107 protein-coding genes and 2 pseudogenes (1 of these 109 only partly in view) are annotated in these 114,047 nt (G+C 61.4%); 52 read left to right on the forward strand and 57 right to left on the reverse strand.

Annotated features, from left to right (window positions below; all coding sequences use genetic code 11):
* Window positions 1-30 carry the final stretch of a DeoR/GlpR family DNA-binding transcription regulator gene (locus M0D67_RS22325; protein ID WP_266239676.1) on the forward strand. It extends 765 nt beyond the left edge of the window, so the window shows 30 of its 795 coding nt (coding positions 766-795); its start codon lies off the left edge, out of view; the stop codon is at window positions 28-30.
* A complete protein-coding gene (locus M0D67_RS22330; RefSeq protein WP_266239677.1) occupies window positions 27-1,223 on the forward strand; it encodes an MFS transporter in 1,197 nt (398 codons plus the stop codon). The genes M0D67_RS22325 and M0D67_RS22330 overlap by 4 nt, the downstream gene beginning before the upstream one ends.
* Here M0D67_RS22330 and M0D67_RS22335 read toward each other — a convergent pair.
* The 11 genes from M0D67_RS22335 to M0D67_RS22385 form a co-directional block, all read right to left on the reverse strand.
* A complete protein-coding gene (locus M0D67_RS22335; RefSeq protein WP_266239678.1) occupies window positions 1,128-2,021 on the reverse strand; it encodes a sterol desaturase family protein in 894 nt (297 codons plus the stop codon). The two genes, M0D67_RS22330 and M0D67_RS22335, sit on opposite strands and share 96 nt — an antisense overlap.
* A 34-nt stretch (window positions 2,022-2,055) precedes the next feature.
* Window positions 2,056-2,232: a hypothetical protein gene (locus M0D67_RS22340; RefSeq protein ID WP_266239679.1), complete on the reverse strand. Its 177-nt coding sequence runs from the start codon at window positions 2,230-2,232 to the stop codon at window positions 2,056-2,058.
* Window positions 2,229-2,942, reverse strand: coding sequence for an OmpA family protein (locus M0D67_RS22345; RefSeq protein ID WP_266239680.1), 714 nt, complete (start codon window positions 2,940-2,942; stop codon window positions 2,229-2,231). Before M0D67_RS22345 ends, M0D67_RS22340 begins: the two co-directional genes overlap by 4 nt.
* A 102-nt stretch (window positions 2,943-3,044) precedes the next feature.
* Window positions 3,045-3,809: a flagellar motor protein gene (locus tag M0D67_RS22350; RefSeq protein WP_266239681.1), complete on the reverse strand. Its 765-nt coding sequence runs from the start codon at window positions 3,807-3,809 to the stop codon at window positions 3,045-3,047.
* A 70-nt stretch (window positions 3,810-3,879) separates the two neighbouring features.
* Entirely contained in the window at window positions 3,880-5,118 is a 1,239-nt protein-coding gene (locus M0D67_RS22355; protein WP_266239682.1) for a Crp/Fnr family transcriptional regulator, read from the reverse strand.
* Window positions 5,119-5,391: 273 nt separating this feature from the next.
* On the reverse strand, window positions 5,392-5,595 hold the full coding sequence (locus M0D67_RS22360; RefSeq protein WP_266239683.1) for a hypothetical protein: 204 nt from the start codon (window positions 5,593-5,595) through the stop codon (window positions 5,392-5,394).
* A 258-nt stretch (window positions 5,596-5,853) separates the two neighbouring features.
* The gene (locus M0D67_RS22365; RefSeq protein WP_266239684.1) at window positions 5,854-6,957 is read right to left on the reverse strand and encodes a nucleoside hydrolase; all 1,104 of its coding nucleotides are present in this window, start codon (window positions 6,955-6,957) and stop codon (window positions 5,854-5,856) included.
* 133 nt (window positions 6,958-7,090) lie between these two features.
* Window positions 7,091-8,044, reverse strand: coding sequence for a ribokinase (rbsK, locus tag M0D67_RS22370; protein WP_266239746.1), 954 nt, complete (start codon window positions 8,042-8,044; stop codon window positions 7,091-7,093).
* A gap of 37 nt (window positions 8,045-8,081) precedes the next feature.
* The gene (locus M0D67_RS22375) at window positions 8,082-9,083 is read right to left on the reverse strand and encodes an ABC transporter permease (protein WP_097396088.1); all 1,002 of its coding nucleotides are present in this window, start codon (window positions 9,081-9,083) and stop codon (window positions 8,082-8,084) included.
* A gap of 3 nt (window positions 9,084-9,086) precedes the next feature.
* A complete protein-coding gene (locus M0D67_RS22380) occupies window positions 9,087-10,712 on the reverse strand; it encodes a sugar ABC transporter ATP-binding protein (protein WP_266239685.1) in 1,626 nt (541 codons plus the stop codon).
* A gap of 72 nt (window positions 10,713-10,784) precedes the next feature.
* Window positions 10,785-11,747 carry a sugar ABC transporter substrate-binding protein gene (locus M0D67_RS22385; RefSeq protein WP_266239686.1) on the reverse strand — a complete coding sequence of 321 codons (963 nt, stop codon included), beginning with the start codon at window positions 11,745-11,747 and terminating at the stop codon, window positions 10,785-10,787.
* Between the two features lie 205 nt (window positions 11,748-11,952).
* On the opposite strand from M0D67_RS22385, the gene M0D67_RS22390 reads away from it, so the two are divergent.
* The 4 genes from M0D67_RS22390 to M0D67_RS22405 all read left to right on the forward strand — a co-directional run bounded on the left by M0D67_RS22390 (window position 11,953) and on the right by M0D67_RS22405 (window position 15,879).
* On the forward strand, window positions 11,953-12,825 hold the full coding sequence (locus tag M0D67_RS22390; RefSeq protein ID WP_054038995.1) for a LysR family transcriptional regulator: 873 nt from the start codon (window positions 11,953-11,955) through the stop codon (window positions 12,823-12,825).
* 272 nt (window positions 12,826-13,097) lie between these two features.
* A complete protein-coding gene (locus M0D67_RS22395; RefSeq protein WP_266239687.1) occupies window positions 13,098-14,387 on the forward strand; it encodes an NRAMP family divalent metal transporter in 1,290 nt (429 codons plus the stop codon).
* Window positions 14,388-14,591: 204 nt separating this feature from the next.
* Window positions 14,592-15,311 (forward strand): Crp/Fnr family transcriptional regulator, encoded by a 720-nt coding sequence (locus tag M0D67_RS22400; protein ID WP_171927380.1) that lies wholly within the window; start codon window positions 14,592-14,594, stop codon window positions 15,309-15,311.
* Between the two features lie 40 nt (window positions 15,312-15,351).
* Complete coding sequence (locus M0D67_RS22405) at window positions 15,352-15,879, forward strand: universal stress protein (protein ID WP_154558495.1); 528 nt, start codon at window positions 15,352-15,354, stop codon at window positions 15,877-15,879.
* Window positions 15,880-15,925: 46 nt separating this feature from the next.
* On the opposite strand, the gene M0D67_RS22410 is transcribed toward M0D67_RS22405, so the two are convergent.
* From M0D67_RS22410 to acs, 3 genes are all read right to left on the reverse strand, one after another.
* Complete coding sequence (locus M0D67_RS22410; RefSeq protein WP_154558496.1) at window positions 15,926-16,165, reverse strand: UDP-glucose 4-epimerase; 240 nt, start codon at window positions 16,163-16,165, stop codon at window positions 15,926-15,928.
* A gap of 81 nt (window positions 16,166-16,246) precedes the next feature.
* Window positions 16,247-16,846 carry an acetate uptake transporter family protein gene (locus tag M0D67_RS22415; RefSeq protein ID WP_154558497.1) on the reverse strand — a complete coding sequence of 200 codons (600 nt, stop codon included), beginning with the start codon at window positions 16,844-16,846 and terminating at the stop codon, window positions 16,247-16,249.
* A 55-nt stretch (window positions 16,847-16,901) separates the two neighbouring features.
* A complete protein-coding gene (gene acs / locus M0D67_RS22420; RefSeq protein ID WP_266239688.1) occupies window positions 16,902-18,875 on the reverse strand; it encodes an acetate--CoA ligase in 1,974 nt (657 codons plus the stop codon).
* A 520-nt stretch (window positions 18,876-19,395) separates the two neighbouring features.
* Here acs and M0D67_RS22425 point away from each other — a divergent pair.
* From M0D67_RS22425 to M0D67_RS22450, 6 genes are all read left to right on the forward strand, one after another.
* On the forward strand, window positions 19,396-19,746 hold the full coding sequence (locus M0D67_RS22425) for a DUF4148 domain-containing protein (RefSeq protein WP_171927381.1): 351 nt from the start codon (window positions 19,396-19,398) through the stop codon (window positions 19,744-19,746).
* A gap of 621 nt (window positions 19,747-20,367) precedes the next feature.
* Window positions 20,368-22,131 (forward strand): protease pro-enzyme activation domain-containing protein, encoded by a 1,764-nt coding sequence (locus M0D67_RS22430; RefSeq protein WP_266239689.1) that lies wholly within the window; start codon window positions 20,368-20,370, stop codon window positions 22,129-22,131.
* Between the two features lie 392 nt (window positions 22,132-22,523).
* Entirely contained in the window at window positions 22,524-24,869 is a 2,346-nt protein-coding gene (locus tag M0D67_RS22435) for a TonB-dependent receptor (protein ID WP_266239690.1), read from the forward strand.
* Window positions 24,870-24,896: 27 nt separating this feature from the next.
* Entirely contained in the window at window positions 24,897-25,550 is a 654-nt protein-coding gene (locus M0D67_RS22440; protein WP_266239691.1) for a MotA/TolQ/ExbB proton channel family protein, read from the forward strand.
* Window positions 25,547-25,945, forward strand: coding sequence for a biopolymer transporter ExbD (locus M0D67_RS22445; RefSeq protein ID WP_054039016.1), 399 nt, complete (start codon window positions 25,547-25,549; stop codon window positions 25,943-25,945). The genes M0D67_RS22440 and M0D67_RS22445 overlap by 4 nt, the downstream gene beginning before the upstream one ends.
* Before the next feature lie 286 nt (window positions 25,946-26,231).
* Entirely contained in the window at window positions 26,232-26,690 is a 459-nt protein-coding gene (locus tag M0D67_RS22450) for an energy transducer TonB (RefSeq protein ID WP_266239692.1), read from the forward strand.
* A gap of 62 nt (window positions 26,691-26,752) precedes the next feature.
* Here M0D67_RS22450 and M0D67_RS22455 read toward each other — a convergent pair whose 3' ends face one another.
* Window positions 26,753-27,706 carry a LysR substrate-binding domain-containing protein gene (locus M0D67_RS22455; protein ID WP_266239693.1) on the reverse strand — a complete coding sequence of 318 codons (954 nt, stop codon included), beginning with the start codon at window positions 27,704-27,706 and terminating at the stop codon, window positions 26,753-26,755.
* Window positions 27,707-27,871: 165 nt separating this feature from the next.
* Between M0D67_RS22455 and M0D67_RS22460 the strand changes: the two genes are divergently transcribed.
* The 5 genes from M0D67_RS22460 to M0D67_RS22480 all read left to right on the forward strand — a co-directional run bounded on the left by M0D67_RS22460 (window position 27,872) and on the right by M0D67_RS22480 (window position 32,596).
* The gene (locus tag M0D67_RS22460) at window positions 27,872-29,098 is read left to right on the forward strand and encodes a M20 aminoacylase family protein (RefSeq protein WP_154558505.1); all 1,227 of its coding nucleotides are present in this window, start codon (window positions 27,872-27,874) and stop codon (window positions 29,096-29,098) included.
* Complete coding sequence (locus tag M0D67_RS22465) at window positions 29,095-29,883, forward strand: ABC transporter substrate-binding protein (RefSeq protein ID WP_168435562.1); 789 nt, start codon at window positions 29,095-29,097, stop codon at window positions 29,881-29,883. Before M0D67_RS22460 ends, M0D67_RS22465 begins: the two co-directional genes overlap by 4 nt.
* Window positions 29,884-29,915: 32 nt before the next feature.
* Window positions 29,916-30,605 (forward strand): ABC transporter permease, encoded by a 690-nt coding sequence (locus M0D67_RS22470; protein ID WP_154558506.1) that lies wholly within the window; start codon window positions 29,916-29,918, stop codon window positions 30,603-30,605.
* On the forward strand, window positions 30,602-31,315 hold the full coding sequence (locus M0D67_RS22475) for an ABC transporter permease (protein ID WP_154558507.1): 714 nt from the start codon (window positions 30,602-30,604) through the stop codon (window positions 31,313-31,315). The genes M0D67_RS22470 and M0D67_RS22475 overlap by 4 nt, the downstream gene beginning before the upstream one ends.
* A gap of 93 nt (window positions 31,316-31,408) precedes the next feature.
* A complete protein-coding gene (locus M0D67_RS22480) occupies window positions 31,409-32,596 on the forward strand; it encodes a porin (RefSeq protein ID WP_266239694.1) in 1,188 nt (395 codons plus the stop codon).
* A gap of 37 nt (window positions 32,597-32,633) precedes the next feature.
* Here M0D67_RS22480 and M0D67_RS22485 read toward each other — a convergent pair whose 3' ends face one another.
* The 5 genes from M0D67_RS22485 to M0D67_RS22505 form a co-directional block, all read right to left on the reverse strand.
* Entirely contained in the window at window positions 32,634-33,485 is an 852-nt protein-coding gene (locus M0D67_RS22485; protein ID WP_054039020.1) for a carbohydrate ABC transporter permease, read from the reverse strand.
* A 10-nt stretch (window positions 33,486-33,495) separates the two neighbouring features.
* The gene (locus M0D67_RS22490) at window positions 33,496-34,494 is read right to left on the reverse strand and encodes a carbohydrate ABC transporter permease (RefSeq protein ID WP_266239695.1); all 999 of its coding nucleotides are present in this window, start codon (window positions 34,492-34,494) and stop codon (window positions 33,496-33,498) included.
* Window positions 34,495-34,660: 166 nt separating this feature from the next.
* Window positions 34,661-35,914, reverse strand: a complete 1,254-nt coding sequence (locus M0D67_RS22495) for an ABC transporter substrate-binding protein (protein WP_266239696.1) — start codon at window positions 35,912-35,914, stop codon at window positions 34,661-34,663.
* 74 nt (window positions 35,915-35,988) lie between these two features.
* Window positions 35,989-37,983, reverse strand: coding sequence for a beta-galactosidase (locus M0D67_RS22500; protein WP_266239697.1), 1,995 nt, complete (start codon window positions 37,981-37,983; stop codon window positions 35,989-35,991).
* A gap of 11 nt (window positions 37,984-37,994) precedes the next feature.
* Complete coding sequence (locus M0D67_RS22505; RefSeq protein WP_154558513.1) at window positions 37,995-39,152, reverse strand: ABC transporter ATP-binding protein; 1,158 nt, start codon at window positions 39,150-39,152, stop codon at window positions 37,995-37,997.
* Between the two features lie 196 nt (window positions 39,153-39,348).
* Here M0D67_RS22505 and M0D67_RS22510 point away from each other — a divergent pair, with 196 nt between their 5' ends.
* Together M0D67_RS22510 and M0D67_RS22515 are read left to right on the forward strand one after the other, a co-directional pair.
* The gene (locus M0D67_RS22510; RefSeq protein WP_266239698.1) at window positions 39,349-40,383 is read left to right on the forward strand and encodes a LacI family DNA-binding transcriptional regulator; all 1,035 of its coding nucleotides are present in this window, start codon (window positions 39,349-39,351) and stop codon (window positions 40,381-40,383) included.
* A 250-nt stretch (window positions 40,384-40,633) separates the two neighbouring features.
* The gene (locus tag M0D67_RS22515) at window positions 40,634-41,398 is read left to right on the forward strand and encodes a flagellar brake protein (protein ID WP_266239699.1); all 765 of its coding nucleotides are present in this window, start codon (window positions 40,634-40,636) and stop codon (window positions 41,396-41,398) included.
* 101 nt (window positions 41,399-41,499) lie between these two features.
* Here M0D67_RS22515 and M0D67_RS22520 read toward each other — a convergent pair whose 3' ends face one another.
* Window positions 41,500-42,048, reverse strand: a complete 549-nt coding sequence (locus tag M0D67_RS22520; RefSeq protein ID WP_266239700.1) for an ureidoglycolate lyase — start codon at window positions 42,046-42,048, stop codon at window positions 41,500-41,502.
* Between the two features lie 48 nt (window positions 42,049-42,096).
* Complete coding sequence (locus tag M0D67_RS22525; protein ID WP_266239701.1) at window positions 42,097-43,041, reverse strand: LysR family transcriptional regulator; 945 nt, start codon at window positions 43,039-43,041, stop codon at window positions 42,097-42,099.
* 298 nt (window positions 43,042-43,339) lie between these two features.
* Between M0D67_RS22525 and M0D67_RS22530 the strand changes: the two genes are divergently transcribed.
* From M0D67_RS22530 to M0D67_RS22550, 5 genes are all read left to right on the forward strand, one after another.
* Window positions 43,340-44,497, forward strand: coding sequence for a branched-chain amino acid ABC transporter substrate-binding protein (locus tag M0D67_RS22530; RefSeq protein ID WP_266239747.1), 1,158 nt, complete (start codon window positions 43,340-43,342; stop codon window positions 44,495-44,497).
* A 434-nt stretch (window positions 44,498-44,931) separates the two neighbouring features.
* Window positions 44,932-45,936, forward strand: a complete 1,005-nt coding sequence (locus M0D67_RS22535; protein WP_266239702.1) for a sugar ABC transporter substrate-binding protein — start codon at window positions 44,932-44,934, stop codon at window positions 45,934-45,936.
* A 177-nt stretch (window positions 45,937-46,113) separates the two neighbouring features.
* Complete coding sequence (locus M0D67_RS22540) at window positions 46,114-47,100, forward strand: ABC transporter permease (RefSeq protein WP_171927394.1); 987 nt, start codon at window positions 46,114-46,116, stop codon at window positions 47,098-47,100.
* A 19-nt stretch (window positions 47,101-47,119) separates the two neighbouring features.
* The gene (locus tag M0D67_RS22545) at window positions 47,120-47,917 is read left to right on the forward strand and encodes an ATP-binding cassette domain-containing protein (RefSeq protein ID WP_054039035.1); all 798 of its coding nucleotides are present in this window, start codon (window positions 47,120-47,122) and stop codon (window positions 47,915-47,917) included.
* Window positions 47,918-47,947: 30 nt separating this feature from the next.
* Window positions 47,948-49,174 carry an ROK family transcriptional regulator gene (locus tag M0D67_RS22550; protein ID WP_266239748.1) on the forward strand — a complete coding sequence of 409 codons (1,227 nt, stop codon included), beginning with the start codon at window positions 47,948-47,950 and terminating at the stop codon, window positions 49,172-49,174.
* Between the two features lie 10 nt (window positions 49,175-49,184).
* Here M0D67_RS22550 and M0D67_RS22555 read toward each other — a convergent pair whose 3' ends face one another.
* Window positions 49,185-52,265 (reverse strand): transglycosylase domain-containing protein, encoded by a 3,081-nt coding sequence (locus M0D67_RS22555; RefSeq protein ID WP_266239703.1) that lies wholly within the window; start codon window positions 52,263-52,265, stop codon window positions 49,185-49,187.
* 195 nt (window positions 52,266-52,460) lie between these two features.
* Entirely contained in the window at window positions 52,461-53,429 is a 969-nt protein-coding gene (locus M0D67_RS22560) for a LysR family transcriptional regulator (protein WP_266239704.1), read from the reverse strand.
* 172 nt (window positions 53,430-53,601) lie between these two features.
* Between M0D67_RS22560 and M0D67_RS22565 the strand changes: the two genes are divergently transcribed.
* From M0D67_RS22565 to M0D67_RS22585, 5 genes are all read left to right on the forward strand, one after another.
* Window positions 53,602-54,534, forward strand: coding sequence for a dihydrodipicolinate synthase family protein (locus tag M0D67_RS22565; protein WP_266239705.1), 933 nt, complete (start codon window positions 53,602-53,604; stop codon window positions 54,532-54,534).
* Window positions 54,535-54,722: 188 nt separating this feature from the next.
* Window positions 54,723-55,292, forward strand: coding sequence for an RNA polymerase sigma factor (locus M0D67_RS22570; protein WP_266239706.1), 570 nt, complete (start codon window positions 54,723-54,725; stop codon window positions 55,290-55,292).
* On the forward strand, window positions 55,292-56,086 hold the full coding sequence (locus M0D67_RS22575; protein WP_266239707.1) for an anti-sigma factor: 795 nt from the start codon (window positions 55,292-55,294) through the stop codon (window positions 56,084-56,086). The genes M0D67_RS22570 and M0D67_RS22575 overlap by 1 nt, the downstream gene beginning before the upstream one ends.
* A gap of 15 nt (window positions 56,087-56,101) precedes the next feature.
* Entirely contained in the window at window positions 56,102-57,418 is a 1,317-nt protein-coding gene (locus M0D67_RS22580; protein ID WP_266239708.1) for an FAD-binding oxidoreductase, read from the forward strand.
* 118 nt (window positions 57,419-57,536) lie between these two features.
* Complete coding sequence (locus M0D67_RS22585; RefSeq protein ID WP_097396063.1) at window positions 57,537-58,217, forward strand: TetR family transcriptional regulator; 681 nt, start codon at window positions 57,537-57,539, stop codon at window positions 58,215-58,217.
* Window positions 58,218-58,307: 90 nt separating this feature from the next.
* On the opposite strand, the gene M0D67_RS22590 is transcribed toward M0D67_RS22585, so the two are convergent.
* Genes M0D67_RS22590 through aroQ form a run of 3 tightly spaced genes read right to left on the reverse strand, consistent with a single transcriptional unit; the run spans window position 58,308 to window position 61,082 of the window.
* Window positions 58,308-59,678 (reverse strand): MFS transporter, encoded by a 1,371-nt coding sequence (locus tag M0D67_RS22590; protein WP_266239709.1) that lies wholly within the window; start codon window positions 59,676-59,678, stop codon window positions 58,308-58,310.
* A gap of 46 nt (window positions 59,679-59,724) precedes the next feature.
* Window positions 59,725-60,630: a shikimate dehydrogenase gene (locus tag M0D67_RS22595; protein WP_154558528.1), complete on the reverse strand. Its 906-nt coding sequence runs from the start codon at window positions 60,628-60,630 to the stop codon at window positions 59,725-59,727.
* Window positions 60,627-61,082, reverse strand: coding sequence for a type II 3-dehydroquinate dehydratase (gene aroQ / locus M0D67_RS22600; protein ID WP_154558529.1), 456 nt, complete (start codon window positions 61,080-61,082; stop codon window positions 60,627-60,629). The genes M0D67_RS22595 and aroQ overlap by 4 nt, the downstream gene beginning before the upstream one ends.
* 320 nt (window positions 61,083-61,402) lie before the next feature.
* Here aroQ and M0D67_RS22605 point away from each other — a divergent pair, with 320 nt between their 5' ends.
* From M0D67_RS22605 to M0D67_RS22615, 3 genes are all read left to right on the forward strand, one after another.
* Entirely contained in the window at window positions 61,403-63,286 is a 1,884-nt protein-coding gene (locus M0D67_RS22605; protein WP_266239710.1) for a bifunctional sugar phosphate isomerase/epimerase/4-hydroxyphenylpyruvate dioxygenase family protein, read from the forward strand.
* Window positions 63,287-63,500: 214 nt separating this feature from the next.
* Window positions 63,501-63,833: a hypothetical protein gene (locus tag M0D67_RS22610; protein ID WP_097396058.1), complete on the forward strand. Its 333-nt coding sequence runs from the start codon at window positions 63,501-63,503 to the stop codon at window positions 63,831-63,833.
* 156 nt (window positions 63,834-63,989) lie between these two features.
* A complete protein-coding gene (locus M0D67_RS22615; RefSeq protein ID WP_154558531.1) occupies window positions 63,990-64,250 on the forward strand; it encodes a hypothetical protein in 261 nt (86 codons plus the stop codon).
* A 19-nt stretch (window positions 64,251-64,269) separates the two neighbouring features.
* Here the strand turns inward: M0D67_RS22615 and M0D67_RS22620 are convergent, their stop codons facing one another.
* The 6 genes and pseudogenes from M0D67_RS22620 to M0D67_RS22645 form a co-directional block, all read right to left on the reverse strand.
* Window positions 64,270-64,599 carry a hypothetical protein gene (locus M0D67_RS22620; protein WP_093645319.1) on the reverse strand — a complete coding sequence of 110 codons (330 nt, stop codon included), beginning with the start codon at window positions 64,597-64,599 and terminating at the stop codon, window positions 64,270-64,272.
* Window positions 64,600-64,611: 12 nt separating this feature from the next.
* Complete coding sequence (locus M0D67_RS22625; RefSeq protein ID WP_154558532.1) at window positions 64,612-65,379, reverse strand: AraC family transcriptional regulator; 768 nt, start codon at window positions 65,377-65,379, stop codon at window positions 64,612-64,614.
* Between the two features lie 132 nt (window positions 65,380-65,511).
* Entirely contained in the window at window positions 65,512-66,807 is a 1,296-nt protein-coding gene (locus M0D67_RS22630; RefSeq protein ID WP_266239711.1) for an FAD-dependent oxidoreductase, read from the reverse strand.
* A gap of 86 nt (window positions 66,808-66,893) precedes the next feature.
* Window positions 66,894-67,145: pseudogene (locus M0D67_RS22635) on the reverse strand ((2Fe-2S)-binding protein); the annotation flags it as partial.
* Window positions 67,138-68,268 (reverse strand): FAD-binding oxidoreductase, encoded by a 1,131-nt coding sequence (locus M0D67_RS22640; protein WP_266239749.1) that lies wholly within the window; start codon window positions 68,266-68,268, stop codon window positions 67,138-67,140. The gene M0D67_RS22640 and the pseudogene M0D67_RS22635, both read right to left, overlap by 8 nt.
* Window positions 68,265-69,221 (reverse strand): 4-hydroxyproline epimerase, encoded by a 957-nt coding sequence (locus tag M0D67_RS22645; RefSeq protein ID WP_266239750.1) that lies wholly within the window; start codon window positions 69,219-69,221, stop codon window positions 68,265-68,267. Before M0D67_RS22645 ends, M0D67_RS22640 begins: the two co-directional genes overlap by 4 nt.
* Window positions 69,222-69,568: 347 nt before the next feature.
* Between M0D67_RS22645 and M0D67_RS22650 the strand changes: the two genes are divergently transcribed.
* A complete protein-coding gene (locus M0D67_RS22650; protein WP_266239713.1) occupies window positions 69,569-70,474 on the forward strand; it encodes a dihydrodipicolinate synthase family protein in 906 nt (301 codons plus the stop codon).
* 62 nt (window positions 70,475-70,536) lie between these two features.
* On the opposite strand, the pseudogene M0D67_RS22655 reads toward M0D67_RS22650, so the two are convergent.
* The 4 genes and pseudogenes from M0D67_RS22655 to M0D67_RS22670 form a co-directional block, all read right to left on the reverse strand.
* A pseudogene (locus tag M0D67_RS22655) lies at window positions 70,537-70,848 on the reverse strand (helix-turn-helix domain-containing protein); the annotation flags it as partial.
* Between the two features lie 115 nt (window positions 70,849-70,963).
* Window positions 70,964-71,326 carry a hypothetical protein gene (locus M0D67_RS22660; RefSeq protein WP_154558535.1) on the reverse strand — a complete coding sequence of 121 codons (363 nt, stop codon included), beginning with the start codon at window positions 71,324-71,326 and terminating at the stop codon, window positions 70,964-70,966.
* A 38-nt stretch (window positions 71,327-71,364) separates the two neighbouring features.
* Window positions 71,365-71,610: a winged helix-turn-helix domain-containing protein gene (locus M0D67_RS22665; RefSeq protein ID WP_266239714.1), complete on the reverse strand. Its 246-nt coding sequence runs from the start codon at window positions 71,608-71,610 to the stop codon at window positions 71,365-71,367.
* Complete coding sequence (locus M0D67_RS22670) at window positions 71,561-71,995, reverse strand: transposase (protein ID WP_266239715.1); 435 nt, start codon at window positions 71,993-71,995, stop codon at window positions 71,561-71,563. Before M0D67_RS22670 ends, M0D67_RS22665 begins: the two co-directional genes overlap by 50 nt.
* 893 nt (window positions 71,996-72,888) lie before the next feature.
* Between M0D67_RS22670 and M0D67_RS22675 the strand changes: the two genes are divergently transcribed.
* From M0D67_RS22675 to M0D67_RS22705, 7 genes are all read left to right on the forward strand, one after another.
* The gene (locus M0D67_RS22675; RefSeq protein ID WP_266239716.1) at window positions 72,889-73,251 is read left to right on the forward strand and encodes a hypothetical protein; all 363 of its coding nucleotides are present in this window, start codon (window positions 72,889-72,891) and stop codon (window positions 73,249-73,251) included.
* A gap of 72 nt (window positions 73,252-73,323) precedes the next feature.
* The gene (locus tag M0D67_RS22680) at window positions 73,324-75,231 is read left to right on the forward strand and encodes an AAA family ATPase (RefSeq protein ID WP_266239717.1); all 1,908 of its coding nucleotides are present in this window, start codon (window positions 73,324-73,326) and stop codon (window positions 75,229-75,231) included.
* A gap of 1,013 nt (window positions 75,232-76,244) precedes the next feature.
* Entirely contained in the window at window positions 76,245-77,468 is a 1,224-nt protein-coding gene (locus M0D67_RS22685; RefSeq protein WP_266239718.1) for a site-specific integrase, read from the forward strand.
* A gap of 1 nt (window position 77,469) precedes the next feature.
* On the forward strand, window positions 77,470-79,023 hold the full coding sequence (locus M0D67_RS22690; RefSeq protein ID WP_266239719.1) for a site-specific integrase: 1,554 nt from the start codon (window positions 77,470-77,472) through the stop codon (window positions 79,021-79,023).
* Window positions 79,020-81,344 carry a hypothetical protein gene (locus M0D67_RS22695; protein ID WP_266239720.1) on the forward strand — a complete coding sequence of 775 codons (2,325 nt, stop codon included), beginning with the start codon at window positions 79,020-79,022 and terminating at the stop codon, window positions 81,342-81,344. The genes M0D67_RS22690 and M0D67_RS22695 overlap by 4 nt, the downstream gene beginning before the upstream one ends.
* Window positions 81,337-81,825: a hypothetical protein gene (locus M0D67_RS22700; RefSeq protein ID WP_062643618.1), complete on the forward strand. Its 489-nt coding sequence runs from the start codon at window positions 81,337-81,339 to the stop codon at window positions 81,823-81,825. Before M0D67_RS22695 ends, M0D67_RS22700 begins: the two co-directional genes overlap by 8 nt.
* Before the next feature lie 76 nt (window positions 81,826-81,901).
* Window positions 81,902-82,405 carry a hypothetical protein gene (locus M0D67_RS22705; RefSeq protein ID WP_266239721.1) on the forward strand — a complete coding sequence of 168 codons (504 nt, stop codon included), beginning with the start codon at window positions 81,902-81,904 and terminating at the stop codon, window positions 82,403-82,405.
* Between the two features lie 514 nt (window positions 82,406-82,919).
* Here M0D67_RS22705 and M0D67_RS22710 read toward each other — a convergent pair.
* From M0D67_RS22710 to rpoD, 5 genes are all read right to left on the reverse strand, one after another.
* The gene (locus tag M0D67_RS22710) at window positions 82,920-83,189 is read right to left on the reverse strand and encodes a DUF1488 family protein (protein WP_266239722.1); all 270 of its coding nucleotides are present in this window, start codon (window positions 83,187-83,189) and stop codon (window positions 82,920-82,922) included.
* Between the two features lie 609 nt (window positions 83,190-83,798).
* Window positions 83,799-83,972 (reverse strand): hypothetical protein, encoded by a 174-nt coding sequence (locus tag M0D67_RS22715; protein ID WP_266239724.1) that lies wholly within the window; start codon window positions 83,970-83,972, stop codon window positions 83,799-83,801.
* A 172-nt stretch (window positions 83,973-84,144) separates the two neighbouring features.
* Window positions 84,145-85,182, reverse strand: a complete 1,038-nt coding sequence (locus tag M0D67_RS22720) for an isocitrate/isopropylmalate dehydrogenase family protein (RefSeq protein ID WP_266239725.1) — start codon at window positions 85,180-85,182, stop codon at window positions 84,145-84,147.
* 139 nt (window positions 85,183-85,321) lie between these two features.
* Window positions 85,322-85,777: a 3-hydroxyacyl-ACP dehydratase FabZ gene (gene fabZ / locus M0D67_RS22725; protein WP_266239726.1), complete on the reverse strand. Its 456-nt coding sequence runs from the start codon at window positions 85,775-85,777 to the stop codon at window positions 85,322-85,324.
* Window positions 85,778-85,993: 216 nt separating this feature from the next.
* Window positions 85,994-87,910 carry an RNA polymerase sigma factor RpoD gene (gene rpoD / locus M0D67_RS22730; RefSeq protein ID WP_266239751.1) on the reverse strand — a complete coding sequence of 639 codons (1,917 nt, stop codon included), beginning with the start codon at window positions 87,908-87,910 and terminating at the stop codon, window positions 85,994-85,996.
* 1,048 nt (window positions 87,911-88,958) lie between these two features.
* On the opposite strand from rpoD, the gene M0D67_RS22735 reads away from it, so the two are divergent.
* On the forward strand, window positions 88,959-89,774 hold the full coding sequence (locus M0D67_RS22735; protein WP_266239727.1) for a fused MFS/spermidine synthase: 816 nt from the start codon (window positions 88,959-88,961) through the stop codon (window positions 89,772-89,774).
* Window positions 89,775-89,948: 174 nt separating this feature from the next.
* Here the strand turns inward: M0D67_RS22735 and M0D67_RS22740 are convergent, their stop codons facing one another.
* The 7 genes from M0D67_RS22740 to M0D67_RS22770 all read right to left on the reverse strand — a co-directional run bounded on the left by M0D67_RS22740 (window position 89,949) and on the right by M0D67_RS22770 (window position 93,884).
* Entirely contained in the window at window positions 89,949-90,353 is a 405-nt protein-coding gene (locus tag M0D67_RS22740) for a hypothetical protein (RefSeq protein ID WP_266239728.1), read from the reverse strand.
* 130 nt (window positions 90,354-90,483) lie between these two features.
* Window positions 90,484-90,681, reverse strand: a complete 198-nt coding sequence (locus M0D67_RS22745; RefSeq protein WP_011493367.1) for a ribbon-helix-helix protein, CopG family — start codon at window positions 90,679-90,681, stop codon at window positions 90,484-90,486.
* Between the two features lie 171 nt (window positions 90,682-90,852).
* A complete protein-coding gene (locus M0D67_RS22750; protein WP_266239729.1) occupies window positions 90,853-91,080 on the reverse strand; it encodes a hypothetical protein in 228 nt (75 codons plus the stop codon).
* Between the two features lie 81 nt (window positions 91,081-91,161).
* Window positions 91,162-91,929: a fused MFS/spermidine synthase gene (locus M0D67_RS22755; RefSeq protein ID WP_266239730.1), complete on the reverse strand. Its 768-nt coding sequence runs from the start codon at window positions 91,927-91,929 to the stop codon at window positions 91,162-91,164.
* Between the two features lie 70 nt (window positions 91,930-91,999).
* Window positions 92,000-92,251: an HPr family phosphocarrier protein gene (locus tag M0D67_RS22760; RefSeq protein WP_323138170.1), complete on the reverse strand. Its 252-nt coding sequence runs from the start codon at window positions 92,249-92,251 to the stop codon at window positions 92,000-92,002.
* Between the two features lie 64 nt (window positions 92,252-92,315).
* Window positions 92,316-92,762: a hypothetical protein gene (locus M0D67_RS22765; protein ID WP_174825274.1), complete on the reverse strand. Its 447-nt coding sequence runs from the start codon at window positions 92,760-92,762 to the stop codon at window positions 92,316-92,318.
* 360 nt (window positions 92,763-93,122) lie between these two features.
* Window positions 93,123-93,884 carry a YoaK family protein gene (locus tag M0D67_RS22770; protein ID WP_266239731.1) on the reverse strand — a complete coding sequence of 254 codons (762 nt, stop codon included), beginning with the start codon at window positions 93,882-93,884 and terminating at the stop codon, window positions 93,123-93,125.
* Window positions 93,885-94,281: 397 nt separating this feature from the next.
* Here M0D67_RS22770 and M0D67_RS22775 point away from each other — a divergent pair, with 397 nt between their 5' ends.
* From M0D67_RS22775 to M0D67_RS22815, 9 genes are all read left to right on the forward strand, one after another.
* Window positions 94,282-94,671: a CZB domain-containing protein gene (locus M0D67_RS22775; RefSeq protein ID WP_266239732.1), complete on the forward strand. Its 390-nt coding sequence runs from the start codon at window positions 94,282-94,284 to the stop codon at window positions 94,669-94,671.
* Between the two features lie 69 nt (window positions 94,672-94,740).
* Window positions 94,741-95,577, forward strand: a complete 837-nt coding sequence (locus tag M0D67_RS22780; protein ID WP_266239733.1) for a fused MFS/spermidine synthase — start codon at window positions 94,741-94,743, stop codon at window positions 95,575-95,577.
* A gap of 20 nt (window positions 95,578-95,597) precedes the next feature.
* On the forward strand, window positions 95,598-97,607 hold the full coding sequence (gene hyfB / locus M0D67_RS22785; protein WP_266239734.1) for a hydrogenase 4 subunit B: 2,010 nt from the start codon (window positions 95,598-95,600) through the stop codon (window positions 97,605-97,607).
* Window positions 97,604-98,554, forward strand: coding sequence for a respiratory chain complex I subunit 1 family protein (locus M0D67_RS22790; RefSeq protein ID WP_266239735.1), 951 nt, complete (start codon window positions 97,604-97,606; stop codon window positions 98,552-98,554). The genes hyfB and M0D67_RS22790 overlap by 4 nt, the downstream gene beginning before the upstream one ends.
* Complete coding sequence (locus M0D67_RS22795) at window positions 98,554-99,213, forward strand: formate hydrogenlyase (protein WP_266239736.1); 660 nt, start codon at window positions 98,554-98,556, stop codon at window positions 99,211-99,213. Before M0D67_RS22790 ends, M0D67_RS22795 begins: the two co-directional genes overlap by 1 nt.
* Entirely contained in the window at window positions 99,206-100,666 is a 1,461-nt protein-coding gene (locus M0D67_RS22800) for a hydrogenase 4 subunit F (RefSeq protein ID WP_266239737.1), read from the forward strand. The genes M0D67_RS22795 and M0D67_RS22800 overlap by 8 nt, the downstream gene beginning before the upstream one ends.
* A 3-nt stretch (window positions 100,667-100,669) precedes the next feature.
* On the forward strand, window positions 100,670-102,232 hold the full coding sequence (locus M0D67_RS22805) for an NADH-quinone oxidoreductase subunit C (protein ID WP_266239738.1): 1,563 nt from the start codon (window positions 100,670-100,672) through the stop codon (window positions 102,230-102,232).
* Window positions 102,232-102,759, forward strand: a complete 528-nt coding sequence (locus M0D67_RS22810) for an NADH-quinone oxidoreductase subunit B family protein (RefSeq protein ID WP_266239739.1) — start codon at window positions 102,232-102,234, stop codon at window positions 102,757-102,759. The genes M0D67_RS22805 and M0D67_RS22810 overlap by 1 nt, the downstream gene beginning before the upstream one ends.
* 114 nt (window positions 102,760-102,873) lie before the next feature.
* A complete protein-coding gene (locus tag M0D67_RS22815; RefSeq protein WP_266239740.1) occupies window positions 102,874-103,311 on the forward strand; it encodes a hypothetical protein in 438 nt (145 codons plus the stop codon).
* 107 nt (window positions 103,312-103,418) lie between these two features.
* On the opposite strand, the gene M0D67_RS22820 is transcribed toward M0D67_RS22815, so the two are convergent.
* The 3 genes from M0D67_RS22820 to M0D67_RS22830 form a co-directional block, all read right to left on the reverse strand.
* On the reverse strand, window positions 103,419-104,138 hold the full coding sequence (locus M0D67_RS22820; RefSeq protein WP_266239753.1) for an IS6 family transposase: 720 nt from the start codon (window positions 104,136-104,138) through the stop codon (window positions 103,419-103,421).
* Window positions 104,139-104,723: 585 nt separating this feature from the next.
* Entirely contained in the window at window positions 104,724-105,542 is an 819-nt protein-coding gene (locus M0D67_RS22825) for a response regulator transcription factor (protein ID WP_266239741.1), read from the reverse strand.
* Between the two features lie 484 nt (window positions 105,543-106,026).
* Window positions 106,027-107,982 (reverse strand): type III effector protein, encoded by a 1,956-nt coding sequence (locus M0D67_RS22830; RefSeq protein WP_266239742.1) that lies wholly within the window; start codon window positions 107,980-107,982, stop codon window positions 106,027-106,029.
* Window positions 107,983-108,257: 275 nt separating this feature from the next.
* Here M0D67_RS22830 and M0D67_RS22835 point away from each other — a divergent pair, with 275 nt between their 5' ends.
* Window positions 108,258-108,542 carry a hypothetical protein gene (locus tag M0D67_RS22835; protein ID WP_200574242.1) on the forward strand — a complete coding sequence of 95 codons (285 nt, stop codon included), beginning with the start codon at window positions 108,258-108,260 and terminating at the stop codon, window positions 108,540-108,542.
* A 178-nt stretch (window positions 108,543-108,720) separates the two neighbouring features.
* Window positions 108,721-110,079, forward strand: a complete 1,359-nt coding sequence (locus M0D67_RS22840; RefSeq protein WP_200574244.1) for an RNA polymerase sigma factor — start codon at window positions 108,721-108,723, stop codon at window positions 110,077-110,079.
* A gap of 56 nt (window positions 110,080-110,135) precedes the next feature.
* Here the strand turns inward: M0D67_RS22840 and M0D67_RS22845 are convergent, their stop codons facing one another.
* From M0D67_RS22845 to M0D67_RS22865, 5 genes are all read right to left on the reverse strand, one after another.
* Window positions 110,136-111,242 (reverse strand): hypothetical protein, encoded by a 1,107-nt coding sequence (locus M0D67_RS22845; RefSeq protein WP_266239743.1) that lies wholly within the window; start codon window positions 111,240-111,242, stop codon window positions 110,136-110,138.
* Window positions 111,243-111,810: 568 nt separating this feature from the next.
* On the reverse strand, window positions 111,811-112,482 hold the full coding sequence (locus M0D67_RS22850) for a zf-HC2 domain-containing protein (RefSeq protein ID WP_200565755.1): 672 nt from the start codon (window positions 112,480-112,482) through the stop codon (window positions 111,811-111,813).
* Window positions 112,479-113,072 carry a sigma-70 family RNA polymerase sigma factor gene (locus M0D67_RS22855; RefSeq protein ID WP_266239744.1) on the reverse strand — a complete coding sequence of 198 codons (594 nt, stop codon included), beginning with the start codon at window positions 113,070-113,072 and terminating at the stop codon, window positions 112,479-112,481. The genes M0D67_RS22850 and M0D67_RS22855 overlap by 4 nt, the downstream gene beginning before the upstream one ends.
* A gap of 106 nt (window positions 113,073-113,178) precedes the next feature.
* Window positions 113,179-113,775, reverse strand: coding sequence for a hypothetical protein (locus M0D67_RS22860; RefSeq protein ID WP_200574250.1), 597 nt, complete (start codon window positions 113,773-113,775; stop codon window positions 113,179-113,181).
* Window positions 113,776-113,862: 87 nt separating this feature from the next.
* Window positions 113,863-114,047, reverse strand: a 185-nt coding sequence (locus M0D67_RS22865) for a hypothetical protein (RefSeq protein WP_266239745.1), incomplete at its 5' end; no start/stop codon positions are given.

Genomic DNA, 114,047 nt, shown 5'->3' on the forward strand with positions numbered 1-114,047 from the left:
TGCGACAACGTGATGGCGGCGCGCTCATGAAAGTACTCGCTAATCCCGTCAGCACACCGCTCATGAAACCGCTCAAGGAGCGGGTGGCCACCCTCGGCGTGTTTCTCGCCAACGGATTCGGGATCGGCGCCTGGGCAGTCGAAGTGCCACGCATCAAGGAAAGCCTGTCGCTCAGCGACACTTCGTTGGGGATCGCGTTATTCGCCTTTGCGCTGGGGGCCATCATCGCGATGCCGCTGGCCGGACAGTTGGCGCCGCGCTTCGGCAGCGGCCGGGCCACCGCACTGCTCGGCGCGGCGTTTGTCGTGGCGCTGCCGCTCCCCACCTTCGCGCCGAACCTGGCGACGCTGTGCATCGTGCTCCTCGCGCTCGGTGCGGCGAACGGCGCGCTCGACGTCTCGATGAACGGCCACGCCAGCACGATCGAAACGCAATGGAAGTCGCCCATCATGTCCTCGTTTCACGCGGCGTGGAGTGCGGGCGGCCTGCTCGGTGCGGCGACAGGCGCCATGCTTCAGAAAAACGGCGTCGGCGTGATCGGCGGTCTCGTGCTGCCGGACGTGTTCATCGCCGTCCTCATGCTCGCCGCCGCTGTGCTGGCGTTGCGCGATCTCGGTCCGCGCGCGGCCGTGTCCTCCAGCGGCTTCGCGTTGCCCAACGCCAAAGTGATGAAACTTGCCCTGCTCGCGTTCCTGTGCATGATGGTGGAAGGCGCGGTGGCCGACTGGAGCGCAGTGTATTTGCGCGCTACCTTGAGCGAAGCGGCCAGCGTCGCGGCAGTCGGCTATTCTGCGTTTGCGTTCTCGATGGCGGCTTGCCGCATCGTCGGCGATGTGTCCGTGCGACGCTTCGGTTCGAGCAAGGTGGTCGGCTTCGGCGGCCTGCTGGCGGCGGCCGGACTCGCACTGGTGCTGAGCCTGCCGACCGTGCTCACGGCTTGTGTGGGCTTTGCCATGGTCGGCGTCGGCCTCGCGAATATCGTCCCGGTGATTTTCAGCGCGGCGGGCCGCTCGACTGTTACACCGGCTGTCGGTGTTTCGATGGCGGCCACTGCAGGTTATGCCGGCTTCCTGGCCGGTCCGCCGTTGATCGGACTCGGTGCGGGTTTGCTCGGCCTGCGCGTGGCGCTAGGCGTGCTCGTCGTGGCCACCATGATCGTCTGTTTGACGGGCGGCAAAGCGGTGCGTGGCGCGAGCGTTGCCTGGAACACGCCCGGCTTGTGAGCGCAGCGGCCAACTCAGCGCACCCAGCAGCGAACGCGGTTGCGCGCCGTCGTGCAGACCGGTGGCCGGCCATTCGTGCTTCGAGGGCACCCAGAGCGTGCCGAACAGGTGGTCCCACAGCGGCAGCAGTTGCGTGAAGTTGTGGTCGAAATGCTCGGTGCGGTTCGAGTGATGCAGGCGGTGGTATTGCGGATTGTTGACCCACGTCGTGAAGCTGCCCAGGTCGATGCGCAGGTTCATGTGCGCGAAATAATTGGCGAACATGAAAATGACCGCCGTGACGCCAACGATCCACGGCTCGACCTTGAACAGCACGCCGACCACCGGATAGAGCAGGCAGCCCTTGAGGAGCACCTCGAACCAGTGATGCCTGAACGTCACCGTGACATTGAGCTCGGCAGCACTGTGGTGCAGTGAGTGCAGCTTCCACAGCACGGGCCATGCATGCTGCAAGCGGTGAAATGCATATTCCAGAACATCAAACGTCAACAGCACGACCACCATGGAAGCCAGCGCGCCCCACCCCCGCGAAGCCAGCGCGACCCAGCCGCCACCGAGCGCATTGATGATCGCGACGCTTGCCACCGCCATCAGCGGCCGCATGGCTTCCGCGAGCGCCATATACAGTGCTGAGTAGACGACGTTAAAGCGCATCCCCGCGCGCGACTGCAGCAACTCGGCCGGCCAGCGCCGCTCCAGCGCCGCGCCCAGGCCCATCATCACCAGGGCGAACGCGAAACCGACCAGCCAGTGCCGCGCGTGGTTCAGCAGTTCAGGAAACGGGCCCGACGCAAACATGGAATTCCCCGGTAAATGCGGTTCGCCCGATCGCTTAACCACCCGACATGGCGGTCATGGTCGGGAGCAACGGCCGCGCGACCTGGATCGCTGACGTGCCGACCAGCACGGCCAGAAGCGTCGGGAAAATGAAAAGCATCAGCGGAAAGAGCCGCTTTAACGCGATCTTCGCAGCCTGCTCTTCGGCGTGCAAGCGCCGTTTGCCACTCAATATTCCACGAGGATGGTGACGCGCCGATTCGCTGCGCGCGCTGCGGCATCGTCGCCGATGATCAGGGGGAAGTTGTCCGCCCTGCCGATGGCGGCCATTCTGTGAGGTTCGATGCCCTTGTCGGCGAAGAATCGAACTACGGCACCGGCTCGTGCCGACGACAGCTCCCAGTTGGATTCATATTTCGCTGTCGATATCGGCACACTGTCCGTGTGCCCCTCGACGAGGATGTTGTTCTTCGAACGGTCGCGCAGCACCCGCGCGATCTGATCCAGGACGCCGAACGACTCCGGCAACAAGCGCGCGTCGCCCGAGTTGAAGAGAATCTTCGCGTTGATGGCGATTTCCACGCCTTGGGAGGCATTCGAAATCGTGATCTGCCGATTGTCCTGAAGCGGCGCCAGCAACGAAAGAAGCTGCCGTCTCGCGGCTTCCGGCGCGCCGGGCACGGCGACCACCGGAGCGTGGGCGCTGCCGGCGGTCGTCGCCGTTTTCACCTCGCGGCGCTCGAGCATCCTGACTTCGAGTTCCCGGTTCTTCGCCAACTGCAGCGCGTAAAGCGCGAGGAACAGCACCATCAGCGTGGTGATGAGGTCCGCGTAGGAGATCAACCAGCGCCCGGATTGCGCCTCGCCATCGCCGTCGTCATCGTCGCGGTGGTAGCCCGTCTTGTCCGCCGCAAGGCGCTTGTTACCCGAGGAGATAGTCATGCTCGAAACGTCTGCTTCCGAATTGCGTTTGAATGAGCGCCTCGCGCGCTATCGCCAACCGAGCGAGGCCGGCTATCTCTGGTTATGCCAGGCTATCCCAGGTTATCCCAGCAACTCAGCCGATCGTTCCCGGACGTCGCCCACGAGCCGGGTTTCGATCGTATGGGGCGACTCCTTGCGCGAAATCGCGAGCAAGCCATCGAGGTACAAACGTCTGAACCGCAATTCGCTATCCACCTGTGCCCTGATCTTTCCGTACAGTGGCAGAAAAACCAGATTCGCCAACGCGAGACCGTACAGCGTCGCCACAAAGGCGACGGCAATACCTTGCCCGAGTTGCGCCGGCTCGAGCATATGGCCCGTGACCTGAATCAGGCCGAGCACCGCCCCCAGAATGCCGAACGTCGGCGCATACCCACCGGCCTGCTGCCATATCCGCGCGGCCGCCATGTGGTTGCGCTCATAGGCATCCAGTTCCCGTTGCAAGGCGTCTTCGAGCACCGCCGTCGACACCCCGTTAGCCAGAAGCTCCAGGCCTCGTTTGGCAAACGGGTTAATCCCGGCCGCCTCGATCGACTCGAACACGAGCATGCCGTTCAGCTTCGCCTGATCGCCCCACTCGAGCAGGACCGACAAGCTTTGCCGGTCGACCTGCCGCGCTTTCACGAACGCGAGCCGCAGTTGCTTCATGCCGTCATAAAACCTCGCCCACGTGTTCTGGATCATCACCGCGCCGAAGGTGCCGCCCAATACGATGACGAACGCCTCCAACTGAAACAGCGAGGTGAAGTGACCACCCTCGAGCGAAAATCCGGCCACGATAGCCGTCACGCCGAACAGGGCGCCAAATAGCGTCAAAAGATCCATACATCCTCTCGAACGGCTGCTCCAATGATCGGACCGGACCTGAAAGCGTCCGTGGTCCGACCATCAGGCGTCAGGCATCCACGTTGGAAAGCGGCGCGGCAGCCGGCGATTTGATCGCGCGCACGGTCTCGATGAAGCGTTCCTCGATTTCCGCGATCTCGAGCGGATCGATCTTGATCTCACGACGCATGACCCACGACACCTCCTTCTTGCGCGCCTCGGTCATCACCGAGAACAGGCGATCGGTAATCGGCTCGCCGGTCACGGCGGAAAGCAGTTTCGCGAGGTCATAGGTGTCGAAAGCGCTGATGGCTTCGAACAAGGTTCGCTGGTCGACGAACTCCAGATCGGCCAGCGACTTCAGCTCGCTTGCACCACGGGGAGCACGCCGGGAAAAATACGTGATGCCCTTTTCCTCGACGTAATTCAACACCTTGGTCTTGCGGAACGCGAAGATGTCTTCGGCGATTTCCGCATGCGAGAGCTTGTTGAGAATCAGATTCTTCTCGACGCCGATCAGGGCTTCCAGGTCGGCCAGTTCGATCAGTTCCAGTTCGCTGTTGATCGACACGTCGAGATCGTGGTCCGCCACCTGCTGGGCCCGTTCCGTGATCCGCACGGGATCGAAGGTCACGAGCTGCCGGCCGGCTGCGCCGTCCTGCGCCGAATAGCGCGCCGACAGCGTGCTCAGGCGATCGGAGCGGCCCGGTTCGAGCGTGACGAGGTTGAGTTTTTCCATGCGCTTGAGCATCGCCATCACATGCGGACGGGAATGACCGGCAATCGCATGACACTTCTTGATGACTTCGGGCAGGGGCACCGAGCACTCCTCCCCTTGAGCGCGGCGCGCGCGTCCATCCACCCGGTCTGCGCTCTCAATACCCGCCATCAGTGACAGAACATGCGCGTAGGAGAGAACACCTGGCAGAAAATCAGCGTGCGTATTGGTGGCGAGGACATCGTCCTTCTTCTTCACGCGTCGAATCATCGTGCGCACGATATGGCGCAGCAGCGGCGATACGCGTTCGAGTTCCTCTTCGACTACGCTTGCCGCGATCACAGTCAATTGACAGAAGCTTATTGCTTTCGCAGTGTGCGCTCGTGGTTCGGCCGGCAACAACGAGGCCTCGCCAAAGAACTCGCCCTTGCCGAGCGTGGCGAGAATGACCTTCTTTTCGTCGCATTGGGTGGAGATTTCGACTTTGCCGTCTGCGATTACGTAGATGACGGCGTCGCCTGCGAAGCCTTCGGAATAGATGACTTCGCCCGGAGCCGCTGCGCGCGACCATGGCGATCGTTGTTGATTCAAAATTCAATCCCCCGTAGAGCTATTGCCTCGCGCATCCCGCGTCTTCATGAGGCACGGGTATGTGCGATGGTCCTGACTTATTTGACTGGATAACGACATGCAAAACGCAAATCTTTAACCCTCTCAATCGTCAGACGTAATCGTGCAAATAGCGCAAACGTTTGGCAGGCCGTGAGACTACGTAAGGGATGGGTCTTGCTGGCTGGGTTTCGGCGGCGGCGCGATGCATACGGCCCGGCATGCGGGGTAAGGTCTGATCGTGCCGTATTCGGCTCATTGCTGTGCGCCCGTGCGCAGACGCTCCAGCAATTCACGGCCCTGACGGGTCAGTTGCGGTGTCGAACCTTGCCGGTCACGCTGGCGAATTTCCACTAACTCGTAACGGCGTAACGCCAGTACGTCGGGATCAAAAGCTTCCAGCCGCTTGTCCGTGTCGCCAAGCAGCATGAGTGCCGCAAGTTCGTGGTGGCTGAGCATCCGGTACCTCCATTGATCGATACATGGGCGATGGAGGTATCCTGGACAAACGACGCTACAGTTTGACTACGGTTGTGTTTCCGTGGATTACCTGCAGTGTTGTAAGCGCGGGAGGCAAACCGCTGCCGCGCCTTGCGGCAAAGGCGGTATGCGAAGGGAGCGGGTAAAGAGGCGCAACACTTTCCGCACGCCTCGTAATTGGGGTCTGCGCGTGGTTCACGGACCGGCGGGTCAGGTCTGTCGCCGGTCATGTCCTCGTCAAGGCAACGTAATCGGCACAGGGCGCGTAAGCAAATCGACGTAGAGGCTGAAGAAACGATTGTTGTCGAACTGCGTGACGTACGTGATCTTGTTCGGTGACGCGCCCGCTGCGGGCTGATCGGGGTAGACCGTCACATGTCCCTGATCCTCGCCGCTCGTCGTGTCGATATCAAGGTAGGCGCTCTTCGTTTGCGTGGCGTAGGTCTGGTCCATGAAATAAGCGATCGTCAGCGTGTCGAACAGATGGGTGTTGTCGCCAAACGAACCCGCGTTGACGATCCCATACGCTTTGGTCACCGCGGTCTGCTTGTTCGGGTTGTTGACGATCTGATCGAAAATGCTCTGCGTGAGCGGCACCGTATCCGTGACGTCGAGCGGAATGACGGCCTGAGGGATCGTCGTTTGAAGAACCGTGCGCACGGCAAGCGGATCAAACCACCAGTTGAGTTCCCCCACCGCGTTCGCATTTCCCGGCACCGCCATCGCGCCGCCCATGTAGACGATCTGCTTGATCAGCGGCACGATCTCCGGTGCCTTCTTGATGGCCGTGGCGAGATTGGTGGGCGGACCGACCTCGAGAATGGTGACCTGATTCGGATAGCGCTTGATGGTCTGGATCATGAAGTCCGCGGCGCTTTGCGTCTGCAGTTTCGTCGACACCGCGAAGCCGTCCGGCGGCGCCACAAGCTGGGACTGCTGGGTCGGTTCCGTCCGCATCCACGCGCCGAAATAGCCTTGCGGATTGGCGGCCTGCTGCGCACGAATGCTCGCCACATCGTATTGCAATGGATAGTCGGCGCCGCCGTAGACGCCCACCACATTCTGCACACCCATGCGCTCCACCGCCTTCAGCGCATCCGCTTCTTCCTGGAGCAACCAGTCGTTGCCAGTCACAACGGTCAGCCCGAGCAGGTTGACCTTGCCCTGCCCCATCAACTGCGTGGTCATGGCGAACAACTGGCCGTCGTCGCCCATCGTGTTGAAGTCCGAATCGATGATGACCTTCGGTGCGTTGGCGAGCGGATCGGTGGTCGTCACGCTGCCTCCGCATGCGGCGAGCAGCAGCGTCATCATCAGGATGCCTACATATTGTGATTTCATGTTTCGTCCATTTCTTCCAGTAGAGATCGTGATCAAACCAGGGGAACACCATCCGGAGATGGTGCCGGTCATTCAACGTAAAGCCACCCAGAGTTGCAGGTCGGACTGCCTCATGTCACAACAGGCATCCGTGTCAGGCTGCGCTTTCGACTTCCGCGCGAGTCGGGATAGACGGCTGCGCGCCGGCGCGCGTGACCGAAATCGAAGCCGCGCGTTGCGCGAGGCTGATTGCGCCTTCCAGCGGCTGCCGGGCAGCGAGTTGCGCGGCAAAGACGCCGATAAAGGTGTCGCCGGCCGCGGTCGTATCGACAGCCCTCACTTGCGGCGCGGGAAAATGCATGCCTTCGCCGCCTTCCGGCAACAGGTAAGCACCTTGTGCGCCGAGCGTGACGATCACGTTGCGGGCGCCGCCGCGTTGCAACTCCAGCGCCGCCCTTCTCGCGCCGCTTTGCGATTCGACCGGCAAGCCGGCGAGTATCGCGGCCTCGACCTCGTTCGGCACGAGGTAGTCGACGAGCGGCAGCCATTCCGTGGGCAGCGGGCCAGTTGCCGGCGCCGGATTCAGTACGGTGATCTTGCCGAGGCGCCGGGCGAGCGCGAGTGTTGCGTGGACAGAATCCCAGGGCGTTTCCAGTTGGCAGACCACGACGTCGCTGGCCTTGATCGCCGCTTCGTGGCGCGCGACGCCTTCAGGCGTGAGCTCACCGTTACTGCCCGCAACCACCACGATCGTGTTCTGGCCGTCGTCCGACACCGTCACCATGGCGACGCCGGTGGGCTGCACGGCGTCGACCTCGACACCCGCGCAATCGATTCCTTCAGCTTCCAGATCCTTGACCCGCTGTGCGCCGTTCGCATCCTTTCCCACGCGCCCAACCATCGCCACGCGCGCGCCGATGCGGGCGGCCGCCACCGCCTGGTTGCCGCCCTTGCCGCCGGCAACCTGCGAGAACTCCTGTCCGCTGATCGTCTCGCCGGGCCGCGGCAAATGCGGTGCACGGGCGACGAGGTCGGTATTGATGCTGCCCACCACGAGCACGCGGCCCGGCTTCACTTCTTTCGACACGTTCACTCTCCTGCTGACCATCCACGAAGGGTCGCTGACGGTCACAAATGGTCAATATTTATGCAGCGCGACGTCGGCTTCTATACGTATCCAGCACGACGGCCACGACAATCACGGCCCCCGTGATGATGCGTTTGGTCGGCTCAGTCGCCCCGATCTGGGCAAGACCCGCGGCCAGCACCGAGATGATCAACACTCCAAAGAAGGTGCTGATCACCGAGCCACGTCCGCCCATCAGGCTCGTTCCGCCGATCACGACGGCCGCGATCACCTGCAGTTCGATGCCCGCGCCGGCATTCGGGTCGGCAGCCTCGAGCCGCGAAATCTGGAACAGGGACGCGAGGCCGGCCAGCAAGCCCATCATCGCGAATACAGCAATCTTGTACGGCCGTGGGTTGACGCCAGCGAGGCGCACCGCTTCCTCGTTCGTGCCGATGCCGACCAGATAACGCCCGAAGACCGTGCGGGTCAGCACCAACTGCGCGACGACCATCACGACGATGGCAATCAGGAACGCGGGAGAAATACCGAAGGCAATCGGGTTGGACAGGAAGTCGAACGCATCGCCGATATAGGCCGTGCGGGAGTTGGTTAACTGGTACGCAAGACCGCGGGCCGCTTCGAGCACGCCGAGCGACACGATGAACGACGGGATCCGCCAGGCCACGGTAATCGCGCCGGTCACGCAGCCCGTCAAGGCCGCCCCCGCCATGCCGAGCAAGGCGGCAGGCAGCGCCGGCCAGTGCCACTGCAAGGCCGCCACGCTCGTGAGCGCCGCGCCGAGTGCCAGCACGGAGCCGACCGACAGGTCGATCCCGGCGATGATGAGCACAAAGGTCATGCCGACCGACATCACGACCAGATCGGGAATCTGGTTCGCGATCGTGCTGAACGTGTCGTAGCTCAGGAAGTGCGAGCTCAGCAGCGAGAACAGGACGATCATCCCGAGCAACGCGCCGAGCAGGCCAAGGTAGTTCGAGAATCCAAGGCGCGTGCCGATCGGCTTCGCGTCCTTGGGCGGTTCGTTCTGCACGGTAGGCAGGCTGGTTGGTGCAGTCATGCTTCAATACTCCACAGATTTTTGATCGGGCGCCGCTGGGTCGGGCGCTTTTGCATCGGGTTCGATCGGATCGTGCAGCAGCGCGTCGCGTTTCGTGTAGCCCGCGAACGCCGCTGCGAGCAGCGCGTCCTGGGTCCAGCTTCCGCGCTCGAACATGCCCGTCATCCGTCCCGCCGACATCACCCCGATCCGGTCGCAAATCGACATCAACTCGCGCAGATCGCTCGACACCACCACCAACGCGCGGCCTTCCCGCGCAAGCGCCCCCATCAAGGCATAGATATCGAACTTCGCCCCGACGTCGATGCCACGTGTGGGCTCGTCGAACAGCAACACCGTGCAATCGCGCGCGAGCCAGCGGCCGATCACCACCTTCTGCTGGTTGCCGCCGGAGAGTTCCGACACCGGCTGCGACGGCCCTGAACTGCGGATGCTCATCGCGTCGATCTGCTTGCGCGCCAGCGCCGCTTCGCGACGGGCGTCCACCACGCCGTTCTTCGACACCGCGCGCAGATGGCCGAGCGAGATATTGGCGGCAATGGGCTGCGTCAGCAGGAGGCCCTCGCCTTTGCGATCCTCCGTAATCAACGCGATGCCGTTCTTCACGGCGTCTGACGGCGAAGATACCGTCACGGGCTGCAGCGGGCCACCGCCATACGCGATCGACACCGTACCGGCATCCGCGCGATCGGCCCCGTAAACGAGCCGCATCAATTCCGTGCGACCCGCGCCAATCAGACCGCTGATGCCGAAAATCTCACCTGCTTTGACTTCGAAGGACACGTCGCGCACAACCGGCTCGCGGGTCATGCCCGTGACCTTGAGCGCCACGTCGCCAATGCGCCGCTCGCCGAGGTCGATCCGTTCGCCGATATCACGCCCAACCATCAGCGTAACCAGACGGTCGGCCGAGAGGTTCGCCATCTCGTCGACATGCACGAGCCGCCCGTCGCGCAGCACGGCAGCGCGCCGCGCGATACGCTTCAATTCTTCCAGTCTGTGCGAGATGTACACCAGCGCAACGCCGCGCGCCTTGAGCCGTTCGACCTGCTCGAACAGCAGGTCCACCTCGCGGGCGGTCAGCATCGCCGTGGGTTCGTCGAGGATCAGCACGCGACAATCGCCGATCAGATTGCGCGCGATCTCGACCATTTGCTGATGGCCGATGCCCAGCGTGCCCACCAGCGTGTCAGGGTGGATCGCGTCGAGCCCGACTTGCGCCATGGCATGCCGCGCGTCCTCGCGCAATTTGGCGCGATCGATCCAGCCGAACATGCCGCGCTGCGGCAAACGATTCAGGAACAGGTTCTCCGCCACCGAGAGGGTCGGCAGCAGGTTCAACTCCTGCATGACCATGCGCACGCCGAGCGCCTCGGCGTCCTTGCGGCTGCCCGGCGTGTAAGCTGCGCCGCCAAGCGTCATCGAACCGGTGGTCGGCGTAACGAGACCGCCGACGATCTTGGACAAGGTGCTCTTGCCCGCGCCGTTTTCGCCGGTCAGCGCCAGCACCTCGCCCGCATACAGATCCAGCGAGATATCGGCGAGCACCGGCCCGGCGTAGGTCTTGCCGATGCCGTGAACTGTCAGCACGGGCGGGGCAACGGCCAAGGATAGGTTGGGAGTGGACATCAGATTGATAAAGCCAGACAAAGATCAGGCGGGGTGGCCCGCAAACGACGCGGGCCACGTGTTACGCCAATCTTACTTGGTGACCAGATCGACAGGCGTTTCGACGACGCCCGACAATTCCGACTGCTTCTTGTGTTCAGCGATTGCCTTCAGAGCCGTATCGATACCGAACACGGCCTGCCTGGCGGCGTACTGATTGGCAGTGGCAAGAACACGGCCGTCGGCGAGCATCGGCTTGATCGCGTTGATGTCGTCGTAGCCCACCACCTGCACCTTGCCGGCTTTGCCTGCCGCGCGCACGGCCGATACCGCGCCGATCGCCATGTTGTCGTTACCGCACAGCAGCGCCTTGACGTCCGGGTTCGCATTGAGAATCTGGCTCGCGACGGCGTTGCCCTTGTCGATTTCCCACTCACCCGATTGCAGCGAGACGACCTTCATGCCGCCCGTCGCCATAGCCTGCTTGAAGCCGGCCGTGCGTTGCTGCGCGTTGGTGGTGGTCGAGACGCCTTCGATGATGGCGACGTTGTCGCCCGACTTCAGGCGCTTGGCCAGGTAGTCGCCCACCTTCTGTGCGCCCTTGGCGTTATCCGGGCCGACGAACGGGATGTTCAGGTCTTTCGACTTGAGCACGTCCGGGTCCAGCTTATTGTCGATATTGACCACGATGATGCCGGCATCGACCGCTTTCTTCAGAACCGGCACCAGCGCCTTGGAATCGGCCGGTGCGATCACGAGTGCGTCGACCTTCGACACGATCATCTGTTCGACGATACGAATCTGGTTACCCGTATCGGTCTCGTCCTTGATCCCGTTCGTGACGAGATCGAATTTCGTGGCGTTCTGCTTCTGATAGTCTTTCGCGCCGGTTTCCATGGTCAGGAAAAACTCGTTCGCCAACGACTTCATCACCAGCGCGACTTTCGGCTTGTGGGCGGCCTGAGCGAACGCTGTGCCCGGCAGAATCGACACTGCGAGGAAAGCTGCGCTGGCTACGATAGCGCGACGCCGCGCCGGTTGGAAATGACGAATCATTGATGTCTCCGTATCGCTCGTTCGGTCTACGTAGTGACTGATAGCCGTTGAGTCGTGTGATGGGCAGGTTCGCCACACTTGCCGCCAAAGTCAATGAAGCCCTCGGGTTTCTTTGCCAGATGCTGGGACGAGTATGGCCAGGTCCAATGCTATCCTCGCGATCCCCGTTATGCTATGCCTAATTTCAAAATCGAGCGTTTCAAAAATGGAACACGTTGACTGGGACGACCTGCGGATTCTGGTGGCGATCGCGCGCGGCGGCACGATGCGAGCCGCCGCGACGGCATGCGATCTGAGTCCGCCCACCCTGTCGCGCCGCCTGACCGAGCTTGAACGGCGGCTGGGCGAGCCGCTTATCGACCGGGTGCCGTCCGGCTGCACGGTGACGGCATTCGGCGCGCGCGTGCTGGCCTGGGCCGAGCAGATGGAGGACCTGGCCCACCAGATCGAGCGTGCCGCGGACGTGACCGGCGGCGCAGCGGCTCACGGCACGGTGCGGATCAACGCCGTCGAATGGCCGTCTTACATTTTGCTTAAATTGCTCGGTTCGTTCCAGGACCGGTTGCCCGGCCTCGCCATTGAGGTGCTGACCTCACGGCGTCCGTATAGCCTTGCCCGCCGCGAAGCGGACATCGCGCTGTGGTCCGAATGCCCTGATGAGGGCGATCTGTATGTGCGGCGCATCGGCCGGATCCGCTTCGGGCTGTTCGGTTCGCGCGACTACTATCTCCGCCACAAGGCAGCGATTACCCGGAAGGAGTGGGACAAGCTGTCGTTCGTCGGTTATGACGACCGGCAGCCCGATCACCCGGCCACGCAATGGCTGAAAACGCTGCCCGGCGCACCTGCGCCTTCGCTTCGAAGCAGCTATGGCATGGGCGTATTCGACGGCGTGCTGGGCGGCTCCGGCCTCGGCGTGCTTGCCCAGCTTGCGGGCGACACCACGAGCGATCTCGTTTGCATCGAGAAACATATCAAGGCGCTCGACCAGGATGTGTGGATGGTGCTGCATCCCGCCCTACGCGATAGCGAGCGCATCCGCACGGTGGCCAACCTCATTGCCGAGATTTTTCGTTAGGCCGGGCGCTGGGGTTCGCGTTGTGTTCAGGTGGCGTCACCGGGCACATACAGAGCGGGTAGCTGGGCAGCGTGGTACGACACCGTACCGACTGCATCGGCGAATCGGCGCACCCTCGACTCGACACGCCGCATATCAGCAAAAGCAGCGCGCTGGCTGCCCGTGTCACTCCGGCCGCGATGCGCATGAAGGCGTGTTAGCGACCGAACCGGCGGCCCCGCAACCATTTGACAGGTGGTGGCGGCCGCGCCCGCCACCAGGAGCTCCCGGCCATGGACACGCTAACCCGCGATCCGGTCAAGCAGCCGACTCGCCCGAAACTGCTTCAGGTGATGGGGCCCGGCCTTATCACCGGCGCCTCGGACGACGACCCGAGCGGCATCGCCACCTATTCGCAGGTCGGCGCGCAATTCGGCTACGGCCTCGCGTGGACCCTGCTGTTCAGCTACCCGCTGATGGCCGCGATCCAGGAAATCAGTGCGCGCATCGGGCGCGTGACCGGCTGCGGCATCGCCGGCAATTTGCGGCGGCACTATCCGCGCTGGCTTTCCACCAGCGTCGTCAGTCTGCTGCTGATTGCGAACATCATCAATCTGGGCGCAGACCTCGGCGCAATGGGCGCGGCGCTCAAGCTGTTGATCTCGGGTCCCGCGCTGCTCTATGTCTGCGGTTTCGGCCTGCTCTCGGTAGCGCTCGAAGTTTTTACACGTTACTCGCGCTATGTGTCGATACTCAAATGGCTGTGCCTGTCGCTCTTCAGCTACGTGATCTGCGCATTCGTCGTCAACGTGCCGTGGACCCAGGTGGGCTTGGCGGTGATCTGGCCGCCGCTCTCGGCCAAGCCGGATTACATCGTCGCCATTGTTGCGGTCATGGGTACGACGATCAGCCCTTATCTGTTTTTCTGGCAGGCCGAACAGGAAGTCGAAGACGAACTGGAACGGCCCGGCGCCCATCCGCTCACTCACGCACCGTGGGAAGCCCCCGCCGAGTTCACGCGGATTCGTATCGACACCTATCTCGGCATGGCGCTGTCGAATACCATCGCGTTCTTCATCGTCGTGACCACAGCGGCGACGTTGCATGCTCACGGGCTCAACGATATCCAGACTTCCGCCCAGGCGGCGGAAGCGCTGCGAGCGGTGGCGGGACCGTTCACGTTCGTCATTTTCGCGGCCGGCATTATCGGCACCGGTTTGCTGACGCTGCCGGTACTGGCCGGCTCGGGTGCGTACGCGGTGGGCGAACTGCTCGCATGGCGGGTCGGCCTGGCCCGCCTGCCGCTGCAGGCGAAGGCGTTCTATGGCGTGATCGCCGCGGCGACAGCCATCGGCGTCGGTTTGAATTTCACCTCGATCGACCCGGTCAAGGCGCTCTTCTGGAGCGCCGTGCTCAATGGGGTGGTCGCCGTGCCGGTCATGATCGTCATGATGCATCTGTCGATGCGTACCGGCATCATGTCGCGCTTCACGTTACCGCTGACGCTGCGCGTCCTTGGCTGGATTGCCACCGGTGTGATGGCGGCTACGGTCATCGCGATGGCTGTCAGCTGGGTTGCATGAGCCATGCGTTCAAGGCGTGAACGCCACCGTACAGACGCGCATCACGAAGCGTGCCAGAATGGTTGCTGGCCCTGTATGCACCAGCGATTTCCAAACCGCTTTCCAGTCGATTTCGCAACCGCCCCGCCAGGAGGGCCTGAAAACTTTTCAGATCGGTTCTGCGAATACGAAGTCGTTTTTCGGCAGGACACTGTGGGGTGGTTCATGTTGACCACACATCAACCGAAAGATAACCATCTGCTTTCTGTGCTACCGAAAGCCGAGTGGGAACGCATCGCACCGCATCTCATCGCGCTCGATATGCCGCTCGGGGAGGTCGTCTACGAGTCGGGTGACCGGCTCGACCATGTCTACTTCCCCACTACCGCGATCGTCTCTCTGCTCTATGTGATGGAAGACGGCTCCTCGGCCGAGATCGCGATTGTCGGTAATGAGGGATTGATCGGCATCGCGCTCTTCATGGGCGGCGAAACGACGCCCAGCCGCGCGGTCGTGCAAAGCGCCGGAAAGGCATACCGGCTCGACGCGCGCATTCTGAAAGAAGAATTTCATCGTGCCGGCCCAGTGCAACGCTTGCTGCTGCGTTACACGCAGGCACTCATCACGCAGATGGCGCAAACGGCCGTGTGCAACCGGCATCATACGATCGATCAGCAACTGTGCCGCTGGCTGCTGTTGAGTATCGACCGCTTGCCGTCAAATGAACTCACGATGACCCAGGAGTTGATTGCCAATATGCTCGGTGTACGCCGATCGGGTGTCACCGAAGCGGCCATGAAGCTGCAGGACGCGGGCTTGATCCGCTACAGCTATGGTCATATCGAGGTGATCGACCGGTCGGGCCTGGAGGAGCGCGTGTGCGAATGCTACGGCGTGGTGAGGCGGGAATTCGACCGTCTGCTGCCCGATCTGAGAGCCGTTTAAGTGACGCGGCAACTCTTTGAACAAACTCTTCGAGGCTGATATGTATAAACGCATTCTGGTTGCGATCGACGGCAGCGACACATCCGAGCACGCATTCGACACCGCTTTGCAACTCGCAAGCGAGAGCGGCGCGCAATTGCAGCCGCTCTATGTCGTCGACAATCCGCTGATGGCGTACGACGCCTCCGGCTACGATCCGACGATTCTGCGTGACGCGTTCGTGGAAGAAGGCCAGCGACTGTTAGCGGACGCACTCGCCCGAATGAAACACGAGAACGTGGCCGGCACACCACGGATGGTCGACGTCGCGCCGATCGGCGAGGATATTTCGGAGCGCATCCGCATCACGGCCAACGAATTCAATGCGGACCTGCTGGTGCTCGGCACGCACGGCCGTCGCGGCTTCAAGCGTCTGTTTCTCGGCAGCGTCGCCGAACGCGTGGTGCGCAGTGCGTGCTGTCCGGTATTGCTGGTGCCGAGCCGCCAGGCGCAAACCACGCACGTGGAGTCGGCCAAACCGGGGCATGCTGACGTGGCCGCTGTGATGTATGAGATGCCGTCGCTCTAGAGCCGGGGCGCTCGACGTCGCGTCGATGGTGGGAAATGTGGTGCGGTCAGGCAGCGCAAATCGTATTCGAGGTAGTGAGGTCCACCCACGACATGCCTTGCTTCAGGCCATCCAGCACGGCCTCCTGCTGCGTGCTGAAGGTTCTGTCGTGCGTGAATTCACGCACGACCACACCATCCGGCGCGGCAACGCTCGTGCCGATCAGACAGCCAAATTCAGTGCCGCTTTCGCGTGCACAAGCCGTGACCGTCCAGCCGTCGCCGTCCACTTTTCCCGACAGGTTCATAACGTTTTGCCTTGTGCCTGCTTAACGCAACGTGGTGAGTGTTCGACGCTCGCGGTTTGCGCGCGCCGCCCAACTGGTCTATCAGAGCGCCACAGCATGCCGGCTAAGCACCCGGGGATCGCCGACCGGCAAAACCACCCGCCCGTGCACCTCGTTGATCACGTCCGCTGCGGACAGATAGAACGCCAGCGCCGCGGTGATGAGCCCCATATAGCCGCCCGCCATCCGCACCAGGCCTGAACCCGTCCACTCTCCTCCAGCCAGCAGGCCGAAGGTGATCCAGAGCGCCAGAAAGATGAACTGCAGCGCGCGAGGCGAGCGAAAGGTGGCCAGCCACATATAAAACGTGAAGACGCCCCAAAGAAACAGATACCAGCCGACGAACGCGGGCGGCACCTTGTCGTGTAAAAAGAGCACGAACAGTGCAAACGACCACCAGAACGCGCCATAACTTAGAAAGGCCGTCGCGCCGAAGGTATTGCCGCGCGGCAACTCCATCATCCCGGCAATGGCCTGCGCGGTCCCGCCGTAAGCGAGCGCGCAGGCGAGCACGAGACCCATCGACTCGCCCGAAAACCAGCCGGCGTTGATCATGCTGAGCAGCCACGTTGTCAATGCAAAACCGGCGAGACCCAGTGGCGCGGGGTTCGCAAGTGTGGTTCGAATCGGTACGCTGGCCATGGCCTGCTCCTGAAGATAAAAAGCGTTCCGGCAATCTCGCGGCTTTCGCGAACCATCACCCGAGCTGATCGAGAATCGCCGGATTTTCCAGCGTGGATACGTCCTGGGTAATTTCTTCGCCGGCCGCCAGCGAGCGCAACAAGCGGCGCATGATCTTGCCCGAGCGCGTTTTCGGCAGATTCTCGCCGAAGCGGATTTCCTTGGGCTTCGCGATCGGCCCGATCTCCTTGCCGACCCAGTTGCGCAATTCGGTCGCGATTCTGATCGCCTGGTCGCCGGTTGGCCGCTCGCCCTTCAACACCACGAACGCGACGACGACTTCGCCAGTCGTCTCGTCGGCACGGCCGACGACCGCGGCTTCCGCCACCAGCGGGTTCGCGACGAGCGCCGACTCGATCTCCATCGTGCCGAGCCGGTGGCCCGACACGTTGAGCACATCGTCGATACGGCCGGTAATCGTGAAGTAGCCGGTGTCCTCGTCACGCACCGCGCCGTCGCCGGCGAGGTACAGCTTGCCGCCGAGATCTTCGGGGAAGTAACTCGTCTTATAGCGCTCCGGATCGCCCCAGACGCCGCGCAGCATCGACGGCCATGGCCGTTTGACGACGAGAATGCCGCCCTGCCCGTTCGGCACGTCCTGCCCGGTTTCGTCGACGACCGCGGCCATGATGCCAGGCAGCGGAAGCGTGCACGAACCCGGCACCAGTGGCGTGGCGCCCGGCATCGGCGCAATCATGTGGCCACCCGTTTCCGTTTGCCACCAGGTGTCGATGACAGGGCAATGGCTATGGCCGACGTGTTCGTAGAACCACGTCCACGCGGCCGGGTTGATCGGTTCGCCGACTGTGCCGAGCAGGCGCAAAGTCGACAGGTCGTAACGGTCCGGATGAACTTTGGGATCGGATTCGGCAAGCTTGATGAGCGAACGGATCGCGGTCGGCGCGGTGTAGAACACCGTCACGCGGTGTTTCGCGATCATCTCCCAGAAGCGGCCGGCGTTCGGATAGGTGGGCACGCCTTCGAACACGACCTGGGTCGCGCCGATCGCAGTCGGGCCGTACGCGATATAGCTGTGGCCAGTGATCCAGCCGATGTCGGCGGTACACCAGAATACGTCGCTGCGCTTCGCGTCGAAAGTCCACTTCATGGTCTGCGCGGCCCACATCAGGAAGCCGCCGGTGCTGTGCTGCACACCCTTGGGCACCCCCGTCGAACCGGACGTATACAGAATGAAGAGCGGATGTTCGGCGCCGACCCATTCGGGCTCGCACGTGTCTGCTGCGGCTTCTGTGAGCTCGTGCATCCACAGGTCGCGTCCTTCGTGCCACGCAACCTTGCCGCCCGTGCGCCGATAGACGATAACGCTTTTCACCGCTTCGCAGCCGCCCATCGCAAGGGCCTCGTCCGCGATGCTCTTTAACGGCAGCGCTTTGCCGCCGCGCATCTGTTCATCACAGGTGACCAGCGCGATCGCACCCACGTTGACGATCCGTTCATTGAGCGACTTCGACGAAAAACCGCCAAACACGACGGAATGCGTCGCGCCGATGCGCGCGCACGCCTGCATCGCCACGATGCCTTCGATCGACATCGGCATGTAGATCACCACGCGATCGCCTTTCGTCACGCCGCGCGTTCGCAAAGCGTTGGCAAAGCGACTCACTCGTTCGAGCAACTGCCGGTAGGTGACGTGCGTGACGGTGCCGTCGTCTGCTTCGAAGATCACCGCAACATGCTCACCGTTACCGGCTTCGACGTGGCGGTCGAGGCAGTTGTAGGACGCATTGAGGGTGCCGTCGTTGAACCATTCATAGAACGGCGCGCGCGATTCATCGAGAACCGTAGAAAACGGCTTTTTCCACTCGAGCGCCTCGCGCGCGAGACGCGCCCAGAACCCTGCGTAATCGCGCTCAGCTTCAGCGACCAACGCGCGGTAGGCATCCATGCCGGAGATCGCGGCGTAAGCCGTCACGCTGGCGTGAGGAAGGAAGGCTTGCGGCTCCTCCAGAATCGAATCGCTGGTTGACATTTTGTGTCCCTTGCACGCTTTCGTGCGTGCTTGATAGATGTGTTGCGCTCGTGGCGGCGCCCCTGCTGCGCCGGGCGTGACATGGCATTCCGCGTGATCGGCTCGATCAAGCGGTTGGCCGCTCCGGGCGAAATGGGGATGGCGCACAAATCGGTCAGGGAAGCCTTGTCACGCGAAACTGTTTCGGTCGGCGGTGACGGAGAAATGCAGGGGGCTTGCAATGACGGTGCTCGCGTAGGAGGGGGAAGTCGGTACGGTGGCGTACAAGGTTTTGTCGGAGCCTTCAGGCAAATGTAAGTTTTGTACCATTCCCCCGGGGCTGCAGAAAAAATTTGGAATAAGCAGCCAAGCGGTGTGTTTGCCCTTACGTGGACGGCAGCAAACAGACGGTCTACGAGCGAAAGCAGAAACGCTTCCGCGCAGCTTCGGCAGCACGTGGACCACATAGGTGGACAAGTAAAGACGTAGTTCTCAATCACATAGATCGTTAGATTCAATCAACCTCAATTAGGCATCCAAAATGAAACTCAATCTTGCAATGACCCTTTCGATGATCCTCCTTGCATCGGCCGGCGCAGTCACTCAGGCATCGGCGCAGGAAAAGACCCGCGCGGAAGTGCGCCAGGAACTGGTTCAGGCAGAAGCTAACGGCTCGCGCCTCGTGACCGACACGTCATACCCCGAGATCAACCCGATCTTCGCGCAGCAGGCCGCGCGCCTGAAGATGAACACGAGTGGCGAGGGTCCGGCGATGTCTGGTTCGACGGCGGCTGGCCAACGCTCGTCCAACACGCCCGCTCGTTCAGCAGGCGCGGCGATGCCGGCGTGTGTCGGCCCCGTAAGCTTCTGCACGCCGTACTTCGGCAGCTGACCGTTGACCGTGCACTTTTGGAAGTGGTTCGGGCTTCAACGAATGGCTGGCTGGCTGTCGAATGCCTATGCCGGGGGCGAGCGGACGGTGGCGTTATAAGGCGTCCGTCCGCTCTAACAACTCGGTCACAGGTCGCATTATTTTTTGATTCCCCCTTTGACGATACAGCCCAATTAATTCCAATCGAACAGACATGCCTTTTAATTGCAAATTCTTCAAATCCTGGCACATCACTATCGAATTAGCATAAAGAAATGATTTTGTAATTAATGACGAAGCAGTGGCGTCATTAAACCAATTAGAGTCCCGCCTCCATTGCAACGCGCCATGCACTTAGGTGTTGTCGAACAATCAATGACTACATAACTTACTGATAAAAATAATATTTTAAGTAAACACCCTCGTTCATTCGTGACTTCTTCTCCCTCTCAACTATCTATTCTGATAGGTACCGATAATCTGTAATGAACGGTAATTTGGCGGCGCTCACGGATTTAACTGAGTGCCCTTATTAACCATTCAGAACAGCGCTTCCAGACGAAATTCCTATTTATTTGACTCGACCGGAAACAGCCACCGGAAGATTCGGCGTCTCGTTGCGCTGCTATCTCAGGAGGTCACATGAAGTCGTCAACCGCAAAACAGACGGTCCTGTGTCTAAACCGTTACGCGGTCGTTGCTTTGCCTCTCGCTATTGCTTCCTTCGCTGCATTCGGCGCATCACCCGCGTCCACGCTGTGGGCGCCCACCGACACGAAGGCGTTTGTGACGCCCTCCCAGGTCGAGGCGCGCAGTGCGACGCCATTGCTCGAACTCGCCGCCGGCGAGACCGCACATATCGTGGTCAGTCTCAAGCTTCGCGATGAAGCGCAACTGAAGCAACTCGCGCAGGCAGTCAACCAGCCGGGCAACGCGCAGTTCGGCAAGTTCCTCAAGCGTCAGCAATTCCTCTCGCAGTATGCGCCGACCGAAGCGCAAGAGCAGACCGTCGTCGCGCATTTGCGAAAGAACGGCTTCGTCAATATTCACGTCGCGCCGAACCGCCTGCTGATTTCCGCCGATGGCAGCGCCGGCGCCGTCAAAGCGGCCTTCAACACCCCGCTGGTTCGCTACCAACTGAACGGCAAGGCCGGCTACGCGAACACGGCGCCGGCACAAGTGCCGCAGGATCTCGGCGAAATAGTCGGTTCGGTGCTCGGCTTGCAGAACGTCGCGCGCGCCCATCCGATGCTGAAGGTCGGCGAGCGTTCCGCCGCGAAGACGCTGGCCACCGGTACGGCCAAGGGCCACAATCCGACCGAGTTCCCAACGATCTACGACGCCAGCAGCGCACCCACCGCGGCGAACACGACAGTCGGCATCATCACAATCGGCGGCGTCTCACAGACGCTGCAGGATCTCCAGCAGTTCACCAGCGCAAATGGTCTCGCGGCCGTCAACACGCAGACGATCCAGACCGGGTCGTCGAATGGCGACTACAGCGACGATCAGGAAGGCCAAGGTGAATGGGACCTCGACAGCCAGTCGATTGTCGGTTCCGCAGGCGGCGCGGTGCAGCAACTGCTGTTCTATATGGCCGATCAAAGCGCGTCCGGCAACACCGGCCTCACGCAGGCGTTCAATCAGGCGGTGTCCGATAACGCCGCGAAGGTGATCAACGTATCGCTCGGCTGGTGCGAAGCCGATGCCAACGCGGACGGCACGCTGCAGGCCGAAGACCGCATCTTCGCGACAGCGGCGGCACAAGGGCAGACCTTCTCGGTCTCGTCCGGCGATGAAGGCGTGTACGAGTGCAACAACCGCGGCTACCCTGACGGCAGCACCTATTCGGTATCGTGGCCGGCCTCGTCGCCTAACGTGATCGCCGTCGGCGGCACGACGCTTTACACGACTTCGGCAGGCGCCTACTCGAGCGAAACTGTCTGGAACGAAGGGCTCGACAGCAACGGCAAGCTCTGGGCGACCGGCGGCGGCTACAGCGTGTACGAGGCGAAGCCGTCGTGGCAGTCGGTGGTGAGCGGCACGCCGGGCCGGCGTCTGCTGCCCGACATCTCCTTCGACGCTGCGCAGAGCACAGGTGCACTGATTTACAACTACGGTCAGTTGCAGCAGATCGGCGGGACGAGCCTCGCTTCGCCGATCTTCGTCGGGCTGTGGGCGCGTTTGCAGACCGCGAACTCGAATAGTCTGGGCTTCCCCGCAGCCAGCTTTTACAGCGCCATTGGCTCGACGCCTTCGCTGGTGCACGACGTGAAATCGGGTAACAACGGCTACGGCGGCTATGGTTACAAGGCGGCCACCGGTTGGGACTATCCGACTGGCTGGGGAAGTCTCGATATCGCGAAACTGTCCGCATATATCAAGAACAACGGCTTTGGACACTGAGTCTGCAGGCCGATTGATGTGAACGCCTGAACGCTCGCCGATGACTTCGTGACACGCCGGTCATCGGCGGCGACGGGCAAACCATTTGTCGAAATCGCCGCGCGCGAGCATCCCTCCCCTCGCGCCGAACGATTGCGGCGGTCCGAATCCGGGCCGCCGCTCACGCGTAAAACGCCCCTCCTCGATTTCCCCAATCGCTCGCCGTGCCCTCCCTCGGGTTGTCATTTTTGTTTTGCAATGTAATGATATAACATTCCTCATCACGGATGACGGCAAGGTGCCCGCTTGATCGGGACCAGTCAGCGCACGCCTCGTCATCCGTATCGCACGCAGGAAGAACGTCAACAAGACAGAAAACACATCCACCCAGCGCCCACCCTGAATAAATAAAGATGAAAAACCGCACGCGTGTCTCCCATGCAGCCCTGCTGCTGTTCGCTATCGCCGCTCATGCCCACGCCGCGTCCGACGAAGGTTCGGTGACGGGCGCCGTCACCGACGCAGCGGGCAAGCCCGTCCGGAACGCCACCGTGAGCGTTCAGAACGCAAGCGGCGCCGCAGTCAATGAGGCAAAGACGGATGCAGACGGCCGTTTCGCGATCGGCCATGTGACACCGGGGACTTATGCGATCGTCGTTACGGCACCGGGATTTGCGAGCGGCAGCAGCATGGCGACCACGACTGCGGGTACAGAAAGCGCAGTAAGCGTCAAACTCGCTCAAAGCGACACACTCGACGTTCAGGTAAATGCAAAGCGTCTCGATCGGGCCCGCAACGGATTGTTGCCAGAAACCGGCAGCAGCGTGTACCGCTTCAGCCAGGCCGATATCAATGCGCTGCCCGCAGGGCAAGACACGCCGCTGAACCAGGTGTTGCTACAAGCGCCCGGCGTGGCGAGCGACTCGTACGGGCAACTGCACGTGCGCGGTGATCATGCGAACCTGCAATACCGCATCAACGGCATCATCATTCCCGAGCCGATCAGCGGTTTCGGCCAGGCACTCGACACCCGCATCATCGACCAGGTGAACCTGCTCACCGGCGCGTTACCGGCGCAGTACGGCTATCGCACGGCAGGCGTGGTGGACATCCGCACGAAGACGGGCGATGCCGGCAACGGTGGGTCTATCGATGTGTTCGGCGGCAGCCATCAGACGATCAAGACCAGCGCGGATGTATTCGGCAATCAGGGGCCGTTCAGCTACTATTTCAGCGGCTCGCTCGGCATGAACAACCTCGGGATCGAGAATCCCACTGCCAGTGCCAACGCGATTCACGATCACACCCGTCAGGGCGATGCGTTCGGCTACATGTCGTACATCATCAACCCGCTCACCCGCGTGAGCGTGATGTTCGGCACGACAAGCAACCAGTTCGAGATTCCCAACACCCCCGGCTTGCCGACCAACTTCACACTCAACGGCAGCAACACGTTCGATTCGAGCCAACTGAACGAAACGCAATCGGAGTTGAACAACTTCGCCGTGGTGGCCCTCCAGGGCACCAATGGAGGCGCACTCGACTATCAGGTTGCCTTGTTTACCCGCTACACGCGGACGCAATTCAATCCCGATCCGGTCGGCGATCTGCTCTTTAACGGCGTGGCGTCGCAAGATTTTCACAGCAACTCGGCCAGTGGCGCACAGGTGGACACGACCTGGCGGCTGAACGACAGGCATACGGTCCGGGCGGGCCTCTTCTTTCAGCAAGAACACGCCGTGTTCAACGACAGCGTCAACGTATTCGCGACGGACAGCAACGGCAACCAGCTTTCCGATCAGCCCTTCAATATTCAGGACTCCAGCAGCAAGACCGGTTATCTGTACAGCGCCTACGTACAGGACGAGTGGAAAATCACGGACAAGCTCACGCTGAACTATGGTCTGCGCTACGACAAGATGGACGAATATGTCAGCGCAAGCCAGCTTAGCCCCCGCATCGGACTTGTCTATACGCTGACGCCGGCCACGACCCTCCATGCCGGTTACGCGCGCTATTTCACGCCGCCTGCGTTCGAGCTGGTGTCCGGCTCGACCATCAGCCGTTTCAATGGCACGACCAACCAGAGTCCATCGAACCAGAACGATCAGGTGCAACCGGAACGCAGCCATTATTTCGATCTCGGTGTGACCCAGCGTCTTGGATCGAACGTGACGGTCGGGCTCGACGCTTACTACAAGAAGTCGGCGAACCTGCTCGATGAAGGACAGTTCGGCTCCGCGCTCATCTTCACTCCGTTCAACTACAGGGAGGGGCGCGTGTATGGGGTCGAGTTCACGGCCAACTATAAACAGGACAACGTATCCGCGTACATGAATCTCGCGTGGAGCCGCGCGCAAGGCACGCAGATCGATTCAGCGCAGTTCAATTTCGACCCGGCAGAACTCGCCTATATCAACAATCACTGGGTCTATCTGGATCACGACCAACGCATCACTGCATCGTTCGGTGGGACCTACGATCTCGGCAGAACGACTTTCACGTTCGACGGACTCGTAGGAAGCGGTTTGCGCAGCGGCTTTGCGAACACGGATCGGCTGCCGCTCTATGCGCAAGTCAATCTTGGGGTGATACAGCACTTCAATCAGCCTCTCATCGGCAAATTCGATGCACGCCTCGTCGTGATCAACGCGTTCAACCGCGTCTATGAGTTGCGCGACGGGTCGGGTATCGGCGTCGGCGCACCGCAGTACGGTCCGCATTTCGCCGTCTATGCCGGCGTCACCAAGCATTTCTGATTCTGTCCAGCTACGAAGAGGTAAAGCATGCAAGATTGGACAAGCGTTCTAGCGGCATTGCGCATAGGCGGATGGGTCATCTATCCGCTGACGATACTCGCCATTCTGGCAGCCGCCATTGCCCTCGACCGGGCCTATGTGTTTCTGCGTTTCGGCCGGTTGTCGGGCACGCTGCGTGGCACACACGACATTGCGGCGGACGGCTCGGCCCTCGATTGGCCCGGCAGATTGAAGGATGTCTCCAGTCAGAACGCATTCAGACGCATGAGCGCGCCGTGGGCGCCCGATCCTTCTGTACCGCTGTGGCTACGCGAGGCCAAGGCGCAATCGGTTGCCGCGCAAATCGAACGCGACATGAGCAAAGGTTTCTGGGTGCTGGAGACCATCGTGACGGCGGCGCCTTTGCTGGGTCTGTTGGGCACCATCGTCGGCATGATGCATTCGTTCCAGTTGTTCGGCGGCGATGGCCTCGTCGATCCGGGTGGCGTGACCGGCGGCGTGGCCCAGTCTCTGGTGGCAACCGCGATTGGCCTCGTCGTCGCCTTGTTCGCGCTTTTTGCGTTCAACTATTTTTCCCGCCGGCTCGAACGACTCATGGATGAACTCGAGTCGTTCGCGAATGCGCGGCTCAGCGAAATCCGTCTTGCCGTTGCCGATACGTCCGCGGGAGCACAGCCGTGAAGTTCAAGCGCTCGCGCGCGGCGAAGCGCGGTCGCATCGAAATCATTCCGATGATCGATGTGATGTTCTTTCTTCTGGCGACCTTCATGCTCGCATCGCTCGCGATGCAGCGGCTCGACGCGCTCAAGGTCAACCTCCCTGCCGGCAGCGCGCAAAAGATGGCGGCCCATGAACCCCTGACTATTTCAGTGGACAGCAGCAATGAGGTATTCGTGAATCATCAGTCCGTCCATCTCGATCAGGTCGAGCCGGCGGTAAAACGCCTGCTGCAAGCGGACGGCAATGTTGTGATCGCCGCTGACGACGCGGCAGGCCACGGCGTGGTCGTTCAGGCGATGCTGGCCGCGCGCCGCGCGGGTGCTGAGCGGTTTTTGATCGCCGTGCGTCGTGAGTAGCAGGATGCGCCTCGCGGCCTCTATGGACGATTCTCCGCGGATACGGATCGCGCTAGCGGTGCTGGTCGCGCTAGTCGTGTGGATCGGGTTCCTGTTTCAGTTGGGGCGATGGTTGGGTACAACCCCGTCTGTGCATGCGCCTGATAAGCCACTCGAGATGCGGGTGGTGGAACTCGATCCTCCGAATGTTCCGGTTGCGAATCCTTCTGCGGCTCCGGCTACTCATGCTATGCCCGCTCCGATCGCACCGGCGAAGCCAAGACAAGCTGCAGATCCGCACTCTCACGTGTCAGCACAAGCACGCACGACGACGCCTGCGCCATCGAAGCCGGACGTGCGCTCGGTGCACAGCGTTGCGCCGGCTCAGTCGACGCCCGCGGCGGAAGAGCCGAAAGTGGCGAACGAACCGCCAGCGCGTGCTGCGGGCCCTTCTGCCGAGGAAAAAGCAAACGCCACGCCATCGGCCACATCGTCCGCCGAAGCAACCGCGCACGCCATTGCTCAACCGTTGCCGGAGCTCCCCGACGATTTACGTGACCAGGCATATCAAACCGTCGCCACGGCTCGCTTCGCCATTCACGTTGACGGCTCAGTCGATGTCGAACTCGTCAAGCCGACCGCCAACCCGCGCCTCAATCAGATCCTGCTCGAAGCGCTCCGTAGATGGCGGTTCTTTCCGGCGATGCAGGCTGGACATCCAGTCGAAAGCCGGCAGGATATCCGTGTGCATTTCAACGTAAATTAGGGCGCTGAAAGTTGTTCGCCAAGGCTGGTAATGATCGCATCACGAGTGCAGTTCCTTGATGCTCAAACGAGCAGGGTCAACGTCTCAAACAACACAAGGTCTTCTTTCTTCGCCGACCGTGCGTGCTTGCGGATCACTTGCAGGAGACAGTCGATAAAGCAACGAGCCGCGCCGCCGAGCGTGCTATTGCGGCGCGTGACAATGCTCAGTTGTCGCGTATCGAATTGTTCTTTCAGCGCTAGAGCCATCAGTTGGCCTTGAAACAATGGCGTTGTCTGAAGAACGGTTGGACACCACGTGCACATATCGGCACGTTCAACCAGCATCTGAAGTGTTCCTAACGAATGAGCCCGCACAATGCGGTTCGCTTCGATCTGCGCACCGTGGCGCGTGAACAGGTAGTCGATTAGCGCGTCCTGGCCGTCAGGCGCGAAATTCAGTGCCCAGTCCTGATCGAGTAAATCGTGAATCGAACGGCAGTGCTGACGCGGATGTCCTCGGCGAACCATCACGGCCGTCTCGTAATTCAACACCGGTTCGCAGGAAAACTCCTGGCTGGCATTAGACGGATGCAACTGCCCGATTACGAAGTCCATATCGCCGGCGCGCAGAAGCGGTTGCGCAACAGCCATCAGGCTTTCGAACAGTTCCAGCTGAATATCGGGCATTCGCTTGCGAAACAGCAATACCGTCTCGGCCAGAAACGTCAACGTGATCCACGGCGTCACGCCAACACTCAGCCGTCCCTCCGCCCGGCCGCGCAATCTTGCCAGGTCGTTCTGCGCGTGCTCCAACTGATTAAGGACCAGTCGCGCGTGCGTCAGCAGCGCCTTGCCATATTCGGTAAAGCTGATTCCTTCAGGCGCGCGTATCAGCAGCGGCAATTGCTCAGTGGCTTCGAGTTCGCGCAGCGAACGCGTGACAGCGGCCTGAGAAATCCCCAACGACCGCGCCGCCGCCCTGATGCTGCCCGCTTCGGCACTGGCGACTAACGCCTGCAATTGATGAATCTTCACGAAACCACCCCGACAACAAATGGTTGTCAGCATAACAAAACTGCGGCTTCACCCCCGAAATTTAGCTAAATAGCATTCCGACCAGTGCAGACAGTTGCAACGCCCGAAGCCCGAACAGCTAGGCTGTGACAGCCGGGGCTGCCCGCTCTTCAAAGGACTTCATCGATGGTTCAAGACTTCGTTTTGCCCGGCATCGCAGCCATTCAAGAGGAAATGATCGGCTTGCGTCACCGTATTCATGCCAATCCGGAACTCGGTCTGCAGGAGGTCGCAACCAGCGAGCTGGTCGCCGAATGCCTAAGCAAGTGGGGCTATCAGGTCACGCGTGCCGTAGGTAAAACCGGCGTAGTGGGCACGTTAAAGATCGGACACGGGCCGTCCCTCGGACTGCGCGCCGATATGGACGCACTTCCGATCAGCGAGACGACGGGCTTGCCCTATGCCAGCCGGAACGACGGCGTCATGCACGCATGTGGCCACGATGGGCATACAGCCACGTTGTTGGCTGCAGCAAAGTACCTCGCCGAAACACGCGCCTTCTCAGGCACGCTCAACCTGATTTTCCAGCCTGCAGAAGAAGGTCTCGGCGGCGCGCAAAAAATGATGGAAGACGGCCTCTTCGAACGCTTTCCGTGCGACGCCGTATTCGCGCTCCACAACGTCCCCGGCTATGCGGCAGGGCATCTGGGCTTCTTCAGCGGCGCATTCATGGCTTCTGCCGACACCGTCACCGTGCGCGTGGTGGGTCGTGGAGGACACGGCGCCGTGCCCGACAAGGCTATCGATCCGATCGTCGTATGCGCTTCGATCGTGACGGCGCTGCAAAGTATCGTGTCCCGTAACGTAAGCCCGCGCGATCTGGCCATCATCAGCGTCGGTTCGATTCATGCGGGCGTCGCGTCGAATGTGATCCCGTCATCGGCGCAGATGCTGCTGACCGTCCGGGCGCTTGCGCCGGACGTGCGCGACCTGCTCGAACGCCGGATTCACGAACTCGTGCACGGGCAGGCGGCAAGTTTCGGCGCGCATGCGGAAATCGACTACTTCCGTTGTCATCCAGTGCTGATCAATCACGCCAGGGAAACGGACTTCGCGCGCCAGGTGGCGGCGGACTGGTTCGGCACCCAGTCCATCATCGACGACCTCGAACCCTTCACAGCCAGCGAAGACTTCGCATGCATGCTTGAAAAATGCCCCGGCAGCTACCTCGTGATCGGCAATGGAGACGGCGAACGCAGTTGCGCGCTACATCACTCCGGCTATGACTTCAACGACGGCTGCCTGGCAGTGGGCGCCACCTATTGGGTCAAGCTGACCGAACGCTTTCTGGCAAAACCTGTTCGCATGGAACATAAGCAGTACAACAACGACGTTGAGGAGAAACACACGTGAAGAAGACACTTGCAGCGATCTCATTTGCTTTGATGGCGCTGTCAGGCAGCGCCAGTGCCGCCGATTGGTCCGGCAAGGAAATCAGGCTGGCGGTGGACCCAACCTACCCGCCACTGGAGTTCAAGACGCCGGACGGAAAGCTGACCGGCTTTGGCGTGGATATCGCAAATGCGCTCTGTGCCGAACTTCACGCCCGCTGCGTATGGGTCGAAACCAGCTTCGACGGAATGATCCCCGGATTGCTGGCGAGAAAGTTCGATGCGATCTCCTCTTCGATGACCATCACACCCAAGCGCATGCAGCAGATCGCGTTCACGAACAAGATCTCCAACGCGCCGGCACGACTGGTCGTCAAGCGCACCTCCGATCTACTGCCGACCGCCGCTTCGCTAAAGGGGAAGCGTGTCGGCGTCGAACAGGGTTCGAGCCAGGAGGATTACGCCAAAGCGGAGTGGCAACCGGCTGGCGTGCAGATCGTCGCCTACCAGAACCAGGATCAGGTTTACACGGACCTGATCTCGGGACGGCTCGATGCGGCATTTCAGGCATCGATCGAAGCGAACGACGGTTTTCTCAAGAAACCGGAGGGCAAGGACTATAAGTTTGCCGGCCCGGCGTTGGACGATCCAAAGTATTTCGGTCTAGGCGACGGTCTTGGCCTTCGCAAGGAGGACGTCGCGCTGCGTGACGCATTCAATCAGGCACTAGCTGCCGTGCTGGCAAACGGGACCTACGCACGAATCAACCGGAAGTACTTCGACTTCGATATCTACGGCGCAAAGTGAGCCGGTCTGAGCCAGCCACTACAGGAGACAAAATGATACTCGGAGGCTTCGGGCCGGCTCTCGTGGCCGGCACCTGCGAAACGATCAAGCTTGCGCTGCTGTCGCTACTTGTTTCGTTCGCGCTGGGACTCTGCGGTGCGGCGGCCAGGCTGTCCAGCCGCCGTTACGTCGTGCGGCTCGGTGTCGCATACACGACCTTGATCAGGGCGGTGCCGGATCTCGTGCTGATGCTGCTGCTTTTCTATAGCATCCAGATCGTGTTGAACCACATCACGGACGCGTTTGGTTTCAACCAGAGGGATATCGATCCGTTCTCGGCCGGTGTCGTCACAATCGGTTTCATCTACGGTGCGTATTTCACCGAGACATTCCGCGGCGCATTCATGGGCGTGCCGAGGGGACAACTGGAAGCGGGCATGGCGTTCGGCATGTCCAACTGGCAGGTGTTCACTCGGATCATGTTTCCGCAAATGATGCGACTTGCGTTGCCGGGTATCGGCAACAACTGGCAGGTTATCGTCAAGGCGACCGCACTGGTGTCGATCATCGGACTGTCAGATGTCGTCAAGGCCTCGCAGGATGCCGGCAAGTCGACACAGAACTTCTTTCTGTTCACGATCGTGGCCGGTGCGATCTATCTGGCAATAACAACGCTATCCAATGTGGTGTTGTGGCGGCTCGAAGTACGGTATTCCGCGGGTGTGAGGCGCGTGGCGACATGATCGATATTGTCCGGCAGTACTGGCAAAACTACCTGTACACCGATGGCTTTCAGTTCACCGGGCTCGCGGTCACGTTGTGGCTTCTGGTGGCATCGCTCGGACTGGGATTTATGTCGGCGTTGCCGCTCGCGGTGGCCCGCGCATCGCGCAACCGGTTCCTGTCGACACCGGTCTGGCTGTTCACCTACGTGTTTCGTGGAACACCACTCTACGTCCAGTTGCTGATCTGCTATACGGGACTGTACAGCTTGCATGTCGTGCATTCGCATGCGCTGCTCGACGCATTCTTTCGTGATGCGATGAACTGCACACTGCTGGCATTCGCGCTGAACGAGTGCGCCTACGCAACGGAAATCTTTGCGGGATCGATCAAGGCGACGGCCTATGGAGAAATCGAAGCAGCGATCGCAGTCGGCATGTCCAGATTTACCGTCTACCGGCGAATCATTCTGCCTTCGGCGCTGCGGCGCGCGTTACCCATGTACGGCAACGAAGCGATTCTGATGCTGCATTCCACCACACTCGCGTTCACCGCGACGATTCCAGACATTCTGAAAGTGACTCGTGATGTCAATTCGGCAACGTACGCGTCGTTCGAGGCATTTGGAATTGCAGCACTTTTGTACGCAATGATCGCTTTCGCCCTGGTCTGGATGTTTCGTCAACTGGAGCGACGCCTTTTGGCGTATCTGAAACCAAGAAGTGGTTGACGGCGCTTTGCCGCTCTATTTGCCATTCCGGCAAATCGTTGATTTGGCCAACGACAATCGAGCAGAAAAGAAATATACGTTAAGGATGACGAATTGAACAAAACAATTATTTGTATTGCGATAACGTCCGCATTTGCAACGTCGGCATTTGCGCAGAGTAGTGTAACGCTGTATGGCGTCATCGATGAGGGGCTCGACTTCACGAATAACGTTGGCGCAAGCCACGTGTACGAAATGGCAAGCGGCTACGCACAAGGTAGTCGCTGGGGACTGAAAGGTGCCGAAGATCTGGGTGGCGGGTTCAAAACGCTTTTTCAGATCGAAAGCGGCTTCAACGTCAACAACGGCAAGCTCGCGCAAGGTGGCCTGGGGTTTGGACGCCAGGCATATGTCGGTATCGAGAGCGAACGGTACGGGGCAGTTACCCTTGGCCGCCAATACGATTCGGTGGTCGACTATCTTGCGCTGACGACAGCCAACGGCAATTGGGGAGGCTATCTGCTATCCCACCCGTTCGACAACGACAACACAGATAACACGTTCCGCGTGAACAACACGGTCAAGTATGCGAGCCCGGATGTTGCCGGCCTCCAGTTTGGCGGCACGTATAGTTTCAGCAGCGGTACTGGCTTCGCCAACAACCGGCAATTGAGTGTTGGCGCGCAGTACACCTACGGCGGGCTGTTGATCGCCGCCGCTTATTTGAATGCAGACAATCCTGGATCGACATCCGGTGGCGCGATTGCCGGTTCGAGTTCGACCGTCGCCGCAGACGCGAACTTTCAATCGGAGCGTTTGCGCGTCTTTGGCGCAGGGATCAACTACACATTGGGCCCGGCGACGCTTGGTTTCGTCTATACCAACACGAACATCAGCAATCCAGCCACGAATGTCGCCTACCTCAGCACACAGGAAAGCATCGAACCGACTAGCGGGGCACTGGCAGGCGGCACGTTGACCAGCTTGAAGTATCAGAATTTCGAACTGAACGGAAAATATCAGTTCACGCCGGCGTTCTTAGTGGGAGCACAATACGTCTACACGCTGGAGAACTACGATGCAACGAAAGGTAGTGTGCGACCGAAGATTCATACAGTCGGCTTGATGGCGGACTACAACCTGTCAAAGCGCACCGATATCTACCTCCAGGGCGCGTTTCAGAAGATCACCGGCGACGCGACCGGATCGGCGCTGGATCAGGCATACGTGCCCGGTGCACAGGACCTGTCGTCGTCATCGAGTCAGATTGTTGTCCGCGCGGCGATCCGGCATACGTTCTAACCCGGATCCTGATGGGCGCGTTTTTTCTAACGCGCCCTCACCCCTTCGTCGCCCCAAACGTCAATCCCGCCACAAAATGCTTCTGCATCGCAAAGAACATCGCGACCGAAGGCAACGCGGCAAGAATCGACCCCGCCGAAACCAGATTCCACGCCGTGGTCCACTGCCCTTTCAACGCCGCGACGCCTACGGTAATCGGCGCCGCGTCGTCACCTTGCGTCAGACACAGCGCCCAGAAATAGTCATTCCACACGAACGTGAACACGAGAATCGCCAATGCCGCCAGCGCGGGACGGATCAACGGCAATACGATTTTGAAGAACACGGTCCACTCATTGGCGCCTTCGATCCGCGCCGCCTCGACCAGCTCAAACGGCAACTGCTTGATGAAATTCCGCAGAAACAGCGCGCAAAATCCGGTCTGAAACGACACATGGAACAGAATCAGCGCGCTCACGGTATTGAACAAACCAAGTTGCAACGACAGATCCCGCACCGGGATCATCAACACCTGCACCGGCACGAAATTGCCCGCGACAAACGTTGCAAACAACGTCGAATTCCCGCGAAACCGATAAATAGCCAGCGCGAATCCCGCCATTGCCGCAAGCGCAATCGAGCCCACCACAGCGGGCACCGTAATCAGCACGCTGTTCCAGAAGTAATGCAGCATCGGCGAGGTCGTCAACGCCTCGCGATAGTTATCGAACATCGCGAAGTGCTTGGGCCAACCCCAATAGTTGCCTTCGCTCAGTTCTTCCGTCGAGCGCACCGAGGTCACGAGCACGGCGATCATCGGCAGCAACCAGATCAGCAGCGCGAGCGGCAACGTCAGTTTGTACGCGCGGCGCGTCACCGGCTTCCATTTGTCGATTGGGATCGGAAACATGATCGGCTCCTTATTGCTCGGTGCGCAGCATGCGGCGCAGGTGATAGACGATGTACACCAGCATGATGGCGAACAGCACGACTGCCACCGCCGCGGAATACCCAATGCGGTAGTACTTGATTGCCTGGTCGTACATGTAGTACGCGAGCACCGTCGAGCTTTCGAACGGTCCGCCGCTGGTCATCACCGAAATCAGATCGAAGCTGCGCAACGCGCCGATCACCGTGACGACGATCGCCATGAACGTGGTCGGCCGCAATTGCGGCAGGATCACGTGCCACAGCATCGACCAGCCGCGTGCGCCCTCCATTCGCGCTGCCTCGATCTGCTCGGCGTTCAGCGACGTCAGGCCGGTCAGGTAAAGAATCATGCAATACGCTGTTTGCGGCCACAGCGCGGCGAACACGATCCCGAGGGTCGCGTAACGAGGGTCGCCGAGTACCGGCACGCCGTGACCGAGAATCACCGCGAGCAAGCCGAAGGTCGGGTCGTAGAACCACGAAAAGATCAAGCCAACCACCACGCCCGACAACACGAACGGCGCGAAGAACAGCGATTTGACAATGCGGATGCCGGCCACGGCCTGGTTCAGATAGAGCGCGACGGCGAGCCCCATCGGCGGCGCAAGCAGGAACAGCAGCAGCCAGATGAGATTATTCTTCAGCGCCGTGTAGAACGTCGGCGTATGGAACAACTCGATATAGTTTGCGAGGCCGACGAAAGATGGGTCGGTCATCCCATCCCAGTTGAAAAAACTCAGGCGCACGGTCGAGATGATCGGCCACACGACGTAGATCGCCACCATCACGCAGGCCGGCGCGAGAAATAGGAAAGCGGCTCGCCGCTGCCGGCGCGCGGTCGGCGACGGACGGCGCCGGCGTGCCGCGCCAGGCGGCCCGCCGCGCAATGCACCGCCCGAAGCCGGTACGCCCGGTGCGGGCAAGCCAGGACCGCCCGGTTCGGCAGGGCCGCCGACAGTGTGACGGGTGACGGAATGCGACACGATCATTCTCCTGTCGACCAGAGTTCGCGCTTTAGCGCGTTACTCTGGTCCCATGCAAAGCTGTCGACCAGAGTTGGTGCAAAGCACGTACCCTGGTCCCATGCAACATAGTTGCCAATCTGATTCAGCGATTAGCGGCCCAGACCAAGGCCCAAGCCCGGGCCACCACCGCTCACTTCTTATAGATCCGCTTACGCGTCTGCTCGAGTTGCACGAGCACGTCGTCGAGCTTCGACGGATCGGAGATGAATTGCTGCATCCCCTTCATCCCTTCATCGGCCATTTCCTTCGTCATGTCGCGATCGTAGAACTGCGCAATGCCGCCCTTCGTATTCGCGAGAATCTGGAAGCCAATCTTCGAAATCGGATCCTCAGGTTCCGGCGATTTGCTGTTCGCCGACAAGGAGCCGAGACCGGTCGCCAGCTTCGCGCCATTTTCCGGCGTCTGGACGAACGCCAGGAAGGCATGCGCATCCGCCTTGTTCTTCGCCTTCGACGGAATATGCAGCGATTCGACTGGACCGTCTTCGGCGGTCGGCACGCTCGCGTCGATGATCGGGAACTGGAAGTAGCCCATTTCCGGCTTGACGTTCGGCGGGAAACCACCCGTGATGAAGGTGCCCATCAGCATCATCGCGGCCTTGCCCTGGAACAGGAACGGCTGCACCGCATCCAGATCGTAGGAAAGCGAATTGTCGATGAAATAGCCGGCGTCGATCAGTTGCTTCCACGTCGTGTAGACCTTCTTCACGCGCGGATCGGTGTACGCGATATCGCCCGCCATCAGTTTCTGATGGAACGCGTTGCCGTTCAGGCGCAGATCGAGATAATCGAACCAGCCGGCCAGCGTCCACGAGTCACGGCCAGCCACGGCAATCGGCGTAATGCCCGCTGCTTTCAGCTTCTTGCAGTCGTCGAGAAACTGGTCCCACGTTTTCGGTTCACCGGCAATGCCGACCTTCTGGAACAGGTCCTTGCGATAGAACATGCCCCACGAGTAATACACAGTCGGGGCGGCGTACTGCTTGCCCTTATACGACGACGCTTCCTTCGTCGACGCATACATGTCGTTCCAGCCATTCTTCGCCCAGTCGCCGCTCAGATCGTCGAAGAGGCCGCGCTGCGCGTAATACGCCATGCGCTCGCCGTCATGCCAGTTGACGATATCGGGCGCGACGGTGGAGAGCCAACCGGGCAACTGAACTTTGTACGCTTCTTCATCGACGAACGACACTTTCACGTCGGTACCGGGATGCGTTTTCTTGAAGTCGTCGATGATCGACTGCCAGACTGCCCGTTGACTCGCGCCCTTGAACGCGATGTTGACCGCGAGCGTGCCGGCCTGCGCCGTGCTGACGACGGACACGCCCGCGGCGGCCGCAGCCAGCGCGAGTGCCAGCAGAATCTTGCGAGGTTTCAGTGCCATGTTGCTGTCTCCTTTATGCCTTGATTTTGCGTCGTTGTTGTTACTGCATGGAATCCTTCGTTCAGCGCTATCGATCAGTTGCCCGATCGATAGACGGCCACACCCTGCGGTTCGATGGCGCGTGAGCCGATCACGAAAGCGTCGTCGGCGACATCGGCAAGCGTGTGCGTCTGATCGCCGTAGTTCAACACGTAGGTCAGCGCGCCACGGCGGCTGAAACGGACGGTGTCGCCGAGCGATATCGTTTCGACGCCCGCTTCTTCGGCGATCTGCTTCAGAAGGCGAGCGGTAAGCGCATCGTCAAACAGGCTCGCAAGGTAATGAAACGCGCCGCTTTTTACGTAAGCAGGATGACCGTCAGCGAAACGGGCACGCACGTCGAGCGAATCCGCTGTATCGCTGTCGCTGTCGATGAAATCGCGCCAGTGGCGCGCAACGCCGTCCTCTGCGGTCGCTTCCTGGTTATCCACGAGCAGCACAGCTTCGGTCACATTCGGCCGCATCGATTCGACTCGCCACACACGCAGCGGCAATACAGAAGCGAGCGCGCCCGGCGGCAGATTCGCCGGAATCTGCACGTCTGCCGTCTTCGAACCGGTGCGGGGACCCAGCACGACTTGCGCGCCCGAGCTCGCGAGCCGGGCGGCAAAATCCGCAGGTACAACCGGCAGCGGCGGCACGACGATCAAACGATAGCCGTCGAGGGCTGCATCGACCGGCACGATATCGACATCCAGTCCAAGCGAGCGCAGCGCCGAATAATACTCGAACGCGAAGCGCGGATAGTGAAAGTCCGCGCCCTGCGGATGAATCTCGAAGAGCCACTTCGCTTCGTAGTCGTAGACGAGCGCAACCTTCGAGCGGATCGCAGCGTTGGCGTCGGCGTTCGCGGCGAGCACCGCGCGAATCTCGTCGGCAACCTGCGCCGCTTCGTTGCCGCCCACATCGAGCCGGTTATCGGGCGTATTCAAACCAGCGTGCATCTGCTCCTGCGCGAACGGCGCCTGGCGCCAACGGAAATACGACACGCAACCCGCGCCGTGCGCGAACGCCTCCCAACTCCATAGCCGCACCATGCCGGGCAGCGGCGCCGGGTTCCACTGTGCCCAGTTCACAGGACCGGGCTGCTGCTCCATCACCCAGAACGGCAGCTTCGACATGCCGCGGTACACGTCATGATTGAACGACGCGAAGTCGGGATGCCCGCTGCGCAACCAGCGCGCTTTCACGTCCGGCGCAAACCACTGCTCTTCGAGCGCGCCGAGCGGATAGCTGTCCCATGCGGCAATGTCGAGATCGGCCGCCACCTTGTAGTGATCGAACTCGGTAAAGAGCTGCATAAAGTTGTGCGCGACCGGCCGCCCCGGCGAATGCGCGCGAATGATCTCGACCTGCATGCGGTTATAGCGCGCCACTTCGTCGGAGGCGAAGCGCCGGTAATCGAGCCGGTGCGACGGATGCGCTTCGGTCACAGTCGCCACCGGCGCGTCGATCTCGTCGAAGCTGCGGTACTCCATGCTCCAGAACACCGTGCCCCAAGCACGGTTCAGCGCATCGATGGTTTGATAGCGCGCCTTGAGCCACTCGCGAAAGCGCCCCACTGCAGCCGGCGAATAGCTGACCACCGTGTGATGACAGCCGAATTCGTTATCGGTCTGCCAGTAGGCAACGGCCGGATGCTTGCCGTAGCGCTCGGCGACCGCCGTGCAGATTCGCTGCGATGCCGTGAAATACGAAGGTGAAGAAAAATCGTAATGTCGGCGTGAGCCGAAGGCGCGCGGACGGCCATCCGCGCCGATCGGCAAAATGTCCGGATGACGGTCGATCAGCCACTTGGGCGGCGTCGCGGTGGGCGTGCACATGACGACCTGCAGACCGGCCGCGCCGAGTACATCGACCGCGCGATCGAGCCAGCCCCAGTCGTACTCGCCAAGCGTTGGCTCCATCCGGCTCCACGCAAATTCGGCGATACGCACCTGCTCGATGCCAAGCGCTTTCATCCGGCGAGCGTCGCCTTCCCACATCGACTCCGGCCAGTGTTCCGGGTAATAACAGACTCCAAGGCGCATCCGAATGTCCTCTATGCGTAGTGTTCGACGGATTCGAGCAAAGCGGCGGCAAAGCCGTCTTCGGTAAACAAATGGCAGGCGCGGTTGGGCACACGCAAGCTCGCGCGGTCGCCCGGCGCGAGGCGTGTGTCGCCGGGCGCCTTGGCGATCAACGTGGCGCCGCCCGGCTGATCGAGGTGGACGTAGCTGTGCTCGCCGAGCTGTTCGACGAGAGACACGGTGCGGATCAGAACGGCGTCCTGCGGATTTTCAGAAGCTGCCGCGTCGATGAATTCGAGGTGTTCAGGGCGCACGCCGAGCGTGACGGGTTGCGCCGCCTGGAGTCCATCACCGCTGACTGGCACGCGCACGTTCTCGGACGTATCGTCGAGCGTGACGATCACGCCCTGCGGATCAACCGACGCCACCCGCCCCGGCAAAAAGTTCATGCGCGGCGAACCGATGAAACCGGCGACGAAGCGGCTCTTCGGACGGTGGTACAACTCGAGCGGCGCGCCGATCTGCGCGATGCTGCCGTAGCGCTCAGTGTCCTTACCCGCATGCAGCAGCACGATCTTGTCGGCGAGCGTCATCGCTTCGATCTGGTCGTGCGTGACGTACACCACGCTGGCTTTGGCGAACTGCTTATGCAGCCGCGCGATTTCGATGCGGGTCTGGCCGCGCAGCGTCGCGTCGAGATTGGAGAGCGGCTCGTCGAACAGAAACACACCCGGTTCACGCACGATGGCCCGGCCAATCGCCACACGTTGCCGCTGACCGCCGGACAGTGCTTTTGGCCGGCGCTCGAGCAGCGCCTCGAGTTGCAGGATGCGCGCGGCTTCCCGCACCTTGCGGTCGATTTCGTCCTTGGGGGTTTTGGCCAGCTTGAGGCCGAAGGCCATGTTCTCAAACACGGTCATATGCGGAAACAGCGCGTAGCTCTGGAACACCATCGCCACACCACGCTGCGCCGAAGGGACGTCGTTGACGAGGCGGCCGGCAATCGACAGGTCGCCGTCGGTCACGTCTTCGAGGCCGGCGATCATCCGCAGCAAGGTGGATTTGCCACAGCCGGACGGACCGAGAAACACGCAGAACTCGTTCTCGCCGATCTCCAGATCGACATCGCGGATCACCAGCGCGCCGTCGCCATACGCCTTCTGCACGCCTCTCAACGAAATGCTCGCCATCGCATCGACTCCGTGATTTAATCGGCTCGACGTCGGAGATTAAGCGCTTAATCAGCAGGGCCGAAAAAAATCGATCGCTACCGATCGCTGGGGCCTTACCTGTCTCCGATATCGTTTTGTCTGTGCGGCAAATGGTGCCGCGCCTTGGGCTTTGATGCAAATGTCGGACACCCATCCCAAATATTGAATACGCATTATGACAACCCTTAGCGAAGTCGCGCGTCACGCCGGCGTCACCCCCGCCACGGTGTCGAACGTGCTGCGCAATCGCGGCCGGGTCGGCGCGAGCACCCGGCAGCGCGTGCTGGACGCCGTCGACGCGCTCGGCTACCGCCCGCATCTCGCCGCCCGCGCGCTCGCTGAGGGCCGCGCGCCGACGCTGGCGTTGATGGTGTCGAGCATTGCCAATCCGTTTTATCCGGAGTTCGCGCTCGCGGTCGAACACGCGGCGCGCAGCAGCGGCCACTTCGTGATCATCTGCAATACGAACGAAGATCCGCTGACCGGGCGGGCCTATCTCGACCAGATCGCGGGGACGCTTTCCGAAGGCGTGCTCGTCACCAATGCGAACCTGGACTTTGCAGACCTTCATACGACCGAATCGCGCGGCACGCCCGTAGTGCTGTGCATGTGGGAACGGCCGAATGAACCGCCGGGGCTGCCATGTGTAGCGGTCGATTTTCGTCTGGCAGGCGAACTGGCCGGCGCGCATCTGCTGGCGCTCGGGCATCGGCGGATCGGCGCGATTGTCGGCAGCAAGGCTTCGGGTATTCACGCAGCCCGTTACGAAGGTTTTGTCGATGCGCTGCATGCGGCCGGCGCGCCGAAAGGACGGGTCAAGCATGCGCCCGATACGATACAAGGCGGCTACGCCGCGGCGCGGGCGCTGCTGGAAGCCGATCCTAAACTTACCGCGATCTTCGCGACCAACGATCTGCCGGCGCTCGGCGCGATGCACGCCGCCGCCGATCTTGGCCTGAACGTGCCGGGGGATCTGTCCGTGATCGGCATTACCGATATTCAACTGGCACGCGAATCGCGGCCCGCGTTGACCACAATCGCCGTGCCGACTGTCGAAGTCGCCGACCTGGCGGTATCGCTGCTGCGCGAGTTGATCGAATCGTCGTATGGACAAGCGGGTCGCCAGGTCGCGGCAAGCGTGCCGATGCGGATTTCCTCCGCGCCGAAACTGGTTGTGCGCGCATCGACGGGGGTGCCGCGCCCGAGGTAACGTGGCCGTAACAGCATCGAGGACGTTACGTAGCGAACCCTACCTACGGCCACCCACCTCCCGAGCCACCGTCCGCAAACGCCCGTATCAAGCGGTTCCGCGGCAAAAACACCGTTTCAATCAGTCCATCCATGCAGTTGGCACGGTCCCTGCAATAAAGCAGGAAAAGGCCGAGCGCCGGCATGACTCACATGCCGCCTGCGCTCCCCCAACCGGCCAGGCCAGGGCCATAACAAGCATGGATACTCAAATGACTGCCGATCTTCTGCTGGACGCCGATCTCGCCGAACAGACCACCGACGCAGACTCGACCTTCGCGCAGCGCCATCCCTTGCAAATCGCAGTTTGCCTGCGCAAGCTGATGGCCGGAAAGGACTTCGTGACGGTGGAATTCAACGGCCGCCAGATCGTTACGCAGGTACTCGATGTCGATTCGCGCAATGCCCGCTTTATCTTCGATGCCGGCAGTACGCAGTTGGACAATTCCGCGCTTCCGTCTGCGCGCCAGTTGATCTTTCGCAGTTTGCCAGGTGGCATTCGCACAGAGTTCACGACGCTCAACGCAGACCCGATCATGTTCGAAGGACGCCCGGCTTTCGAGGCAGCCTTCCCTTCGCTCCTGTACTACGTTCAGCGCCGCGAATTCTTCCGCGTGCAAACGCCCGTGCTGGATCCGTACATCGCTAGCGGGCCGTATGTGGACGGCGGTTCGTTCCGGCTGGAACTGCAAGATCTGTCATTGGGCGGCGTGGCGTTGAAAACCGCCGATGCGCGTTTCGGCGCGCTGGAAAGCGGCACCGTATTGCGCGACGTCACGCTGCAACTCGGCAGCTTCGGCACGCTGCGGCTTGATCTGGAAATTGTCGCGCCACGGCAATTGACTACGCCGAAGGGCGACCTGCGCTTAGTGATCGGCTGCAAGTTCGTACAGACGCCGGGACTGGCCGAGCGAACCTTGCAGCGTATCGTTACGCAACTCGAAACGAAGCGTCAAAGGCTCACGCCGCGCGGGTGAGTTCCTTCCGGTAAGTCCCTTCAGGCACGAACCGCGCTGGAATCGCACCGGATTCCAAACCGGATTGCTGAACCTCGGCACCTTCACTGAAGCGTCGACGCCTATATGAGGCCCGGCGCGCCGACAAGCTGGTACGGCGGAATCTGCCGAATCGCGCTTTCGCCAGCGGGAGCGCCCGTGAGCAGATGGACTGCAAGGTCGAACGTCGTCGAGCGGCGCGTAAGCATGAGGCACGTCACTTCGTCCTGCAAGGCACGCGTGGCGTGCCAGCAGCGCGGCCGCATGCAGATCCCCTCCCCGACGGGCACCTTGAAAGCTGCCAATGATTCAAAGTTAGGGTGCCCGTCCGGTGTGCTCGTCGCGACAATCTGAACGAGAGGTCCGGTTAACGGCACCACGGCCTGCTCAGTGAGGCAATGCGCTTCGAGCTTCATCACCTCAGCTTCGCAATCGCGGTATCTGACCCACAGAATCTCAGGATCTCCGGACAGTCCGGCATCGAACAGATGCTCACGCCAGAAATCGGAAGACGGGCTTGCGAACGAAGGCGCCGCGCTGTCGGCCGGAAACGGCTTGCCTAACATCCATCCATAGGGTTCGAAAGCGCCGGCAGTAAGCGGTTGAATGGTCAGAGGCGTGGCAGTCGGCATCTCGGTTCAGGCCTTTGATAATCGAAGAAAAACATCACGGGGTGCCACTCAATGAGGCGGCAGCGCTTCGTCGGTGTCTGGAAAGAGCGCGATATCCGGACCGTTCTCCAGGCTGAACTCTCGCATGACCTTTAGCGCCAGATGCGTGATCGACTCGCACAGCAAACTGTCCGGACTGCGCCGGAAGGATGCGAAAAGCGGGAGTTCCGGGACTCGATGCGTCACTTTCAGCAGTTGCAGATGACCGGACTCCAGCTCGCGGGTCACGAAAGCTGTCGGCAGAACCGCAATACCGAAACCGTCGAGTACGAGCCTGATAATCGCCGCGACCGAAGACACGCAGTTGATTTGCACGCGAGGTTCGCCGGCCGCTGCAAACAGGCCGGCTACAAAAACATGCGGCGACGAATGACGGGCAAAGCTCACTATCGGAAAGCTCGCCAGTTCAGCTTCCGATAGTGCTTCAGCCGACAGATTCAGCGACGGACTCGCCACCCATCGCATCGGCAATGCACCGAGCGAAACATTTTCCGCGTCGGCACCTGCGACCACCGTGCTCAAAAAAGCGATGTCCACGTTGCCGTTAACCAGTTGCACGGACAGATTCGTCGAGGTGTCGCAGGTCAGCTCGATCGTCAGGTTCGGATATTCGTCCCGCACTCGCCGCAGCAACTCGGGAAGCCACGTATGCACGACGGACTCCATCACGCCGACCCGCAACAACCCGCTCACATGCGAGCGATCGCTTACGCTTGCGAGCATGTCGTTCGTGAGTTTCAGAATCTGCTCAGCGAAGGCCAGCGCTTTGGTCCCTTCCTGGGTCAGCTTGACGTCGCGTGGCCCCCGATCGAATAGACGCACGCCGAATTCCTGCTCGAGCGCAGATATCCGACTGGAAATTGCGGCCTGTGTCGCGTGCAAGCGCTCCGCTGTCAGGCGGAAATTGCGCAGCTTTGCAAGCCATACAAACGTTTCTAGAAAACGGACATTCATCAGACACCTTGTATGGTCAACGGACGCACAATCAGGTTCCACGTATTGCGCCCGCGCAAACGAACAGCTTCAGTGCGTTGGCAGAGTTTAGCGCCGCAAAATCAGGCCCGTGACAACAAAAACTGGCCACCTGGACCAACTTTTTGTTGTGACCGTGACGGCGCAACGCGCAAGGGCCGGCCTATCGGGAAAGCCCTGGGGCAATCAGATTTATCTATTGCCGGTCAATAAAATAAGTCGTTGGACGGAAGAATTTGGCGTTCGAATACTCATTGAACCGAAAACCAAGGAGCCGCCCATGTCACCTTCGTACAGTAAATTGAACCGGACGCTGCAAACGACCGCCGCTGCGCTGCTGCTGAGCGCAGGCAGCGCGAGCTTCGCCGCGGAGCCGGCCGTGATCCTGATTGGTCATGCCGCGCCCTTGACAGGGCAGCTCGCGCATATGGGCAAGGACAGCGAAAATGCGGCGCGGCTCGCAATCGACGAGATCAACAGCCAGCATCCGGTGATCGACGGCAAGGCGGTCCGTCTGCAACTCGACGCTCAGGACGACGCTGCCGACCCACGCACAGGGACTCAAGTTGCCCAGAAGCTCGTTGACGATGGTGTGGTAGCCGTAGTCGGCGATATCAACTCTGGGGTTTCGATCCCGGCATCGAAGATCTACAGCGAGGCCAGTCTGGTGCAGATCTCGCAAGGTTCGACCAATCCCACCTATACGCTGCAGGGCTTCAAAACGACCTTCCGCGTGGTCGCGACCGACGCGCTGCAAGGTCCGGCACTGGCTCGCTACGCAATCGACTCAATGCACGCGAAGAGAATTGCAATCGTGGACGACTCAACCGCATACGGCCAGGGTCTCGCGCAAGAATTTGAAAAAGCGGCAACAGCACGAGGCGCCGTTATCGTGACCCACGAAGCGACAACCGATAAAGCCGTCGACTTCCGGGCGATTCTGACGAAAATAAAAGGTCTGAAACCCGACGCAATCATGTATGGCGGCTCGGACGCAACGGCTGGCCCGCTGGCGAAACAGGCAGCTAACCTCGGCATCACCGCAAAGGTGCTGGGAGGCGACGGTGCCTGCACGGATAACATGACGCAACTTGCCGGCAGCGCAATTAGCAACGTGACGTGTTCAGAAGCCGGACTTGCCTTGTCAAAAATGCCAAAGGGTCAAGACTTCGACAAGCGATACGTGGCGCGCTTCAGAACCCCCATCGACGCCTACGCTCCGTTCACGTATGACGCCGTCTACGTTATCTATGACGCAATGAAGCGGGCGAACTCGACCGACCGATCGAAAATTCTCGCAGCGATGCCTGCCACCAGCTATGACGGCGTGATCGGACACATTGCGTTTGACCCGCACGGCGACCTGCGGGACGCTGCGATCACGATCTACCAATTCAAGGACAACAAGAAGACCGTGATGGATGTCATCAGAATGTGATCCGGCTGAAAGGGACGGACATTGCGTACATGGCGTTACGCTCAGCCACCACTGATTACCCTTCGCGGCGGCAGCCCATCCCGTCGCGAAAGGTCACTTAAGACTTCAATTCGCTTACAAGCGAGCCAGGACTTTCCCGAAGTTCCGGTGCTCGACCTTGCATCGCACCATCCCCGCGAAGCCCCGTCACGTAAGGCCTGCCACCCTGTCGGCCGCTTCGGCGCGTCGACGTCCTCTCCGATCGTTTCCTTGACTAGCGTCCCCGCGCCTGCTCTACTAAATCAACCAAAGTGATTTAAGTGGTCGATTTCGAACAGCCTCGGAATCGCATCAGGTTCGAAACCAGATCGCAAACAGGCAGCAAGCGCGCAGCGTTCGCGTGTGCAATCGCCCGCAGTTCACAACGTCGTTGCCAATAACCGGAGGAGCGTCCCATGAATCTGAATTCCCGCAGGCATCCTGTCGCCAGGAAAATCGTGTCGATGTGCGTCGCGGCATCGGCCGTGTGGTGTGCGAGCGCGAGCCAGGCGGCTGATCAGCCTGTCGTCGGCCTCATCACCAAGACCGACACCAATCCGTTCTTCGTGAAGATGAAACAGGGCGCTGAAGCAGCGGCATCGAAAGACGGCGCCAAGTTGCTCACCGCCGCCGGCAAGTTCGACGGCGATAACGCGAGCCAGGTCACCGCCATCGAAAACATGATGACGGCCGGCGCGAAAGCGATTCTGATCACGCCGAGCGACACCAAGGCAATCGTGCCGAGCATCAAGAAAGCGCGCGCCGCCGGTGTGATGGTGGTCGCGCTCGACACGCCGACCGATCCGCAAGATGCCACGGACGCCCTCTTCGCCACCGACAACTTCAAAGCCGGCGTGCTGATCGGCAAGTACGCGAAAGCCGCCATGAACGGCAAGCCCGCGAAGATCGCCACGCTCGACCTCGCTCCCGGCGTCTCGGTCGGCGTGCTGCGTCATAACGGCTTCCTGGAAGGCTTCGGCGTGAAGGAAGGCGATCCGTCGATCGTTTGCAGCCAGGACACCCGCGGCGATCAGTCGAAGGGTCAGACGGCGATGGAAAACTGCCTGCAGAAATCGCCGGATATCAACGTGGTCTACACGATCAACGAACCGGCGGCAGCGGGTGCGTATCGCGCGCTCAAGGCAGCGGGCAAGGACAAGAGCGTGATGATCGTTTCCATCGACGGCGGCTGTGAAGGCGTACGCAATGTGAAGGCCGGTGCGATTGCCGCGACCTCGCAACAGTATCCGCTGAAGATGGCCTCGCTCGGCGTGACGGCGGGTGTCGAGTACGCGAAGACCGGCAAGAAAGTCTCCGGCTATCAGGACACGGGCGTGACGCTGATCACCGATAAGCCGATGACCGGCGTAGACGGCAAAGATACGACGTACGGTCTCGACAACTGCTGGGGCAACAAGTAATACGCACTGAACGGCGGCCCACTTCGCTGGGCCGCTCACGGACTGCCTGCCACTGAGCCGCCGGCCGCGGGATACCCTGCGGATCGCCGGCCCGCCAGATGGCCGGTCTCCGGATCGCCGGCCGCCGTATTTACCCCGTGGCCTGCCCGCCACGTTTATGCATCGAGGACACCTATCATGTCGACACCTTCCGCGCCCGCCGGCCACCCGCGCACCTTCACCGACCGTTTGCCGTCGCTCGCTGAAATCGGACCGCTGATCGCCCTGCTGCTGGCCTGCGGCTTCTTCATTTCGCAAAGCAACCGGTTCCTGTCGTTCCAGAACCTCTCGCTGATCCTGCAGCAGACGATGGTGGTCGCCGTCATCGCCATCGGCCAGACGCTGATCGTGCTGACAGGCGGGATCGATCTGTCGTGCGGGATGGTGATGGCGTTCGGCTCGATCATCATGACCAAATTCGCGGTCACGCTCGGCGTGCCGCCCGTTCTCGCGATTCTGTGCGGCATCGCCGCGAGCGCGTTGTTCGGCGCGCTCAATGGCGTGCTGATCACGCGGATCAAACTGCCTGCCTTCATCGTCACGCTCGGTACGCTGAACATCGCATTCGCGCTCACGCAGATCTATTCGAACGCGGAAAGCGTCTCGAACCTGCCGGACGCGATCATGTTCCTCGGCAACACGTTCAAACTCGGCCCCGCCGATGTCACCTACGGCACAGTGCTGACGTTGCTGATGTATGGGGCGACGTGGTTCGTCTTGCGCGACACCGTGCCCGGCCGGCATCTGTACGCGCTCGGCAATAACCCCGAAGCCGCGCGCCTGATGGGCCTCTCGTCGCAGAAGATCTTGCTCACGGTGTATTCGCTGGCCGGTGCGATCTACGGTATTGCCGCGCTGTTGTCGGTATCGCGCACCGGCGTCGGCGATCCGCAGGCGGGGCAAACCGAGAACCTCGACAGTATTACGGCGGTGGTGCTGGGTGGCACGAGTCTGTTCGGCGGACGTGGCTCGATTAGCGGAACGCTGCTCGGCGCGCTGATCGTCGGCGTATTTCGTAATGGCCTGACGCTAATCGGTGTCTCTTCGGTCTACCAGGTTTTGATCACCGGCATGCTGGTGATTCTCGCGGTCGCCGCGGACAAACTTTCCCATCGTCGCGGTTGAACGCCCAAAGGAACCTGTCATGTCGACACCTACTTCCGCTTCTGCCGTGATGCCCGTTCTGCAGGCGCGCGGACTTGTCAAACGCTACGGCAACGTCACCGCGCTCGACGGCTGCGATTTCGAAGTGCTGCCCGGCGAGATTCTCGCTGTGATCGGCGACAACGGCGCGGGCAAATCGTCGTTGATCAAGGCGCTTTCCGGCGCCACCATCCCCGATGAAGGCGAAATCCTGCTCGACGGCAAGCCGGTCAAATTCCGCAGCCCTCTGGATGCGCGCGCTCAAGGCATCGAAACCGTGTACCAGGAACTCGCGGTGGCGCCCGCGATGAGCATCGCCGAAAACCTGTTTCTCGCCCGCGAGCTCGTCAAACCGGGCTGGCGCGGCTCGATCTTCAAGATGATCGACAAGCGCCGCATGCTCGACGAAGCCACCGCGCACATGAAGGATTTGCAGATCGGCATCCGCTCGATGCGCCAGGCGGTCGAAACCTTATCCGGCGGCCAGCGTCAAGGCGTGGCTGTCGCGCGCAGCGCGGCGTTCGCACGGCATGTGGTGATTCTCGACGAGCCCACCGCCGCACTTGGCGTCAAGGAGGGCAACATGGTGCTCGAATTGATCCGGCGCGTGCGCGATCGCGGCCTGCCGGTGATCCTGATCAGCCACAACATGCCGCACGTGTTCGAAGTCGCGGATCGTATTCATATCCAGCGGCTCGGCAGGCGTGCCGCGGTGGTCAACACCAAAGACATCCACATGTCGGAGGCCGTGGCGATCATGACGGGCGCGAAGCAAGCGGACGTCAAGGCGATTGCATGATGCATGCATCCCGCTGAGGGGCACACGACGATGGAAACCACCGGTACACGTTCGCCTCTCAAACGCACGGTCGGCTCGAACCAGGTCGGCATGCGGCAGTTCAACGAACGGATCGTTCTACAGGCGATCCGTTTGCATGGACCACTGCCGAAAGCCGACGTGGGCCGTCTCACGCGTCTGTCGATGCAGACCGTTTCGATGATCGTCGACCGTCTGATCGACGACGGCCTGCTCGAAAAGCAGGCGCGCGTGCGCGGCCGCATCGGTCAACCCTCGGTACCGATCGCACTGCGCGCCGACGGCGCATACACCATCGGCATCAAGGTGGGCAGACGCAGTCTCGACGTGCTGGCGATGGATTTCGCGGGCCACGTGGTGTGCCGCGATGTATTCGACTATGCCTATCCCGATCCGCGCGCACTATTCCCCGCGCTCGAAAGCAAACTGGCGCGCGTGAATCAGACGCTCGGCGCGAAGGCGAACAAAGTGGTTGGCGTGGGCGTGGCGGCGCCGTTGTGGCTCGGCGGCTGGCGCGACTTTCTCGGCGCGCCGCAGGAAGCACTGGAAGCGTGGCACGAGATCGACTTGCGCAGTCGCATCGCGACGATGACGGGCTTGCCTGTCGAGTTCGCCAAAGACACCACCGCGGCCTGCGCGGCCGAACTCGTAATGGGCCAGGGCCGCGGGATTCACAATTTTCTCTATTTGTTCGTCGGGACGTTTATCGGCGGCGGTCTGGTGATCGACGGCCGTTTGCATGCCGGACCACACGACAATGCGGGCGCAGTCGGCTCGATACCGCTGAGGGACGGCAGCGCGCGCAAACCCGCGCGGCAACTGCTGCACGCAGCATCGGGTTTCGTTCTGGAAAGGCTATTGAGCGATGCAGGCGTGCCGCCCGCCGCCGCGCACGATCATCGCGCGTTGTCGCCTGAACTGTGGCGGCAAACCGAACAATGGCTCGACACCGCGTGTCCTGCGATCGCCAATGCATTGACCAATGCGGCTGCCTTGCTCGACCTGGAAGCGGTGGTGATCGACGGCGAACTCGACCGGCAACTGGTCCGCGAAATCATCCGCCGAACCGAGCGCGTACTCGATCGCTTCGAATGGGAAGGCATGGTGCGTCCGCAACTACTGGAAGGCACCATCGGCGCCGATGCGCGGGCGATGGGCGGCGCAATTCTGCCGCTATACGCGCATTTCGCGCCCGTGCACGAGCTTTTCCTTAAGCCGGCGACGGACGCCGGCTATTAGGCGCCGTTGCTCATTGCGCGGCGACTTTCGCTATCGCAGCCGTTTTAGCAGGCGGATTTTGCAGCAACGGCTGCAGCGCCGGCGCCAACGACTTCAGCAACTGCACCGAGAGCGCACTCGTGAACTCGTAATGGGCCGCATACGGCTCATGCACGTAGGCGGTCAGCGTGCCGTAGAAGCGGTCTCCCATCACAAACACGAAGGTTGCGCTGCGGTTCACCTTGCGCGACTCGATCAGGCGCGCGCCTTTGGCCCACACATTGAAGCGCTGATCACCGGTGCCGGTCTTGCCGTAAATTTCGAGTGTTTGACCATCGGGGAACGTCATGCCCTGCGCGAGACGTTTGGCCGTACCGCCCAATACGACATCACGCAACAGTCCCCTGACCACCCCGGCGATCTCCGGCGACAACTGCTGCTGCGGCGCCACCGCCGCGCGCTGGAAATGCGTTTCGTACGGCGTGTTTTTCGCGAAGTCGAGTTGCGTGAGGCTTTCGGTCGGCACCTTGTTGCCGTTGTTGGCAATCACGCCTATCAGTTGCGCGAGCGCAGCCGGCCGGTCGCCGGACGCACCGATCGCTGCCGCAAACGACGGCGTGAGCGTCGCGAACGGATAGCCGAGCGCCTGCCACGATTTACCGATCGCATCGTAGGCGCGCAGTTCGACCATCCGCTTGATGCGGCGATCCTGGGTGGCGTGATAGCGGGTCTTGAAGAGCCACGAATAAGTCGACAGGCGCACGTCGCGGCTCGCGTTCTGTATCTGGTCGAGCGTTGCCTCGGGATGAGCGCGCAGATAGTTGAGGGTCCACAGTTCCAGCGGATGCACGCTCGAAATGTAGCCACGATCGTTCAGATTGAAGCGGTCGATCCCATATTTGTCATACAGGTTCGCGAGATCCTCATCGTCCAGGATGGAGGCAGCCGGCGTGTTCTTCAGCGCCGCACGCATCTTCGCGTTGAACCACCCATTCGATTCGTCCGGCGCGACGCTGCGCAACACCGTCGCTACTTTAGGTGGCGATTTGCGCACGCCGAGCAGCAGCAAGGCCAGTTGCTGCTCGGGCGCCTTGCCGTGGTACTTCGTGTAGAAACGATTCATATACACGCGGCTTTCCTGATCGGCGAAACGCGTGAGATACATCTTGCGAATCGCCGGATCGCCCAGCCATTGCGACGACGGCCCGGTGGTCTGCACCATCTCGTAGTGGACGATATCGCGCATCAGCCGCACGAACACCAGATTGACCGAATGCTGGAAGGCGCGGTGCACGGTGAGAATGCGGCTGTTGTCGTCGGATTCGAAGTTGTTGAAGGTCTGCGCGCCGCCGCCCGTGTAAAACGTTTCGCCTGGACTTGCCGAGTATTTGCGTTCCACGGCCGCGTCGAGCATGGCTTGCAGCGAGCGGTCCGAGGTATGCGCCAGATAGTCCAGCGCCCAGCGTGTGAGCTGATCGTTCGGATCGTGCTTCACCGCTTTCAGCTCCGTTGTGCTCAGCGGAGCATAACGCGTATGCAGGTCGGAGACGATCTGCAAATATGTCACCAAGGTGCGCATTTTCGCGGTCGAACCGAGATTCAGTCGCGCGCCGGAATTGATGTCGAATGGCTGGTTCACGCTATCGGTTTGCACCCGCACCAGGTTCGCGCCGTCACGCCGTTCGAACAGCGTGAAGCTATAGGCGATTCTCGACGGGTCGTCGGAGGCGCGCAGCATTTCATAGCCGACGAGCCCCGCGGCCTTTGCACCGTCGCGCGTCGCGGCAGCGGCAAGACGTTCACTCACGGCCTGCTGCACGGCGTTGTTGAGCGTGCCCGTTGCCTGCAGATCCAGCCGGTCGAGTTCATAGAAACTCGGAATGCCGAGCGCCGTCAACAGGTGCGAACGCATCGACGTCACGGCCTTGCGCGACACGAACGAGTCGGCGTTCTGCGTTTTTTCCGCTGCGCGGCGCAGATCCACTTGCGCGGACAGCGCGGCATCGCGCAGCGGGATCGAAATGACACCACCGGTCGCCAGCAAGCGCAGATAACTATCCGTCAGACGGTCAAGTTCGGCATAGCCGTGGTGCAGGAAATACGACGGCGCACGCTGCGCGATCATCAGCGAGAGCACCTGGCGAAACGCCACTCCCTGCTCCGCGAGATTCTCTTCTGTCGACGGCGCTTTGAGAATGCGGTTGACGTCGTTGAAATCGCGCCCGTACCAGGCGGCCAGACCGTCGCCGATGCCATTGATCTCACCAATACCCGGTTGCGCGGCAAGCGGCACCGAGTTGAGATAATGGACGACGATCTGCTGGCGCGCGGGCATGGTCTGCGGACCATTCAGATAGGCTCGTACCGAGGCGGAAGCGATTTGCCGCAATTTCTCCGGCGGCGTTGCCGTGCGCCCACCCGTCGAGTGGCGGAACTTCTCGATCTGCGTAGCGAGCGTGCTGCCGCCAGGCGTCGACTGATGCCGGTTGAACACGCGCGCGCCCTGGTCGACGAGCGCGTGGCTAAAGCGTCCCCAGTCGATCGCCGGATTACGGTTCGGCTGATCCGGATCGAGCAGATAGCGGTCTTCGATAAACAGCAGCGAATTGACGATCAGCGGCGGGATCGAATCGAAGCTGTCATAAATGCGGCCCGGATACTGTGCACCAAAGAGCGGCGTGCCAGTACCGTCGAAGAGTTGCAGCCCCGCCTGATCTTTTTCGGCGTAGGGAATAAATAGACCGCTATCGGCCAGCGACAGCATTCGCTCGGAATCGCGTGACTGTGCGCTGATTTCAAACCCGCGTTCGAGCAAGCGCTGCTGGAACGACGGCAGCAACGCGTAGCCGAGGCGGCTGTCGTAAGGGCCCTTGTCTGCTTGAGGGAACCGGATGGAATGACTTTGACCGTTCTCGACGGAAAAACCCACGTCGCGCGTGAGTTCGGAGAGATAGCGTGCCTGCAGTCGAGACGTTTCGATCTCGATCTGGACAAAGCGGGCCGCCAAAGCCAGCGCGAGCAGGAATGCCGCTGCCAGCCCCCATTTGAGCCACTTCCTGACAGGCGCCATGCCTGTCGCGCGAAGCGGTAACCGAATCAGTGGCCGATTCATGGCTGCTCTCCCCGAGCGTGCACCATTCTCTTGATTCTGGCGCACCTTCAATCAAGTGTAGCGCGGAACGCGAGTATGCAATCGGTTCGGATTTACCCCACAGTGTCGCCGCCGCAACACCTTCTCGCCGGGCATGGCAAAGCACTAACCGCCATGAGATATTGAAGGTCTTTCGCGCGTCAAAGGAAAGCCGATTCAGACGTTTTTTTGCGCCGACGCCGCTTGCCCTTCCATCTGGCCCGTCCGTCCGCGCAGTAACTCGATGAATTGCTCAGCCGGCGGCGACAGCACGCCGCCTTTGCGCGTCACAATACCGAAGGTTTGTGAAGGCGACTTCAGTTTGACCGGCACGAAGCGCAACATTTTCTGCCGCACGAACAACTCCGCGATCGCGGTCGGTAACAACGAAACCAGATCGACACTGCTTTGCAGTAATGCGACTGTCACGAAAGTGGAGGCAGTCGAGATCGGGTTGTCTGGCATCTCAAGCCCCGCCAGATCCATCTCCCGTTCGAGCAACGCATGCAAAGGCATATGCGACGGATACATCACCCAGCGGTGGCCGGCCAGGTCACGCAGTTTCACTTCTTTCCTCGGCAACGGCGGATGGCCATAACCCACCACGACGGATAACGGCTCGTCCCCGAGCGGACGGTAGTGATATTTCGACGGATCGGCGGCAACCGCCGCACGGCCGATCACCAGATCGAGCCGGCCTTCGTCGAGTTGCAGGAGCATGCGCGCGCTGGTGTCTTCCATCACTTCGATCGACAGGCCCGGCTGCCCGGCATGCAGATCGTTCAGCGCCGGCACGACGCACTCGGGAATCGCGCCCATGATCGCGCCGATCGCGAGCCGCCCGCCGCGCCCCGAGCGTATCTCGGCGACGTCCTGGCAGAGCGCGGTAAGGTCCGTCGCCACGAGCCGCGCGTAGCGGATCACGCAGTGGCCAAGCTGGTTCGGAATCATGCCGCTCTTCGAGCGCTCGAAAAGCGGCGCCTCAAGCATCGACTCCAGCTCCTGCAACGCCTTGCTGGCAGCCGATTGCGTCATCGACATCGCGCCGGCGGCTTTGTGCAGCGACTTATGGTCGTCGAGCGCGATCAGCAATTGCAACTGCTTCATGCGCAGTCTCGACAGCAGGACGTTCAAGGTGTCTTTCATGAATTGCCGGGCAGTCGCGGGGTGAGTCGCCAGGTGAGTCGCAAAAGCGATCACAAGATGGAAACAATTCAATATACCCGCCACGCACCCCGCCGTATAGTCAGCGACGGAGACATTCAAAGACGCACGCCTCATCACGTCGTCACCTCACCTCGGCACAACGCACATCACCATGACCCATACCCACAACCCTGCTCCCATGCGCGGCGTGTTCCCCGTCGCGCCCACCATCTTCGACGAGGCCGGCGGTCTCGACCTGGAAGGCCAGAAACGCTGCATCGATTTCATGATCGACGCGGGCTCCAACGGCCTGTGCATTCTGGCGAACTTCTCCGAACAGTTCGCGCTGTCCGACGACGAGCGCAACACGCTGATGCACGTGGTGCTCGAACACGTCGCCGGCCGCGTGCCGGTGATCGTCACGACCACGCATTTCAGCTCGTACCAGTGCGCTGAACGCAGCCGCAGTGCGCAGGCTGCGGGCGCCGCGATGGTGATGATCATGCCGCCGTATCACGGCGCGACGATCCGCATCGGCGAGCGCGGCATCTATGAGTTCTATCGCACGGTGTCCGATGCAATCGGGATTCCGATCATGATCCAGGACGCGCCGGTCAGCGGTACGGCGTTATCCGCGCCGTTTCTTGCCCGCATGGCGCGTGAACTGCAGAACGTGTCGTACTTCAAGATCGAAGTGCCACAGGCTGCGAACAAGCTGCGCGAGTTGATCGAACTGGGCGGCGACGCCGTGGTAGGTCCATGGGACGGCGAAGAAGCGATCACGCTGATGGCCGATCTCGATGCGGGCGCAACCGGTTCGATGACCGGCGGCGGCTACGCGGACGGCATCCGCCTGATCGTCGACGCCTATGCAGCGGGCGACACCGAAGCGGCCGCCGCCCACTATCAGGAATGGCTGCCGCTCATCAACTATGAAAACCGCCAGGGTGGCCTCGCATCGTGCAAGGCCTTGATGAGAGAAGGCGGTGTGATTCGATCGGACGCAGTGCGCCATCCGCTGCCGCCGATGCATCCGGCCACACGCGCAGGCTTGCTGAAAGTCGCACGGCGGCTCGATCCGCTGGTATTGCGCTGGGGCGTCTAAGGTCGATCCAAAGCTGTCCAAAGCAAAACAATAAGCGCCCAAGCGCAACCCTCGGACGCAATCCCCGGGTCCTGCATCCACATACGCGGCCATACGCCCGGCGGATGCAGCACACGGGGAAAAAACCACATATAAGGTCGGAAGGAAATTGAGTAACATAGGCCCGCAAGCTCACCACACCACTTTCCATGACCGCCGACCCTCGAGAACTGACGCCGGAAACCCTCGCCGAGTTGCTCGAACGCATTGCCAAAGAGGATGCTTCGGCACTACGCGAGCTATATGATCTCGCCGCTCCGAAACTGTTCGGTCTCGCGCTCCGTATATTGAGCAGGCACGAGTGGGCCGAAGAAGTATTGCAGGACAGCTTCGTCAACATCTGGCGCTTTGCGGGCGATTATCGGCGGGCCCTTTCCGCCCCCATGACGTGGATGTCGGCAATCGTCCGGAACCGTGCACTCGATCACCTGCGGCGGGTCAACAAGCAGGAAACCGAATGGAGCGATGCGTTGGACGATCTTATGGCAACCGGCGATCCGGATCCCGAAGCACTGACCGCGGTCAGCCTGCAGGCACGTCTGCTGGCCGGCTGTATGCAGCAACTGGAACCGGCGCAGCGTCAGGCGGTTGCTCTCGCCTACCTGCGTGACCAGAGCCATAGCGAGATCGCTGAAGCGCTGACGGTGCCGCTCGGCACCATCAAATCCTGGATCCGGCGCGGCCTTGCCAAGCTGAAGACCTGCCTGGGAGGTGAGTGATGAATCTCCATCGCTATCCTCAACTGGTCGATATGCTGGCCGCCGAGTACGCGCTCGGCACACTGCGTGGCGGCGCCCGGCGACGCTTCCAACGCTACGCGGATCACGATGTGGTAATTCGTCAGGCCATCGAAGAATGGCAGCGGCGGATCTCGCCGTTGGCCGAACTCGCGGAGCCGCGTATGCCGCCGGCCGCCGTCTGGGATGCCATCGAGCGGCGGCTCGGCCTGACGTCGGCTCGTGAGGCTGCGCGTGAGGCGGCACGACCGCGCACCGTGGTCGAAAAACCCGCTCGTCCGTCCGGCAGCATCTTCGAGAACCTCGCGTTCTGGCGCGGCTGGGCGATCGGCGTAACAGGGTTCGCCGTAATCGCCGCGGTGGTTGCCATGCGTTCGCTGTTGCCGTCCGGCGTGACGCCATCCACGGCGCCGACCGTCGCGCAACAGCCGGAAGCGGCCGTCTCGCATGTCGCGGTGCTAAACGACAAGGACGCGCATCCGGTTATGCTGGTCGCGTGGGATGAAGCCCGCTCCACCATGACGCTGCATCCGCTCGGCAAAGTCGACCTGCCGGCCGGCCGGGCGATGGAGTTGTGGGGCATCCCGGCCAATGGCCATCCGGTGTCGCTCGGCATGCTACCGGACAGCGCCAACGGCAAGGTTACGGCCGGTCAGCAGAAGCCGGAGAGCTATGCGGCGCTGGCGGTCTCCATCGAAGCGCCGGGCGGCTCGCCCGACCACAATGCACCGACGGGTCCGGTGGTGTTCAGCGGCAAGCTGCTGCCGGTGTCCTGATCTACTCTTAGCCCTATGCAAAGCTTTTACGAAGCCACCATCACCCGCGCTGCCGGGCACTCATCCGCTTACGCGCCGCTAACCGGCCGACGGAGCGTTAACGTCTGCATCATGGGCGGCGGCCTCGCGGGCTTGTCCACGGCGTTGGGACTCGCCGAGCGGGGCATCACCGACGTCGCCGTGCTCGAAGCCGAGCAGGTGGGTTTCGGCGCCTCCGGCCGCAACGGCGGCTTCGTGTTCGGCGGCTACAGCCTCGATTGCGCGGATCTGCTCAAAACCCTCGGGCCGGCCCGCGCCCGCGAACTCTATGCACTGACAACCGACGCCGTCGATCTGATGAGGCAACGTATCCAGCGCTACCGCATCGATTGCGACGTGACCGATGCCGGCGTGATCCTCGCCAACTGGTTCGACGAACCTGCAAGGCTCGACACGCAGCGGCGTCTGATGCGCGATTCGTTCGGTGTCGAGTGGGAACCCGTGGCGCCCGCGGAGCTCGCTTCACAATTGAAAACGAGCCGTTATCACGGCGGCCTGTTCGAGCGCAATGCGTTCCACTTCCATCCGCTGAAATATGTGCTCGGTGTCGCGGGCGCCGCGGCCAACGCGGGCGTGCAGATTCACGAGAAATCGCCCGTTGTGCGCTTGCAGCGCAGCGGCGCCCGGCGCGACGGCGCCGGCTTCGTGGTGCATACGCCCCAGGGCGCGCTCGAAGCACGCCACGTGGTGATGGCCGGTGGCGGCTATGCGCGCAACGTCTATGCGCAGGTCGAACGCGCGGTGCTGCCAATCGCTACCTACGTGATGGCCACCGAACCGCTCGGCGCCCGCCTGAAAGACGCGATGGACACCCGCGCCGCCGTCTACGACACCCGCTTCGCCTTCGACTATTACCGTCCACTGCCCGACACACGCATCCTGTGGGGTGGCCGCATCTCGGTACGCGACCGCGCGCCCGACGACATCGCGCGGCTCTTGCGGCGTGATCTGTTGAAGGTCTATCCGCAGTTGCACGACGTGCGCATCGAGCACGCCTGGGGCGGCCTGATGAGCTACGCGCGGCACAAGATGCCGCAAATCGGCCGCAGCACGGACGGCGTCTGGTACGCGGTCGGCTTTGGCGGCCACGGCATGGCGCCCACCACCGTATCGGGCGAATTGCTGGCGGCGGCCATCTCCGGCGAACGGCCGGTGCCCGACGCGTTCGCGGCTTTCGGCCTGACGCGCACCTACGGCGCGCTCGGTCTCGCGGCCGCGCAACTCACCTACACCGCCATGCAGACGCGCGACGCGCTCGCCGCCCGGCGCGCCTCGACCCGGTCGACGCCGTGACGCTATTCAGTACGCGACCCGACACCCGGCTCAATACGCCGCCGCTTATGCCCGAGACCCGCTCCGGAGGCTGGTTTCAGCATGCTAGAATGCGCCGTCATCGCCGCTCGAATACACAATGAAAAAGGGAAGCAAGGCCGCCGAGCCTGATACCAACGGCATCGCGTCCGACACCCGACGCAAGTACGATCCCGAACAGACGAAGCGCAACATTCTCGACGTCGCGACGCAGGAGTTCTCCGCGATGGGATTGACCGGCGCACGCGTCGACGCGATCGCGGAGCGTACGAACACCACGAAGCGCATGCTGTACTACTACTTCGGCAGCAAGGAAGGGTTGTACCAGGCCGTGCTGGAAAAAGTGTACGGCGACATTCGCGCGCTCGAACAGGATCTGCACGTCAGCGAACTCGATCCGATCGAGGGCATGCGCGCGCTGGTCGAGTTTACATTTGACTATCACGACCGCCAGCGCGATTTTGTCCGCCTCGTGACGATCGAGAACATTCATGGCGCGAAGTACGTCGAGCAGGTGAAGAGCTTCAAAGGCCGCAACGTCACCGTCATTCATACGATCGAAGATCTGCTCTCGCGCGGCATCGCGGCGGGACTGTTCCGCAGCGACGTCGATGCGATCGACCTGCATCTGATGATCAGCTCGCTGTGCTTTCATCGTGTCGGCAATCGCCATACCTTCGGTACGGCGTTCGGCCGCGATCCGTCGCACCCGCGCTTGCGCGCGCGTCATCGCGCGATGATTGTCGACGCCGTGCTGCGTTTCGTGCGCAAGGAAGACTGAGGCAAGCCTGAAACGAAAAAAAGCGGGACCTGGCGCTAGCCAGGTCCCGCTTTTTTACTCAATGAAAGCCGTTCGAACGATACATGCTGTTCAGTCCACCAGCACGATCCGCTTGATATCGCCGACGATAAAGATGTACGACAGCGCGCCGATCAATGCGATCGCGCCGATGAACACCAGCGCCCCGACAAACGAGCCGGTTGCCGCGACGATGAAACCCACCACCAGCGGCGTGACGATGCCGGCCAGATTGGCGGCAAAGTTGAAGATGCCGCCGGTCACGCCAAGCAGGCCATCCGGCGCAATGTCCGACACCAGCGTCCAGCCCAGCGCCGCCATCCCCTGCGCGAAAAACGCCACCGACAGAATCGCGATCACCGCCACGTTGCTCTCGACATAGTTGGCGAGAATGATCGTCGATGCGAGCAGCAAACCGGCGATGATCGGCAGTTTGCGTGCCACGTTCGGCGACTTGCCGCGCCGCAGCAGCCAATCGGAGAAGATGCCGCCGAACATCACGCCGATCGACGCGGCAATGAACGGCATGATCGCGAAGAAGCCGATCTTCAGCCATGCCATATGGCGTTCGGTGGCGAGATACGTCGGGAACCAGGTGAGGAAAAACACGAGTGTCGAGTTACCGGCGAACTGACCAAGGCAGATGCCGGCCAATTGACGATGCTTGAGCAGGCGTCCGATGGTGCGCCATTCGAAGCCGCTCTTCTCCGATGCAGCCGGTGCGCCGGAAACATCGGCGTCCTTTTTGCTGTGCGTCAGACCGCCGCCTGCTTCGATATAGTCGAGTTCCGCCTGATTGACGGACGGATGATCGTGCGGCTCGCGATAGAACAACCACCAGATCACACCGAACACAAGACCCACGCCGCCCACCACGTAGAACAGCGAACGCCAGCCGAACGCGCCCATCAACATGAACAAAAACGGGCTGAAAAACGCGAGGCCGATATATTCGCCGACCGTGTAGGTGCCGGTCGCCATCGCGCGTTCGCTCTGCGGAAACCATGTGGCCACCACGCGGCTATTGGTCGGAAAGCATGGCGCTTCCGAGACGCCGAGGCCGAGCCGGAACACGAACAACGCCCCGATACCATGCACGAGCCCTTGCGCGAGGGTGCACAGCGACCAGAACGTCATCGACAGGAAATACGTGAGCTTGCTGCCGAAGCGGTCGAGAAAGAGGCCACCCGGAATCTGCGAGGCCACATAGCTCCACGAGAACACGGAGAACAGCAAGCCCATGAGCGCGGCGTTGATGCCGAGTTCCTTGGTCAGCTGCGGTGCCGCGATACCGAGCACCGTGCGGTCCAGATAGTTGATCATTGTGCCGACCGCTAGCAGCGAGAGAATCTGATAGCGGGCTTTCGAGCGGCGCGCGGTGCTCACCGTGGCAGCCGTTTGGCGAGTTGCCTCGGCGGGCGTGGAATGAATGGGTTGTGGCATGGCGTCTCTGTCTCCTCGGTCGGGTTACGTACCGGATATGTATGGCTTATGTGCTACTGGCCTGGCGTTGCAACAAGGACTGGAAATGCGTGTAAACGCGTTCGGCGTCGGGTTCCAGACCCGTGAAGATGCGCATCGCGTCGACCGCCTGATACACCGCCATCCCGCCGCCGCTCAGCGTGCGGCAGCCGAGTTCTTCGGCGGCCTGCAGCAGCGCAGTGCGGATCGGGAAATAGACGATGTCCGCTACCCACAAATCGCGGTGCAGCAATTCGACCGGCAAAGGCAAGCCCGGCAATTTCGCCATGCCGGTGGGCGTTGCGTGAATCAGGCCGTTAGCGGCGGCCAGCGATTCTGCGAGCGAGCTGCCGGCGCTGACGGTGGAGGCGGGGAAACGCTTCTGCAATTCCGCGGCGAGCGATGCGGCACGCTCCGCGTCCACGTCGAATAGCGTGAGCGTTTGCGCACCCATGGTCAGCGCGGCATGCGCGACCGCTGCGCCCGCGCCGCCCGCGCCCAGTTGCACGACGCGCGCGAGCGATACGTCCGGCAGGCCGCGTTGAAACGCACGCGCGAAACCGGACCAATCGGTGTTGTGGCCGATACGTTTGCCGTTCTTGAACAGAACCGTATTGACCGCGCCGAGTGCGCGCGCGTCGTCGGACAGTTCGTCAAGCAGAGGAATGACGGCCTGCTTGCAGGGATAGGTAATGTTCAGTCCGTTGTAGCCCATGCGTTCGGCGGCGGCGAGCAAATCGGCGAGCGCCGTGATGTCCAGCTTCAGCGCCTCCAGATCGATGCGCCGATACACATAGTGCAGACCCAGTTTGCTGCCCTCTTCCTCATGCATCGCGGGGCTAAGCGATCCGCCGATGCCCGAACCGATCAGACCGACGAGAAACGATTGCGGGCTCGCCTGAGCGTTTGCCTGTGTGTTCGCTTGTGCGTTCATTTGGCCGCCCTATTCTTAAGGATGACCGCCATCCGCTCCAGAGCGAGCACATAGCCCTGCGTGCCGCAACCAACGATGATAGCCTCGGCCACCGCCGACACGTACGAGTGATGCCGGAACGCTTCGCGGCGATGCACGTTCGAAATATGCACCTCGATGACGGGCTTTTCGATCGCAGAGAGCGCGTCGGCGATCGCTACCGAGGTATGCGTGTAAGCCGCCGGATTGATCACGATGCCATCAACCTTGCTGCGCGCCGCATGCAGCCAGTCGATGAGTTGGTGTTCCGCATTCGATTGGCAGAAATCGACCGACAGATCCAGCCGCTCGCCCGCGTCGCGGCAGAGCTGCGCGACGTCGTCGAGCGTTTCCGAACCATAGATGGCCGGCTCACGCGTGCCGAGCAGGTTGAGATTCGGTCCGTTGAGGACCAGCACTGAGGCAAAACTCATGACGACTACTCCTGCAAAAGGAAGGCATAAAGCGGGCCGCAGCACGCGCCGCGGCTCTACAACATGAGCGCAGTGTGCGCGCATTGCCCGCAATCGTCATTCGGGGTTTATACGAATTTGTACCATCTAGTTAGTTTGTATAGACTGTCGGGAAATTCCGCTAATATGGGCAATTCTGGCCTGCGCCCTGCTGGTTGACGGTAACTAGCTAGACCATTTTTCGCATTGCAGCATAGCGAACCGCAAGACATGCGGACGCCGTACAGTGGCCGCTTGGCGCTGCCCCAATAGCCGTTTCATTGTTTTTGCAGGAGCCGTTCATGCAACGTTCGATTGCCACCGTGTCGATCAGCGGGACCCTCGTCGAAAAGCTGACCGCAATCCAGGCGGCGGGCTTCGAAGGCGTCGAAATCTTCGAGAACGACCTGGTATATTTCGACGGCTCACCCGCCGACGTGCGGCGCATCGCCGAGGATCTTGGCCTGAAGATCATGCTGTTCCAGCCGTTCCGCGATTTCGACGGAGTAAGCCCGGAGCGCCTCGAACGCAATCTGGATCGGGCGAAGCGGAAGTTCGACGTGATGCACGAACTGGGTGCGGACCGGATTCTGGTGTGCAGCAACGTCTCGCCCGACACCATCTGCGACGATTCGCTGATGACCGACCAGCTCGGTGCGCTGGCCCGCGCGGCCGAAGCGGCCGGCGTGATTGCCGGCTATGAGGCGCTCGCGTGGGGCAAGCACGTCAAGACCTACCGCCACGCGTGGAAACTCGTCAACGCGGTCAATCATCCGAATCTGGGGCTTGTGCTCGACAGCTTTCATACGCTGTCGCTGAACGATACGGTGGACGCGATCGCCGATATCCCGGGCGATCGCATCGCCTTCGTACAGATTGCCGATGCACCGAAGCTCGCCATGGACGTGCTGGAATGGAGCCGCCACTACCGCTGCTTCCCGGGGCAAGGCGATTTCGATCTGGCAGGCTTCACCGCGCAGGTCGTGAAAACCGGCTACACAGGACCGCTTTCGCTCGAAATTTTCAACGACGGTTTTCGCGCCGCGCCGACTGCCATCACCGCGGCGGACGGCCATCGCTCATTGCTGTTCCTCGAGGAACAGACTCGTGCGCTGCTTGAATCCACCCGGCAGCCGGTCGGCGAACTCTATCGATCTCCCGCTGCGCCCGCGCACGTCGGCTATCAGTTTCTCGAGTTCGCGGTCGACCACACTACCCGCGCGCATCTCGTCGACTGGCTCGGCAAGCTGCGCTTCCGTCCGGCCGGCCAGCATCGTTCGAAAGATGTGACGCTGTTTCAGCACGGCGCGGCGTCGATCGTGCTGAATGCCGAACCGGATTCATTCGCCAATGCTTTCTTCCAGCAGCATGGTTTGTCGCTGTGCGCGTCGGCGTTTCGCGTGGATGACGCCAATCAGGCGTTCGAGCGCGCCGCTGGGTTCGGCTACGCCCCGTTCTCGGGTCAGATCGGCCCGAACGAACGCGTCCTGCCGGCCGTGCAGGCGCCCGACGGGAGCCTGAACTATTTCGTCGACGAGACACCCGACCAGCCCACTCTGTTCGAAGCCGATTTCGTGCTCACCGACATCAACGGTCCGACCGAAGTGGGGCCACTCACGCGCATCGACCATGTCTGCCTGTCTGTGCCGGCGCCTTCGCTGGATACGTGGGTCCTGTTTCTGCGGACCGCGCTCGGCTTTCAGGCCGAGCCTGGCGTACTGGTGCCCGACCCGTACGGGCTGGTGCGCAGCCGTGCGCTGCGCAGTCATGACGGTTCGGTGCGAATCGTACTGAACGCCTCGGTGGATCACCACACGGCAGTAGCCGAGGCCTTGCACACCTATCACGGCTCCGGCCTGAATCACGTCGCGTTCAGCACCGGCGATATTTTCAGCGCGGTACCCGAATTCGTCGCCGACGGTCTGCCGGTGTTGCGCATTCCGCGCAATTACTACGACGACCTCGCCGCCCGCTATGCGCTGCCGGACGAGACGCTCGAGGCGCTGCGCGCGCACAACATCCTGTACGACCGTGACGAACGCGGTGGCGAGTTCTTCCACGCTTACACCGAACAACTGGATCAGCGCTTTTTCCTGGAGATTGTCGAACGGCGTGGCGGCTACGACGGTTATGGCGCGGCCAATGCGGCCGTGCGGCTCGCGGCGCAGGCTCAGCGCCGCAAGTAGGAGTTTGCGGCCGGCAAAGCTGGTGGGCTGCGGTTTGCGGTTTGCTGCCCTTCACCCGCTAATTCAGACAGATCGGGCACGGCCCATGCTGCATCGGCTCAAGCGGGCACGCCGCACCGATATAATGGCGGTTGATCCGCGCCCCGCGCCGCGCGCACTCTGCCCAGTGCTGGTGTGGCGCGTACCGTCAGCCGAATGAAACGCCAGGAGAGATATGAAGAAGTTTGCCGTAGTCCTGTCAGTTCCCCTGCTTCTCAGCGCTTGCGCGTACTTCCAGAAGAATCCGGATGCCGGCGAGCCCGTTACGGACACCACCACGCAGCGCTCGGTCAACGACGTAGTCGCCTGCCTGACGCAAGTGGCGACCAGTCACAACGCCGCGTTCAAATCGACCGAGATCCCTCAGGGCCAGATGCTCGATTTCGGCGATTCGAATATCGTCAAGGTGCGCAGCGACAACGGCGCGACGACTTATCGCTTCTACGCGGGCAAACGCCACGTGAACAATCTGTGGATTGAATCGGCGAGCAAAACCTGCGCGCCGTAAGGTAAGCACGGGTAACAATCGGCCAGGTGTAACGGTCGGTAACTTGTGCCGGCGCAATCATAGTGTCACGGTGTTACATCACAATGGTGTCTTAAGAATCGTTTAAGACTTCATCCGCATGATCCGTCCGACACTATCCCGCACAAGGTGCGCTTCATGAACCAACCCGATCACAACACGAACGACACGCCCGCACCGGCGAAGCGGCCCACGATTCTGCGTCGCTTGCTGAGCCACCACGAACTGGCAACGCTGCTGCTGTTGCTGCACGCGCCGATCGACGCATCCGCGAAACCCGAGATTCCGCAGCTTCACGAAGCCGGCCTGATCGAAACGGTCTCCGGCGACGCAGGCGACTCGCATATCCGTCTGACGCCCGAAGGCAACGCAGTGTTGCGCGGACTTGGCGTGAAATAAGGCGCGCTTTACATTTTACTTACGCCTGCCACACGCCGTACCCCGCCTCGCGTAGTCCAATCGCCAATTCCACTTCCATATCCTGTGCGCCGCGGTAAGGCATCGGATTGTAAACTTCATACAATTCGGGCATGAGGCGCAGGCCGTAATCGCGCACATAGCGATTTGCCTGAATGCCGGCCTTGTGCCGGTCGAATCTCAGATCCGGGTCCAATCCCGTCATTCCCACGTACACGCACGGCTTGTCGAACCGGTAATCCGGATTCGCGCGGCGAAAGCGTGCCTCGTTCCAGACGGTGTCGTCCAACGCGACGACGTAGACGTAGTAATGATGCTTGCGACGAACCATGTGTGCGGCGGCTCAGCTTCGCGAGGTTCCGTGCAGCAGCATCCGGTACTCGGTCGGCGTGACGCCGACGGTCGCCTTGAATTGACGCGTAAACGCGCTGTGATCGGTGTAGCCGCAGAGTGCGGCGACGTCGGTGACCTTGTCGTGTGAAACCAGCAATGCGGTGGCGGCGTCCAGCCGCGTTTTCAGCAGCACCTGGCGCGGCGTCAAATGAAACACTTTGTGAAAGTAGCGCTCCAGTTGCGCCACCGACATATCCGCCATTGCAGCAAGCTGCTTCAGATTCAGCGGCTGCACATAGTTTTCCTGAATGGACTGCACCACTTCAGCCAGCCGGCTGTACGCGGGATGACTGCTTTCGTCCGCTTTCAGGTCGCGGGAGATGCCGGCGAGGCCGACTACCTTACCCGCCGCATCGCGCAACGGCTGCTTGCAGGTCAGGCACCAACCCGGCTGACGGCCGGGATACAGATGCAACTCCAACTGATCGATCATCTGGCTGCCGACGTTGATGATCGCTTTGTCCTGGGCGGTGTAGATACGACCGAAACGGTGCGGGAAGACGTCCTCGGCGGTCTTGCCGAGCAGCGCGGACTTTTCCTTGAAGCCACAGCGCGAAGCCAGCGTGCGATTGACCAGCGCATAGCGGGCATGCGCGTCCTTGACGAAGAACACAACGTCCGGCATCGCATCGAACACGGGCTCGAGCAGCGTGAAATGCGACAGCATGCCGGACAGCGTTGCGTCGTCCGGTTCGAGCGGATGAGCCAGCGTGTTCATCGTGCGGGTTCCGTGGTCGGTGCGGTTGTACGTTGGGTACGTTCACCCGCGCAACTACACGGGTTGGCACTTGCGGTCGATTATAGGGCCACGCGCTACTGAAAATATCCAGGGGACGAATGGATGGCGGGGTCATTCAGCACGTGACTGCTCCTCGCTGATTGCCATCAACGTGCTGATTTGCGCCGGACCGAAGGGCGGGCGCGGCGCGGCAGCTTGCCAGCCTAAGTACAGCGAAGCCGCGGCGCCGCAGATACGGCCCTGGCATGCGCCCATCCCGCAGCGGGTATGCAGCTTGGCCTCGCGCCAATCCGGATAGGCGCACACCTCGCCGAGGCTGACGTCTTCACAACGGCAGAGCAGCGTGGCGTCGTCGGGTGGCGTGCGCGCGGCGGCCTGCAAGGCAAAGGCCGTTTCGACGCGCCTCGCGAAACGCCGCCATCGCGCACGTTGCGCTTGCAGTGCAGTGCGGTTTGCCGAGGTGAAGCTTGCCGAGACGCCGCTCGCGGACAGCCCCGCAATCTCGCCTTCCACACCCGCCAGTTCCGCGCCGCCGACGCCCGTGCATTCGCCAGCCGCCAGCACGCCGTCGACCGAAGTCCGCTGTTCACCGTCGACGACGATCTCGCCCGCTTCGTTGATCGCACAGCCGAGCGCTTGCGCAAGCGTGATGTTCGGCACGAGTCCATAGCCGCAGGCGATGCGGTCGCAGTCGAGCGTCGACTCCTGCTGGCCGCGCCGGATCGTCACGCGCTCGACACGGCCATCGCCATGCGCTTGTCGGACGATGCTGCCGGTCCAGTAATGCACGCCCGCGAAGCCGCGCGTCATAGCAACGGCTTGCCGCAACTTCGCCGGCTCGCTAAACAATGAGACTCCGAATCGGGCGACCTGGAGCGCCGAGGCCTGCTCCACGACCGCCAGCACCCGCGCCCCCGCTGCACGTGCGGTGGCAAGCGCCGCGATCAGCAAGGGACCGCTGCCTGCAATCACGATCCGTTCGCCGCGTACCGGCATGCCGCCTTTGATGAGTGCCTGCAGTGCGCCTGCACCGGTCACACCGGGCAAGGTCCAGCCGGCGAATGGCAGTAGCCGCTCGCGCGCGCCGGTCGCGAGAATCAATCGATCGTAGCTGATCGACACACCACCATGCTCAGCCGACTCGAGCAGCAAACCTCGCGGACGCAAAGGCGCGATCACGCGGGCCGACGGCAAAAGGGTGACATTGGTTTGCGTCTTCAAGGCGCCGAGCAGGCCTTGTAGCGGCACTTGCGGCGGATGGCCGGGACCTTGCCGCCAGATTTGACCGCCGGCGCGCGGATTGTCGTCGAGCACCGCGACTGAGGCGCCCTCGCGTGCCGCTGCCTGCGCGGCGTTCAACCCGGCTGGACCGGCGCCTACCACGACGATGTCGAAGTGCTGCTTCATCGTTTGTCCGTGGTGGTGGGGGCGTTGGTCCCGCTGGTCGCGGTGGCGGCGTTGGTCGCGTTGACAGCATTGGCCGCAGCCGCGGCAGTGCAAACCACCTGCCCATCGCGGCAAAGCGTCTGGCATGCCAACGCATGCGCCCGGCCGTCGATCGTGACGCGGCACTCCTGGCACACGCCCATCCCGCACAACGCGGCGCGCGGCTCGCCGCTGACCGACGTCCGCGTGCCGCCCGCGCCCGCCATGACAAGCGCCGCGGCCACGATCGTGCCCGCGTCGACCTCGACGCTTCTACCGTCGATCGTCAAGTGAAGGCGTGTTGCATCGGCGTCAGTCATGGACCACCTTCTGCGTAAAACGGACCGGCAAGTACGGCTCGGTGGGAATCGGCGCGGTGTTCCCGGTGATCAGCGCGGCAAGCAACTTTGCAGTGCCCAGCGAAGTCGTCACGCCCAGTCCCTCGTGTCCGACCGCAAGCCACACGCCGGGTACAAAATCACCCGCCGGACCGATCAACGGCAGACCATCCGGCGACGCTGCACGAAAGCCGGTCCACGCGCGGATCCCATTGAGCGTCGGCAGGACCGGCAGATAGTGCGCCGCGCGCTGCAGCATCTGGGCGAGCACCGGCATGTCGACGGCGGGATCGGTTGTATCGAACTGGCGCGACGAGCCGATCAGCAACTGGCCTGTAGGCCGCGGCTGCGCATTGAATGCCACCGAGGTGCCAGCCGCGTGATGCGCGCTCTTGATGTAGCCCAGTTCGAGCAGTTGGTGGCGAATGAGTCCGGGATAACGGTCGGTGATCAGCAAATGACCTTTCTTCGGTTGCAACGGCAGCGACGGCAGCAGTTGCTGAGCACCCAGACCATTGGCCGCGATCACATGTGCGGCGCTGATGCGCTCTCCGTTGGCCAGCGTCACGCCACGCGCGCTGATCTCGGCGACCTGCGTTCCGAGCCGCACACGGATATTCTCGACTCCTGAAGATTGCGTCAGCAGCCACTCGGCAACCGTGGGCGCATACACGATGCTGTCGTGCTCGATCCGCAAGCCGCCCGCCATCGATGCCGCCAGCGCCGGCTCGCACGCCCGCAACGCAGCCGCGTCGAGCAGTTGAGCGGAGACGCCCTGCGCTTCGAAGGCTGCATGCATGGTTCGGGCGGCTTGCCATTCCTCATCGTCGGCGGCAACCCATAAAGTACCGCAGCGCGCGAACGCATCGCGCGTGCGCAGTTGCGGCGCGAGCGCCAGCCACAAGTCGCGCGAATAGCGGCTCAGCGCGAACTCCGCGGGCGAGTCGTTCATCACGACGATGTGGCCCATGCCCGCCGCCGTCGCGCCGCCGCCGCCGATGCCCTGCGCGTCGATTACCTCGACCCGCATGCCAAGCGCGGCCAGCTCCGCCGCGCAAGCCGCGCCGACAATACCGGCCCCGACGATCAACGCATCCGCTGTCATGCCGTGCGGATGCCCCATGCGAACGGGTCGCGCTCGTCGAAACACAAACGCCCTTCGGCCATGATGTGCGCGTGGCCGGTGATGGTCGGAATCACCGAGACGCCATCGCCGGCGTGACGATAGCTCGCCTCGAATACGCTGCCGATGATGCTCTCCTGCCGCCACACCGCGCCTTCGGCAAGCTTGCCGTCGGCGGCAAGGCAGGCGATCTTCGCGCTCGTGCCGGTACCGCACGGCGAGCGATCATACGCGTTGCCGGGACAGAGGACGAAGCTGCGGCTGTCGATACCGTCTCGCGAGCCGGGTCCGAAGAGTTCGATGTGGTCGATCAAGGCGCCGTCCGCACCGGTGATGCGCTGCGCGATCAGCGCATCGCGAATTACGGCACTGAACGCGCTCAGCTCAGCGATACGCGCCGCCTCCAGCGAGTGCCCATGGTCGGCGACGAGAAAGAACCAGTTGCCGCCCCAGCCGATGTCGCCAGTCAACATGCCGTAGCCCGGCACGTCCACCTGCACGCCTTGCCGGTAGCGATAAGCCGGCACGTTGCGCACGGCCACACTGCCGTCCTCGTTGAGCGTCGCTTCGACGACGCCGACCGGCGTCTCGATCCGATGAAGCCCCGGCCCGATCCGCCCCATGTGCGCGAGCGAGACAACGAGACCGATCGTGCCGTGCCCGCACATGCCGAGATAGCCCACGTTGTTGAAAAAGATCACGCCGGCCGCGCACGCGGGGTCGTCCGGCTCGCACAGCAGCGCGCCGACCACCACGTCCGAGCCGCGTGGTTCGGTGACGATGCCTGCGCGCCAGTCGTCGAATTGCGTGCGAAACACGTCGAGACGCTGCGCCAGCGTGCCGCCGCCGAGTGCCGGGCCACCCGACACCACCAGGCGGGTCGGTTCACCGCCGGTGTGCGAGTCGATGATGTCTAGGGTTTTCATGATGCACATGGTAGGAATGCCGGGCGCCGGAGTCTTGGTGCGCATAATCGTGGATTGTGACGATTTCAGCATAGCTTATCTGTCCATCCGCGCGCGCGTCGGCTATTGAAATCAGGTGGGCGCCGCGTCTGCACAACCTCTATCGAGCGAGGTCAAGAACGCATGTGAGGCCCAGTCAACATGCTTTCGACGTATTTTGCGTCCTATGCTGAAATAGCTGATCCGCTTGGCCTTGCCGGGCATACAAGCACAGCCACTATGCTGAAATCGTCATCCACCACGCGCGAATCACGCAAGACGGCAGCATTTTCCCTGCTTACACTGCGCTTCGACTCAACACACTCAGGAGAGCAGTCGTGGCGCATATCTGGGAAGGCGTATTGCCCGCAGTTACCACCAAGTTTCACGCGGATTTCAGCATAGATCGCGAATGGACCGGCAAGAATATCGACGCGCAGATCGACGCGGGTGCGGACGGCATCATCGTGTGCGGATCGCTCGGCGAAGCATCGACGCTCTCGCTGGACGAGAAGCTGCAAGTGCTCGACATCGCCGTCGAGGCCTCGCGCGGCCGTGTGCCCGTTCTGCTGACGATCGCCGAGAACAGCACGCTCGACGCGTGCCGTCAGGCCGAAGCCGGCAACCGGCATGGCGCGGCCGGTTTCATGGTGCTACCCGGGCTGCGCTATCTGTCGGACCGGCGCGAAACGCTGCACCATTTTCGCAGCGTCGCCGATGCGAGCGCGCTGCCGCTGATGATCTATAACAATCCGCTTGCCTATGGCGTCGACATGACGCCCGACATGTTCGCGGAAATCGCCGACGAAAAGAAGATCGTCGCGATCAAGGAATCATGCGGCGACGTGCGGCGCGTGACCGATCTGATCAACGTGGTCGGCGACCGCTTCGCGATTCTGTGCGGGGTCGACAACCTCGCGATGGAAGCGATATTGATGGGTGCGCATGGCTGGGTGGCCGGTCTCGTGTGCGCGTTTCCGCGCGAGACGGTGGTGATTTACAAGTTGCTGAAGGCGGGCCGTCTTGAAGAAGCGCGTGCGATCTATCGCTGGTTCGCGCCGCTGCTCGCGCTCGACGTCTCGTCGAAGCTGGTGCAGAACATCAAGCTGGCCGAGACGATCGTCGGGCTCGGTACGGAGCCGGTGCGGCCGCCGCGTCTGCCGTTGGCCGGAGACGAACGCAAGGCAGTCGAAGCGTTGATCCGCCGGGCGATTGAAAACCGGCCGACGCTGCCGCAGGTTTGAGTTGCGGCTAGTTGATGGACAGCCGCTCCCGGTCGCGGCGCGGCCGGTGATGTGCCGGTTTGTCAGGCCGCCTGCTTTTCCGCGGCCGCTTCACCTTGCCGCAGATGCAGCAGCCGATAGCCGCTCTTGTAAACGGGTTGCAGCCGGAAGTCGTTTTGCGGCTCGATCTCGAGCAGCAGGCGCAGACGCGACACGTGGCTGTCGATCGTGCGGGTGAACTCGCGGAACTCACGGCCCCACACCATCGCGAAGATATGGTCGCGCGACATTACGCGGCCAATATTGGAAAAGAACAGCGACGCCAACCGGTATTGCGTGCCCGATAGCGGCACCGGCTGACCGCGCAGCATGACGAGCTGGCGATGCGTGTCGAAATGGTACATCCCCGGCGAATCAAAAAATCCACACGTATTCAATGACATAGCCCAGTTTTTTGCACCTGTTTTCAGGTGCAAAAACGTCCTATAGCGTCCCAATAAAATCAAAGAGTTACGAGGGGTTTTGAACAGGCAAAACGGCGTATCTGCGGCTCAGCCGGGCCGCGCATACCTCGTGGATGCCGCAAACCACCGGCGACGCGTAGTCGAGCATCCAGCCGTCGATAAAGAGCGGCACCAGCGATCGCTCCATCACGAGGCCAAACGTCTCCATGACCTGTGGTGCGAGCCCGGGCGCCATCTGTCCGAGCGGGATGCGTTCCTGCCAATCAAGGTGCGCTCCGTTTGCCTTGCACCAGATGCGTCCTGATTCCACCAGATGGTCCGTGCGCAGCCATTCGCCGGTGCGCGCCCGAGCGACCAGCTCGGCAACGACGAGATAGCAGAGCAGTTCGGCGCGGGCTTCTTCGCCCACGCCTCCGGCTGGTGGGACACCTGAACCTTGCGATGCCGTCATTTGCGGGCCTTGCTCAGGAGGTGCGACAGCCCCAGGTCCGTTGCGATCTTCCAGACGTGACTGCGCGAGTAGCGTACGCCGAGCTTCCTCTCGATGATCGTTCCGAGACGTTGGTTGGTCCAGAGATCGGAGTCGAAATCGTGCAGCCTGGGCGAGTGTCGAAGTGCCGCAGCGATCCATGAAAGCGCCTGATCATCGAGTATGCCCGGAGCCCGCCGGATGGGCGTTTTGCATGATCGCATCCCGGTCGTGCACGCCTAGATTGATTGTCAGCTGTCTGACATAGACGATGGAAAACCGCTGGCCGAACTGGCGTTCGATAACTGCCTGCAGTACCGGATTTGACCACCGATCAACCTCGAAGCCATGACGGCGCGGAGACCCACGAACGGCGTCGACGATCCACGCACGTGCCTCCTCGTCCAAAGCGGACTTTCCCCCACCCACGCTCATTTTGTCGAGAGCCGCAACGCCTCTCATGTCGAGAACGGCCTTATGTCGTTTGACCGACTCGACGCATAGACCTACTGTCAGCGCGACGCTCTCGGGGCTACCACCGCCGGCCAGCAGTTGGGCCGCCTGAATTCTCTTCGCGGCAGTCGGCGTTAGTTTGGAGGTGGAGCTCATGAGAGATAGGCGTGATCTGATAACCCATTCTTGCACAGGTTAGCAATTTGCGAAGACGCGACCGTCGGTTCTGCATCCGGCGGCTTCCCGCCCTCCTCTTAACTGATCAACGGGCACTCTCTGGCTCGCTCGCTTACCCACAGTCTAAAGATTAACCGCTCCCGGGCGGCGGCGCGCTCATGAGACGAATTGGTGCCACGCGCCCTGCCTTGCATCTGCGGAACTCCATGTGATTCTGGACTTGTCCTCACAAAGCATCAACGTGCGAGGCCAGCGGTCGGACGGCTTCTGTCTCCAAAGGCGGATTACTCCGGCAAACCAACCTATTCAAGGATCCCCATGGGCAATCCGCAAAAGAATCTCTGGCAGGTATTCGTCGAAGAATGCCGACAGTGCCTCGCTGACTACTTCTCGCCATTCATCCTCCTCGCACGGTGGTTACGACGCCGCACGCGCAAGTGACATGTCAACGGCACACGCAAGGAGATACCAGTTGGAAACCACACACTTTACCGCGGCCAATGGCCGCGAGGTCATCAAAGTCGTGACCGACTCGCGCGTCACCGGCTATATCGATGGCAGCATCCCGCCCGAAGCGATTGAAGCCTGGTACAGGCGCCTGAGTGCTGACCTCCGGCGCCGTATCGCACACTCGCGACGCATGCTGCGGCGGAACCGGCGTCGCACAACCAGGCCGATGCGCAAATGTCCGCGCCGTCGGCACCCGGAACCGCGCCTATGGCTGCCCAGACGAGGCCGCCCGCTCATTGTGATTCGCTAGTCCGCATCAACTTGCTTTCCCATTTGGCCATGCGAACCTGAATCTTTTGCCGCACGACGAGCCGTCGCGACGGGACCGACGGATCCAGTTCATTACCTACACGGAGCTTCACATGCAAAACGATCAGCAGCAACCGTCACTGTTTTCCTTCATCCACCCGGACCACGCGTGTCTCCCCCGTCCGGTCAGGACGCTCTGCAACACCGTTGCCACACTAATGTTTTTCGCACCGGTTTTCATGAGCTGTACTTCGTGCCTTGGAATCCTGCTGGGACTTGCTGACCTGCAGGAGGCCTGTCCGGCTCTGACGCACGGGCTTGCCCTCGGGGTAATCGACATGATCAAGGGCTGCGCAATCGGATTCACTGCGCTTCTCCTCACCGCGGTTTTCTTCGAACGCGCGCGGTTCGCGCAGTTCATCCGCGAAGACCTGTACAGCATGATCGAGGACGAGATCATGCCCATGTACCGCTAGGCGTTTCGGGTTCTTCCACGCCCAAGTTCCGTCTCGCCCCTGTAACCCACCTGCTTGTACGGAGAGTCATCCATGAAGGATGCCATCGTATTCACGGCCCGTCTGTTCCCTCCGATCCTCACTGGTGTCCTCATGGGTGCCGGCGTTGGATCCGTTCTTTACCTCCATGACAGGCACCGGTTGCTCGCTATGCTGGCCTGCACGGGTCTGACGCTCTCGCTCCACCACTTTGTCCGCGCCGCCCGCTGGCTGATGGTCACCGGGACCTTCGCAATGCTTATGCTTGGGATCGGTCAGTATTCCGCGTTGAGCGCTGGTCTGTTCGGCGTCGGAATCGCACTGTGGATAGCATTGCGTGCCGGGCGCGGGTACGGCAAGACCGGCCAACCCACCCAGCGCCCCGTACAACAGCCCGTCCCACGCTCGGGGGCACAGGATGCACCAGGTCAACCGGCACCCCAGCGGGCATACGCCCTGGACGACCGCGTACTGCGCGCCCGGTTCGCCTTTGACGCCATCACCGGCATGGCTGACACAAAGAACAGGTTACTCAACGCGGCGCGCGACATCCTTGCCAACCCCGCTCAGGCGAGAAACGGCATCCTCCTGTCCGGCGAACCCGGCAATGGAAAAACCATGTTTGCCGAAGCACTCGCCGGAGAGTTACAGGTCCCCTTCTTCTCGATTGCCTATCAGGACATCGCCTCGAAGTGGGTCAATGAAACACCTGAGCGCCTGAAGGCCACTTTTGCGCAGGCCACCCAGCTAGGTCAGGCTGTCCTCCTGATTGACGAGGTGGACGGATTCATCAAGGCAAGGCACGACGCCCACCACATGGATCGCGATCTGACGAACACGATGCTCACCGAGATCGTCCGTCTGCGCGGCACCCGAATTATCCTGGTCGCCGCCACTAACGATCTCGACTGGCTCGACGGGGCCGCGGTGCGCGAAGGTCGCTTCGACTTCAAGATCGAGGTGCCACCGCCAGACGCGCCAGCACGCGAAGCGCTGCTTTCGCGTACCGTCTTCCATGCGTTCGGACCGAAGGCGCTCAGCATGCCAGTGCTTAAGAGTCTCGCGGCCCGCTGGGAAGGGTTCAGTGCTGCCCGTCTGATGGCCGTGGGACCTCAACTTGCCGACATGCGGCGCGAAGGCCTTTTCGGGAACGAACCCGTTTCGTTCGATATTGCGATGCGGGCCATGCGTCGCATCCAGGGGTCGAAGGGCCACCTGCCGGAGAACGTCAAGACGGTCGACGAAATCATCATGCCCGAGGGCTCGCGTGATGAACTTAAACGGCTTGCGCTGCGCCTGCGCCATGTTCACCGCATGGAACAGCTCGGCGGCGCACTTCCCCGCGGCGTACTGTTCTACGGCCCACCGGGCACCGGCAAGACGCAGGCCGCAATGGCCATCGCAAAAGCCAGCGGATGGGCGGTTCTCAAGACAACCGGCGCCGAGCTTCTCGCCAGCCATTCCGCGTGGAGCCAGCTATACCGGCAGGCGAAGGACCTGCGGCCGTGCATCGTGTTCGTCGACGAAGCGGATGATGTCTTCCGGAATAGAAGCATGTCTGCGGCTGTAGCCGTGACCAACCGCATTCTTGCGTCGATCGACGGCGCCGACGGCCGTGTGCCTGACGTACTTGTGATTGCGGCTACCAATCATCCGGAGGCGCTGGATCCGGCGGTTTTGCGTGGCGGCCGCCTCGAGCAGAAGATCCGCTTTGACGTGCCGTCACGCGAGTCGCTCGCGGTTTATATCCGCTCCCGGCTGAAGCTCAAAGTAGGAGACACCTTTGCAATTTCGCGGCACACCGTGGAATGCGTGATCACGGCGCTTGAGGGCTGCTCGATTGCCGACACGGACGCCGCATTGCAGCGGCTCATCGACGAGGCTGCGGCACACCATATCGAAACTATTACGACTGCCGATGTGCGCGCAGCGCTCTCAACACTGGATATTTCCGTTGGTTGAACCGTCTGAGGCACACTCGCGATAGGGCACTGAGCTCCGACAGCCTAAGCGTCTCCTTGCCCACGACCGATTCGTATCGGCATTGCGTTTCCGGTGTGATAAGTTCCAGGATTACAGGCCGGCCAGGCCGAGAGCCTATCAGCCAAGGCCCGCGCTCCCTCGATGAGTTGAGATGACAGATGACAACTGCCCGACCATGCAGGAAGCTATGCTGTCGATCTAACGTGACGACCACAAATGGGGAGTGCCTCGCCAGTGTGCCACAATCGTGGCAGAGCAAGTCGCGAGAACTGGTGAGGGATTAACCAATGACCCGACGTAAAAGAGCGGCGCTGCCGCCGGTAGAGACATCTGAGCAACTCCAAGCGCGCCTGCGGGCCTATGCACTCGCAACGCGTGAAAGCGCGATGAAGCCACGCAAGGTCCCGTTTCCCGAGCACGTCACGGTGCTGGCCGGGCCCCTCAGGCGCGTGCGCGCTCGACCCAGCGGGTCTGGCGATGATCAGGCTGGCGAACCCGATGCCGGTTGAACGTCGATTTTCCCGTCGCTCAATGTCGAGCAGCTAACCCGCCAACGATGCTCAGACACGACGGCAGGTTCTCGGCCTTATGCGACGCTTTCCATAAGGCCGAGAAGCCGGCAGACGCCTCCCTGCCCGACCGAATCTGCCGCTCCCGTCAAGAGGCGGTTTCGTTCAACGGGTGTTATCGCCGCTGCGCCTGCCACCTCTTCCTCGCACCGCAACCGCTACGAGGGCCGTTGAGGTCTCCGTGCCATGGTCGCTGCTGGTATAGGTCCATGCCGTCCAATGGCCAGCGTCGAAGCCTGTACCATTTGGTGACCGCACGGCACAGAGAACCGGGGGGTTCCCTGTCGTTCGCGGATTTTCCATAAAAGAAATTAGCAACATATGTGGTCAGTTTGAAAGTGTTGCATGAAAGCGCACCGAGTCAGCAACCTGACACACAGCGAATGGTAAATTTGGCCGTTGCGTATTCGTCGCGAGCGGCCCGTGTTTCGTCAACTCAACAGCAACCTTGTGCCTGCAGCACTTCGTGGCCCGGTGTTGGTCGATCAATATGGCCTGCCGCGGTACTGGGCTGCGATCTGGTCGGCGACGTCGATAGCACAGCTGGCCGGTTCAACCCTCACGCAGAAGCTTCGGTACGTTGAAAACCTGTATCAGCATGCGGACAACCTGATTGGCACCGGCGCACTTGATGATGCGCTGAGTGGATTTGACGACGAAGCACTGGCGGCGATTCTCGAATCGTGGTTCATCTCGATCCGCAATCAGCCGGCGGTAACCAGTGCGGACGAAAATCGCTGGCAGACTGGCCTCGGGTTTGTAACCGACGTCATCACCTGGCTTTCCAGCGCCGGGAGCGCCGATGATCGGCTCAGGCACATAGAACAGCGATTGCACCGGCTGTCGTCGCTTTACAGCCAATTGCACGTTCGCAGGCGCGCTGCAGTGGACGCGGTCCGATCGCTTCCAGCGAGTACCGTCGAAGCGCTGTACGCCGTGCTTGATCCGGAATGCCCGCAAAATCCGTTTCTACGCATGAAAACGCGTTGGCGTGTCTACGTCGCATTTGTGCTGATGTTGCATCAGGGGCTGCGGCGCGGCGAGGTTCTGCTGCTTCCTGCGGACGCAGTGAAAAGCGCCTACGACCAGAAGCAGAAAAGGACTCGATACTGGCTCAACGTTCAGGAAAACGAGTATGAAGATGACGATGGTGACCCTCGGTATTCGAAACCTTCGATCAAAACCGTGCACTCCGTCCGTCAGGTGCCCGTCAGTCAGCTAACGGCCACCATAGTAGAGACCTATGTAGGAAACTATCGCGGGCGGCCCGATCACCCGTTCCTGCTGAATGCTCAATCCAATATGCCGCTCGCCACCGAAACGCTGACAAAGGCGTTTGCCCAGGTGTCGCGTTGCCTGCCGTCTGACGTATTAAATGAGCTGCAGGATCGGACTGGTAAGGAATCCATAACACCACACAGTCTACGCCACACGTGTGTGGTCGTTCGACTTCATCAGTTGCTCGAGCAAGGCGATTCAATGGACGAGGCACTGCAGAAAATGCGGACCTTCTTCGGCTGGTCAAGTAAATCGGTCATGCCTTCGCGCTACGCCCGTGCCGTATTCGAGGATCGGCTTGCGAATGTCTGGAACGACGCCTTTGATGATCGGGTTGCGGTCCTGCGCGCCCTTCCAAAGGGGCGTTGACATGAGCGGATCGCAGATGCCGAGCGAACTGTTTCGCTCTCTGGACGCGGCGCAGGACGACCCTATTGAGAAGGTACTGGCTGCCCTGCCCATTCTGCCTCCTGTCATCCGCTACTACGATGATTTCGATGACTGTGTGAGATCAATATCCGATCCCGAAGACTCCGGTTCCTTCGAATACGTGTACGACGGCGCGAAAGGGGCATTTGACTTTGCCCGGTTTGGAACGACCTACGGGTTACTTCTGAAACACGTCTTCGCATTTGTGCTCGGCGAGGACTTCAGCATATCCACGGGTCTTCATACTGTAACCGGTGGCTTGCATATCAGTCGCGATGAGATGGCGTCGGTGCTGAGCGCAACGCCAACCGGAATTCTCCGGCAGTGGATGATCCTGCGCTCGCGGGACCTGCCTATGACGGCCTATTCGTGTGTCAAGACGGTTCTCCGCATGCTATGTCGCCATCGGTTGAACGGCTGGTCCGAATCGTATCTGGAGTTCCTGAGCGGGCTCCCGTGGCCTGCACGGGACGCCCATGCAGGCGTTCGATCTGGAGACGTGTTTCTCTCGGTCGAAGAGGAAGCGTGCATTGTTCGCTACCTGGACAGCATTGCCGATCAGGTTGCCACGGAATCCGGAAACGCAGCGGGAGCGTTACCTTCTGCATTGGACGAGGCAGCCATGGTGCTGTGTGCCTACCAGTTTGGCATGCGCCCCGTTCAGATCGCGAAACTGCAAATGCGCAATGTCCGTATCTGGCACGACGTATCCGAATCCATGCCAGCAGTACATCTTACCTTCCACATGGCCAAGCAGAAAAGTGAGTCCAGCAGGAGGCCTTTGACTCGCAAGGTCAAGCGTGAATGGGCTCCCATCTTCGCTTCCTTGTACGCAATACGACAGGCCGAAAGGACGCCCGGTTCAGCCCGCTTCTTTGTGGTCGAATCTGCCAAGGATGCCGGAAGCCGGATTGCCAGCGTCGTGAGGAAGCTGATTGGCTCAAACGATCGCGGTACGCCTACGGACCTTCGTCACACGGCTGCCCAGCGACTCGTCGACGCCGGCGCGAGCCACGAAGAACTGGCCGAGTTTCTGGGTCATTCGCATATACAGACGGGGCTGGTGTACTACGCGACCTCTGCCACCCACGCGGAACGGCTCAACCGGGCGCTCGGTGCGTCGGATATATACCGACGCGTGGCGAAAATTGCCCACGACCGGTTCATCTCCCCGGAGGAGCTCACCCAACTCAAGGGTGACCAGCAGATCGCTGGTGTCCCTCACGGCGTTCCAATTGCAGGTATCGGTGGATGTTCTTCGGGACAGCCTGCCTGCCCGTATAACCCCATAACGTCGTGCTACGGCTGCAGGAAGTTCATGCCCCTGCATGACAAGACGATGCATGAGCGCGTGCTGGCCGAGATGCGCGAAGTGGTGATCTTCTTCGACCAGAGTTCTCGCGGCGACATCCGGTCGCCGGCATATCTGCAATTGCAGCGCACGATCGCTGACATACAGGCGGTCATCGAGGAACTGGAAGGCGACACCCGATGAATTCACACTACTCTGCGTTCATCGACCTGGGCAAAACGCTGGCCCATGACAAAGGCCTGTCATGGGACATGCCTCTCGACGAAACGGGCGCTGCATGCGACGGCGTTGGCTGGAACCTTACCATCGTTGCCGGCGACGTACCACCGCCGAGCCATTACCTGCGAGACCTGGGCGCTGATGCGAAGGCACTGGCGATCGTCAATGCGGAGCGCGCCGAGCGCGGACTGGCACCGCTGCACAGACGGCCGCTGTCTGACGCATGGCAGGATCTGGTCAAGGCGGCCGTCGCCGAGCAGCTGCTGTTCAGGCGTAACACAACCGGATATGTGACGCAGTGCATCGCGCGGCCCCTGAGGGTCATCGCAACGTGTGTGGACAGGCAGCCGTGGGCGCTGACCGTCGATGACCTTCACGTTGCCATCCGGATCGGCAAGGCTGTCCAGGCAACCGGAAAACTGGGGGACCTGGTAGCAGGCATCGTCAAGGTCGTGTTCGACGCGCAGCACCTCTGCGATGCGGGTCCGCTGTACTCGTCGCTTGCCGTTTCGCGGATGAAGGGCAAAAGCGCGATCAGGGCGAAACATACCTGGTCGCGGGAGAAGTTGCGCGCGGACCTGGAGGCGCGCAAGCGCGACGAACGGCTACCCGAACGCAGGGCGTTCTGGGAACTGGCCCGGATCGTGATGACCGAGAAGCCGCGCTCGTTCATGGACGATCTGCGGTTCGCCGCCGTGCGCACCTTGATCGTGACTGGCATGCGTGCGGGCGAAGCTGCCCTGTTGCCGGTCGACTGGAAGTGCGAGCGGACGTATCTGGACTCAAAGGGTCGGCCTGCCGGCGAAGCCGGTGGCATCTCGACGTCACTGATGGTGCGGCACTTCGCGGAAAAGCAGCAGGACGACGAGGCGGACAGCCGCATCCTGCGTGAAAGTACGCAGCCTGTTCCCGACATGTTCCGCGCACTGCTGACTGGGACGCTTGACCACGTGGCCAGGATCACGGAACCGCTGCGCGCGACGCTGAAGCTGCAATGCGAAACGGGGCGTCTGCTTCCGTGGTACCCGGCCGATAGCCTCGTGCCTGTCACCGAAATCTATACGCGATTGATGGGTAATCCGTTCTGGCTGGATATCGAGCAGGAACCGTTCATCGAACGCTACCGTGACGGTTTCGATCCGGCGCTACTCGTTGAGTTGCATGACTATCAGCTGGAACGACGCCGCAGTGGTGACCTCAAGCTCAACATGGCCATCTATCAGTTCGGAAATCGTCTGGTCAAGGCGATGCGCGAAGGCAAGACTGGCATGCGCTTCCGCCACGCGAACGGCTCTCCCGTTAGCCTTCCTGAACGTATGGAATGGCACGCGACGCATCTGCACGTTGGAGAGCTCGAAGAGCATATCCGGCTCAAAACGCCAACGAAGGTGTCGGACACCACCCCATTGCCGCTTGCGGTCGGTGTCGTCCAGCCATGGGAGCTTCTGTTCGTGCAGCCCAAGCGTTCGCTCGCCGAGGAGCGCAACGATGGCCTGTGCGATGTGACGCGTTACATGGCGGTGAGCCGCCCGGACCCTGAATTTATCTATGACGGCCTGCTAGACGATGGTGCCGTGCCAAATCTGTTCGCAAAGTATGGTGAAACAGACGACGACCGCGCGCTCAAGATCGAGTCACACATGCTGCGTCATCTGCAAAACACCGAGCTGTTCCGGCTGGGCGTCGCCGACACGATCATCTCGAAGCGCTTCAACCGGCGCAGCGTTGCACAAAGTTACGAGTACGATCATCGCAGCCTCGCCGAGGAACTGGACCAGATCGAGCTCCCGCAGGACATCGAGATCATGCTCGGTGCAAAAGCCGGCACGGTTGCCAGGCTCATCAAGGGTGGCAAGGCCAATGGCCCGATTGTGGATGCGTTCCGGCGTATCCAGGCAACAGAGGGGGATGCTACCGCGTATGAGTACCTTCGTGCCGAAGCCGGCGGTTTCCATGCCACACCGTATGGGCATTGCCTCAATTCGTTTACGGTCGATCCCTGTCCTAAACATCTCGAGTGCTTCGCAGGCTGTCGCCACCTGTCGGCCACCGATCTGCCCGAGAACCGGCAGAACCTGATCCGGCTCGAGGGCAAGTTCAAGCTTGCGCTCGAGTCGATCAAGGCCAGACCATCGACGAGCATCGGCTGGCAGAACCAGCTTGACCACGCAGAGAAGCGGCTGGCCGGCGTACAGAAGCTTCTTGCAATACCAGCGGGCGAACATCCCTTCCCGGATGGCGTTGACCTGTCACTGCCCCGGCAACGTGGCGTACTTGATGACTGAACCTACCAAGACCACACCGTCCAGCGACGACGACCAGATGCGCGAGATTCTCGAAACGCTGCTGGCAGAGGATGAAGACATCACGGCGCGCGCCGTTGCACGATCGCATCCGTCCATCAAGGCAGCATCGTCGATCACCCGCAGCGAGTCGCGCAGCAGGCTGCTTGCTGAATATCAGCAACGGCAGGCCGACTACCGGCGCTGGCGCGTCCGTGTTGCCAGGCGCTCGGGTGCAGATATCGCAGCATCGCTTGCCGACAACAATATCCGGATTGCAGAACTCGAAGCCGCTGTGCAACTGTTGACCGCTTCGCACCTTGCCATGCTGCGCGCCGTCGGCGAACTTGGTGGCTTCAGCAAGTGGGCGAAATTCTATGAACATCACCGGGAAGGCCGCAACAAGCTGGCAGAACTCGGCGCCATACCGGCCACACCGGTCTCGGCCATGCCGGCAGAGCGAGATGGGAAGATCAAACGCTAGTGCTTACCGGATCCTCCCGGCTACGAAATGACCGGGCTTCGCAGCGGAAGCTGCATTCCTCCCGAAAGGAGCTCAGATGTCCTATTGCCACTTCTTCCAGACCCTGCACGATGAGACACACCCGGTTGGCAACCTCGGCCGTGGCACCCACTACTCCGTGCTGCGTGCGCCGGTCTGGCACGACGAGTTGCTCAACCGGATCGAGCGGTGCGCGTTTCTCGACTTCGCCGTTATCTGGGATGAAGACCACGATGATCGCGTGATCGACGCGGTCATGGTGCTTTACATCGGCGGCCTGCTTCCCCCTGTACGGTATATCGGAGAAAGAAAAGGTGTACTGACTGTGCTTCTGGCACCCGATGTTGCGCGGAACTGGGAAACGGAGAGACTGGAACAGTATCGCGACGACATTAACGACATCTGCCAGTGCCTTGAGGACCCGTGGACCGCGCAGGTCGATAGCGCCGATGGTCAGGACCATTCGATCATCCACGCATCACGCGCAGACGTCGCCGTCTATCTCAAAAATATCGACGTGCTGTGGCGCCTCGGCGTGAACCCCAAGACGCGAGTCGGCTAGTGGGCCGCCGGGCGCGCGACAACGGGGCGGCAAGAGAGCGATCTTAGTGAAATCCTGTTGCGTCAAACCGCAACAAAAGTCGGGGCCGCCTGCGCGCAACAGGCTACACCCCAAAAAGTGAATATCCTGTGGATAACTCGGCCGCCTTACCCGTTGAAATATAAAGAAAATCTGAAAATCCGAAAAACTAAAAACCGACGCAACAGCAAGCCATATATACCAAGATTCAACCGAACTGGTAGGTTTGGAGGTGTTGCGCTTTTCGGGCATCCGGCGACGGCAGTTCAAGGCTCCCAGCCGGATTCTGCGCAACAGAAACGGCCAGGCCAGCGACGCAACGGTTCCTGCTGGTTTTTCCCTGCAAAACATCACTCAGGCGTCAATAAACGATGGCATTGGCTATTACCTGTCTCGCGCAACGCCTCGCCGTAGGTGCCAAGAATCAACCTTTGAACGATGGTGCTTTTTGTATATCAGAGACGCGTCGCGACAGTCACCGTCAGCCAACGGGCGGTTACCGGATCACGAAGTCGTTCACGGTCAGTCGCAGCGGTTCGTCGGGCCGCGCAAGTAACTTTCTTTGTGCGACAGCGACGATGCGGTTGCGACCGCTTTCGAATGTCTTGAGTGTGCGTGTCGCGTCGGCGTCCGGCGGCAGCCAGAAGTGTTCTTCGAGTGCGTCACGTGCAACCGCGGCTTCGACCTCGCGCCCTCGGATCAGCAGCATGAAAACCACATCACGTCCGTCCGGCGAGACGGCGGGCGCGCGATCAAGAACTTCCATCAAGCACCTCGACGATATTATTGACGGCCTTTGACTTGTATTGCGCCGCGCAGCAATTAATTTACCAGAAGTTGGAAGCAGGACGATCGTCAATGAGACAACGATTCCACCTCACGTGGTATCCGCTATTGATCGCCACACGACGTACCTACTCATTAATTTTTTCAGGCGGCCACGGGTTGTAGGTGGTTTCGTGTCTTGTGGTGTACGTAGTTGGGACAGATGGTTGGTTGCGTATTCGACATCAACGCACCTCCGTATGGTGAGCTTTTCCGGGAGTCAACGTGAGCCACGATCTGGCGCATGGGTCGGCACCGCAGCGTGAAAACACCAATAAGGATGAGCGGGATTCAGCAGACAGAGGACTATTTTAACTATATAGATAACTAAAAACCGATCACTTTAATTATGTACACCTCAGGAATCCTATTTATATTTCGGCGCAGAAATCGACTCACCAGAGTCTCGACTAAGGCGATGTTGAAATCGGCGAGACGCTCTTCTCCGCCAGAAAACACCTCAGCTGGCGCTCGGCATCCTGCACCTCGTGAAGCCGCGCCTTTGCAAGCTGGGCATCATACAAGGTCAGCAACGCTTCGAAGTCGCCAATTACGTCAGCCGCAAGTCTCCATTCGCCAGTCGCGTGAGCGTGATCTCAACGGCAATTTCGGCGATCTTGAACTGCTCGACGGGCAGGCTGCCGTAGCCGCGCAGCCAAATGCCGGTGCGTCCGTCAACAATAAGGAGGATATCGGCGGGCGAATACCGGCGCGGCTGCGGCAATTCCCCTCTCTCCGTCGAATACACAATCGCTGAATGCACACCTCATCAAGCCATGGCTGCAGTGCGGACGCCAGCGCCAGGATGGCACTGCGACTATGAGCGAGCCGAAGCGCAGGTGACCGCGTGAGCATCCGGTCTTGATGACAATGACCATTCAACGTGTCCCGCTGGACTAGGCGTTCTCGATCCGACGAACCACTGCATCAGCGAACTCGCGCGTTGACGCAGCCCCTTTCAGGTCGCGCGTACAGATCTGGTCCGCGTTCAGTGTTTCAGTGACTGCAGCCCGCAATCGTTGGGCGAGATCACCTTTGCCAACATGGTCAAGCATCAACCCTGACGCAAGTAACAAGGAGATGGGATTGGCTACGCCCTTACCGGCGATGTCCGGCGCCGATCCATGCACAGCTTCAAATATCGCAGTGTCATTGCCGTAGTTCGCACCGGGAGCCATGCCAAGTCCGCCGACAAGACCCGCTAACTGGTCCGAGAGAATATCCCCGAACAGATTGGTACACAGCAGCATATCGAACTGCCACGGGTTCATCACCAGTTGCATGGCACACGCGTCGACGATCATGTCATTCATTTCCACACGGCCTGCGTACTCCCGCGCCACGTCTCTCGCGGCCTCCAGGAACAAACCGGTGAGTGCCTTCAGGATGTTGGCTTTATGGACAACGGTGATCTTCTTTCGTCCATGCTTCAAGGCGTATTCAAAAGCGAATCTGGTGATTCGCGTGCAGGCATCGCGTGTGTTGACGCCTGTCGCGACCGCAACCGCTTTCGGGTCGTTGCCGACAGGCACATAGTACTCATGTGCAACATAGAACCCGCCCAGGTTCTCGCGTACGAGCACGAGGTCGATCTTGTCGTAGCGACCGGGCACGATGGTACGTACGGGCCTGACGTTGGCAAAAAGCTGAAATTCTTCCCGAAGCCGAACGTTGGAAGAACGGAATCCCTCACCGATCGGAGTCGTCAATGGACCTTTGAGGGCAAGCCTGTTCCTGCGAACACTATCGAGTGTCGCGACTGGTAGCGGGTCGCCACTGTGGGTGACCCCGGCGACCCCGGCATGCTGCACGTCCCAAACGAATGGTGCCCCTAAGGCGTCAAGAATGTGAGCCGTGGCGTCAACCACTTCCGGCCCAATTCCGTCGCCGGGGATCAGCGTTGCGGGAATTTGTTGTCTCGTCGAACTTTCCATGACTTTTCTTCCAGATCTAGATGGTGGCGGGCCGCCAGGATTGGCGATGATGGTCGTCACAACTGATGCGACGGAGTGAGTCCCGGGCATGAACCAGAATCAGTATTTCACTATCGTAGTACGCATGAATCAGGCGAGGTCAATCCGCATGTCTGACCGTGCACATAAGAGTGGCTTGTGCTGCAACCGCGTCCTCCACTTCAGCGCGCGCCGTGAACTTCCAGATGCCACGCATGTGGCGCTGGAACGAGACCGTCAGGATGAGTTGGTCACCCGGCTCGACCACCCGCTTGAAGCGCGCATCGTCGATACCAACGAAAAGATATTGCGTGCTGGCCGGATCGTGCGACTCTTCCGAGAAGGTTAGCAACGCCGCTGCCTGCGCCAGCGCTTCGAGGACCAGCACGCCCGGCATCACAGGGCGTTTCGGGAAGTGACCCGTGAAGTACGGCTCGTTGATGGACACGTTCTTCAGCGCCTTGATGCGCTTGTGCGGTTCGAGTTCGAGGACCCGATCGACAAGCAGGAACGGATAACGATGTGGCAGCTGCGTCAGGATCCTGTGAATGTCGAGATTGATCTTGTCGGTGCTCATGGTATTTCGTCGCAAGTCGTTCATTGCGTGGTGATGCCTATCGATGCCGGTTTCCGTGGATGGGCGGGCCCAATGCCCTCCACCGGCGTGCCCCGGTTGACTTGCAGCTGCGACGCAGCGATGCTTCGTCGCCAGCCGTCGATCGCCACTCGTAGTCCCCATGAGGCTCCGCCTGCATACAAAGCACACTGTAGGGACGCCTGTCGCCCCTGGTTTCTACTCCTCGTCCATGAACGACTTCAATCGCCCGGACCGGGCCGGGTGCCGCAGCTTGCGCAGCGCCTTGGCTTCAATCTGGCGGATTCGCTCACGCGTCACCTCAAACTGTTGTCCGAGTTCTTCCAGTGTGTGATCCCTGCCGCTCTCAATGCCGAAACGCAGACGCAGAATCTTCCCTTCACGCGGCGTCAACGTTGTGAGCGCCTCGCTGACGGCATCGCGCATGCTGGCGTGGAGCGCGGCATCGTCGGGCAAAATGGCTGCTGGATCCTCGATCAGGTCGCCAACGGACGTGTCGTCGTTTTCCCCAACGGACGCATCCAGGGAAACCGGCTCCCTGACGATCCGCAGCATGGCCCGAACCTTGTTTTCCTGCATCGCCATTCGCTCCGCCAGCACGGCGGCGTCGGGTTCCCGGCCGGTCTCCTGCAGGATCTGGCGCGAGATCCGTTTCAGTTTGTTGATCGACTCGATCATGTGAACCGGGACCCGGATGGTGCGCGCCTGATCCGCGACCGACCGGCTGATGCCCTGCCGGATCCACCAGGTCGCATAGGTGGAGAACTTGTAGCCACGACGGTATTCAAACTTGTCAACAGCCCGCATCAGGCCGATATTGCCTTCCTGTATCAGATCGAGAAACAGCAGGCCGCGGTTCACGTACCGCTTCGCGATCGAAATCACCAGTCGAAGGTTCGCTTCGATCATTTCGCCTTTCGCGCGCAGCGTTTTCGCTTCACTTGCAGTCATTGCGCGACAGACCTCCCTGAAGTCATCGAGCGGCAGCACGACCCGCTTTTGCAAAGCAAGCAGCTTTTCCTGTTCCAGCTGGATCGCAGGAAGGTTTCGCTCCAGCACGCCGCTGAACGGGTGCCCTGCTGTGAGGAGTTGTTGCTGCCACGCCGGGTTGGTCTCGTTGCCCCGGAAATGCGCGACAAACATCTCACGAGGCACACCACACCTGTCAACCGCGATCCGCGCGATTTCGCGCTCGATGGTCCGGACCCCGTCAGCGGATACCCGCAACGCGCTGGTCAGACGCTCAATCGTGCGCGCCGTAAAGCGGATCGTCATCAGTTCGGTCTCGATCGCTGCCTGTGCGGCGCGATAACGCCCCGATCCGTAACCCTCCGTTTCGTACGCATCCCGCAATTGCTCGAACCAGTCGGCTACCGTAGTCAGCTTCGCCAGCGCATCACGCTTCAGAGTTTCGCTCTGCAGATTGGTCGACGCGGCTTCTGCACCGTCGTCATCTTCGGCTCCCTGGTTCTCGTCGAAGACCGGATCGCCGTCGACGCTTTCCTCCGCGACGGCAACAATGTCATCCATTTCCACTGCAGCGGGGTCGATCATCCCATCGACGAACTCTTCAATAGCCGTTTCACCGCTGGCAACAGCGTCAGCGATCGCCAGTATCTCCGCAATCGTTGTCGGACACGAAGAGATGACTCGAATCATGTCGTTGCGGCCCTCTTCGATGCGCTGCGCAAGTGCTATCTCCCCCTGGCGGGTGAGGAGTTCAGTGGCACCCATCTCGCGCATGTACATGCGCACGGGATCGGTGGTGCGGCCAAACTCGGCGTCCACGCTCGAGATGGCCGCCACGGCCTCTTCCTCGACCTGCTCATCAGACGAACCCGCGACCGCATGATCGTGCATCACCATGGACTCGACGTCCGGTGCCTGCTCGAATACGGCGATGCCCATGTCGCTGAAGGCTCTGATCACGTTTTCGATCGCATCAGGTTGCGCCAGGCGCTCAGGCAGGCAATCGCTGATTTCCCTACGAATGACGAAACCGCGCTCATTTCCGAGCTTGATCAGCGCGCGCAGGCCCGAACGGCCGTCGTTTTCTCCAGCGGACTCATCCGGAAGCGCGGCACCGGTGTCGTACACAAGTGCGTTTGCGTTCATCCGGCGTAAACCGGTCCGCGGTGGAACGGTTCCGGCCGCATCGGCCGTGCGTGGACGACCCGTGGCTGCAATACTGGCAGGTCCATTATTCACGTTGATGTTGTCCGGCACCACGTCCAGTGTCTGCTTCTTCACTGCATTCTTCGTCACGCGGTCGCTCCTTTGAATATGACGCCCGGGTTAGCTCGCGGCACGTGCGGTAGCCTTCGCGAGGTGATGAACCATCTCAGAGGCGCGCACCATGCGCCCCGATCAGCTGGACAAGTTCAGATACCGAAATTTCATACCGGACCTCCTGTTCGGGACCCGTCGCATGATGATCGCTGTACCGCTCCTCGATCTCGACGAGCACGACGGTTCTGCCATCGGGTGATGCCTGCAGCCATGACGTCGCGATGCGCCTGGTGACCATCAGGACTGACCGTACCGTGATGCAGGCGCAGACGCCCAAGGCCGTAGTTGCGTGGAGCTGAATTCATCTGAGCTTTCCCTTGATCCAGTCGGTGGTTCAGCCTTGCCGGGCCGCGACAGGCACGCGCGTGGTGCCGCCAAATCTGGCTTGGCCGCCACGTGCGCCTTCGACATGTCGCAAAGGCCTTTTCCGCCGACTGCTGCACTATAGGACGCGGGCTTCCGGATTTATTCCCGTATCCGTCCCGGCATCGTCTTCCCGCATGCGCGTGTCCGACTGCGAACGAGCCAGGCAACTTCATGCAGGCATTGATGTGGATGAGTCTCAAAAGTCGCCTTGTTCGCTGGATCGATCAACACCGTGACCTCGACGCGCCTGGACGTCAGGCATACGAGGAGCGTATGCCATGATAATATCATTATCATCATCCACCGCCTGCCTGTGCACACGTTTATGCCGGAAGGGAGCTAGTCGTCCCGTCGCAGGTTAATGACCCCCGGGGGGCAGGACGTTCATTTCTGCACGGACTGGAACCAGAGGGAAAATACGGGCCGCCAGTCAACCCGAAGATGCAGCGGTCATCGCACGCGGTGGGCGAACCGAAGAACCGAACAGTAACCTCGTGTAGACCACGCCATGGATCACTCTTACGCGTCGTTCGACGCCTATATGAAGTTTCTTGCCGGGCCATCCGCAGACGGTGCGCCGGTGGTGCTGGAAACCGAGCACGCGCTTTCGCTGCATTTCGATCTGCTGGCCACGCAGAGTTTCATGTCCCGGCGTGACCCTGACAGGCTGGCGCTCGGCTACACCCGGACCATGATGGGATTCCTGCTGCTGCAGCCAGTGCCCACCAGAATTTCTATGATCGGTTTAGGCGGTGGATCGCTGGCCAAGTACTGCTACCGGCATCTTCCGGATACAAGGATAGTGGCCATCGAGATCGATCCCGCGGTGATCGCGTTGCGCGACACATTTCACATTCCGCCCGATGATGAGCGACTCGAAGTAATCTGCGCGGACGGGGCGGAATACGTCAGCAGCAACGATGCGCGCCCAGACGTGATTCTGGTGGATGGTTTTCTGGCTCACGGCATGCCCGCACAACTGGGCAACGCTGCCTTTTACTCGGCTTGCGACGCGCGGCTTGCCGACGGTGGTGTGCTGGTCGCAAATTTCGTCGTCGATGATCCGCATATTCCATACTACCTGGAAGAGGCGCGTTCAGTGTTCGGTGAGTCGCTTTCCATTTTCATGGCCGAGGACAGTTGCAACTACACGCTGTTCGCCTGGAAAGGCGCGCCGGGCCTTCCCTCCCGGGATAAGCTCCTCGCGCGTGCAGGCGCCCTGGCCGCGACACATCCGCTGAACCTGCGCGGGGCCGCGCGCCGTTTGAAGCAAGGCGTGGGGCTCGCTTCGGACTGGGCATTCAGACAGAAGCTGACCGGCTGACAGACGCCTGATCCGTGCGACCGCAACGGAAGCGCTGCTTGACACACCCACTAAAATGCAGCCACGCGCGACGGTCGATACAGGCACCGCATGCAAAGGCCCCTGGGAGATATGACATTCAAGGTGCCGGGAACCGGGATGGGCAAGGCAACATCGGTGTGTTGAATGCCAGGGCTATGCCGCACCGCCGCTAGTGCCCCTGCTCAGGGTCGCCACGCATCGGGCGTAGACGACGATCACCCGCGGTGATGCGAAGTTGATCTGCATGTCGCGGGTGAAGTACCAGGATACGTCCAGTTGGCCGCGCACGATGTCGCCCGCCTTCACAAGTTGTTGCGCGAGATCCGCCGCCATTCGACTCAATTCAACCCGCAGGCGCCAGCCGGCATGATGATCGTGGCGACGCAGCCAGATCCTCGTGCTCTCAACAAGGTGATCGGGCTGCAGCCACGCTCCGGTAGTACGGAAGGCAAATATCTCGGATAGCGTGAGAAAGCACAGCAACTCGGCGTTCGTCTCAAGCCGGTGCATCCTCCGACCTGTCATATTGTTGCGTCCGCGGCGGTCGGACATCGCCACGTTACGTGCATCGTGCTATCTTGCCGATGCGTGGTGAAGTAGCCTGCCCAGGAGACCTGTGGTGCTGTGGAACCAGGGGCCAGCGCGATGCCTGCTCGGGAACACATCGCTGATCTGGCGCAGGCGTACCTCAGGCGGTTTTCCGGCGCGGACGCGCGCCAATTGCGCTTTTGGTCCGGTAGCTGACGCCATGCTGATCGAGGTAGTCGCGGATCAATTGCCGCACGACCTGGGAGGGCGTCAGGTCCTGCGCCGCGCACAGCTTTTCGAACGCTTCCTTCTTCACAGGATCGATCAGAATCGTGAGTCGAGCGCTTTTCGTTTCCATGACGGGGGCGAAGTCCAATTATGTTAATTAAATTATAATACATCGTGTGGCCCGATGTCATCTTCGTGGCGCCAGAATCACACGGTGGCCGGCGATTCCCCCATGCGCAGCCGACGACCAGCCATTCAACGGCTGGAAAGCCAACAGCGTACAACGCGCGGCGACGGTGCGCTAAATCTCCGCCCTGGCACGCAGAAAATCCTGTCCAGCCCGGGTAATCGACACACCGCCTCGCCCATTCGCGGGGACGGATACCAACCCGGCGTTACGCAGTTCCTGAGCGACCGACCAGTTTAATGTGGGTGCATCGCGGCCGTATCGCTGCTGGGCGAGACGCTCAAGCGCCCAGATGGCTGCATGGGTCAAGGTGCTGCAGTCGTTGTTGCTTTCCGCTGTCATCTTCCATCCTCGGGAATGCGCCTGCTCAAACAGGTCGCGAATGTGCAGGGGTTGCTATCCACCAGCGACAGACGCATCCGCTCAGCACGTTTGCTCATATCGATGCCAGTTAAATTTTTTGCCGTACTCGATGCGCGTGGCCGTCGCATGGAGATTCACCGTATGCGTGGGTCCGAGTGCGCGCGCCCGGTCGAGCATCGCTGCGAAAGACGGAAGCTCATCCTCTCCTGTCCACGCAAAAACAGTGACGTTGTGTTCACTGCCTTCGGACGGCGCCAGCGTCACCGCGTTCGCGAAGACTGCCCTGAGCGAGCGCAGGTAGCGGTGGAAGTCCGGTTCGTCGGTCACCAGATTGGCCACCAGGACGCCGTCATCGCTCAACCGGCGGCGACAGGCTTCATAAAACGTCCTGCTACCCAGTTCTGCGGGCAGGCCATCGGCGTTGAACCCATCGACCAGCAGCACGTCGGGCCGGTGATCCGGAACCGTGACGTACTGCGCCCCGTCGGCGCAAACCACCCTGAAGCGCTCACTGTCCCGCGGCACATGGAACCGGTCTCGCAGCGCGATCACCTGGGGATCGATTTCGACGACGGATATCACAGTGTCGGGCAAATGACGATAGCAGTATTTCGCCAGCGAGCCGCCACCCAGACCAATCATCGAAATGCGCCGCGGGAACGGCTGGAACAGCAGGAAGCCCATCATGGTGCGCGTATAGCCCAGCGCAAGGGCGTACGGATCGCGTCGCAACATGGTGCTCTGCACCCCGCGCGCATCAAAGTACAGTGAAACGACCTGGTCATTCTCTATGACCACCGGCCTGTTCGCTTTCCTCTTTCTTTTCATGTGCGTGATCAAAAGATTCCGATGCAGGGGCAATCGGCGGGCGTGGGCCACACCCCCTTGCAGCGGTCCGTCAAGAGGATTCCTGCGTATGCAGCATGGCCGAGAGCGATTCAAGCGCTGCGGTCTCATCAGGACCGGTTGCCAGGATGTGCAACTGCGTGCCTGGCTTTGCCCGCAGGGACATCACCGACATGACATCCTTGGCATTGACGGACCGGCCGTTCGCCATGCAGATGATGTCGCTCGCGAACCGGGATGCGTGAACGGCAAGCCTCGCTGACCCGTGTCCGTTCAAACCCCACGGGTCGCCCACCTGAACCAATGCCTCGACCAATCCTCTCCCCTATGCATAAACCGTAACTCAAGCCCGCACCCACCGTGCGCGTTCAGTGCATCAAACCTGCCATGACCCGGGCAAAGAAAGCCCGCAGCAGCGGGTCCCACTTTTCATTCCCCAAAGCGATTTCGGCCGTGTCGAGCCGCCTCATTTCCCGGTCGAGGTAGGCGGTGCGAAGCGACCTTGGGTGTGGCGGCCCGACAAAAAACTGACCATCGTCGTCCAGAAGCAGAAATGGCTTCTGCCTGTAGCGAGCCCCGAGCAGTGAGGTCGCATCCAGGACATGGCGGGCTGATTCCTTCTGATAGACAAAAATGACGTTGACCCCGCATTCTTCCAGGCGGTCGCAGATATCCGAAAAACGGTAAAGCATCTGGAATCCGCGTTCGCCCGCCCGGCCCACGCCGACGACGATCAGTCCGCGACGACCCATCACGTCCCGCAGATACAGGTGCGTGTAGTCGTGGGACAGCAGCGGAACACTTGCATCAATCACGTCGACCTCCCTGCCGCGCGCAGGCATACACCTCGTTTCGCGCAAGCCCGGCCTGCAACGTGACCAACAAGATTCCTGCCCAAGCCTGCTATATTATTAGCATTTCAGGATAAGTCAATGATAATAGCATTATCATGATTTAGGGACGTCCATTCCGAGGAAAGAACCAGGCTGTTCGCCGGTTCTTCGATGCGCACGTACGTGTGCTTCGAGAGCGTTTCCGCATCGAGGGTCGACGTGGCTCCTGAACGGGCGGGTGCACCCTGCACTGCCGGGATCGGGGAGCGGCAGCCACCGCAAAGGCGCCGATAACGTAACCGGCGCTGACCCGGAACCCGTCTCGCGACCTGTGCCCGGCGCCTAGCGGTCGAGTCGATAGACCCGCGCGCGCAGGTCGTCAACGAGGGGCACGATGGCCAGCACAATCAGCACGCCCGCAAGCGGTACCGTCGAGGCGTAGCCGATGTGCTTGAATCCCATCGCACCGGTAAAGCCACCGACGGCGAACATGGCCAGCATCGTCCCGTGAACTTTCAGCCTCGCCCGATTCGCCAGTACGAAGGGTGCGCCGGAATCGGTCCTCGCGGAATTCCAGTAAAAGAGCTTGCCCAGTTCGATGCCGATGTCCGTCACGATTCCGGTCATGTGGGTGGTACGGATTTCTGCACCGGACAGTTTGGTGATCATGGCGTTCTGCAGACCCATGATGAAGCACAGGAGCATAACCGTCGCTGGTACGAACAGCGTATCCCACAGCGCCAGATGGCTACCGAGCAGCCCGAAACAGAGAAGCAGGACAGCCTCGATCAGCAACGGCGACGCGTACTGGCTGTGGAGGCGCCGGCGTCGCCCCCAGTTGACGAGCACGGCGGAACAGGCGGCGCCCAGCAGGAACGAAATCAGCGATCCGGCGCCGGCCAGAACCAGTGAGAGGTCGCCCAGCGCCACCTGGTCGGCAATCGAGGACACTACGCCGCTCATATGGGACGTGTACTGCTTCACCGCCAGGAAGCCGCCGGCGTTAGTAGCGCCAGCCACGAACGCAAGCGAGAAACCAAGCTGCCTGTTGGCCTCGGTGCTGCGATCCCTTCCCGTCAGGGTCCGGAAATAGTGTGCTGGCATCAGGTATTGACTCGTGTGTTCGCGCGTCCCAACCGCGCTTCGGCGCAGACAAGGACCGGCGCAGCAAGCTGGCTGCCTGAAATTCCACGAGCAGGATGAACGCCCGCATTCCCGATGCCCCGAACGAATACGACACGTACTCCGCGCCTGTCGACGGGTCATCACGTGTGGAACCGGATCAATAAAGCTGCTAGGATGATAACGTAATTATCATCAACTGGTAACTTTATGTCGCTGACGAAAGCTCCCCTCCCAGGGGAGCAACGCGCAGTGATGCTGCAGTTGCATACACGTCGGCAGCGACGCAGGGATGACGCGGTTCGTGGTAGCGGGGGGACAAAGCCAGGCAACCTGCAGAATGGCGGCCGCCTGGTGCGCCGCATTAAGGAGAAGTGCCATGCCGTTTGACAACACGCTTGAAGAGCATCGGTTAGCTGGCGTCGCGTTGCGTAACGGGATGCTCGGGGGGATGCACGAGCGCGTGGGACTCGTCACATCCGCGTTCGCCAACGAACGTTGCTGCGCGCTCGGACGCTGGATTCATGAAGATGGCGTGCGGTGGGAGGACGCTCCCGAGCTTCAGCAACTGAAGCTGGCGCACGCGAGCTTCCATACCATCGCGCTGGTGATCGCCATATCCATCACGCAAGGGCGTCTCGCTGAAGCAGCCGTCATGCTCGAACCGGACGCCCTGTTCGAAAACGCGGCGCGTATGCTCGCTCATGCAGTGTCGCGTTTCGAAAATCGCCTGGTAACCGGGGCGGCACCGCACGGACGGATACATTAAGGCTACCGCGACTCATCGGTCGCTGCATGACTCCAGCTAACGGTAACTGATCTGTAACTTCAGGAAAACATGGGATTGTCAGCCGATCACAACAATCAGCTCAGGCATGCTCTCGCGGAGCATTGGGGGAAGACCTTTGGCAAACCCGTAGTACGCGAGGGATTGCGCACGCGGTCGCTGTGTTTCGACGCTTTCGGCATACAAAGCTCAATGCGCAAGAGTGCGCCGCTCGAGCTCGATCTGTCGTACACGCGGGCCATGATGTCCTTCCAGCTCTTTCGCCCTGATCCCCGGGACATCCTGATCGTGGGTCTGGGCGGAGGATCGCTGTCCAAATACTGCTTTCACAAGTTCCCATCTACCCGCGTGACCACCGTCGAAATCGACGGGAGAGTGATCGCGTTACGCGAATGGTTTGCCATTCCGCCTGAATCGGAGCGATTCCGGATCGTGCACGCCGACGCAGCGGAGTATCTCTCGGACAGGATTGGCGTCGCGGATGTGATCCTGCTCGACGGCTTCGACGCATTCGGCCTGCCTGCCAGCCTGTCGAGCCAGTCCTTCTACGACGCCTGTCATACCGCGCTGCGCAGCGAAGGGGTGCTGGTGGCCAACCTGCTGAACAACGATCCGCGGCTCGCTACCCACCTCGACCGGCTACGTCGCGCGTGTGATGGAAAGCTGTTTCGCACCATGGCACGAGGCGAAGGCAACACCATTGCCATCGGCATCAAGCAGGAGACCGTCCCGGGATGGCTCGACCTCTATGCCCGCGCTGAAGCCATCACGAAATCGATGGGGCTCGACCTGTACCGGTATGTCAAAAAAATGGAACGTCACCACCGGACAGAGCCCGTTCCGGGATGCCCTTCGTCCAACACACTGACCGTCGAACAGGACGTCTGACGGCACCGGAGACAACGCCGATGGAACACCTTCTGGTCATCCATTATGTGCTGCTTGTGATTGCGGGCTGGCTGGTCGTTGGAGTCCTGGGACTCGCCAACCTGCGCCGCACACGGGTGGTGGCGCATGGCCTGTTTCCGGTCGGCGCGGTGTTCGGCCTGTTTCTGTGCGGACTGGGCCTGACTGGCGTTTTCGCAGGTCCCCAGCAAGTCATCCTGCCACTCGGGTTGCCGGACCTGCCATTCCATCTGCGGCTCGACGGCCTGTCGGCCTATTTCCTCTGCATACTCGGCGCTGTGAGCGCGGGCGTGAGCGCGTTCTCCGCCGGCTATTTCCGCAAGGGTGAGGGCACGCCACCCGGATTGCTGTGCTTCGAGTATCACGTGTGTCTGGCGAGCATGGCCGTCCTGTTGCTGGCAGACGATGCGTATTGCTTCATGGTGGCATGGGAGACGATGACGCTGTCGGCCACCTTCCTGGTGATGACCAATCACCGCATTGCAGAGATTCGACGGGCCGCGTGGCTCTACTTCCTGATCTCCCATGTCGGCGCGCTGGCGCTCCTGCTGTGCTTCGGCCTGCTGCAGGCCAATACCGGCGACTATACGTTCGCCAACATGCGTCAGCAGCATCTGGACGTTTTCTGGGCGTCCTTCGCCTTTCTGCTGGCGCTGTTCGGCTTCGGCACGAAGGCAGGCATTTTCCCGCTGCATGTCTGGCTTCCCGAGGCCCATCCGGCAGCGCCGTCGCCGGTATCAGCCCTCATGAGTGGCTTCGTCCTGAAAGCGGGCCTGTACGGCGTGCTGCGCACGGTGTTCGACCTCCTGCACGTGCAAATCGCATGGTGGGGTGTGCTCATGCTGATGCTCGGGCTCTTCACCGCCCTGTTCGGGGTCGTGTTCAGCGCCATCCAGACGGACATGAAGCGGCTGCTTGCGTACTCGTCGATCGACAACATCGGCCTGATGTTCGTGAGCATGGGGCTGGGGGTCCTGTTTCGCGCCTACGGGATGAACGCGCTGGCCGCCTTGTCGCTGACGGCCCTGCTCTACCAGATCGCCAGCCACGCTACCTTCAAGAGCCTGCTGTTTCTCGGGACGGGTTCCGTACTCCACGCCACCGGCGAACGCAATCTCGGGCGTCTGGGCGGCCTGATCCGTTTCATGCCGTGGACGGCGTGGGCGGCCCTAGTGGGCGCATTCGCCAGCGCCGGCCTGCCGCCATTGAGCGGCTTCGTCTCTGAATGGCTGTTACTGCAAAGCTTTCTGTTCACGCCGGGCTTGCCTGATCCGTTCCTGAACATGGTGGTGCCGCTCGTCGCCGCGCTGATCGCCCTCGTGGCTGCGCTCGCGGGCTACACGATGGTCAAGTTCTTCGGCATCATCTTTCTCGGCCAGCCCCGCGAGGCGAAGCTGCGCGAGGCACGCGATGCGAGCCGGTGGGAGCGGGTTGGCTTCGCGTGGCTGGCGGCGCTATGCGTGCTGCTCGGGCTGTTGCCGGTGCAGTTCGTGATCGTTCTGGATCGCGTCACGCAATTGCTGGTTGGCGCCGGCATCGGCCAGGCCGTCGCGAGAAATGGCTGGCTGCTGCTCGCCCCCACGAGCGTAGACCGGGCCAGCTACATGCCGGCGGTTTTCCTGCTGTTCTTCTTTGCCTGTTGTGGGCTCGCGTGGCTACTGGTACGCCGCCTTTATCATGGGCGCCTGCGGCGGGCGGCCCCCTGGGCCTGCGGCTTTCCGTTCGTTAACGCGCGCATGCAGGACACGGCAGAAGGGTTCGGGCAGCCGATCCGCGAAATCTTCGCGCCTCTGTTCAGGATCGAACGGCGGCTGCCCTCTCCGTTCGACGAACACCCCGCGTACAGCGTCACCGTGACGGATCGCGCGTGGACCCTGATTTATGATCCGATCGTGCGGCTGGTCAAGCGCACCGCGGCACTGGCCGGCTTGCTCCAGACAGGCCGCATCGCGGTCTATCTGATGCACAGCTTTCTCGTGCTGATCGTGCTGTTGATGCTGGTGAGACGATGATCACGCTCTCCGGATTGCTCTCCCAGGGGCTGGAGATCCTGCTTGCTCTGGCGGCGGCCCCGCTGCTGACGGGGTGGGTCAACATGTGCCGCGCACGGTTGCAGAACCGCCGGGCGCCAAGCATCTGGCAGCCTTACCGGATGCTTCACAAGCTGTTCAACAAGGAGTCGGTCGTCGCCGACCACGCCAGCCCCATATTTCGCGGCGCGCCGTATGTCGTCTGGGCCTGCATGACGCTCGCTTGCGCGATCGTGCCCACGCTTTCCACCGATCTACCGCTCTCGCCAGCCGCGGACGCGATCGCCCTGGTGGGTCTTTTCGCGCTGGCTCGCGTGACCATCTCGCTGGCCGCAATGGACGTCGGCACCGCGTTCGGCACCCTCGGCGCGCGCCGCGAGATGCTGGTGGGCTTCCTCGCGGAACCTGCCCTGCTGATGGTCCTTTTTTCGGCGTCGCTGATCACGAAGTCGACCTTGCTGACTACCATCGTCGCCACGCTCAGTCATCGCGAACTGGCGATCTACCCGAGCCTCGCGTTCGCGGGCATCGCATTCACGATGGTGTCGCTCGCTGAAAACGCCCGCCTGCCGGTCGACAACCCGACGACGCACCTCGAACTGACGATGATTCACGAGGCGCTGATCCTCGAATATTCCGGCCGACATCTCGCACTGATGGAATGGGCCGCGAGCCTCAAACTATTCGCGTACTCCTGCATTGGCCTCGCATTGTTCATTCCGTGGGGCATCGCCGAGGCCGGCAATCCGACAGCGCTGCTACTCGCGATACCCGCGCTGTTCGTCAAGTTACTGATAGGTGGCGCGGCGCTTGCGATCGTCGAGACGACCAACGCGAAGATGCGCATTTTCCGCGTGCCGGAGTTCCTCGCGACAGCGTTTCTGCTGGCCGTCATCGGCATGCTGGTTCACTTCCTGCTGGGGGCGTGATGCACGGATTCGCCACGCAGATCATCAACTTCCTGGCCGCGATCCTGTTGCTGCTGTCGTTCGCGATGCTCAGCCAGCGCCGGATCCTGTCGCTGATTCACCTCTACACGCTGCAGGGCCTGACACTCGTGTCAGCCAATGTGATCCTCGGATACGTCACCGCCGATGTGCACCTCTATATCTCCGCCGCACTCACGCTGGTGCTCAAGGTCGGCCTGATTCCGTGGATTCTTTACAGGCTGGTCCAGCGGCTCAACGTGAAAACGGACGTCGAACCTCTGCTCAACATTCCCGCCACGCTGCTGATAGGCATCGTGCTCGTGATCGTCGCGTTCAACGTCGCGTCGCCGATCAGCCAGCTCGCCACATCGGTCGCGCGTGGCACGCTCGGTATCGCACTCGCCTGCGTGCTGCTGTCGTTCATGATGATGATTACGCGCGCGAAGGCGATCCCTCAGGTGATCGGCTTCCTGTCGATGGAAAACGGTCTGTTTTTTGCCGCGGCGGCGGCCACGAACGGCATGCCGATGATCGTCGAACTCGGTATCGGACTCGACGTGCTGGTGGGCATCCTGATCCTCGGCGTGTTCATGTTCCAGATCCGCGAGCAGTTCGACAGTCTGGACATTCATCACCTTGAACAGCTAAAAGATGACTGAAGCCTGGGTACTGCTGCTGGTTTTTGCGATCCCGCTCTTTGCAGGCGCAAGTCTGGCGCTCGTGGGACAACACCATGTCGCGGCGGAACTCAACGTCGGGTTCAGTTTCCTGACATTTGTCGCCGCCACGCTGCTCGCCGTGCAAACTGTGGCGCACGGGCCTGCGTTCGCGCTTGGCAAACTCTTCTTCGTCGATCCGCTCAATGTGTTCCTCGTCGCGCTCACGGCCTTCGTCGGCTGGACCACGTCGATCTTTTCGAGGCCGTACATGCGCATCGAGCGTGACCGCGGCAAGATGACCGGCCCTCGCATGCGCCTTTACCACAGCATGTACCAGCTGTTCATCTTTGCGATGCTGCTCGCGCTGCTGACCAACAACATGGGCATCCTCTGGGTTGCCATGGAAGCCGCCACGCTCGCGACGGTCCTGCTCGTCAGCGTCTATCGCACCGCAGCCAGCCTCGAAGCCGCGTGGAAGTACTTCATCCTGTGCGGCGTCGGCATCGCGCAGGCGCTGTTCGGCACGATCCTGCTCTATCTCGCCGCAAGCCGGCAGCTCGGCGGCGGCGATGCGCTGCTCTGGACCAGTCTGAACGCGGTCAAGGGCAGTCTCGACCCGACCATCATTTCGCTCGCGTTCGTGTTCCTGCTGATCGGCTATGGCACCAAGGTCGGCCTGGTGCCGATGCACAACTGGCTGCCCGATGCGCACGCTGAAGGCCCTACGCCGATTTCGGCCGTGCTATCCGGCCTGCTGCTCAATGTCGCGCTCTATGCGGTGCTGCGCTGCAAGGTGCTGGCCGATGGTGCACTCCAGAACGGCCTGCCGGGACACCTGCTGGTCGGCTTCGGGCTGGTCTCGGTACTGATCGCCGCTTTTTCGCTGTTCCGGCAGAAAGACGTCAAGCGGCTCTTTTCGTATTCGTCGATCGAACACATGGGCCTGATGACATTCGCCTTCGGGCTTGGCGGCCCCATCGCCACCTTCGCAGGCCTGCTGCACATGACGGTGCATTCGCTGGTGAAGTCGGCGATCTTCTTTACCGTCGGGCACGCGGCCCAAAAGGCTGGCACCCAGACGATCGACGACATCCGCGGCCTGTTACGCGTGAGCCCAACCGTTGGGTGGGGCATGATGCTCGGCGCGCTCGCGATTCTGGGCATGCCGCCATTCGGCGTGTTCGCAAGCGAGTTCCTGATCCTGACCACGGCGATGAGCAAATTCCCGTGGGCCACGCCCTTCCTGCTGCTCGCGCTTGCTGTGGCGTTCGCGGCCATCTTCGTGCGCGTGCAGGGCATGGTATTCGGCGACACGACAGCCAAAGTTCTCGAACACCCGCCAGCGTTGCTGCCGGTGTTTGTCCATCTCGGCATCGGTCTGATGCTGGGACTCTACATTCCGCCCTATCTTGCAACGTGGTATCGGCAGGCGGCGGCCATGATCGCGGGGTGACACATGCGTATCGAGGCATTCGGGTTTCCCAACCTGGTTCGCCTGTCCGTGTTCGCGGGCAGATCGTCGGCTTTTCTCGCACGGGTCGATCAGGACACGTGGACCCACACCGCCGGCACGGTGCGCGAGGCGGGTGGCCGTCTGATCTCCCTGTGGGGTGCCGAAGAGACGGCAGGCGCCTTCGTGATCTCCGCCGCGTATGCGCTGGAAGACGGCATCCTGTGGCTTCAGTTGCCGGTAGGCGACGGGCATGGAGACGGCGACGGATACCCGGATATATCGGCGGTCTTTCCGTGCGCGACACGCATGCAACGGGCCGTCTACGATCTGGTCGGGCTGCGTGCGATCGGCGCCGAAGATACACGGCCGTGGCTGAATCATGGCAACTGGCCTGCCGATTACTTTCCGTTGCAGAAATTGTCCTCCGGGACCGAGCGGTTTCAATCCCAGGAAGCGGACTATCCGTTCGTCCGCGTCGATGGTGACGGTGTCCACGAGATTGCCGTTGGTCCGATCCACGCAGGCGTGATCGAGCCCGGGCACTTCCGCTTCTCGGTCGTCGGCGAAAAGGTGTTGCGTCTCGAGGAGCGGCTGGGCTATGCGCACCGGGGAATCGAGCGGCTGTTCGAGCGCGTGCCCGCGCTCGACGGGCACCGTCTCGCAGGACGCATCGCCGGAGACACAACGGTCGCCTTTACCTGGGCCTATTGCATGGCGGTCGAGCGCGCGTTGAATGGGCGGATTCCACCACGCGCGCAGTGGCTGCGCGCGCTGTTGCTCGAGCGCGAGCGCATTGCCAACCATCTGGGTGATCTTGGAGCGCTCGGCAACGACGCGGGGTTCGCGTATGGCCTCGCACAGTTTTCCCGTCTGAAGGAAGACTGGCTGCGCCTGAACGACCGGGTCTTCGGACATCGCTATCTGATGGATCGGATCGTTCCCGGGGGCATGGCATCGGACATCGATGCGCGCTTCGTCGCCGCGATACTGACACAGTGCGACCAGATTGATGCGCAGGTTCGTGTGATGCAGCGCATCTACGAGGATCAATCGGGACTGCAGGATCGTTTTGCTGGTGCGGGCACCCTCTCCGCAAGTGTGGCGGAGCACTTCGGAGTGTGCGGGCTGGTCGGACGGGCAAGCGGCCGAAAAATCGATGTGCGTATTGATCACCCTTACGCGCCATACCACGAGGTTCAGCCCCAGATGGTCAGCGATGACCGGGGCGATGTGGCAGCACGGGCCGCGGTCCGGTTCAACGAGATCTACGAATCGGTCCGGTTGATCCGGACTCTCCTCGCCGACCTGCCAGACGGCAACATCGTCACCCCGATTGAACACGGCGGTTCGCCATCCTGCGGGGTCGGCTGGATCGAAGGTTGGCGCGGCGATGTGCTCATCGCACTCGAGACCGGAGCCGACGGCGCCATTTCGCGCTGCCACTGCCATGACCCGTCGTGGCACAACTGGCCGGCCCTGGAACACGCGATCATCGGCAATATCGTTCCCGATTTTCCACTGATCAACAAGTCGTTCAATCTGAACTACGCGGGACACGACCTGTAATGTGGCAACTTCTCAAACAGATCGCGACAACTGGCACGCCGACTCTGCGCGTGCCCGAGGGCGATGACGCATGGCGGGCCGAAGGCCACCGTATCCAGCAGGAAATACTCGATGTGCTCGGCCGGGCGCTGTGCATTCGCGAGGTCGATGCGGGATCCTGCAACGGCTGCGAACTGGAAATCCATGCACTCAACAATCCGTACTACAACATCGAGGGTCTGGGTATCCGCATCGTCGCGAGTCCCCGCCATGCCGACATGCTGCTCGTCACCGGCCCTCTCACACTGAACATGAAAGAAGCGGTACGCCGGGCATATGAAGCGACGCCCCACCCAAAGCTCGTCGTCGCGGTCGGCGAGTGCGCCTGCACAGGCGGCATGTTCAGGGAAAGCTACGCCGTGTGTGGGCCACTGTCGAACTTCTTGCCTGTCGACGTCACGATACAAGGTTGTCCGCCGCCTCCCATCGATATCCTGAGGGGCATTCTTGCAGCGCTTCGTACGAAACACGCAACCTCCCCGCCATGATCACTGTCCGGGACACTCGCCAATCACGGCGTTCATGGGTAGGGGTTCCGCACGGAGCCCACGTGTGATGACCGCCCCAGTGTGCCACGCTGATATTTTTACGGACGACGCGCGATGAGTGAGCAATTGAGCCGGCTGAAAGCAATCGGCGGAGCATGGCCACAGGTGCTGACGATAATCGTTTTCATGGTGGCAATCAGCCTGCGCTTTCCACTATGGTTCGTGATGCTCTCGGCCATCGTCAACGGCACCGCCCTGACATACCTCACGCGGCACTTCGCGTCCCGGCGGTCCCACACGGGTGGTGACCCGTTCCTCGGCGTCATCGTGATCGGCAGTGGACTTGCGTCTATCGCTCTGACGCTTAAGTGGTGGGCCGTGGAACGGCAGCTCAGGCTCGCGCCCGGTGTGCTCCTGCATATGGCCGGCCATACAGAGGCAATTTCAGATCCAGCGTTGGCATGGTCAAGCGTCCTGACCCAGTGGAGCTCCTGCTCGATCTTTCTGGTGATTGTCGCGGTGTGGGTTCTGGGCAGCGGACGTGCCGACTGAATACCGAACTCGCCCAGCGCGTCAGTCGACGTTTTCCGCACACGTGCAAAAAACGGCTCTGGTGCAAATTACGGGCGCGAGCGAAACGCGGCGTATTCACCGTTACTTCATCGTGCTGAGAGGACCGCCTTCCAAACAGCAGGCGCAGCGGTATCTTTGAGAGGCAACTTTGTGAGGTTTAACTGACCTTTGCGAATGCGATGCATCAATTCGATGCCGGCGATCGTAATGGCTGCATTCCTGAAGCGTTTGAAGCCGAGCATCGCGTTGACCCTGGACTTGATATTGCGATGATCCTGCTCGATCAAGTTGTTCAAGTACTTCGACGATCGCAACGTCGTGTCCTCGGGCAGCAACCCGTCAGTCTTCATTTCTCGCACCGCGCGGTGAGACGCCGCGTAGCCGTCCAGCGTGATGGTCTTCGGAGCGCGCCCTTGACTCCTGATCGCCTTCGCGAAGAAGGCCTTGGCCGCGGCGACATCGCGCTTGGCGCTAAGCCTGAAATCGACAGTCTTTCCTGCCCGGTCAACTGCACGGTAGAGATAGACCCATTTGCCACGGACCTTCACATACGTCTCATCGACTCTCCACGACCGACCGGCTGCCGTAGCAAAGCGATCCCAGCGCTTGACGAACTCCGGCGTGAACCGCTTGACCCAGCGCATGATCGTCGTGTGCGCAATCGACAGGCCGCGCTCGGCCATCATTTCGACAAGGTCTCGAAGGCTGAGCTTGTAACGCAGGTACCAACGCACACACAGGACGATGACTTCGCGGTCAAAGTGACGGCCGTCGAACAGCCGGTCAATGTCTATCTGCTTACTCATTGCGTGCTCGCGATCGTCAAAACCCGAGCGTAACCTACCGGCTCCTCCGATTTGCACCAGAGCCCAAAATCGCGCCAATACCGCTTAGAGCGCCCTGCTCCACAACGCCTCGCCGACGTTTGGCGCGATAACCGATGTTATCGTGGCTGGCACCGGACATTTGAACCTAGCCCAGACGTCGCGCGAACGACATCGACTTTTTATGTAAATCAACGTGTATGGTGAACCCGCCAGATTTGCGCCTGCGATAACTGGGCAATGCTCCCGAGCATGCGGGCTAAACCGAATTGTCGGGCGGCATCCATTCCCGTGCCTTTTGGGTCTTCCAGATAATCTATTCGACTAGTTATGAGATGTGCATAAACTGTGTGATTCACACACATCACTTCAACTAAAATGAAGTGATGGACCGCAGATCTTCCAGGGCCAGCAGGAACGCCGCGCGGAAGAACAGGAGGAAGATCCGGACTCCGCGTGAGCGGCACGGAAACCCTCCCCGGGCCGCATGCGTCGGATAGGTCGGCGACACGTGTGGCCCGCCGGGCACGACGGCCCGATGACCCGGACAGGCGTTCCACCAGAGCCTTACGACAGTGCAGCGGCGAGCATCATCCGCTCGGCGCCACGCAGATGGTCGGCTTCGCGCGCACCTTGCAGCGCGGCGAAGCCTGGCTCGACGCTCGCATCGAGTTCCTCGAGTTCCGCTTGCGCCGCCTGAGCGACGTCGAGCTTGTAGCCGAGCGCATACACTGTCCTCAGGCTCAGCTCCGAAGTGCGCGACAGGTCCAGCTTCTTGCGCAGCTTGTAGATGTGCTGCTCGAGCGTACGCGCAGCAATCTGCTCGGTGGCGCCCCAGATGCTCGCTGCAATCTGCGCGCGGCTGAAGAATTTGCCGGGGTTCGAGAAGAACAGCCACGCAATCGCGAATTCACGCGCCGTCAGCGGAATTTCGACGCCGTCGATGGACGCGCGGCCGGGGTTCTTTTGCAGCAGATAGCGGCCGATCTGGATCTCGTGCGTTGTGCTGTTGGAATCGCTCCGTTGCAATGCAAGGTGCGCGCGAAAACGGACCTGCTCCATGTCGTACCGATTGACGACGTCGGTCGCGCCCGTGTCGATCCAGCGCAACAGGCTCGCCCAGCTCGACTGGTTCGTCAGCACGATCAGCGGCGTGCAGATGTCGGCATTGCAGCTGCGCCATGACAGTATGGCGCTCGTCGCTGTCGGCTCGGTCTTCGAGTCGATCAGCACCAGGTCGTAGCGGTGCGCACGCATCGCGCGCAACAGGTCGAGCTCACACGAGAACGACTCGACAACGATGCCATCTCCGGCGAGTGATTCTTCAAGATTGCGTCGAAGCATCCGATCGTCAGTCGCGATTGCAAAGAGCAGGTCATTATTCACGGGCGGTTCGCATCCAAATAAGTGACAACCTTTCCGATTACTGGCCGGCACCCCTCCTGCGATGCCGACCGCCATCCCCGAGACAGCTTGTTGTCCTCTCACTCGCGATATGTTGTTCGTCGTATGCCGCGGAGCGCGGGAACGGAGCGCCAAAAGGCCCGTTTCGTTGCGCGAAACGTCGTTGACGGTATCGAGTGAGATCTCTCTGTCCGTTAGTGCATCGGCAGGACGCAACGGATGCACATCGCGCATTTATTTTGTTGTGCGGCGCGTAAAACATGGCCTCACAAGGTAGCGCATCTTCTTTCAATTTTTATCTATTGCTCGTCATTGCCAGCAAAAAATTCCTTAAACGGCGCGATGCGGGGTCGTGCGCATGATAGGTCGCGCTGCGAGCGCATGTGAAAGATTCGTGTAGTGCTTCCAACTGTCAGCTTACGGATGCGGGCGCGCGAGCTCACGCACAACGCGTAATGCTCGCGTATCAACTCAGTTCGACGCGACGGGTGAAGCGGTTTATCGCCGCGAGATACAGTTCGGGGTCGGCGTGATAGCCCATGCCCGGAGGGCCGCTCGTCTGCGGAGGCAACCTCTCGGTGTCGCCCTCGGGCGTGAGCCTCGTGGCATCGTAGTCGCTCAACGCGAGCTTGAGCCGCACAAGGCCCGGTGACTTGAAGCCGAGGCCCTTCATGCGGCCCATCAGCCCCTTTCGGGGGTTCGCAGGATAGTCGAGCGTGACCGCGACGCCCCGCGGCTTCGCATAGTCGTATTCGAGCGTGCCCCCCTTTACCGCATGCCGCAACTGCGCGGTGTTGGGCAATTGTGGATCGAGCAGTACGAGCGGCGGCTGCTTCTGCAACCTGACGCGGCTTTGCAGCGCCGCCGTGAAGAGTTGCGCGCTGGCCCCGCCCATAGACGCCCCCGCGATGTGGTCGAATTCGACGCGATAACCTTCGCGCTGCGCGTGCTCGATCTTTTGCGCAATGATTTCCGCCGCGTCGCGTACCGCGCCAAACACCGTGCCGACGCCGCCCGTCCCGCTGACGAGCGCCTGCCGCACATCGCGCCAGTTCTCCGTTCCGCCGAAGAAGACGCGCAGCTTCACGCAGCGCGTGCCGTCTGCCGCCGTGGATCGCCGCTCCTCGAACTGAAGATGCGAGACGTTCGAAGCATGCACGAGCTTCTCCTTCTGTTCAGGAGTGAGCGCCGTGAACAGCCAGGCGTTGCGGATGTTGGCCTCGTTCAAGTGTTCAGAGACCAGTTGGATACGCGGCGGACTCGCCTGCGTGTGCTTTGCGAAGTGCTCGACGAATACCCCCGAACTGTCGCCCGGCCTCATCCCCGCGGCGACCGAGTCGATCGAAAAGCGCTGTGCGTCCTCGCGATACCCGGGCGCTGTGAGCTCGGCCATCAGTTCGGCCAGCGCCTTCACGGCCTTGTAGTTGACGGAATCCGGCTGCGATGCGAGGGACTCGGCGCCATCGTCGCCGGTGAAATGCAGCTGCAACAGATGCTGCGTCTCGCCATTCTTGCCTCGCTGCTGTCGCTCGGTCATGAAGCAGCCGGCTCTGCCGGCTACCGCGACGAGATGCTGCAGGCGTTCGGGCGGCAAACCGCGGCCGAATTTCAACTGCGCGATCGAAGCCGCGTCAGGTATGGGCGGCCCCTGATAGACCGCGCCGCGCAGTATGCGCCCAAGTGTGGCCGTCTGCATGTTGCGTACGTATTCGTCGGCATGCGCGGGCCCAAGCCCGAGTGCTCCGGTGATCAACGAGAGCTGCTCGTCGTCGAGGTTGTAGGCGGACATCAGCACGTTGTCCATGCCGTTGATCTTCGGTCCTGAGGGCAACGCGCGAATGGAGTTCGGCTTTGCTGTGCGCGCCTCGGAAGCAGGTGGTGCTCCCGCGGATCGCGGCGCCTGCGCGACTTTTGCGGTCGCGCCGGGAGCTGCCGTGCTCGTCGATGTTTTCGCCCGTGTTTTCGGTTGCAAGGACATCTGTGGATCGACGCCACCTTGCGATCGCGTCGACGGCGATCCACGCGATGGCGAGCGCATGCCGACCATGCTGCCGCTGTCGCCCACCGAACGTTCGTGCGTCGCGTTGTGCTGTTGCAGGCGCGCCATGTGTGCGGTCGTCTCCGGCGTGGGGCGTTCGCGGTGCATCAGTTCGCCAAGCGTCTCGCCCGGCGCCACTTCCCGGATTTCTCCGCTCGTGCCCCAGCGTTGTAATTGCTCAACCGGTGCGCGCGACGCACGTCCGTCGCCGACCGCGGCCGGTGAATGCGACCGCGATGGCGAACGCGCGCCGAGCGTGAGCAACGCGGAGTCGGTTGAACGAGCGCGCGCACGACGGCCTGTGTCGTTGCGGCGCGTCGAGGTCTCGGGCGTCGAGCCCAGATCGGACATCGAGCGTGCGTCGATCGCGGAACGGGTTTTCATGGCGCCTCCTCTGCGCGGCAGGCGGCTAAGCGAACGGCCGCGCGCTCGCGGCACGATGCGCCCCGCATCGCTTGAGCACGTATTGAACGCTTGCTCTTGAGCACGCCCGCTGAAGCCCAGCGAAAAGTCGGGTCCATGCGCGAACCATGCACAACGCCGTGTGCCGCCGCGCGACAGGCTTCGTTCACGCCTTCATTTTTTCAGACCGTCACACCTGCGTTCATTGACGCGACGACCATAATCGCGCCGTCCGGCAGGATTCGAAGGAGTTCGTCATGCAGCACGCCACTCATCGTTCGCCGCTCGCCATCACCCTCGGCATGGCCATCGCGCTCATCACGCCATCCGCTCGCGCCGATTGCTTCGATGACGCCGCCTACCAGCAAGTCACCGCATCGCAAAAAATAATTGCGAAAAGAATAGTTCGCGTTGCGCGACGAAGCGCAGGTTACCCGCGATCCGGACGCGAATTAAGCGAATCATTCATCGCCGAGTCACATAGTTCCCGATACATGGGACAAGACGCGGCCGCCGCTCCCAACTGCCGCGCGATTCAATAATTTCCGCGCTGTCGGGCAGGTATGCTCATAGCTGGGCAAACGGTTTGAGGCGCGGGCCATGCAACTTTCGTCAGCCCCATGGCTTATCCGATCCGTGCCTCTCTTGCCCGCATGACTTGACTTGCCGCCGTTCTTTCGTTCGGTGCACAAATCAATGAGAAAGAAGTGAGGAAAGCGAATGGTGGCACATCTTGTCGACGAAACGCGCATTTTCTGGTCGAGTTCATCGGATCGTCCAACGCCCGCGGCAATCAGACGCCATGGCGCACAGGCGCTAAGGCTCGCGCATCTGATCGAAGACCCATCGCCGGCGGTCGTGTTTATCGACTGCGCGGATACCGACGCGAGCGTTGAAATAGAAAAGCTGCGGATCGAGAACGGCGATGAACACTATCTGATCCCGGTGCTACGCGAGCTTTCTGCCGGGCAAGTCGTCTCGCTCATCGCGCGCGGCGCCCACGACGCGGTGAACGACGAAGACCTGTTGAACCCGGACGCCATCATCGAACGCGCACGCGCCCAGACGAGGCTGCTTGCGTATGCGCGCGACGGCGTCACCGACTTTTCCACGCTGCAAAATCACACGGACGGCATGGTGTCGCCGGTGTTCTTCAAGGACGCGAATGGCCTGTACTCCGGCTGCAACCCGGTCTTCGAACGCTTTCTCGGTATCGACCGCGGCGGCATTCTCGGCAAGACCGTCTATGACGTGGCGCCCTCGGACCTCGCGCTGACCTATCACAAGGCCGACCTCGATCTCGCAGCCGACGGCGGCGTGCAGACGTATGCGGCCGGTGTGCGCAACGGGGCGGGCATCGTGCGCATGGTTCGCTTTTACAAGGGCGTCGTCTATGACGAGGACGGACGCATCACCGGCATTGTCGGCGCGATGCACGACATCGGCGATCTGCGCGGACACGAAACCGCGCGCCAGGAGATCGACGAAGTCACCAACCACGTGTCCGGGAATCCCGTCGCGCGTGAGGGCTTCGCTGCCGTCGATCACGACCGGCCCTTGCTCGAGCGCGTGGCGGCGGGCGACGCCTCGGCGCTCGCCCGCCTGTACCGGCTCTACCATCGGCGGCTTGCGCGCTTCCTGACCCGGCTCACGTGGAAGAGCGAGGTGATCGACGAAATCATCAACGACACCTTCATGGTCGTCTGGAAGCGGGCCTGCGACTTCCGGGGCGAGGCCCGCGTCTCGACGTGGATCATCGGCATCGCATATCGCTCGGCGCTGCGCGCGTTGCGCGACCAGCGCCGTTCGGAATTCGAACCGCTGGACATCGACCACGCCGATACAATGGCTCAGTACTGGCACGACCATGAATTGTCGGACCTGCTATCGAAGGCGCTCGATCTGCTACCCGTCGAGCAGCGGCTCGTGATGGCGCTCGCCTATGTGCTCGGACATTCGGTCGGAGAGATCGCGGAGATCACCGGCTGCCCAGTGACGACGGTCAAGGCACGCATGCATCGGGCGCGCTGCAAGCTGCGAGAGACGATGGATATGTTGGGGAAGGTCAAGTGCGTTTGAGAGCGCGCTTCAAAGTACGCCCCTGCCCCCGCAATGTTGCTGGGTGACCTCGTCACTCAGCGCCACAGTTTTCGCGGCAGTTGGACCATACGGCCGAGCATGCCCGTGATACCACTGCGACGCGCGCGACCCGTGGGCCCAGTTGGTGTCGCGGGCGTCGCGACTGAAGCCGCGGACGATGCCCTCGCGCCCGATTGCTCACGGCGTGACGGCGACCGCGCGAGCGTCGGCTCGTCAGTCACACCTGCATGGCTTTCCTTGCCTTGATCGCTTGCCTCGTCGATATGAAGTTTGCTGGAGTCCTGAAGCACCGCGATTTCTCCGGTGTTCGCCGCAGCTTCGCGTTGTGGTGAGCCGCTCTTTTCTTCCGCGGACGCCAACTTCGTGTCCCGGACATCCGGATGCCAACTCACGCGCGGCCCGGCCTCGCGGCGGGCAGCGCCCGGTTTGCGCAATGCGCTCTTCGGCCCGGCTGGGGCCAATGGCTCCGCTGGCTCCGATGCCTTCGCGCCGGCATTGACGCGACCGCTGTGCAGATCCACTTCGATCAGATCGTCGTCATACTCGGGAGCCGCTGCCGTGTTTTGAGTCTGCGTCTGAGCGGGTGACGACGGGGCGTGCTGAAAGGCGTGCTCTTCATTGAACAACTGAAGTAGCGTCTTCTGCGGCGCGCGCTCTGTGGCCGGCAGAGGCAGTTCGAACAGCTCGTCGTCGGACTCGATATCCGGGTTGGTATGAGAAGACTCTGTCGTGCTCGGCTGCGCTTTGGCGGTTGCGCCGCTCGCGCCGGTCGGCGGCTTGGGCGCGGCCCGCTTCGGCACGACCTTGTTCATCACCACGGCCTGCTCGCGAGTCAGTTTCATCACGCCACCATTCGCACTGGCGCGCGGCGTATCGACTCGCCGACGCTGCTGATTGATCCACTGAACGGCGTTCCCGACAGGATCTTCCTTCGCCGTGACAGTCGCCGACGCAGCCCCGGGCGAGCGCGTCGCGGGACGCGAGCCGCCGCCAATCGACCTCAGCTGCGACAGGATTGCGCTCGCCGAACCGGAGAAGCGCGACTTCGACCGTGACCGGCTCGCATCGCCACCGGCACGCCGGGGCGCGTGAGAATCGGCGAGATCGGTTGCAAGGGTGCTGGCTGTGCGCTGTGTACGCATGACGTGGCTCCACTGGAAAATTCGACGGGCAAGGAAGAGCTATCACCTGTCGCTGCGTCGAACCGGACATCGGACGGAAGGCCGCTCACTTGACTAGTGAAATTGCCTGATAAGAGCATGCGCCCTGGATAACGCCCAACGTGGCCGGCGGGCGAACCGGTTCGTCCACCACCGAAAAGTGGCGTAGCGAGCGACGCGAACACCGAGTCGCGCCAGCCTGCGGTCAACGCAAGTTCGTTGTAATTGAAACGCGACGCGGACGGCGCCCGGGTGAACGGGTAGTGCGAGAGCATGGCCTGCGCGGTCCAGTCGCCGGAAAGGCGCCAGCCATAGCCCGCGTTGACGACGAACCTCGCGCCCGTGGTCATCGGGTCGCCCCATCTGATGGAGGCCGCCGACGCGCCCGCAAAGAAGCCGTTGCCAGGATACCAGCTCCGCGCAAGGCCCAACGACGGTCAAAGCAATGGCGTTACACAAGCCATCCGGCAAGCCCAGGGCGCGCGGGAACGCACCAGGCTTGCCGATCTTAACCGATGAACCCGAACAGTAAAAAACTGACAAGGAGTTGTCAGGGACCGCTGGCGCCCTCCCCGACCGGCTCCGCGAAGCGCACGCCGGGTGCGGCGCGCAACACGCCGAGCTGCCTTGCGACGTCGCCCGGAGCAACCGGCACGAGCGGCCCGAGCGAATAGACGCCGTTTTCGCTCGGGCCGCCGACAATCTGCAGATGCAGCGGCACGAGCAGCGCCTGCAGCCGGCCAACCGGCATCGCGGGATCGGCGACAAGGCGGATCGTCGCACGCGCAGCGCCCGCATTGACCTCGGACAGTGTGTGATAGTTCGCCGGCACGCTATCGGCGCCGCGGCTGAAACCGAGCGTCGCCAGTGCGCCCGTCTCCAGCAGCACGACGGCCGCGAGACCGCACGCGATCGCCGTCATGCGGCCGCGCCAGGGTGCCGACGACAACGTGCCGGTGCGAACGGCCGGCTGCGCCGCTTCGTCAAAACGCTCCCACAGATGATCGAGACCGCGTTCGATGTCGGGGCCGGCGTCCTCGCGCGACGCCATCGCCGCGCACAGCGTGCGTTGCGATGCGAGCTCAGCCTGGCATCGTTCGCAATCGCGCACGTGCGCGTCGACCAGCTTGCGTTCGGCGTCGGACGCCCGGCCGTTGACGATCCACGGCAACAGTTCCCATACATGCAGATGAGCGAGTTCGCTCTCGGCTGGATTGCTCATCGAGCGCTCCCATCAATGCCGGCGAGGGCCGGCAGCAGATTGCGCAGCTTGACCCGCGCATGAAACATTCTGGCCTTCACGGTACTGACAGGGCTTTCGGTTATCTCCGCAATCTCTTCGAGCGAATGGCCCATTACGTAGGCCAGCTCCATCACGATGCGCTGCTCCGGGGCGAGCTTGGTCAGCCCCTTGGTCACCCAGTCGGTCGTTTCGTGTTCGGCGAACGGCTCGACGCACGGCCCCTCATAGTCGTGCTGCTGTTCCGCCGGCAAGCCACCCTGGCGCAGTGCCTTCAACGTAACGCGGTACGCAATGCCCATGAGCCACGTCGACACGCGTGATTGGCCGCGAAATTCGCCAGCCTTCTGCCAGACGATCATAAAGGTGTCGTTGATGACTTCCTCGATCACGTCGTCGCGCCGCGTGAAGCGGCCGAGAAAGCGGACCAGCCGCCGGTGATATTCGCGGTAGAGCGTGGCCAGCGCGGACCTGTCCGCCGCCGAGATGCGCTGCAGCAGCGCGACATCCTCCGCGTCGACGCTACGCGCGGCAAGACAGACGTTGCTTGTAACGATCGGTTCCGGTGACATGTCGCTGTGCTCGCATCCGCCAGATTGTGTGGATGACCGTGAGTGTCGCCGCCGCCGCGAAAAGTTGCGAGCGACGCAAAAATAATTGTTCGGGCCCCACCAGCCGTCAGGCGCGCCGCAGATGCGCCGGGTCCGCACGCCCGCTGGTTTCGTCTTGTGGTGGGCCTACATTACGGTCAGCTTCCGCATGCATATCGCAAGGCGGCACGAAAGCCGCGCCATCGCGTCCGCGCATTTCGAAATACGGCGCACCGGGCGGGTGGGTGTCGACAATCTGAAAGGCGCCTGTGCTGTTGAAAACGATCACATGCGCAATGAGAACGATTTGCACCGAGCCGTCCGCATGGTGAAGCGCCGAGTCGCCGGTGAGCTCCGGCACGCGCCAAGCGCCAAGATCCGCGCGTGCCATGGCCTGGATGATTTCGGCGCGCGCCTCTTCAATAGTCGACGGCGGCGGGCTGATCCTGCCCAGTTCGTGACGCAGGCGATGCAGCCGCTCGCGCGTTTGCGGCGTACGCATCAGCTTGGGGCGGTCCATCGGGCGTTGCCTGCAGTGCGCGGCCGTCGACTTCAATGCTGCGAAGCCGGGAGCCAGCCTCGCCTTGGAATGCGCGGGCATTCGTGCGACGTCTGCATCGCCGATTGTTGACAATGCGAGCTCAGCAAGCGCCTGAACGCTGCTTTCCGCCGATACTTTGGACATGGTGACTTCTTCAGTTCCGATCGGGTGGCGCATACCCTACGCAAAAACGCGAGCCGCCCGGTGTGGGACAGCGAAGTTCTTTCTCCGTTACCGAAGTGTCGGCGTCGATCCGCCGATTGCCATCTTTTCGCGCGGCGAGGTCCGCGGAACTGCGATACAGTGCGAAGCCCCGATGGCAGCCAACGACACTACGGCATGCCGCACATCGAACATCGCTCTAGGGAAACGCTGATTAATGTACTGCCCGTTCGGTTTGCAGATGAAGCGGCGGG

The sequence above is a fragment of the Paraburkholderia sp. SECH4 genome, from assembly GCF_030511745.1.
Taxonomy (GTDB): Bacteria; Pseudomonadota; Gammaproteobacteria; order Burkholderiales; family Burkholderiaceae; genus Paraburkholderia; species Paraburkholderia madseniana.

Bases quoted from the DNA above. Each gene is read 5' to 3' on its own strand.
- M0D67_RS22330 (WP_266239677.1), top strand. From the start codon at position 27: ATGAAAGTACTCGCTAATCCCGTCAGCACACCGCTCATGAAACCGCTC.
- M0D67_RS22335 (WP_266239678.1), bottom strand. From the start codon at position 2,021: ATGTTTGCGTCGGGCCCGTTTCCTGAACTGCTGAACCACGCGCGGCAC.
- M0D67_RS22345 (WP_266239680.1), bottom strand. From the start codon at position 2,942: ATGACTATCTCCTCGGGTAACAAGCGCCTTGCGGCGGACAAGACGGGC.
- M0D67_RS22350 (WP_266239681.1), bottom strand. From the start codon at position 3,809: ATGGATCTTTTGACGCTATTTGGCGCCCTGTTCGGCGTGACGGCTATC.
- M0D67_RS22360 (WP_266239683.1), bottom strand. From the start codon at position 5,595: ATGCTCAGCCACCACGAACTTGCGGCACTCATGCTGCTTGGCGACACG.
- M0D67_RS22365 (WP_266239684.1), bottom strand. From the start codon at position 6,957: ATGAAATCACAATATGTAGGCATCCTGATGATGACGCTGCTGCTCGCC.
- rbsK (WP_266239746.1), bottom strand. From the start codon at position 8,044: ATGGTCAGCAGGAGAGTGAACGTGTCGAAAGAAGTGAAGCCGGGCCGC.
- M0D67_RS22375 (WP_097396088.1), bottom strand. From the start codon at position 9,083: ATGACTGCACCAACCAGCCTGCCTACCGTGCAGAACGAACCGCCCAAG.
- M0D67_RS22380 (WP_266239685.1), bottom strand. From the start codon at position 10,712: ATGTCCACTCCCAACCTATCCTTGGCCGTTGCCCCGCCCGTGCTGACA.
- M0D67_RS22385 (WP_266239686.1), bottom strand. From the start codon at position 11,747: ATGATTCGTCATTTCCAACCGGCGCGGCGTCGCGCTATCGTAGCCAGC.
- M0D67_RS22390 (WP_054038995.1), top strand. From the start codon at position 11,953: ATGGAACACGTTGACTGGGACGACCTGCGGATTCTGGTGGCGATCGCG.
- M0D67_RS22395 (WP_266239687.1), top strand. From the start codon at position 13,098: ATGGACACGCTAACCCGCGATCCGGTCAAGCAGCCGACTCGCCCGAAA.
- M0D67_RS22400 (WP_171927380.1), top strand. From the start codon at position 14,592: ATGTTGACCACACATCAACCGAAAGATAACCATCTGCTTTCTGTGCTA.
- M0D67_RS22405 (WP_154558495.1), top strand. From the start codon at position 15,352: ATGTATAAACGCATTCTGGTTGCGATCGACGGCAGCGACACATCCGAG.
- M0D67_RS22410 (WP_154558496.1), bottom strand. From the start codon at position 16,165: ATGAACCTGTCGGGAAAAGTGGACGGCGACGGCTGGACGGTCACGGCT.
- M0D67_RS22415 (WP_154558497.1), bottom strand. From the start codon at position 16,846: ATGGCCAGCGTACCGATTCGAACCACACTTGCGAACCCCGCGCCACTG.
- acs (WP_266239688.1), bottom strand. From the start codon at position 18,875: ATGTCAACCAGCGATTCGATTCTGGAGGAGCCGCAAGCCTTCCTTCCT.
- M0D67_RS22425 (WP_171927381.1), top strand. From the start codon at position 19,396: ATGAAACTCAATCTTGCAATGACCCTTTCGATGATCCTCCTTGCATCG.
- M0D67_RS22430 (WP_266239689.1), top strand. From the start codon at position 20,368: ATGAAGTCGTCAACCGCAAAACAGACGGTCCTGTGTCTAAACCGTTAC.
- M0D67_RS22435 (WP_266239690.1), top strand. From the start codon at position 22,524: ATGAAAAACCGCACGCGTGTCTCCCATGCAGCCCTGCTGCTGTTCGCT.
- M0D67_RS22440 (WP_266239691.1), top strand. From the start codon at position 24,897: ATGCAAGATTGGACAAGCGTTCTAGCGGCATTGCGCATAGGCGGATGG.
- M0D67_RS22460 (WP_154558505.1), top strand. From the start codon at position 27,872: ATGGTTCAAGACTTCGTTTTGCCCGGCATCGCAGCCATTCAAGAGGAA.
- M0D67_RS22470 (WP_154558506.1), top strand. From the start codon at position 29,916: ATGATACTCGGAGGCTTCGGGCCGGCTCTCGTGGCCGGCACCTGCGAA.
- M0D67_RS22475 (WP_154558507.1), top strand. From the start codon at position 30,602: ATGATCGATATTGTCCGGCAGTACTGGCAAAACTACCTGTACACCGAT.
- M0D67_RS22485 (WP_054039020.1), bottom strand. From the start codon at position 33,485: ATGTTTCCGATCCCAATCGACAAATGGAAGCCGGTGACGCGCCGCGCG.
- M0D67_RS22490 (WP_266239695.1), bottom strand. From the start codon at position 34,494: ATGATCGTGTCGCATTCCGTCACCCGTCACACTGTCGGCGGCCCTGCC.
- M0D67_RS22495 (WP_266239696.1), bottom strand. From the start codon at position 35,914: ATGGCACTGAAACCTCGCAAGATTCTGCTGGCACTCGCGCTGGCTGCG.
- M0D67_RS22500 (WP_266239697.1), bottom strand. From the start codon at position 37,983: ATGCGCCTTGGAGTCTGTTATTACCCGGAACACTGGCCGGAGTCGATG.
- M0D67_RS22505 (WP_154558513.1), bottom strand. From the start codon at position 39,152: ATGGCGAGCATTTCGTTGAGAGGCGTGCAGAAGGCGTATGGCGACGGC.
- M0D67_RS22510 (WP_266239698.1), top strand. From the start codon at position 39,349: ATGACAACCCTTAGCGAAGTCGCGCGTCACGCCGGCGTCACCCCCGCC.
- M0D67_RS22515 (WP_266239699.1), top strand. From the start codon at position 40,634: ATGACTGCCGATCTTCTGCTGGACGCCGATCTCGCCGAACAGACCACC.
- M0D67_RS22520 (WP_266239700.1), bottom strand. From the start codon at position 42,048: ATGCCGACTGCCACGCCTCTGACCATTCAACCGCTTACTGCCGGCGCT.
- M0D67_RS22525 (WP_266239701.1), bottom strand. From the start codon at position 43,041: ATGAATGTCCGTTTTCTAGAAACGTTTGTATGGCTTGCAAAGCTGCGC.
- M0D67_RS22530 (WP_266239747.1), top strand. From the start codon at position 43,340: ATGTCACCTTCGTACAGTAAATTGAACCGGACGCTGCAAACGACCGCC.
- M0D67_RS22535 (WP_266239702.1), top strand. From the start codon at position 44,932: ATGAATCTGAATTCCCGCAGGCATCCTGTCGCCAGGAAAATCGTGTCG.
- M0D67_RS22540 (WP_171927394.1), top strand. From the start codon at position 46,114: ATGTCGACACCTTCCGCGCCCGCCGGCCACCCGCGCACCTTCACCGAC.
- M0D67_RS22545 (WP_054039035.1), top strand. From the start codon at position 47,120: ATGTCGACACCTACTTCCGCTTCTGCCGTGATGCCCGTTCTGCAGGCG.
- M0D67_RS22550 (WP_266239748.1), top strand. From the start codon at position 47,948: ATGGAAACCACCGGTACACGTTCGCCTCTCAAACGCACGGTCGGCTCG.
- M0D67_RS22555 (WP_266239703.1), bottom strand. From the start codon at position 52,265: ATGAATCGGCCACTGATTCGGTTACCGCTTCGCGCGACAGGCATGGCG.
- M0D67_RS22560 (WP_266239704.1), bottom strand. From the start codon at position 53,429: ATGAAAGACACCTTGAACGTCCTGCTGTCGAGACTGCGCATGAAGCAG.
- M0D67_RS22565 (WP_266239705.1), top strand. From the start codon at position 53,602: ATGACCCATACCCACAACCCTGCTCCCATGCGCGGCGTGTTCCCCGTC.
- M0D67_RS22570 (WP_266239706.1), top strand. From the start codon at position 54,723: ATGACCGCCGACCCTCGAGAACTGACGCCGGAAACCCTCGCCGAGTTG.
- M0D67_RS22575 (WP_266239707.1), top strand. From the start codon at position 55,292: ATGAATCTCCATCGCTATCCTCAACTGGTCGATATGCTGGCCGCCGAG.
- M0D67_RS22580 (WP_266239708.1), top strand. From the start codon at position 56,102: ATGCAAAGCTTTTACGAAGCCACCATCACCCGCGCTGCCGGGCACTCA.
- M0D67_RS22585 (WP_097396063.1), top strand. From the start codon at position 57,537: ATGAAAAAGGGAAGCAAGGCCGCCGAGCCTGATACCAACGGCATCGCG.
- M0D67_RS22590 (WP_266239709.1), bottom strand. From the start codon at position 59,678: ATGCCACAACCCATTCATTCCACGCCCGCCGAGGCAACTCGCCAAACG.
- M0D67_RS22595 (WP_154558528.1), bottom strand. From the start codon at position 60,630: ATGAACGCACAAGCGAACACACAGGCAAACGCTCAGGCGAGCCCGCAA.
- aroQ (WP_154558529.1), bottom strand. From the start codon at position 61,082: ATGAGTTTTGCCTCAGTGCTGGTCCTCAACGGACCGAATCTCAACCTG.
- M0D67_RS22605 (WP_266239710.1), top strand. From the start codon at position 61,403: ATGCAACGTTCGATTGCCACCGTGTCGATCAGCGGGACCCTCGTCGAA.
- M0D67_RS22610 (WP_097396058.1), top strand. From the start codon at position 63,501: ATGAAGAAGTTTGCCGTAGTCCTGTCAGTTCCCCTGCTTCTCAGCGCT.
- M0D67_RS22615 (WP_154558531.1), top strand. From the start codon at position 63,990: ATGAACCAACCCGATCACAACACGAACGACACGCCCGCACCGGCGAAG.
- M0D67_RS22620 (WP_093645319.1), bottom strand. From the start codon at position 64,599: ATGGTTCGTCGCAAGCATCATTACTACGTCTACGTCGTCGCGTTGGAC.
- M0D67_RS22625 (WP_154558532.1), bottom strand. From the start codon at position 65,379: ATGAACACGCTGGCTCATCCGCTCGAACCGGACGACGCAACGCTGTCC.
- M0D67_RS22630 (WP_266239711.1), bottom strand. From the start codon at position 66,807: ATGAAGCAGCACTTCGACATCGTCGTGGTAGGCGCCGGTCCAGCCGGG.
- M0D67_RS22640 (WP_266239749.1), bottom strand. From the start codon at position 68,268: ATGACAGCGGATGCGTTGATCGTCGGGGCCGGTATTGTCGGCGCGGCT.
- M0D67_RS22645 (WP_266239750.1), bottom strand. From the start codon at position 69,221: ATGTGCATCATGAAAACCCTAGACATCATCGACTCGCACACCGGCGGT.
- M0D67_RS22665 (WP_266239714.1), bottom strand. From the start codon at position 71,610: ATGCGATCATGCAAAACGCCCATCCGGCGGGCTCCGGGCATACTCGAT.
- M0D67_RS22670 (WP_266239715.1), bottom strand. From the start codon at position 71,995: ATGAGCTCCACCTCCAAACTAACGCCGACTGCCGCGAAGAGAATTCAG.
- M0D67_RS22675 (WP_266239716.1), top strand. From the start codon at position 72,889: ATGCAAAACGATCAGCAGCAACCGTCACTGTTTTCCTTCATCCACCCG.
- M0D67_RS22680 (WP_266239717.1), top strand. From the start codon at position 73,324: ATGAAGGATGCCATCGTATTCACGGCCCGTCTGTTCCCTCCGATCCTC.
- M0D67_RS22690 (WP_266239719.1), top strand. From the start codon at position 77,470: ATGAGCGGATCGCAGATGCCGAGCGAACTGTTTCGCTCTCTGGACGCG.
- M0D67_RS22695 (WP_266239720.1), top strand. From the start codon at position 79,020: ATGAATTCACACTACTCTGCGTTCATCGACCTGGGCAAAACGCTGGCC.
- M0D67_RS22700 (WP_062643618.1), top strand. From the start codon at position 81,337: ATGACTGAACCTACCAAGACCACACCGTCCAGCGACGACGACCAGATG.
- M0D67_RS22705 (WP_266239721.1), top strand. From the start codon at position 81,902: ATGTCCTATTGCCACTTCTTCCAGACCCTGCACGATGAGACACACCCG.
- M0D67_RS22710 (WP_266239722.1), bottom strand. From the start codon at position 83,189: ATGGAAGTTCTTGATCGCGCGCCCGCCGTCTCGCCGGACGGACGTGAT.
- M0D67_RS22720 (WP_266239725.1), bottom strand. From the start codon at position 85,182: ATGGAAAGTTCGACGAGACAACAAATTCCCGCAACGCTGATCCCCGGC.
- fabZ (WP_266239726.1), bottom strand. From the start codon at position 85,777: ATGAGCACCGACAAGATCAATCTCGACATTCACAGGATCCTGACGCAG.
- rpoD (WP_266239751.1), bottom strand. From the start codon at position 87,910: ATGAACGCAAACGCACTTGTGTACGACACCGGTGCCGCGCTTCCGGAT.
- M0D67_RS22735 (WP_266239727.1), top strand. From the start codon at position 88,959: ATGGATCACTCTTACGCGTCGTTCGACGCCTATATGAAGTTTCTTGCC.
- M0D67_RS22745 (WP_011493367.1), bottom strand. From the start codon at position 90,681: ATGGAAACGAAAAGCGCTCGACTCACGATTCTGATCGATCCTGTGAAG.
- M0D67_RS22750 (WP_266239729.1), bottom strand. From the start codon at position 91,080: ATGACAGCGGAAAGCAACAACGACTGCAGCACCTTGACCCATGCAGCC.
- M0D67_RS22755 (WP_266239730.1), bottom strand. From the start codon at position 91,929: ATGAAAAGAAAGAGGAAAGCGAACAGGCCGGTGGTCATAGAGAATGAC.
- M0D67_RS22770 (WP_266239731.1), bottom strand. From the start codon at position 93,884: ATGCCAGCACACTATTTCCGGACCCTGACGGGAAGGGATCGCAGCACC.
- M0D67_RS22775 (WP_266239732.1), top strand. From the start codon at position 94,282: ATGCCGTTTGACAACACGCTTGAAGAGCATCGGTTAGCTGGCGTCGCG.
- M0D67_RS22780 (WP_266239733.1), top strand. From the start codon at position 94,741: ATGGGATTGTCAGCCGATCACAACAATCAGCTCAGGCATGCTCTCGCG.
- hyfB (WP_266239734.1), top strand. From the start codon at position 95,598: ATGGAACACCTTCTGGTCATCCATTATGTGCTGCTTGTGATTGCGGGC.
- M0D67_RS22790 (WP_266239735.1), top strand. From the start codon at position 97,604: ATGATCACGCTCTCCGGATTGCTCTCCCAGGGGCTGGAGATCCTGCTT.
- M0D67_RS22795 (WP_266239736.1), top strand. From the start codon at position 98,554: ATGCACGGATTCGCCACGCAGATCATCAACTTCCTGGCCGCGATCCTG.
- M0D67_RS22800 (WP_266239737.1), top strand. From the start codon at position 99,206: ATGACTGAAGCCTGGGTACTGCTGCTGGTTTTTGCGATCCCGCTCTTT.
- M0D67_RS22805 (WP_266239738.1), top strand. From the start codon at position 100,670: ATGCGTATCGAGGCATTCGGGTTTCCCAACCTGGTTCGCCTGTCCGTG.
- M0D67_RS22810 (WP_266239739.1), top strand. From the start codon at position 102,232: ATGTGGCAACTTCTCAAACAGATCGCGACAACTGGCACGCCGACTCTG.
- M0D67_RS22815 (WP_266239740.1), top strand. From the start codon at position 102,874: ATGAGTGAGCAATTGAGCCGGCTGAAAGCAATCGGCGGAGCATGGCCA.
- M0D67_RS22820 (WP_266239753.1), bottom strand. From the start codon at position 104,138: ATGAGTAAGCAGATAGACATTGACCGGCTGTTCGACGGCCGTCACTTT.
- M0D67_RS22830 (WP_266239742.1), bottom strand. From the start codon at position 107,982: ATGAAAACCCGTTCCGCGATCGACGCACGCTCGATGTCCGATCTGGGC.
- M0D67_RS22835 (WP_200574242.1), top strand. From the start codon at position 108,258: ATGCAGCACGCCACTCATCGTTCGCCGCTCGCCATCACCCTCGGCATG.
- M0D67_RS22840 (WP_200574244.1), top strand. From the start codon at position 108,721: ATGGTGGCACATCTTGTCGACGAAACGCGCATTTTCTGGTCGAGTTCA.
- M0D67_RS22845 (WP_266239743.1), bottom strand. From the start codon at position 111,242: ATGCGTACACAGCGCACAGCCAGCACCCTTGCAACCGATCTCGCCGAT.
- M0D67_RS22850 (WP_200565755.1), bottom strand. From the start codon at position 112,482: ATGAGCAATCCAGCCGAGAGCGAACTCGCTCATCTGCATGTATGGGAA.
- M0D67_RS22855 (WP_266239744.1), bottom strand. From the start codon at position 113,072: ATGTCACCGGAACCGATCGTTACAAGCAACGTCTGTCTTGCCGCGCGT.
- M0D67_RS22860 (WP_200574250.1), bottom strand. From the start codon at position 113,775: ATGTCCAAAGTATCGGCGGAAAGCAGCGTTCAGGCGCTTGCTGAGCTC.